The 93,639-nt window shown below is 69.1% G+C and carries 80 protein-coding genes and 1 pseudogene; 38 read left to right on the top strand and 43 right to left on the bottom strand.

The window, feature by feature from the left end; translation table 11 throughout:
• Window positions 1-167 precede the first annotated feature (167 nt).
• The gene (locus ACFP2T_RS17925) at window positions 168-1,199 is read right to left on the bottom strand and encodes a GlxA family transcriptional regulator (RefSeq protein WP_377423808.1); all 1,032 of its coding nucleotides are present in this window, start codon (window positions 1,197-1,199) and stop codon (window positions 168-170) included.
• A gap of 549 nt (window positions 1,200-1,748) precedes the next feature.
• On the opposite strand from ACFP2T_RS17925, the gene ACFP2T_RS17930 reads away from it, so the two are divergent.
• Both ACFP2T_RS17930 and ACFP2T_RS17935 read left to right on the top strand, forming a co-directional pair.
• On the top strand, window positions 1,749-2,387 hold the full coding sequence (locus tag ACFP2T_RS17930; RefSeq protein ID WP_377423078.1) for an HD domain-containing protein: 639 nt from the start codon (window positions 1,749-1,751) through the stop codon (window positions 2,385-2,387).
• Between the two features lie 56 nt (window positions 2,388-2,443).
• Window positions 2,444-3,382, top strand: coding sequence for an NADP-dependent oxidoreductase (locus ACFP2T_RS17935; protein ID WP_377423080.1), 939 nt, complete (start codon window positions 2,444-2,446; stop codon window positions 3,380-3,382).
• A gap of 145 nt (window positions 3,383-3,527) precedes the next feature.
• Here ACFP2T_RS17935 and ACFP2T_RS17940 read toward each other — a convergent pair whose 3' ends face one another.
• Window positions 3,528-5,105, bottom strand: a complete 1,578-nt coding sequence (locus ACFP2T_RS17940) for an acetolactate synthase large subunit (RefSeq protein WP_377423082.1) — start codon at window positions 5,103-5,105, stop codon at window positions 3,528-3,530.
• Between the two features lie 230 nt (window positions 5,106-5,335).
• Between ACFP2T_RS17940 and ACFP2T_RS17945 the strand changes: the two genes are divergently transcribed.
• The gene (locus ACFP2T_RS17945; protein ID WP_377423084.1) at window positions 5,336-5,788 is read left to right on the top strand and encodes a hypothetical protein; all 453 of its coding nucleotides are present in this window, start codon (window positions 5,336-5,338) and stop codon (window positions 5,786-5,788) included.
• 84 nt (window positions 5,789-5,872) lie between these two features.
• Here ACFP2T_RS17945 and ACFP2T_RS17950 read toward each other — a convergent pair whose 3' ends face one another.
• The 6 genes from ACFP2T_RS17950 to ACFP2T_RS17975 form a co-directional block, all read right to left on the bottom strand.
• Window positions 5,873-6,421, bottom strand: coding sequence for a hypothetical protein (locus tag ACFP2T_RS17950; protein WP_377423086.1), 549 nt, complete (start codon window positions 6,419-6,421; stop codon window positions 5,873-5,875).
• A gap of 10 nt (window positions 6,422-6,431) precedes the next feature.
• Window positions 6,432-7,685 carry an FAD-dependent oxidoreductase gene (locus tag ACFP2T_RS17955; RefSeq protein ID WP_377423089.1) on the bottom strand — a complete coding sequence of 418 codons (1,254 nt, stop codon included), beginning with the start codon at window positions 7,683-7,685 and terminating at the stop codon, window positions 6,432-6,434.
• Window positions 7,686-7,892: 207 nt separating this feature from the next.
• Complete coding sequence (locus ACFP2T_RS17960; RefSeq protein WP_377423091.1) at window positions 7,893-8,519, bottom strand: helix-turn-helix transcriptional regulator; 627 nt, start codon at window positions 8,517-8,519, stop codon at window positions 7,893-7,895.
• A 186-nt stretch (window positions 8,520-8,705) separates the two neighbouring features.
• Window positions 8,706-11,444 carry an ATP-binding protein gene (locus ACFP2T_RS17965; protein ID WP_377423093.1) on the bottom strand — a complete coding sequence of 913 codons (2,739 nt, stop codon included), beginning with the start codon at window positions 11,442-11,444 and terminating at the stop codon, window positions 8,706-8,708.
• A gap of 337 nt (window positions 11,445-11,781) precedes the next feature.
• Complete coding sequence (locus ACFP2T_RS17970) at window positions 11,782-12,726, bottom strand: inositol-3-phosphate synthase (protein WP_377423095.1); 945 nt, start codon at window positions 12,724-12,726, stop codon at window positions 11,782-11,784.
• 248 nt (window positions 12,727-12,974) lie between these two features.
• Window positions 12,975-13,643, bottom strand: a complete 669-nt coding sequence (locus ACFP2T_RS17975; RefSeq protein ID WP_377423097.1) for a type 1 periplasmic-binding domain-containing protein — start codon at window positions 13,641-13,643, stop codon at window positions 12,975-12,977.
• A gap of 343 nt (window positions 13,644-13,986) precedes the next feature.
• On the opposite strand from ACFP2T_RS17975, the gene ACFP2T_RS17980 reads away from it, so the two are divergent.
• From ACFP2T_RS17980 to ACFP2T_RS18010, 7 genes are all read left to right on the top strand, one after another.
• Entirely contained in the window at window positions 13,987-15,045 is a 1,059-nt protein-coding gene (locus ACFP2T_RS17980) for a HupE/UreJ family protein (protein ID WP_377423099.1), read from the top strand.
• A gap of 169 nt (window positions 15,046-15,214) precedes the next feature.
• Entirely contained in the window at window positions 15,215-17,140 is a 1,926-nt protein-coding gene (locus ACFP2T_RS17985; RefSeq protein WP_377423101.1) for a purple acid phosphatase family protein, read from the top strand.
• A 95-nt stretch (window positions 17,141-17,235) separates the two neighbouring features.
• A complete protein-coding gene (locus tag ACFP2T_RS17990) occupies window positions 17,236-18,315 on the top strand; it encodes a COG1470 family protein (RefSeq protein WP_377423103.1) in 1,080 nt (359 codons plus the stop codon).
• 517 nt (window positions 18,316-18,832) lie between these two features.
• The gene (locus ACFP2T_RS17995) at window positions 18,833-19,954 is read left to right on the top strand and encodes an Ig-like domain-containing protein (RefSeq protein ID WP_377423105.1); all 1,122 of its coding nucleotides are present in this window, start codon (window positions 18,833-18,835) and stop codon (window positions 19,952-19,954) included.
• An 82-nt stretch (window positions 19,955-20,036) separates the two neighbouring features.
• Window positions 20,037-20,654 carry a tyrosine-type recombinase/integrase gene (locus ACFP2T_RS18000; RefSeq protein ID WP_377423108.1) on the top strand — a complete coding sequence of 206 codons (618 nt, stop codon included), beginning with the start codon at window positions 20,037-20,039 and terminating at the stop codon, window positions 20,652-20,654.
• Window positions 20,651-22,690, top strand: coding sequence for a tyrosine-type recombinase/integrase (locus ACFP2T_RS18005; protein WP_377423111.1), 2,040 nt, complete (start codon window positions 20,651-20,653; stop codon window positions 22,688-22,690). Before ACFP2T_RS18000 ends, ACFP2T_RS18005 begins: the two co-directional genes overlap by 4 nt.
• A 215-nt stretch (window positions 22,691-22,905) precedes the next feature.
• On the top strand, window positions 22,906-23,832 hold the full coding sequence (locus tag ACFP2T_RS18010) for a class I SAM-dependent methyltransferase (protein WP_377423113.1): 927 nt from the start codon (window positions 22,906-22,908) through the stop codon (window positions 23,830-23,832).
• 257 nt (window positions 23,833-24,089) lie between these two features.
• On the opposite strand, the gene ACFP2T_RS18015 is transcribed toward ACFP2T_RS18010, so the two are convergent.
• Window positions 24,090-24,248: a hypothetical protein gene (locus ACFP2T_RS18015; RefSeq protein ID WP_465264262.1), complete on the bottom strand. Its 159-nt coding sequence runs from the start codon at window positions 24,246-24,248 to the stop codon at window positions 24,090-24,092.
• A 194-nt stretch (window positions 24,249-24,442) separates the two neighbouring features.
• On the opposite strand from ACFP2T_RS18015, the gene ACFP2T_RS18020 reads away from it, so the two are divergent.
• Together ACFP2T_RS18020 and ACFP2T_RS18025 are read left to right on the top strand one after the other, a co-directional pair.
• Window positions 24,443-24,757 (top strand): winged helix-turn-helix transcriptional regulator, encoded by a 315-nt coding sequence (locus tag ACFP2T_RS18020; RefSeq protein ID WP_377423115.1) that lies wholly within the window; start codon window positions 24,443-24,445, stop codon window positions 24,755-24,757.
• Window positions 24,758-25,263: 506 nt separating this feature from the next.
• On the top strand, window positions 25,264-27,282 hold the full coding sequence (locus ACFP2T_RS18025; RefSeq protein WP_377423118.1) for a S9 family peptidase: 2,019 nt from the start codon (window positions 25,264-25,266) through the stop codon (window positions 27,280-27,282).
• Between the two features lie 51 nt (window positions 27,283-27,333).
• On the opposite strand, the gene ACFP2T_RS18030 is transcribed toward ACFP2T_RS18025, so the two are convergent.
• Both ACFP2T_RS18030 and ACFP2T_RS18035 read right to left on the bottom strand, forming a co-directional pair.
• Window positions 27,334-28,098, bottom strand: a complete 765-nt coding sequence (locus ACFP2T_RS18030) for a hypothetical protein (protein ID WP_377423120.1) — start codon at window positions 28,096-28,098, stop codon at window positions 27,334-27,336.
• Complete coding sequence (locus ACFP2T_RS18035; protein WP_377423123.1) at window positions 28,095-28,619, bottom strand: RNA polymerase sigma factor; 525 nt, start codon at window positions 28,617-28,619, stop codon at window positions 28,095-28,097. Before ACFP2T_RS18035 ends, ACFP2T_RS18030 begins: the two co-directional genes overlap by 4 nt.
• Window positions 28,620-29,182: 563 nt before the next feature.
• Between ACFP2T_RS18035 and ACFP2T_RS18040 the strand changes: the two genes are divergently transcribed.
• On the top strand, window positions 29,183-29,719 hold the full coding sequence (locus tag ACFP2T_RS18040; RefSeq protein WP_377423126.1) for an AAA family ATPase: 537 nt from the start codon (window positions 29,183-29,185) through the stop codon (window positions 29,717-29,719).
• Window positions 29,720-29,762: 43 nt separating this feature from the next.
• On the top strand, window positions 29,763-30,305 hold the full coding sequence (locus tag ACFP2T_RS18045; RefSeq protein WP_377423128.1) for a VOC family protein: 543 nt from the start codon (window positions 29,763-29,765) through the stop codon (window positions 30,303-30,305).
• Window positions 30,306-30,391: 86 nt separating this feature from the next.
• Here ACFP2T_RS18045 and rph read toward each other — a convergent pair whose 3' ends face one another.
• Both rph and ACFP2T_RS18055 read right to left on the bottom strand, forming a co-directional pair.
• Window positions 30,392-32,989 (bottom strand): rifamycin-inactivating phosphotransferase, encoded by a 2,598-nt coding sequence (gene rph, locus ACFP2T_RS18050; RefSeq protein WP_377423130.1) that lies wholly within the window; start codon window positions 32,987-32,989, stop codon window positions 30,392-30,394.
• A 739-nt stretch (window positions 32,990-33,728) separates the two neighbouring features.
• Complete coding sequence (locus ACFP2T_RS18055; RefSeq protein WP_377423133.1) at window positions 33,729-34,304, bottom strand: GNAT family N-acetyltransferase; 576 nt, start codon at window positions 34,302-34,304, stop codon at window positions 33,729-33,731.
• Window positions 34,305-34,568: 264 nt separating this feature from the next.
• On the opposite strand from ACFP2T_RS18055, the gene ACFP2T_RS18060 reads away from it, so the two are divergent.
• Both ACFP2T_RS18060 and ACFP2T_RS18065 read left to right on the top strand, forming a co-directional pair.
• Window positions 34,569-35,150, top strand: a complete 582-nt coding sequence (locus ACFP2T_RS18060) for a suppressor of fused domain protein (RefSeq protein ID WP_377423135.1) — start codon at window positions 34,569-34,571, stop codon at window positions 35,148-35,150.
• A 151-nt stretch (window positions 35,151-35,301) separates the two neighbouring features.
• Window positions 35,302-35,520 carry a DapH/DapD/GlmU-related protein gene (locus ACFP2T_RS18065; RefSeq protein WP_377423137.1) on the top strand — a complete coding sequence of 73 codons (219 nt, stop codon included), beginning with the start codon at window positions 35,302-35,304 and terminating at the stop codon, window positions 35,518-35,520.
• 88 nt (window positions 35,521-35,608) lie between these two features.
• Here the strand turns inward: ACFP2T_RS18065 and ACFP2T_RS18070 are convergent, their stop codons facing one another.
• Window positions 35,609-36,004, bottom strand: coding sequence for a cupin domain-containing protein (locus tag ACFP2T_RS18070; protein ID WP_377423139.1), 396 nt, complete (start codon window positions 36,002-36,004; stop codon window positions 35,609-35,611).
• 117 nt (window positions 36,005-36,121) lie between these two features.
• On the opposite strand from ACFP2T_RS18070, the gene ACFP2T_RS18075 reads away from it, so the two are divergent.
• The 4 genes from ACFP2T_RS18075 (at window position 36,122) to ACFP2T_RS18090 (ending at window position 40,848) form a co-directional block, all read left to right on the top strand.
• Window positions 36,122-36,868 carry an AraC family transcriptional regulator gene (locus ACFP2T_RS18075; protein ID WP_377423140.1) on the top strand — a complete coding sequence of 249 codons (747 nt, stop codon included), beginning with the start codon at window positions 36,122-36,124 and terminating at the stop codon, window positions 36,866-36,868.
• Window positions 36,869-37,127: 259 nt separating this feature from the next.
• Complete coding sequence (locus ACFP2T_RS18080) at window positions 37,128-37,784, top strand: HAD family hydrolase (RefSeq protein WP_377423811.1); 657 nt, start codon at window positions 37,128-37,130, stop codon at window positions 37,782-37,784.
• 129 nt (window positions 37,785-37,913) lie between these two features.
• Window positions 37,914-39,122: a helix-turn-helix domain-containing protein gene (locus ACFP2T_RS18085; protein WP_377423144.1), complete on the top strand. Its 1,209-nt coding sequence runs from the start codon at window positions 37,914-37,916 to the stop codon at window positions 39,120-39,122.
• 271 nt (window positions 39,123-39,393) lie between these two features.
• Window positions 39,394-40,848, top strand: a complete 1,455-nt coding sequence (locus ACFP2T_RS18090; RefSeq protein ID WP_377423147.1) for an aldehyde dehydrogenase family protein — start codon at window positions 39,394-39,396, stop codon at window positions 40,846-40,848.
• Window positions 40,849-40,996: 148 nt separating this feature from the next.
• On the opposite strand, the gene ACFP2T_RS18095 is transcribed toward ACFP2T_RS18090, so the two are convergent.
• From ACFP2T_RS18095 to ACFP2T_RS18150, 12 genes are all read right to left on the bottom strand, one after another.
• Window positions 40,997-41,719, bottom strand: a complete 723-nt coding sequence (locus ACFP2T_RS18095) for a class I SAM-dependent methyltransferase (protein WP_377423148.1) — start codon at window positions 41,717-41,719, stop codon at window positions 40,997-40,999.
• A 210-nt stretch (window positions 41,720-41,929) separates the two neighbouring features.
• The gene (locus tag ACFP2T_RS18100; RefSeq protein WP_377423149.1) at window positions 41,930-42,982 is read right to left on the bottom strand and encodes a polysaccharide deacetylase family protein; all 1,053 of its coding nucleotides are present in this window, start codon (window positions 42,980-42,982) and stop codon (window positions 41,930-41,932) included.
• A 367-nt stretch (window positions 42,983-43,349) separates the two neighbouring features.
• Entirely contained in the window at window positions 43,350-43,484 is a 135-nt protein-coding gene (locus ACFP2T_RS18105; RefSeq protein ID WP_377423152.1) for a hypothetical protein, read from the bottom strand.
• Between the two features lie 25 nt (window positions 43,485-43,509).
• Window positions 43,510-44,460 carry a sulfotransferase gene (locus tag ACFP2T_RS18110; RefSeq protein ID WP_377423154.1) on the bottom strand — a complete coding sequence of 317 codons (951 nt, stop codon included), beginning with the start codon at window positions 44,458-44,460 and terminating at the stop codon, window positions 43,510-43,512.
• A 41-nt stretch (window positions 44,461-44,501) separates the two neighbouring features.
• A complete protein-coding gene (locus ACFP2T_RS18115) occupies window positions 44,502-45,758 on the bottom strand; it encodes a glycosyltransferase family 4 protein (RefSeq protein ID WP_377423157.1) in 1,257 nt (418 codons plus the stop codon).
• A complete protein-coding gene (locus ACFP2T_RS18120; RefSeq protein ID WP_377423159.1) occupies window positions 45,758-46,747 on the bottom strand; it encodes a glycosyltransferase family 2 protein in 990 nt (329 codons plus the stop codon). Before ACFP2T_RS18120 ends, ACFP2T_RS18115 begins: the two co-directional genes overlap by 1 nt.
• On the bottom strand, window positions 46,744-48,102 hold the full coding sequence (locus tag ACFP2T_RS18125; RefSeq protein WP_377423160.1) for a hypothetical protein: 1,359 nt from the start codon (window positions 48,100-48,102) through the stop codon (window positions 46,744-46,746). The genes ACFP2T_RS18120 and ACFP2T_RS18125 overlap by 4 nt, the downstream gene beginning before the upstream one ends.
• Window positions 48,099-50,183, bottom strand: coding sequence for a glycosyltransferase (locus tag ACFP2T_RS18130; protein ID WP_377423163.1), 2,085 nt, complete (start codon window positions 50,181-50,183; stop codon window positions 48,099-48,101). The genes ACFP2T_RS18125 and ACFP2T_RS18130 overlap by 4 nt, the downstream gene beginning before the upstream one ends.
• Window positions 50,180-51,031: a class I SAM-dependent methyltransferase gene (locus ACFP2T_RS18135; protein WP_377423165.1), complete on the bottom strand. Its 852-nt coding sequence runs from the start codon at window positions 51,029-51,031 to the stop codon at window positions 50,180-50,182. Before ACFP2T_RS18135 ends, ACFP2T_RS18130 begins: the two co-directional genes overlap by 4 nt.
• Complete coding sequence (locus ACFP2T_RS18140; protein ID WP_377423166.1) at window positions 51,028-52,647, bottom strand: lipopolysaccharide biosynthesis protein; 1,620 nt, start codon at window positions 52,645-52,647, stop codon at window positions 51,028-51,030. The genes ACFP2T_RS18135 and ACFP2T_RS18140 overlap by 4 nt, the downstream gene beginning before the upstream one ends.
• On the bottom strand, window positions 52,640-53,512 hold the full coding sequence (locus tag ACFP2T_RS18145) for a sugar transferase (protein WP_377423168.1): 873 nt from the start codon (window positions 53,510-53,512) through the stop codon (window positions 52,640-52,642). The genes ACFP2T_RS18140 and ACFP2T_RS18145 overlap by 8 nt, the downstream gene beginning before the upstream one ends.
• Window positions 53,513-53,802: 290 nt before the next feature.
• A complete protein-coding gene (locus tag ACFP2T_RS18150; RefSeq protein WP_377423170.1) occupies window positions 53,803-55,311 on the bottom strand; it encodes a tyrosine-protein kinase domain-containing protein in 1,509 nt (502 codons plus the stop codon).
• A 187-nt stretch (window positions 55,312-55,498) separates the two neighbouring features.
• Between ACFP2T_RS18150 and ACFP2T_RS18155 the strand changes: the two genes are divergently transcribed.
• Window positions 55,499-57,406 carry a hypothetical protein gene (locus ACFP2T_RS18155; RefSeq protein ID WP_377423172.1) on the top strand — a complete coding sequence of 636 codons (1,908 nt, stop codon included), beginning with the start codon at window positions 55,499-55,501 and terminating at the stop codon, window positions 57,404-57,406.
• A 9-nt stretch (window positions 57,407-57,415) separates the two neighbouring features.
• Here ACFP2T_RS18155 and ACFP2T_RS18160 read toward each other — a convergent pair whose 3' ends face one another.
• The 3 genes from ACFP2T_RS18160 to ACFP2T_RS18170 are packed head-to-tail and all read right to left on the bottom strand — an operon-like array spanning window position 57,416 to window position 60,506.
• Window positions 57,416-58,441, bottom strand: coding sequence for an NAD-dependent epimerase/dehydratase family protein (locus ACFP2T_RS18160; protein ID WP_377423174.1), 1,026 nt, complete (start codon window positions 58,439-58,441; stop codon window positions 57,416-57,418).
• 8 nt (window positions 58,442-58,449) lie between these two features.
• Window positions 58,450-59,271 carry a glycosyltransferase family 2 protein gene (locus tag ACFP2T_RS18165; RefSeq protein WP_377423177.1) on the bottom strand — a complete coding sequence of 274 codons (822 nt, stop codon included), beginning with the start codon at window positions 59,269-59,271 and terminating at the stop codon, window positions 58,450-58,452.
• Window positions 59,272-59,279: 8 nt separating this feature from the next.
• Window positions 59,280-60,506, bottom strand: a complete 1,227-nt coding sequence (locus ACFP2T_RS18170) for a nucleotide sugar dehydrogenase (RefSeq protein ID WP_377423180.1) — start codon at window positions 60,504-60,506, stop codon at window positions 59,280-59,282.
• Between the two features lie 86 nt (window positions 60,507-60,592).
• Here ACFP2T_RS18170 and ACFP2T_RS18175 point away from each other — a divergent pair, with 86 nt between their 5' ends.
• Window positions 60,593-61,357 (top strand): class I SAM-dependent methyltransferase, encoded by a 765-nt coding sequence (locus tag ACFP2T_RS18175; RefSeq protein ID WP_377423182.1) that lies wholly within the window; start codon window positions 60,593-60,595, stop codon window positions 61,355-61,357.
• On the opposite strand, the gene ACFP2T_RS18180 is transcribed toward ACFP2T_RS18175, so the two are convergent.
• Together ACFP2T_RS18180 and ACFP2T_RS18185 are read right to left on the bottom strand one after the other, a co-directional pair.
• A complete protein-coding gene (locus ACFP2T_RS18180; RefSeq protein WP_377423185.1) occupies window positions 61,343-61,936 on the bottom strand; it encodes a VanZ family protein in 594 nt (197 codons plus the stop codon). The genes ACFP2T_RS18175 and ACFP2T_RS18180 overlap by 15 nt on opposite strands.
• Before the next feature lie 153 nt (window positions 61,937-62,089).
• On the bottom strand, window positions 62,090-63,373 hold the full coding sequence (locus ACFP2T_RS18185) for a serine hydrolase domain-containing protein (protein ID WP_377423187.1): 1,284 nt from the start codon (window positions 63,371-63,373) through the stop codon (window positions 62,090-62,092).
• Window positions 63,374-63,490: 117 nt separating this feature from the next.
• Between ACFP2T_RS18185 and ACFP2T_RS18190 the strand changes: the two genes are divergently transcribed.
• From ACFP2T_RS18190 to ACFP2T_RS18200, 3 genes are all read left to right on the top strand, one after another.
• Window positions 63,491-64,147, top strand: a complete 657-nt coding sequence (locus ACFP2T_RS18190; RefSeq protein WP_377423189.1) for a response regulator transcription factor — start codon at window positions 63,491-63,493, stop codon at window positions 64,145-64,147.
• A complete protein-coding gene (locus tag ACFP2T_RS18195; RefSeq protein WP_377423191.1) occupies window positions 64,144-65,265 on the top strand; it encodes a sensor histidine kinase in 1,122 nt (373 codons plus the stop codon). Before ACFP2T_RS18190 ends, ACFP2T_RS18195 begins: the two co-directional genes overlap by 4 nt.
• A 212-nt stretch (window positions 65,266-65,477) precedes the next feature.
• Window positions 65,478-66,533: an SMP-30/gluconolactonase/LRE family protein gene (locus ACFP2T_RS18200; protein WP_377423194.1), complete on the top strand. Its 1,056-nt coding sequence runs from the start codon at window positions 65,478-65,480 to the stop codon at window positions 66,531-66,533.
• Window positions 66,534-66,669: 136 nt separating this feature from the next.
• Here ACFP2T_RS18200 and ACFP2T_RS18205 read toward each other — a convergent pair whose 3' ends face one another.
• Both ACFP2T_RS18205 and ACFP2T_RS18210 read right to left on the bottom strand, forming a co-directional pair.
• Complete coding sequence (locus ACFP2T_RS18205; protein WP_377423196.1) at window positions 66,670-68,745, bottom strand: glycoside hydrolase family 36 protein; 2,076 nt, start codon at window positions 68,743-68,745, stop codon at window positions 66,670-66,672.
• Window positions 68,742-69,074, bottom strand: a complete 333-nt coding sequence (locus tag ACFP2T_RS18210) for a class II D-tagatose-bisphosphate aldolase non-catalytic subunit (RefSeq protein WP_377423199.1) — start codon at window positions 69,072-69,074, stop codon at window positions 68,742-68,744. The genes ACFP2T_RS18205 and ACFP2T_RS18210 overlap by 4 nt, the downstream gene beginning before the upstream one ends.
• A 182-nt stretch (window positions 69,075-69,256) precedes the next feature.
• Between ACFP2T_RS18210 and ACFP2T_RS18215 the strand changes: the two genes are divergently transcribed.
• From ACFP2T_RS18215 to ACFP2T_RS18235, 5 genes are all read left to right on the top strand, one after another.
• Window positions 69,257-70,045, top strand: a complete 789-nt coding sequence (locus ACFP2T_RS18215) for a GntR family transcriptional regulator (RefSeq protein WP_377423201.1) — start codon at window positions 69,257-69,259, stop codon at window positions 70,043-70,045.
• A gap of 434 nt (window positions 70,046-70,479) precedes the next feature.
• Window positions 70,480-71,781, top strand: coding sequence for a D-tagatose-bisphosphate aldolase, class II, non-catalytic subunit (locus ACFP2T_RS18220; RefSeq protein WP_377423203.1), 1,302 nt, complete (start codon window positions 70,480-70,482; stop codon window positions 71,779-71,781).
• Entirely contained in the window at window positions 71,778-72,929 is a 1,152-nt protein-coding gene (locus tag ACFP2T_RS18225) for an SIS domain-containing protein (protein WP_377423205.1), read from the top strand. The genes ACFP2T_RS18220 and ACFP2T_RS18225 overlap by 4 nt, the downstream gene beginning before the upstream one ends.
• Window positions 72,930-73,027: 98 nt before the next feature.
• Window positions 73,028-74,005: an N-acetylglucosamine kinase gene (locus ACFP2T_RS18230; protein ID WP_377423207.1), complete on the top strand. Its 978-nt coding sequence runs from the start codon at window positions 73,028-73,030 to the stop codon at window positions 74,003-74,005.
• A 10-nt stretch (window positions 74,006-74,015) separates the two neighbouring features.
• Window positions 74,016-74,981 carry a DMT family transporter gene (locus ACFP2T_RS18235; RefSeq protein WP_377423209.1) on the top strand — a complete coding sequence of 322 codons (966 nt, stop codon included), beginning with the start codon at window positions 74,016-74,018 and terminating at the stop codon, window positions 74,979-74,981.
• 209 nt (window positions 74,982-75,190) lie between these two features.
• On the opposite strand, the gene ACFP2T_RS18240 is transcribed toward ACFP2T_RS18235, so the two are convergent.
• Together ACFP2T_RS18240 and ACFP2T_RS18245 are read right to left on the bottom strand one after the other, a co-directional pair.
• A complete protein-coding gene (locus ACFP2T_RS18240; RefSeq protein WP_377423210.1) occupies window positions 75,191-75,955 on the bottom strand; it encodes a GNAT family N-acetyltransferase in 765 nt (254 codons plus the stop codon).
• Window positions 75,956-75,979: 24 nt separating this feature from the next.
• Window positions 75,980-76,345 carry a DUF1330 domain-containing protein gene (locus tag ACFP2T_RS18245; protein ID WP_377423212.1) on the bottom strand — a complete coding sequence of 122 codons (366 nt, stop codon included), beginning with the start codon at window positions 76,343-76,345 and terminating at the stop codon, window positions 75,980-75,982.
• Between the two features lie 135 nt (window positions 76,346-76,480).
• Here ACFP2T_RS18245 and ACFP2T_RS18250 point away from each other — a divergent pair, with 135 nt between their 5' ends.
• Window positions 76,481-77,074 (top strand): TetR/AcrR family transcriptional regulator, encoded by a 594-nt coding sequence (locus ACFP2T_RS18250; protein ID WP_377423214.1) that lies wholly within the window; start codon window positions 76,481-76,483, stop codon window positions 77,072-77,074.
• 106 nt (window positions 77,075-77,180) lie between these two features.
• Here ACFP2T_RS18250 and ACFP2T_RS18255 read toward each other — a convergent pair whose 3' ends face one another.
• Together ACFP2T_RS18255 and ACFP2T_RS18260 are read right to left on the bottom strand one after the other, a co-directional pair.
• Window positions 77,181-78,530 carry a glycoside hydrolase family 6 protein gene (locus tag ACFP2T_RS18255; protein WP_377423217.1) on the bottom strand — a complete coding sequence of 450 codons (1,350 nt, stop codon included), beginning with the start codon at window positions 78,528-78,530 and terminating at the stop codon, window positions 77,181-77,183.
• Window positions 78,531-78,805: 275 nt separating this feature from the next.
• On the bottom strand, window positions 78,806-79,849 hold the full coding sequence (locus tag ACFP2T_RS18260) for a saccharopine dehydrogenase family protein (protein ID WP_377423219.1): 1,044 nt from the start codon (window positions 79,847-79,849) through the stop codon (window positions 78,806-78,808).
• Window positions 79,850-79,950: 101 nt separating this feature from the next.
• Between ACFP2T_RS18260 and ACFP2T_RS18265 the strand changes: the two genes are divergently transcribed.
• The 3 genes and pseudogenes from ACFP2T_RS18265 to ACFP2T_RS18275 all read left to right on the top strand — a co-directional run bounded on the left by ACFP2T_RS18265 (window position 79,951) and on the right by ACFP2T_RS18275 (window position 83,173).
• Window positions 79,951-80,898: a helix-turn-helix domain-containing protein gene (locus ACFP2T_RS18265; protein ID WP_377423221.1), complete on the top strand. Its 948-nt coding sequence runs from the start codon at window positions 79,951-79,953 to the stop codon at window positions 80,896-80,898.
• Between the two features lie 169 nt (window positions 80,899-81,067).
• Window positions 81,068-81,331: pseudogene (locus ACFP2T_RS18270) on the top strand (DoxX family protein); the annotation flags it as partial.
• A 294-nt stretch (window positions 81,332-81,625) separates the two neighbouring features.
• Window positions 81,626-83,173, top strand: coding sequence for a methionine--tRNA ligase (locus ACFP2T_RS18275; RefSeq protein ID WP_377423223.1), 1,548 nt, complete (start codon window positions 81,626-81,628; stop codon window positions 83,171-83,173).
• Between the two features lie 192 nt (window positions 83,174-83,365).
• Here the strand turns inward: ACFP2T_RS18275 and ACFP2T_RS18280 are convergent, their stop codons facing one another.
• Together ACFP2T_RS18280 and ACFP2T_RS18285 are read right to left on the bottom strand one after the other, a co-directional pair.
• Window positions 83,366-84,343, bottom strand: a complete 978-nt coding sequence (locus tag ACFP2T_RS18280; protein ID WP_377423225.1) for a DUF4304 domain-containing protein — start codon at window positions 84,341-84,343, stop codon at window positions 83,366-83,368.
• A gap of 48 nt (window positions 84,344-84,391) precedes the next feature.
• Window positions 84,392-84,820 carry a GNAT family N-acetyltransferase gene (locus tag ACFP2T_RS18285; protein WP_377423228.1) on the bottom strand — a complete coding sequence of 143 codons (429 nt, stop codon included), beginning with the start codon at window positions 84,818-84,820 and terminating at the stop codon, window positions 84,392-84,394.
• Window positions 84,821-84,963: 143 nt separating this feature from the next.
• Here ACFP2T_RS18285 and ACFP2T_RS18290 point away from each other — a divergent pair, with 143 nt between their 5' ends.
• The 3 genes from ACFP2T_RS18290 (at window position 84,964) to ACFP2T_RS18300 (ending at window position 87,704) form a co-directional block, all read left to right on the top strand.
• Window positions 84,964-85,836 (top strand): class I SAM-dependent methyltransferase, encoded by an 873-nt coding sequence (locus tag ACFP2T_RS18290; RefSeq protein WP_377423231.1) that lies wholly within the window; start codon window positions 84,964-84,966, stop codon window positions 85,834-85,836.
• Between the two features lie 367 nt (window positions 85,837-86,203).
• A complete protein-coding gene (locus ACFP2T_RS18295) occupies window positions 86,204-87,097 on the top strand; it encodes an aminoglycoside phosphotransferase family protein (RefSeq protein WP_377423233.1) in 894 nt (297 codons plus the stop codon).
• 160 nt (window positions 87,098-87,257) lie between these two features.
• Window positions 87,258-87,704 (top strand): DUF5980 family protein, encoded by a 447-nt coding sequence (locus tag ACFP2T_RS18300; RefSeq protein ID WP_377423236.1) that lies wholly within the window; start codon window positions 87,258-87,260, stop codon window positions 87,702-87,704.
• A 62-nt stretch (window positions 87,705-87,766) separates the two neighbouring features.
• Here ACFP2T_RS18300 and ACFP2T_RS18305 read toward each other — a convergent pair whose 3' ends face one another.
• Both ACFP2T_RS18305 and ACFP2T_RS18310 read right to left on the bottom strand, forming a co-directional pair.
• Complete coding sequence (locus ACFP2T_RS18305) at window positions 87,767-88,480, bottom strand: VOC family protein (protein WP_377423238.1); 714 nt, start codon at window positions 88,478-88,480, stop codon at window positions 87,767-87,769.
• A 45-nt stretch (window positions 88,481-88,525) separates the two neighbouring features.
• Window positions 88,526-89,749 carry a chymotrypsin family serine protease gene (locus ACFP2T_RS18310; protein ID WP_377423240.1) on the bottom strand — a complete coding sequence of 408 codons (1,224 nt, stop codon included), beginning with the start codon at window positions 89,747-89,749 and terminating at the stop codon, window positions 88,526-88,528.
• Between the two features lie 537 nt (window positions 89,750-90,286).
• On the opposite strand from ACFP2T_RS18310, the gene ahcY reads away from it, so the two are divergent.
• Entirely contained in the window at window positions 90,287-91,747 is a 1,461-nt protein-coding gene (gene ahcY, locus ACFP2T_RS18315; RefSeq protein ID WP_377423243.1) for an adenosylhomocysteinase, read from the top strand.
• An 84-nt stretch (window positions 91,748-91,831) separates the two neighbouring features.
• Here the strand turns inward: ahcY and ACFP2T_RS18320 are convergent, their stop codons facing one another.
• Complete coding sequence (locus ACFP2T_RS18320) at window positions 91,832-93,097, bottom strand: serpin family protein (protein WP_377423246.1); 1,266 nt, start codon at window positions 93,095-93,097, stop codon at window positions 91,832-91,834.
• 156 nt (window positions 93,098-93,253) lie between these two features.
• Entirely contained in the window at window positions 93,254-93,577 is a 324-nt protein-coding gene (locus tag ACFP2T_RS18325) for a hypothetical protein (RefSeq protein WP_377423249.1), read from the bottom strand.
• Window positions 93,578-93,639: the final 62 nt, after the last annotated feature.

Below are 93,639 nucleotides of genomic sequence, written 5' to 3' on the forward strand. Positions count from 1 at the left end.
AGAACCAACCGCAGCGGCGGGCTCGGACCCACACCGAGCCCGCCACGCGACCCAAAACCCCGATCACCCCACCACCCGAAAAGAACCCCCACCCCGCCGATCACCGCACGGCGCCTGCCGCGACCGCCAGTGGTACGACCAACGCGGGACTGGTCCTCGCTGGAGTGCTAGCCAGCGTTGGCGCGACGGGCCGTGCTGAACCGGCGTTGGTAGGCGGCCGGGCTGATCGACAGCTTCCTGGCGAAAACCCGTCGCATGCTTTCGTAACCGGGGAACCCGGCGAGGGTCGCGGCCTGCGTCGCGGTGTGTCCTTGGTCGAGCAGCGCCCTGGCCATGTCGAATCGGATGCCTTCCACGTAGCGGGCCGGTGTCGTGGACAGCTCGTCGTGGAAGAGCCGGGTGAGGTGCCGGGTGCTCACGTTGAGGTGTTTCGCGAGTTCACCGAGCGAGTGGTCCCCGCGGGGGTTCGCCGTCACCAGATCGGTGATTCTGCGGAGAGCCGGCGAGCGGGGCGGCGGCCCTTGCAGCGCTGCCGAAAACTGGGACTGGCCGCCCGCGCGCTGCATGTACACCACCAAGGCGCGGGCGACGTCGCGCGTCAGGTCGGGCCCGTGGTCCTCTTCGACGAGCGCGAGCGCCAGATCGATGCCGGCCGTCACCCCCGCCGACGTGTACGTGGTGCCATCGCGAACGTAGATCGCGTCGGGCTCGACGCGGCACGTCGGACACCGGACCGCCAGCTCGTGCGCGACCTGCCAGTGCGTGGTCGCGCGCTTGCCGTCGAGAAGGCCGGCGGCGGCAAGAAGGAACGCCCCGGTGCAGATCGACGCGACCCGGCCGGCCACAGCAGCCGTTACCCGCGCCGCGTCCGCCAGGTCGCCTGGGACACGGGCGCGCGGATAGAGGTCGGATCCGGCCACCAGTAACGTGTCGAAAGCCGGCTCCGAGGAGACGGCGCCGTCGACCGCGATCCGGACCCCGAGGTTCGACGTGACGTCCGCACCGGTCGGCGACAGCAGCACGATCAGGTAGTCGGCACCGAACCGGTTCGCCTCCTTGAACACCTCCGCGGGACCGGCGACGTCGAGCAACGTCACTCCGTCGTAGACCAGGATCGCGATGCGATGCGGGGCAACGTTCACCACTCCAGTCCCTCCGGAGCCGGATCCGCGCGGTGACCGGCCGGGCTCCGGCGGCACTGACCACTGTCGGCCGGCGACGCCGGAGGCATGAACACCGTTCATTGGTAGCACACCGTTACCGGAGATGACGGGGATCCTCGTGGGCGGGGTGCTCAACCGGCTGGGGTCCCGAAGTCACCCTCCGACCGCCCCCTGGGTGGCTTTGGCGTGCCGCGGCGGGACCGCCCGTATGATAGCGAGTTACGGTACGATTACTGTATGTAAACGACGACCGCGGCGATTGGTGTTATAAGACGCGTTCGTACCCGGGGAGGGGTGTCGCCCTGCTCGACGATGTCCCGCCGGTCATGCGCCCGCGTTGACTCGTGCGACGAACCCGACACCAGGCATTGCACGGAACCAGCCGTGACGGACGACGCGAAGTCGTAGCCCACGCGCTGGACCCGGCCGCGCCAACGTGGCGCAGCACACGGCCGCGATTCCGCCCTGTCCGGATATAGGTGATTCCTGGCCGGACGAAGGCGGCGCCGCACGCCGATCGGTGGGCAGCATGGAGGTCGGACACGTGGTCCACAGCCGACACGCTTTCCTGAGAGGTCAAGGGTCATGCCAGAGGTCATCGCGGGGTTGGAGATTCCTGAGACAGCGGCGGTCGCCGAAGCGACCAGGCTCATCCAGGAGACGACCAGTCCCCTCATCTACCACCACTCCCGGCGGGTCTTCTTCTTCAGCCTCATCCAGGCTCACAAACTCGGCGTGAAGCCGGACCCGGAGCTGCTCTACTTGGCGGCCATGTTCCACGACATCGGCCTCCTGACTCCCTTCTCCGACGTCGAGCAGCGCTTCGAAGTCGATGGCGCCGACCACGCGCGCAAGTTCCTCCTGGACCGGGGTTTCTCGACGGCCGCCGCCGAGACCGTCTGGACGGCGATCGCGCTGCACACCACGCCGGGCATCCCCGGCCGGATGTCCCCGGAAATCGCTACCACGCACCTCGGCGTCCTGACCGACGTGCTCGGCTTCGGCCTGGACGGGCTGGAACACGATCAGCTGGACGAAATCCTTGCCGTCCACCCACGAGGCGACTTCAAGAACGAGTTTCTGCGAGCCAGCGTCGAGGGGCTCAGGAACCGTCCCGAAACCACGAACGGCACCGTGAATTCCGACGTGCTCGAGCACTTCATCCCCGGCTTCCAGCGCACGACGACGGTCGAGCGCATCCTCGGCTCGCCCTGGCCGAGCTGATGCCGAACCCCTCATAACCACCCCATACGGACGAACGTTCTTGAGAGGATTCGAGCATGCGAGCGATCACCGTAGGAGACCGTGACGCAGGTGTCGGCGGCCTCACCCTGGCCGACATGCCGTATCCCCACGCCGCGGAAAACGACGTCATCGTGCGTGTGCACGCCGCGGGCTTCACCCCCGGAGAGCTCGACTGGCCGGGAACGTGGTCCGATCGCGCCGGCCGCGACCGGACACCCAGCATCCCCGGGCACGAGCTGTCCGGAACCGTGGTCGAGCTCGGCTACGGAACCACCGGCCTCACCGTGGGCCAGCGGGTGTTCGGACTGACCGACTGGGCTCGCAACGGTTCCCTGGCCGAATTCACCGCGGTGGAGGCGCGCAACCTCGCCCCCCTCGCGGCCGACATCGACCACACCGTGGCCGCCGCACTGCCCATTTCCGGACTGACCGCATGGCAGGGACTGTTCGACCACGCCCACCTCACGACCGGCCAGACCGTTCTCATTCACGGCGCCGCGGGCGGCGTCGGTTCGGTCGCCGTCCAACTCGCCCGGGAGGTGGGCGCCCGCGTGATCGGCACCGGCCGGGCCGACGACCGTGATGTCGCGCTCGGCCTCGGCGCGCAGACCTTCCTCGACCTGGAGGCCGACGATTTGCGGCACGTCGGCGAGGTGGACGTGGTGTTCGACGTCATCGGCGGCGACATCCTCGGTCGATCGACCGAGCTGGTACGCCCGGGCGGCACCGTCGTCACCATCGCCATGCCACCCACCGTGCAGCCCAAGGACGGGCGAGCCATCTTCTTCGTCGTCGAACCCGATCGTGCCCGGCTGACCGACCTCGCCGCGCGCCTCCGGGCCGGACGGCTCAACCCCGTCGTCGGCGCCGTGCGACCGCTTTCCGAAACGGCCTCCGCGTTCGCCCGCCATCGCCGCACGCCCGGCAAGACAATCATCCAGGTCGTGAACGAACAAGAAACACAGCAGTCGTGATCAGTGTGCGGGTCGCCAACGGCGTGCCTTTGACGGAGGGATCGCGGCGCTCAGCGGCAGCTCCTGATCGGACGCGCGGGACAGCGCTGGTTGGTCCGGGCCTGCTCTGTTCGGGTTGATGTCGGCGTGGCCCCGCGCCGCTCGGTCACGCGATGGGCGGGATGACCGCTTCGATCAGGTGGGGGCCGGGTTCTGCGATTGCCCGGGTGAACTGTTCGGCGAGTTCCTCGGCGGTGGTGGCTCGGCTCGCCGGTACGCCGAACGCGCGGGCGAGCCCGACGAAGTCGATGTCGGGGCCGGTGAGATCCAGCAACCTGTTGGTGTGTGGGTCCGACGCGCCGGCTCCGAGGTGCTGCCATTCCTCTCGGAGGATGGCGTAGGAGCGGTTGTTCAGGATCACATTGGTGATGTTCAGGTTCTCGTGGGCCTGGGTCCACAGCGCGGAGAGGGTGTAGATGGCGCAACCGTCGGCCTCGAGCGCGATCACCGGCCGGTCCGGCGCGGCGATGGCGGCGCCGATCGCCAGCGGCATCCCCTCACCCATGGCGCCACCGCACATCGCCAAGATGTCGTGGCGTGGTGCGCCGGCGGTCGCGGTGATCAATCCGGTACCGGAACTGATGGTCTCGTCCACGACGATCGCGTGTTCGGGCAGGAGGGCACCGATCACCGTCGGCCAGGTCTCGAGGGTGAGCGGGCCAGCCGGCAGCGCCGGACGATTCGGCCCGGTCACCTCCGGCTCTCGGTCCGGGGCAACCAGGTCGGCCAGCGCGGTCAGCGCCCCGACAGCGTCCTGGCCAACCTCGGCGAGGATGTGGGTCTGCGCGCCGTCCGGGACCAGACGGCTGGGCTGGTCCGGGTAGGCGAAGAACGCCACCGGCATCGGGGTGCCGGCGACGATCACCTGCCGGGCCCCTTCGAGTTGCCGCAGAACCTGGTCGGGATAGAAGCCGAGCCGCTGGAACGAGGGCAGTCCCGCCCCATGCTCCAGCCGGCTGGAATAGGTCTCCAGGAAGACCCGGGCACCGGTACCGGCGGCGATCCGGCTCGCCGCGCACAACCCGGCCGCCCGCGCCGCCGTCCCGCCGATGACCAGCGTCGAATCGTCGCTGCCGCGCAGCACCTCGGCGATCCGCTCGACCACCGCGGGATTGACGGCCGGCACCGGCCGGGCCAGAACCGTCGGTCGACTCCCGTTGCCGTCAGCGGCGACACCATCGGCCCACGACACGTCCGCGGGCATGATCAGGGTGGCGATCTGGCCTGGTGGTTCGAGCGCCTCCGTCAGCGCGGATATCGCGTCCTGGCTGACGCCGGCGACGTTCTCGGGCCGGCGGATCGGTCCCCGCAGTGAGCGGGCCACGGTCTCGATGTCCGACTCCAGCGGCGGGTCGTACGGCTTGTGGTAACGGGGGTGGTCGCCGACGATGTTCACGATCGGCGAGTTGGCGCGCCGGGCGTTGTGCAGGTTCGACAGGCCATGACCGAGACCCGGCCCGAGATGCAGCAGCGTCGCGGCCGGCTTGCCCGCGATCCGCGCGTATCCGTCCGCGGCTCCGGTGACCACACCCTCGAACAGGCCGAGCACGGCACGCATCTGCGGCACCGTGTCCAACGCGCCGACCAGATGGAGTTCCGTCGTACCCGGATTGGTGAAACAGACCTCGACCCCCGCGTCGCCGAGGGTACGCAGCAACGACTCCGCCCCGTTCAGTACCGCCACCCCCTTCGACCCGCCGCCGGCCAACAGCAGGTCGGGCAGCAGAGGACCCCGTTCAGCAGCCTAGCCGCCCGAACCGGGTTGTTCCGGGACAAGTCCAACCCGGTGACTGCCGGCACGAGTACGAATCGACGAAGCGCTGGCGAGTTCGCCAGGGTGTCGGGCCAGCACCACCGTGGATTCGGTGGTCAGTGGGAGTGAACCGGTCTGCTGATCGGCCAAGACTTACCAACATGACCTCCACGGCTGTACACAACGACATCAGGCGCTCGGCGATCCCGACCGAGGTCCGCGTCGCCTTCCTGCTCTGGATGGGCGCACTCGCGGCGGGCGCCATCGAGATCGCGCTACACGACGTCGAGATCGCCGGGCTGGCGGTGAGGCTGGGCATCTACGCGGTCGTCGCGGCCATCGCCCTTCGAATGCGGGCCGGACGCAACTGGGCGCGACTGGTCCTCGCCATCGGGCTGGGCATCTTCGGGACGCTGTCGTTGGTGCTCGAGCCGATCACCTGGCTCCTCGACGGCAACTCACTCGTCGACGCGGTCGGGCGGACCGACCTGACCGGCGCGCTCACCGCGACGAGCCGGATCCTGCACGTGCTCTGTGTCTGGATCGCGGTGCCATTCATGTTCCGCCCCCGCGCGAACACCTACTTCAATCGGCGGGATGTCGGTCAGGAATGAGCAGACGAGCAATGGAACACAAGTGGCGCCAGGCCCCCAGTTGGCCGCCGCCGGCATCACCCGCGGCGGCCAACGGCTCCGCAGTCAGGGGGTCGACTTCACCCGGCCCGGGTCGGTGATGGCGACAGGGGCGCCGGTGGTGGCGAGGCCGGACCCGACGCCCCGATCGAGCACCGCCACGATGGCCAACGCTTCGGCGAGGGCGGCGACGGCCCAGAAGGCCAGCGCGATCGCGGTGGGCCGGATCGGCTGGTGGGCCAGGTTGACCGGACCCTGGAACTCGAAGAAGGCGCCGGCCAGCCAGATGATCGAGCCGAGTCGGGCCACCCGGTTCACGATGCCGGATGGCCAGGCGGCCGCCACCGACCGGTAAATCAGCGCATAGCCGATCGCGAAGCCGAAGTAGCTGCCGATGATCGGCTCCGGGCTGCTGATCAGCAGGGGCAGCGGTTCGATCTCCTTCCAGATCGCGATCAGCTTGGCGCTCTGGGTCGACGGGTCGAAGAGCAGCCCGACCTCGTCGCGTTTGGAGCCGCCCCAGGCCGCGAAGGTTGCGTAGAGCGCGACACAGACGGCCGCGCCACCGGCCAGGCCGCCGGCCAGGGTCCGGATCAGGGTCGGTTTGCTGTTCATCGCACGCCTCCTACCGGCCCAGGTCGGCGAACGCCCGCCGCTTCAGTGGTGGTACCGCGTCGAGGACCCGCAGCCCGAATCTGGCCATGGCCAGTGCCGCCCGCCCCTCGATCGAGGTCTGCTGTCGGAGGTCGCGTAGGGATGCCCGGACCGCGTCGAAGCCGTACCGGATCATCTCGGCCTCGTAGCGGCCGATCGCCTCGATCGGCGACAGCTCACCCCGTCGGGCCGCGCCCAGGGTGCGGGTGAGCAACGCCGCGTCCCGCAGCGCGGTGTTGGCGCCGACGCCCCGGGCCGGCGTCATGCTGTGGATCGCGTCGCCGAGCAGGGTGATCGGGCTCGCCGGCCACGCCGGCACCGGCTCGGCGCTCCGGATTGCGGTCGCGGTGATGGCGTCAGGGTCGGTCGAGGCGACCAGCTCCCGCAGGTGCGGATGCCAGCCCCGGATCACCTCGAGTACGAGCGCCCGCAGCGCCAGGCCGTCCAGGCTGGACAGCTCCGCCTCGGTGGGCAGCTTCGCCCGCTTCGCACCGAGGCCCCAGGAGATGAAGTCCTCGACCGGGTCCAACTCAAGCCAGCCAGGTGGGCGCTGGAACTGTTGCGCCGCCAGGAAGACACCCAGCCCGCCGGGGGCGTTGACCACGGCGGGGCCGTCGAAGACCCGGGCCGGCACGAGCGCGCGGGTGGCCGCCGTGATGGGCACCTTGCCGGCGATGCCACAGACGCCGGTGTCGACGCGACGCGCGTGCGGTAGGTACTGCCGACGCACCGGAGATCCGCCACCGTCGGCACCGATCAGGAGATCGCCGTCGGCGCTGGTGCCGTCGTCGAAGCAGGCGGTCACGGTGCCGTCGGCCGCCTGCCGGTAATGGCGGTAGGTCTTGCCGAAATGCACGACGTCGGCGAGGCCGGTCAACAGGACCTGGCGCAGGGTGTGCCGGCTGACCGACCGATGGCCCTCACCCGGTTCGACGTCGACCGCCAGGAGTCGGTTGAGCTGCTCGGTGTAGAAGGTCATCGTGCTCGGGCTGGCGCCACAGGTCGAGACGAACGTCCTGAACAGTTCTGGTGCCAGGCACTCGCGCAGGGCCTGGCCGCCGGCGGGGTTGATGTGCAGCCGGTACCCCTGGGGTCGGTCGGTGCGGCTGCGATCGCGTTCGTATACCTCCACCGGCACCCCGGCCCGGCGCAGGCCGTGGGCCAGGGCCAGTCCGCCGATGCCGGCGCCGATGATCAGCACTCGGAAGGAGGGTGTTTCGGGCATGCGAGAACTCCGAATCTATCGGGAATGATTCGCAATCTGGACCGTCGTTGGGACGGCCGATCCCGGCGGAGGCTCGGTCTAGCTACCCTGGAGCGCGCGCAGCTGAGTTGAAAGACGCGCACCTGGGTGCCGCACCGCTCCGCGGGGCGACTCGGGTCGAGACCCCGGGTCGCGTGCGCCAACACGCTCACCCGGGGTCTCGGTCAGTTACGTCATCGGACCCCCTGACTCCGCGTCCCGGCCGGGTGACGGCACCGGTCCCGATCGGATCGCGACCGGGTCCCAACTGAGCGCACCACCGGCAAGATCGGCCAGCAGTGCGCGTACCCAGTGCAACTCGGCCCGGCGCAGCGTGAGCGTGTACTCCAACTCGACCAGCAGGACCCGGTGAAGTTGGCGGCCCAGCCCGACGAGCTGCGCCGCCATCTCGGCGATCTGACCCTCCAGCAGCACCGCCCGGGTTTCCAGGTTCCGGGCGGCCGAGTCCGGCGACAGGTGCGCCAGCAGCGCCACCGCGGTCGCGAACGTCGGCTGATCCGTGTCGGGCACCGACAACAGATCGTCAAGCTGATCCTGGAATCGTTCCCGGCCCTCGGCGGTGATCCGATAGACCGTCCGCTCCGGCCGGTTTCCGGCTCGGCCGGTCTCGGCCGGCTCGATCAGACCCTCGCGTTCGAGACGCTGCACCGCCCGATAGAGACTGCGCGGCGAACCAGCCGCGTGTTCCTTGCGCCGCTGCCGGATCAACCGCTGCATCTCGTACGGGTGGCAGGGGCGCTCCGCGAGCAGGGCAAGCACGGTCAGGTCGACCAGGTCCGCCACCGACTTCGCCACGGCACTTCACCGCCATCCGCATTAGTGCCATCCGCACTATATCGCGCCTGCACCCCTTGCGGTGTCCCCCGAGGGCCGACTACTCGTTGGCCAGCTGGTGACAGAGCCGTGCAGGGCTGGTCTGAGGCGGACGCGGGCCCGGTGCCACGCCGGCGGTGGCGGTGGCCGTGGCGGTGGCGGTGGCGGTCAGTGCCGCCCGACGAGGTCGCCCACCTCGGTGCGGGACGAGACGCCCAGCTTCCGCAGGATGTTCGAGACGTGAACGGCGGCGGTCTTCGGTGAGATGTAGAGGCGCCGGGCCAGCTCGGTGTTGGTCAACCCATCGCTGATCAGTACTGCCACTTCCCGCTCGCGGGGGGTCAGGGAGGTCGGGCCGGTGACCGCGGGCGCCGCGTCGACCGGCGCCATGCCCAGCTGGGCGCGGACCTGGGCAAGCTGGGCCACCCGCCAGCCACGCCACTCGGCCAGCAGGGGCGCGGCCGCCTCCACCTGCTCGGTGGCCTCCTCGCGCCGGTCGTTCGCGAGCAGACAGCGAGCGGCGCCGACGCGTACGGTGCCGCGGGCCGCCGGCCCCAGGATGTGGGCCTCGGCGATGGCCAGGTAGCCGGCCAGCGCCTCGGTGTGCTGGCTGCGCGCCTCGGCGAGCTGGGCGTCGACGAGCGTCCGGTGGGCGTCCCACACGTCAGCGTCGAGTAACGCGGTGGCCATCTGGTCGAGCCGGTGCGCCGGCAAGCCGATATCCAGCGCGGCGGAGATCAGGTCGTGGGCCTGTTCATTGCTGCGCCACGTCTGCTCGGGTAGGGCCGCGATGAGTTCCTCCAGGATCGCCTCGGCGCGCGGGAGGTCGGCGCGACGGCAGGCGAGGTGGAACGCGAGGCCGGGAATCATGGCCGACGGGTTGTTGGGCAGCGCCGCCAGGTCGGTGATGAGCTGCTCGACCTGGTCCAGCTCGCCGGCCTCCAGATAGAGCCCGGCGAGGAAGACCCCGTGGTAGTCGGCCCAGCGGCCCCGGCGCCGGTAGCTGCGGTCCTGTTCGCGCCCCTCCTCGAGCGCCGCGATCGCGGCGCGCAGGTCGCCGGCCCGCAACGCGAGCCGGGCCCGGCCCTGGAAGTACGTGGCCACCGCGAGTGACTCGAAGCCGGCGCGCTCGGCGTCGACCCGCATCCGTTCCAGGGTCTCGGCGTGCTCGGCCGGCGAGGTGGGTGGCTCGCCGTGTACCAGGATGTTGAGGGCACGGGCGGCCAGCACCCACTCGCCCGCCTTCTCGGCCTCGTCGACGAGGGCGGAGAGGATCTTGCGGCCGGCGGCGGCGGTCTGCGGGCGCTCGGTGAGCGTCGAGCCCTTCTCGATCAGCGCGGCCAGGCGTACGGCCGGCAGGTCGAATTCGTCCGCCAGCGCCAGCGCGCGGTCGGACCAGAGCAGCGCCGCGTTGAGGTCGTCGCGCAGGGACGCCGACTGCGCGATCGCGGTCATCGCCCGCGCCTGGTCAGCGCCGGGCGGGAGCTGCGCGATCAGGGTCCCGATGTCGTGCGTCAGGGCACGCATCTCGTCGGTCTCGCGGGACTCCCATGCGATGCGGACCAGGAGGTACAGCGACTCGGCCCGGTCGGTTGTGGTGGCGGCGACGTCACGCCAGCGCCGTCCGTACCGCAGGGCGTCGTCCAGCAGTCCGGCCAGCCAAGCCGCTCGGGCGGCGGAGGCGAGCAGGTCAGTGTCGTCCGGCGACTCGTCGAGGCCCATCTCCGCCAACTGCAGGGCCTGGTAGGCGGAGCCGATGGAGAGGTAGAGCGCGGTGCCGCGGCGGGCCGCGGCGATCATGTCGTCGTACCGGCCGGCGCCGCGGGCGTGGTGCGCCACCATGGCCGGGTCGGAGGCACCACCGCTCAGGAGTACGTCGAGTGCTGTCTCGTGCAGCCGGCGGCGCTGCCGGCCGAGCATCTGGTCGGCAATCGCCTCGCGCACCAGCGCGTGCCGGAACGCGAACTCGTCGTCGCTGGACTCGACCAGGACGCCCCGGGTGACCAGGTCGCGCAACACGGCGATGAGTTCGTCCTCACCCACACCGGTCACCTCGGCGAGCAGGTCGAACGGGATGCGGTGGCCGAGCACGGTGGCCGCCTCGACGATCCGGTGGCTGACCGGGTCGAGGTCGTCGACCTGGCGGCGTAGCACATCGGCGAGGCTCCACGGCAGCGGTTGCTCGACCAGCGCCTCCACGTCGTACCCGGGCAGCGCGCGCAGCAACTCCTCAAGGAAGAACGGGTTGCCGCCGGTGCGGTGGTGCAGTGCCGTCACGGCGCGCGGCGGCGCCGAAGCGCCGGTGGCCGCCGCCAGCAACGCCGCGGTCTGCGAGGGGGTGAGGCGATCCAGGCGTACGTGGGTGACGGTGTGCCGGCGTTCCATCCGGGCCAGCAGGCCGGCCACCGGTTGGCGGCGGGTCACCTCGTCCGGCCGGTACGTTCCGATGAGCAGCCGCGGCCCGCGCTGGTCGGCGATCCGCTCGAACAGCGCCGCGCTCTCCGAGTCGGCCCAGTGCAGGTCCTCGAAGACGATGACCGCCGGGGAGTCGCCGATCAGGTCGGCCAGGATGGCGAGTCCGGTGTGCAGGCGCTCGACCGGGCTGAGCCGCGGGTCCGCGAGGGCCGCAAGCTGCTCCTCGTCGCCCTCCGGACGGCCGTCGATGGCGTCCAGGAGCACCTCGTACGGCCGGGACAGCGAGCCGGGTTCCGCCTGGCCGACCAGCACTACGGTCTCCGCCGGCACGGTTGTCAGCAGCTCGTGCACCAGCCGGGTCTTTCCGATGCCCGGCTCACCCGCGATGATCGCAACCGCCGGCTCACGCGCCGAAGCGAGCTGCGCCAACCGGCGCAGCTCGCTCTCCCGCCCGATCATCATCGGGCTGGCACCGCCGCGGATGGGTCGCACGACGCCAGGGTACCGTCGGGCCGTCTGCGGACGGCCAGGGCGTTACGGGCCCGGCGGGCCCGGCGGGCGCTGGTGAGTAGGCGCTCCCTGTCGGCCTCGGCGATCAATTCACGGCGACGATCGTTCGCCAGCCCCAACATCGTGTCCGGAAGTATCAACATGACTTGTCTCCTTCTCAACCGCTGATGGATCAATCGTCGGTTGACAAGGGTGCTGCCACATCGGAAGCGCTTACCTATCTTCACCGTCCAGCGGGGTTTAGTGGAGTGCGCGGGCCGCCTAGGTATACCTATGCCGGATGGCGTCCTCGGCGGCGACACCCACTCCGGCGTCCCGGTCAGATCGCCGTCCCAGGCGGGGATTTGAGCAGGGGCGACGCCTCGGCAGGATAACCTCCACGGCCGTTTCGTATCGCGCTCGCCGCTATGCGAATGAGATCAATGTTGACGCCGGCAGCGCCGCTGGGGTCATGCACCTTCAGTTTCACGTCGAGGCTCACCGCCGTCTCGCCCCAACCCAGCGCTTCAAGGTTGAGGTGCGCCACTTTCTGCGAATTCAGATGCGACAGGTACCCGAGCGGAGCGATCTGAACCTTGTCATCTGCCGATAGGGCATTGAGCTTTGACTGTTTCTTGGTGTTGGGGTTCTCGACCAGATTGCGGAAGTCCTCGGTGCCCCCCAAATTGACCTGATAGGAACTGACCAGGGTGAGACCCCGCTCCTCAAGCAACCGCAGCAACGCGTTGTGCACCACCGAGGTGCCAAACTGGCTGGCCAGGTCGTCACCGAGTATCGGTATACCCGCCGTCTCGAACCGGTCGATCCACATCGGATCTCTGGCTACTGCGTCAGACGTGGTGTTGATGAAGGCGACGCCGGCTTTGCAAGCGGCCTCGGCGTAGGCCCGGGCCGTCTCCGCCCGGCCACTCGGTGCCGAGTAGAGCAACACCTCCGCCCCCGCCAGCGCCGCTGCCACCCGATCCACCTCAGTCGCATCGACCAGGCCCCTGGTTACCGGGACATCCGCCGCAGGGAGCTCGCAGTTGAGACGAGGGAAGTTGTTGGGCGGCATGAAGATCGCCTCGGTCACGTCCTTGCCGATCTTCTCCGCAGAGGTGGCGAAAGCTGCAACCAGATCGATGTCGCCCACCCCGAGCCCACCAATTGTCGGCTTGTGAATACCCGCCAGGCTTCCGGTTTGGCGATAAAAAGCAATTCCCTGCACCAACGCCGATGTGTTGTTACCAACACCCACAACGGCAACTCTCACCCGTTCGATCATGGAAACGAGGATACTCCACGTCAGTCGTACCATTGGTCGCTGTCGCGTGCCGCGCCTTTTGGTGGTGCCATGCGGTCAGACCGGCCCGAATTGCTCATTTGCCGGGCTTCTCGAAATATCACCCAAGACGAAGAGCCCTCTCCCGCATGATGAAAGGGAAAACCGGACCTCGATCTGCCTGACCGATCCACCGCCGCCGGACCGAGCACGACACTGAGCTGCCGACCCAGCCGACACCCCTACCCGCCTCAGAGCTGATCGAGCCAGACCACAATCCCGGTCAGGTCGTTGAGAACGGCCGCGACGCCCGCCCTGATGGCGGCCGTGCAACGCTCGGCGGTGAACGAGGCGGGGTCGTACGTCGAGGACGCGTCGAGCCCTTCGCCACGGAACGACGCACCTGACCAGTCGACCGCGGTGACGTTGTGGGTGGGCTCGGCGAGCTCCGCGCCCACCACGAGGAACTGCTGTGACAGGTGGCTCGGGGTGACCATCGCCAGGGGATCGATGAGGTCGTTTCCCGCGCTGACGATGAGGTCCGAGCCCATCCCCAGCGCCCTGGTGATGCTGGGAACGGGATCGTGGGCGTCGGGGACCACCTTCCTGAGGTCGACGTGCTCGTCCTCGGCCCATTCCTCGACCGCCTTCACCAGTGCCTTGGTCGGGGCGTCGTCACCCAGCGTGAGCAGCACCACGCGGTAGTCCTTCGGCGGCTGGACCCCGGTCCACGAGCCGGGACGCGGCGTGACGGTCGCCTCCGGCGCGGGCCGGGCGGAGGGGTCGACGAATCCCGGGCCGAGCGTGCCGATGGCGATGGGCTTGGGGTGCGGCCGCGACCAGTCGTCGCCGGAGCTGCATCCGGTGACCAGTGCGGCGGCCGCAGCCAGCATGGCAACGGCCCGAAGCGGGGGGCGCAAGCTGATCGTCCTCTTAGGTGGTGGCGGGAAAGTGCGCGTACTGCTCCGTATTCCTATCTCAACTCCCGCCGCACTCGGCCTGCGGGCTGCCGTTTCGGGAGTTTGTTTCCCACCGGTTCGCCGGCGGTCGGGCTGGCGTTAACCCGACACATGCAACGTGCACTGGCCAGACTGAGGGAGTCGCATGTCAAGGTCCGTCTACCGTACCGTTATCGTCGCCGTTGTCGGGATCGCAGCGGCGGCAATCGCCTTTCTTGATGCCGGGCCGGCGTTCGCCCACGGATTTTCGTCGACCGTGTACGCGAATGTCACAGCGGGAGACGAGGGTCACATACGGACGAAGTTGGGGCTCGAATACGACCTCTTCGTCGTATCAGCCGCCGACTACGAGGACGACGATTCACTCTTCCGGGCAGGAACCGAGGCGTTCGACGCGGGTGACACCGACGGACAGGGTGCCGCTCTCAACACCCACCGGGAATCGGCTCTCAAGTACGTCACCGAGCGTTTCTCGGTGACCTCGGATGGCGAGAAGTGCAGGCCGACGCAGGTCGGTGACGTGACGATGGCCCAGCGGGAGGGCGTGCCGTACGCGGATCTGCTGCTCGACTGGACCTGCCCCGAGCAGGCCGGCGAGCACGACGTGCGCAGCGTCCTGTTCCCTGACGGCGAGGGCTACGTCAAGGGCACCAAGACGATCGTCACCTACGAGATCGACGGCCGCTCGGGCAGTGCCGCGCTCGATGCCGGTAATCCCTCCTTCTCGACCAGCCAGTCGTGGTACGAGCGGTTCCGGGAGTTCTTCGTCCTGGGCGCGGAGCATCTGCTGACCGGGATCGACCACATCCTGTTCCTGCTGGCGCTCATCGCCGGATCGCGGCGGCTGCGTGAGATCGTGCTCGCGGCCACGAGCTTCACGCTGGCGCACTCGGTGACCTTCATGCTCGCCGCCCTCGGCCTGGTCAACGTGCCCGCAGGGGTCGTGGAGCCGGTCATCGCGCTGTCGATCGCCGTGGTCGCGGGCTGGCACCTGTGGGGCATCTGGCGGCGCGGTGACCATGCCACCGACATCGAGACGGCGCGCCACGGCCATTTCAGCCTGGACCGTCAGGGCTGGATCCGTCTCGGGGTCGTGTTCTGCTTCGGCCTCGTACACGGCCTGGGCTTCGCCGGTGCGCTGGGGATCAACGAGGCTTGGTCGTGGACCCTGCTGTGGTCGCTACTGGTGTTCAACCTCGGTATCGAGACCGTGCAGTTGACGGTCATCGCCGTTGTTTTCCCGCTGCTGATCGTGTTGCGACGTCGTGCGCCGAAAATCGGCACCTGGGTGACCGGTGCCGTTTCGGCAGCCGTGTCCATCATGGGGCTGATCTGGTTCGCGCAACGCGTGTCCGGGTCCTGAGAGCGGCCGAGGCATATCGGAAAGTCCAGCCAGTCGCAAGATCACGTTCATGGTCGGTTCACCGGGCGGGGACAGCTTGAGATTGCTTATCCGCCATCTGCGAAAAGCTTATCCATACATCTATTGGAAAGCTTTTCCATGTCTCTATTGGTAGAAGGAACGGAAGTCGATGACATTGAGCAATTCGACACGGGCCTCCGGGCTTGTGCGGCGCCGCGTGGCCGTGGGGGCCACAGCGGCATTCCTGGGCTTGGCCGTGGCCGTCGGTAGCGGCCTGGCGACCGCCGCCAGCGCGGCCGAGCCCACCACGCTCACCGGCATCATCCTCGGCGTGGGCGCCGACGAGACCCAGCGCATCGTGACCTGGTACTCATCGGCCGACACCGCGCAGAAGATCCAACTTGCCCCGACCGCCGAGGTCGTCAACGGCGAGTTCCCCGCCAGCGCCGTCACCTTCGACGCCACCGGTGGGGCGAACATCGCCACCAGCGGCGGCTTCAACCGCCACGCCACGATCACCGGCCTGAAGGAGCACACGGCGTACTCCTACCGCGTCGGCGCCGAGGGCACCTGGTCCCCGGCGTACTCCTTCAAGACACAGGACTTCGAGGGCGACTACGACTTCCTGTTCTTCGGCGACCCGCAGATCGGCTCCTCCGGCGACATCGCGAAGGACCAGGCCGGTTGGCAGGACACCCTGAACGTCGCCCTCACCGCCAACCCGGACATCGAGATGCTGGTGTCGGGCGGTGACCACGTCGAGACAGCCAACACCGAGGCCCAGTGGTCGGCCTTCCTCTCGCCCGACCAGCTGCGCCAGTACCCCGTCGCCGCGACCATCGGTAACCACGACGTCGGCGGCAAGGCGTGGGAACAGCACCACTTCACCCCGAACACCGACCGCTCGGCCCCGTACTACTCCAACGGGAACCCGGCCTCCAACACGTCGGGCGGTGACTACTGGTACATCTACAAGGACGTGCTGTTCATCGACCTGAACAGCAACAGCTACGCCACCTCGCAGGGCGGCGGCGGCGACGAGGCGCACACCGCGTACGTCACCGACGTCATCAACCAGCACGGTGCGGAGGCCAAGTGGAAGGTACTCGTCTACCACCACTCGATCTACTCGCCGGCCAGCCACGCGAAGGACGGCGACAACAAGACGCGTCGGGTCGACTTCCCGACCACGTTCTCCAAGCTCGGCGTCGACATGGTGCTCCAGGGCCACGACCACAGCTACTCCCGTAGCTACCTGATCAAGAACGGCGAGAAGGCGGACCCGAACGAGCAGCCCGGTGCGGACGAGGTTGTCGCCGGCCCCGGTGGCGTGCTCTACGTGACGGCGAACTCGGCCTCGGGCTCGAAGTACTACGACATCACCAAGCCGGACAGCAGCGGTACCAGCGGTGCCGGCAACGGTGCGGACCCGCTGAACCCTGGCAACTACTGGTACAACTCGGTCGAGAACCAGGAGCACGTCCGGACCTACGTCAAGGTCCAGGTGCGCAACGACAAGCTCGTCGTCGAGAACATCCGGAGCGCCGCCAACGGCGACCAGGGTGTCGGCTCGATCGTCGACAAGGTCTCGGTGCACCCGTACCACGCCGACGGCCAGGACATCCAGGTCAACGTGCCCGCCCCAGCTCCGGGTGAGTTCGGCTGGACGATCGACGGCTACAACGGCCTGGTGGACCTCGGCACCGCGCAGGAGCGCGACGGCTCGTACTTCGAGGCGAACGGCAAGATCAACCCAATCCTCGTGTCGGACAGCCGCCGTTCGCTCGCGCCGTGGTCGATCTCGGCCAGCGTGGGCGACTTCCAGGACGCCGACAAGAAGTTCTCCGGCTCCTACCTCGGCTGGACGCCGTCGCTGCTCGACGGCGGTGCCGGTGCTCAGGCGAGCGCCGCGGTGCTCTCCGGCTACGACGACCAGGGCCCCGGCCTCTCGGTCTCGCGTGGCCTCGCCTTCGCCGAGCAGGGCCACCCCAGGGGCTCGGCCAAGCTCGGCGCTGACCTGGACCTGAAGTTCCCGGACAGCATCGAGAAGGGTAGCTACCGCACCACTCTCACGATCACTGCGCTGAGCAGCTGATCGGACCCGCTTCACCCGGCGGGGTAGGCGCCTTCGGGCGCTTACCCCGCCGCTCCGCTCCGACCGCGCCAAACCAGATCCCTTAGGACCCCGAGATGCACGCGTCCGTAACGCGCCGGAAGACCAACGCCGCCGCCCTCCTCCGTACCGCCGCCCTGGCCCTGCTCGCCGTCTTCGCGGTCACCGGCCTGACTGCCGGCCCCGCCCAGGCAGCCGATGGTGACGTTGCCTGGACGGTCAGGACGGCCTCCAACAGTTTCGGCGCCGACCGGTCCAGCTTCAGCTATGCCGTCAACCCCGGTGGAATGGTCGAGGACGCCATGGTCGTCGCCAACCACGGTTCGGTCCCGCTCGACCTGGCCGTCTACGCTGCCGACGGCTTCACCACCGACGGTGGCCAGCTCGACCTGCTCGCCAAGGACGGGAAGTCGGTAGGAATCGGCGCCTGGGTCCGTGCCGACGGCGGCAGCGTCAAGATCCAGCCAGGGAAGACCGCCAACGTCCCCTTCAAGGTCACCGTTCCGGCCAACGCCACGCCCGGCGACTACGTGGGCGGCATCCTCACCTCTCTGACGCAGCCCGACGCGGCGGAGGGCATCAACGTGGACCGGCGCCTCGGGATCCGGATCAAGCTCCGGGTGGGCGGCGAGCTCAAGCCGAACCTCGCGATCGAGGACCTGCACGTGGACTACGGCGGCCCGTCCAACCCGTTCGCCAAGGGCGATGCCACGGTCACATACAAGATCCACAACACCGGTAACGCCACCCTGTCGGCCCAGCAGACGGTGTCGGTCTCGGGCCCGTTCGGGTGGCTGCGGGTCGAAGCCGGCGAGATCGCGGCGCCGCCGGAGCTGCTCCCCGGTGAGAGCCGGAACGTGACGATTTCCGTTCACGGCGTGGCACCGGCGCTCAGACTGGCCGCGACCGCCAGCCTCACGCCCCTGCTCACCGACCCGTCGGGTTCCACCACCTCGCTCGAACCGGTCCGGGCCACGACGCACGGCTGGGCCGCCCCCTGGCCACTGTTGCTGCTCCTCGTCGTACTTGTCGTTGTCGCCGCCGGAGCGGTCGTGATCGCGCGCCGCAACCGGTCACGGCGCCGGAGCCGTGAGGATGCCCGGGTACGGGAGGCCGTCGCGAAGGCGATCCGCGACAAGTCGCCGCAGAAGGGCTGACCGCCCGCCTGCGGTGACGACCCTCGCCCCGCTTCCGGTCGGCGGGGCATCACTGCCGTGGTGGTGAATCCACGGGTCGTCGTGTCCTCATAGGTTGGGTGCGCCCGGCGCCGAGAGCCAAAACACGATCTTGGCGGTGATTTGCCTGTCCAGGATGTCTGCTACTGGCGATGCGGCACTCTCGACCACTCCCCGACAGCCGACCCGGCAACAGGCCCGGGCACTACTATTCGTAGCTGTCGGATTACGGCTAGTCATATTCTTTGGTCAGCTATCGGCGTCTAGCCTCCTCCCCAGACGGACTCCTGGCGCTCGTTGACGAAGCGGGGTGACCGGAGCGCCCCGGAGGTCGCGATGAGGGTCGAGCGGATCGCACAGCCTGCCGGACACGTTCGGCTACCGACCAACCCAGGACGGACGGTCCGACACGCCACGGTGACGGTCCGGATGAAGGACTGACTCGGGCCCGGCGCCGCAGGATCAGCAGCAAAAACGCCCAGCCGAAAGGGATCGCGTGATGAACGTCAGGAGAGCCGTCGCGGGCGGCGTGGCCGGCACGTTGACGATGCTGATCGCGGTGGCGGGGCCGGCGTGGGCGGGCTGGATGAACGAGCCGATCTTCGCCGACGTCACCGGGGACGGGCGGATCGACCGGGTGACGTCGGTTCGGGTGGACGACATGTGCGGCATCAGCGTGGAAGCGGGGTTGGCCGCAGGGGGGTACGACCGGCCACACGTGCGCTCGTACCGGCTGCCCGGATCGACTCCGCCGTACATCTACTGCCCTGACATGGGGGAGGCAGTGGACATGGCTGGCGACGGGACGGTGGAGCTCGTGATGGCCTGGTTCCACGGATCGAACACCGGGTACGACGTGTTGGTGCTGCGCGGCTTCCGCCCCCATCAGATGATCGACACCTTCATGAACCGACCGAGCGTCATCGAGTCTCTCGATCTCACCGCCGACGGCCTGGTGGACATCTGGCAGACGACCGACGACGGACACGGGCTGCTGACGTTCCTGAACACCAGGGCCGGCACCCTGGTGCCAGGGCCGCTCAAGGTGGACGACGTCACCCCGGTGGTTAGCGACATGAGGTTCGTCGACTTCGACGGCAACCGCCGGCTGGACGTCCTGATGCCGTACGTCTATGGCTTGTCGGGACCGTGGTCGAACGGCGTACTCGTGGGGTTCGACAACGGCACCGTCGTCGAGCTGGTCGGCAGTCTGGACAGCGAGGTCTACTGGGACGTCAGCGTGGTCGACGCGGACCGCAACGGACGTCCGGACGTCCGGACGGTGGTTGCCACCGGTCCGACCGTGGGCACGGTCACCACGTTCATCAACCGGGGTGGACGGTCGTTCGTGGTGGCGCCGCTCGCCAACGACGATCTGGCGTACGCCTACCGGGCTCGACCGACGGCCATCAAGGTACGCGACAACGACTGGGCCAGCCGGAACGCGACCCTGAGCATTGTCACCCCGCCGCGCTACGGCCGGTTGACCACGACCGATCCCCGCTACGAGGTGGTCTACCAGCGCACCGCCACGCACCGGCTGCCGGACACCTTCGTCTACCGGCTGAGCCAGGACCGGCGCACCGATACCGCGACTGTCACCGTCCGGATGCGGGACTGAGGGCTGGCGGCGGGCGGGCGCGCGCTGCCGCTCCTGCATCACGTACCGCGACGCAGGAGCGGCAGCAGAGTGCGGTGGGGCTGTGCCGCCGGAGGACGTGACGGAGCTGTTCGCCTCGTTCACGACGTTGCGCGATAGGGCGATCTTTCTGCTGATGCTCGATGGCGGACTACGACCCGGTGAGGTGCTCGGTCTGCGCGTCCCCGTTGACGTCGAGTACGGCCGACGCCGGGTCCACGTGCGCCACCGTGACGATCACCCGCGAGGGGTGCGGCAGAAGTCCCGCACCGACCGGGTGGTCGACCTGCACGATCCGCGCACGCTCACGGCGGTGTCGCAGTACGTGATGACGGAGCGTCCCCGCGAGTCCGGTTCACCGTTCCTGTTCCTGGTGGGCGGTCGGGGCCGCCGTCGGTGTGAACCGTTGGGCTATCAGGCGTTATGGGCAAGCTTCGCCCGCCGTTGCGCCCGGCTCGGCATCCGCACGCCGTGGACGACGCCGCACGCGTTGCGGCACACGCATGCCACGGCGATGTGGGAGTCAGGTATGCGGGAGTTGACGTTGCAGAAGCGACTCGGACACGTCTCGCCGGAGTCGACCCGGATCTACACCCGAGTCTCCGACCGGGAGGTGCTGGCCGACTACGAGGCCGCGACCGCGGTCATCACCGCTCGCAGCAGCCAAGGGCGGACCGAGTGAGCCGCGCGCTCGACGTGGCCGGCCAGGGCTCGACCTGGCTGCGGCACTTCACCGACGACGAGTACACGGCGTTGGTCATCTCCGCAGACAAAGGTCGCTACGAGTCGGGCCGGACCCGACGACAGGGCCGGCGCGAGTTCATCGAGCAGTGGCCCGACCTCGGCGCGTGGATGGCCGCGCCGGTGGCGGACCGGCTGATGCACGCCCCGCCCTACGCCGAGGCTCGGCATCGACACGTGGTGGTCCGCGGGCACCGGCTCTACGTGAGCCTGCTGGCGATGCACGACCGGCTCACCCTCGACTACCCGTGGCTGTTCGCGAACTCGTTCAAAGACCTGCTCACCGAGAGCGGCAAGCTGCTGGGCATGGGGCCCGACTGGCTGACACCTCTGGACGTTGAGGCGCTGCGGATCGGCTACCGGCAGCCTGCCGCGCACCGCACCCTCGCGGGGGCGAGCATCCGCATCGCGCTGCATCGCGGCAACCCGGACTGGCGGACCATCACCGTCGAGGATCTCGACCGGTTCCGCGCCGAGTTGGACGCCTTCGCCGCCCGCGACGACGTGCGCTCCCTACGGCCCGAGTTCGTGGCCGGTGGGAGGGTACGAGGGTGGTACCGCAACCTGCGGACCAGCGTCTACACCACTCAGGTCGTCCTGCACAGCCTCGGCGTGGTCACCGAGCAGGTCCGCTACATCTCCATCGGAGGCCGGCCGCACCAACGCCCGTCCGCGCCACCAGCGATCGAGAAAGTCATCAACCGGTACATCGAACGCACAGCTCCGGCCCGCACCCACGACAACCTACGAACCCGGTTTCGGGTCTTCACCTCCTGGCTGACCGAACACCACCCCGAGGTGACCAACCTCGTCCAGCTCACTAGGACCCAGCTGGAGGAGTTCCTGACCTGGGTCGCCACCGGCTACTGCAACTACCGCACCGGTCAGCCGGTCAGCGTCTCCACCCAAGTGCACACTATCTCGGTGCTCAACGTGTTTCTCCGCAAGACCCTCGCCTGGGGCTGGGGCGACGTGCCGGACCGGCCATTGCTGAGCCACCTTGACATGCCCAAGCAGGTCAAGACGGTGCCCCGCTACCTTCCGGCCCTGGAACTCGAGGCCGTCGTCCAGGGCATCCGCGCTCTGACCGACCCCTACCAGCAGGCCGCCTGCCTGATCGCCCGTTGGGTCGGGCCGCGCCGCAGTGAGATCCGGCGCCTGGAACTGGACTGCCTCGACGCCTACCCCGACGGGCATCCGCGGCTGCGGATCCCGGCGGGCAAGACCTACACCGAACGCATGGTTCCCCTGCATCCTGAGGCCGCGGATGCGCTACGGGTATGCGTCGCGCAGACCCGTGCACGCCGCCAACGACCGCTCCTCGACCAGGTCACCGGCAAGCCGACTCACTACGTGTTCCAACTCCGCGGTCGGTTGCTCAGCGACTACTTCCTGTTCGATTCCGCCCTCCAGCAAGCCTGCGATCACGCCGGCCTCGTTGACGCCGACGGAGCGAAAACCGTGACCAGCCACCGATTTCGTCACACCGTCGGCACGCAACTCGCCGAAGAAGGCGCCCGCATCCAAACGATCATGGCCATTCTCGGACACACCAGCCCCGCGATGAGCCTGTTCTACGCCCGCATCAGCGACACCGCCGTACTCCGCGACTACCAGACCGCGCTGCAACCCGGCGCCCTCCTCGCCGGCCCCGCCGCCGAGGCGATCCGCAACAACGAACTGTCCGAACAGGCGGTCAATTGGCTGTCCAGCAACTACTACAAGACCGCCCTCGAACTCGGCCATTGCCTGCGCCTGCCCGAGGAAGGCCCGTGCGAGTGCGACCTGTTCCTCACCTGCTCCAAGTTCTTCACCACCGCGGACTATCAGTCCCGCCTACAGGAACGGCTCTGCCTGGAGCAACGTCTCGCCGAGGACGCCGCGCAGCGCGGCTGGCCGCGTGAGGTCGAACGGCACAACGCCACCGCCAAACGCATAGCAGGGTTGCTGGATGAGCTTGCTCCTCAGACCAGATAAGCAACGCTGAAGGAAAATAGGTTCGAAGACGACGACTGACTCTCCTCGGCGTTGAACACCGGGTTCAATGACGGCTCCAGCACGTGATCGTCGGTAGGTTTCGTGCCCGCGAGTTTGACAACAGGCCGGGGTGGCCGTTGACACCGGGGCCAGTCGCAGCGCTGAGCCGAGAAATTGGGTGGTCCCGGCCCGCATGTCGTCGCTAGGGTCGCGTGGTGGCATACCAGCACCCGCTCGCCTACGTACTGGGGCTGGAGGGCGTGGCGTTGCTGCGTGCCTTCGCCGGCGACTACGACCGGGACTTCATCGAAGCGCGCATCAGCGAGGTCCGGCGCCTTCTGGACAGCCCATCGCTGAACGGTGACGGGGTCACCGCAGCGCACGTCAACACCGTGAACGGCTACAAGGTTTGGTCCGCGACCTACGATCAACCAGGTAACGGGCTGTTCGACATTGAAGAACCCATCGTCCAGGACATCCTCGGCTCCCTGCCACCTGGCGTCGCCTTGGACGCAGCTTGCGGCACCGGCAGATACACCGAGTACCTCGCCAAACAAGGGCACCGGGTCATCGGCGTCGACAGCTCCCCGGAAATGCTGGCTCACGCTCGTACTCGTGTTCCCAACGCCGAACTGCGGCAGGGCAACCTGCATCAGATCCCCCTACCCGACGACCACGTCGACGTCATCGTGTGTGCGTTGGCGCTGACCCACCTTCCCGACGTCGGACCGGCGATCACCGAGTTCGCCCGCGTGCTGCGTCCTGGCGGCCATCTGGTGATCACGGACGTGCATCACGAGCTCGTGGCATTAGGGTCCGTACCACGAATTCGTTCTGCCGAAGGTGATCCGGGGCTGCTGCCTGCGTTCCGCCATCGGGCCAGTGACTACCTCCACGTCGCCCTGCCATTGGGCCTGCAGCTACAGCGTTGCGAGGAGCCTCGGATGTCCGGCAACGCCAGCGAGGACATGCCCGGGGAAATCGCGACAGGACCATGGGACGTCTGGCCTTGGTCGCTGTTGGGCATCGTCCCGGCGGCAGCCGGGGCTGCCTGGGACGGAACACCAAGCCAAATCATCTGGCACTTCCAGCTGGCGCCGAGCGCAAACACGGCGGCAGCCACTTCTTCCGCTGCCAACTAACTGGCCCTAACCTGGGGTTTCTCGTCAATTGCTCCCAAGCAGAATCACGGCGACAGCCCCGCGACGCCGAGGCGGAGTACGCGCTGGCCCCATTCGGCGACTACACCGTCGAGGACGGCGTGTGGACTCCGGGCTGGCACAAGGGCTGACGGAGTCCCCAAGGCGTCGACCAACAGGTCAGCAGCGTGTCGACGCTGACGTCGAGACGGTCTCGACTACGCTCAACTCAACTCACGCCCAGACCGATCCCTACGTGATCACCAGTCGGATTCTGCGGCCAGGTTGTCGAGATAAAGGACGACGGACGCGGTGACCCGCACCCGCACCTGCCCGGGCCCTGGCTCGGGCACGGGCAGATCCGCCGCCACGTGCAAAACCTCCGGCCCACCGAACTCTGCATAGCTGACTGCGCGCATCGCCGTACCCTCCGCTGGATGTCGTGGTTTCCATGACGGTAGGTACCGTTGGGCACTGTGAGAAAGTAGGTACCTTGGAGTGCCTAGGGCACCGGAGGGGATGGTGAGACGTTGACGACGACGACCGCTGGGCAACGACGTGAGCAGGCAAACGTGATTACGACGCGTTTCTGGCGACCTGCCCGACCCGGGAGTTGCTGAGCACGCTCACCGACAAATGGGCGGCGCTGGCGATCGCGGCGCTCGCCGACGGCCCGCAGCGGCATGGCGAACTCGCCCGCCGCATCGCCGGCGTCAGCCAGAAGATGCTCACCCAGACCTTGCGCAAGCTGGAACGCGATGGTCTGCTCACCCGCACGGTGACCGCGTCGGTGCCGGCCCGCGTCGACTACGCGCTCACCCCGCTCAGCTGCGATCTGTTCCCGGTGATGGTCGCGATCAAGACCTGGGCAGAGGCGCACATGGATCGCGTCTTCGAGGCCCGCGCCCAGTTCGACGCACGACCGTGACGGCCGGTGGGCGCCGTACCTCTCGGCCCCGCTCACCGCGCGAGCGATCATCACAGATGGCGGTTGGGAGATGCCAACGTTGGCGTCACCACCAGAGCCACTGGGCGTTGTGGCGATGCTGGCGGATCGTGGGGACGGTGTCGACAGTCCCGTCGTCGCGATACTCCTTGACGGAATTTCGGCACGCGACTCGCGCTGCTTGACGTTCTCTGCTGGTCCATACGAGACATGGTTGACCCCCCTCGGGGCCGCGGATGCGGCCACCTGAAGGGGGTGGAACGCGGCGCTCCCTGTCCGTCAGTCTCGGGCCCGATGGAACACCAGGTCCGCGCCGGTGGTTCGGCGGCTCTGGAGTGTCTTCGCCGCGCTGTCGTCGCCGATCTATGCTGCGTGTCCGGTCGTACGACGAAGGGCTGTTCGTGAGCTTTCCTCAGTTACGTGCTCGTACCCGTAACTTCACGCTCGGTCTGCCTCAGCGGTTCCAGATCCGTGGGGACGGACGTCAGGTGCTGTTCACACGCACGCGTGCTGGCGACGACCCGATCGCATGTCTCTGGGCGTACGACGTGGCGGCGGGGAGCGAGCGGCTGCTGTTGGACCCACGCGAGCTGGCTCTCGACGACGGTGACCTGCCGGCGGCCGAGCGGCGTCGCCGCGAGCGTGCTCGCCAGCCCGGTGGCGGGGTCACCGAGTACAGCTGCGACGTCGACCAGTCGATTGTCGCGGTCGCGCTCGGCGGCAAACTGGTGGTGCTCGACCCGGCCACCGGCATTACCCGGACCCTTCCGTCGGTCAGCGGCGTGGTCGATCCCCGGCCGGACCCGACCGCCCGGTTCATCGGATACGTCGGCGGCGGTGCGTTGCACCTCGTCGACGTCGACGGCACCGGCGCGCGAACTCTGGCCGCGCCGGAGGCCCCGCACGTGAGTTACGGACTCGCCGAGCACGTCGCAGCCGAGTCGATGCATCGCCGACGGGGCTGGTGGTGGGCCCCGGACGGTCAGCGCCTGGTCGCGGCGAGAGTAGACGAGAGTCGTGTGCAGGTCTGGCATGTGGCCGACCTCGCCAACCCCACCGCCGCTCCGGTGGCCATGCGCTACCCGGCCGCGGGTACCGCCAACGCGGACGTCAGTCTGGTCGTCCTCGGCCTCGACGGCAGCCGAGTCGAGGTCGACTGGGACCGGAAGGAGTTCGAGTACCTCACCGCTGTCAGCTGGGATCGCAGCGGTTTGACCATCGCGGTACAGAACCGGTCCCAGACCTGCGTCCGGGTGCTGCGTGTCGATCCGGACACCGGGGCCAGCCGCGTCGAACACGAACAGACGGATTCAGCCTGGGTATCGCTGGTGCCCGGCGTGCCAGCACGCACCGCCGACGGCGCTCTGGTCTGGACGACCGACATCGAGGACACTCGGCACCTCCTCGTCGGCGGCGACCCGGTCACGCCACCCGGTCTTCAGGTGAAGGAGATACTCGGTGTCGACGGAGACACCGTGCTGTTCGCCGGTTCGACGGAGTCAACCGAGCGGCACGTGTGGACCTGGTCCGCCGGTGCCGGGCTGTCCCAGCTGACGACTTCCGGCGTGCACGACGGGCACCGAGCGGGCGGTACGACCGTCCTCGTAAGCCGCAACCTGGACGAGCCGGACCCGCGGATCACCGTGCGAGCCTCCGACGATTCCCCGGCCTGGTTGACCAGCCGCGCCCAGACGCCACCGCTGACCCCTCGGGTCGACCTGTTCGAGGCCGGCCCGCTCCGGCTGCGTACCGCTGTGCTCCTCCCTACCGGCCACCGGCGAGGCGACGGCCCGCTTCCGGTGCTGATGGACCCATACGGTGGGCCAGCAGCTCAGCGGGTACTCGCCGCGCAGTCGGTGTACCTGACCTCGCAGTGGTTTGCTGACCAGGGCTTCGCCGTGGTGATCGTCGACGGGCGTGGCACCCCGGGCCGCGGCCCACGCTGGGAGCGTCTGGTGCACGGGAAACGCGGCGGCGCTCCGCTCGAGGATCAGGTCGACGGCTTGCGCGAGGCGGCACGCCGATACCCGGAGCTGGACCTGACCCGCGTCGGAATCCGGGGCTGGTCCTACGGCGGCTACCTCGCGGCGCTGGCCGTGCTGCGCCGCCCCGACGTGTTCCACGCCGCGATCGCTGGCGCGGCAGTCGTAGACCAACGCCTCTACGACACCCACTGGCAGGAGCGTTTCCTCGGCCACCCCGATGACAACCCGGAAACCTACGACCGGGACTCACTGCTGCGTTACGCGCCTGAACTGCGACGGCCGCTGCTGCTGATCCACGGTCTGCTGGACGACAACGTCCATCCGGCGCACATGCTGCAACTCTCCGCGAAGCTACTGGCCGCCGGCCGGCCGCACAACGTGCTGCCACTCCCCTCCGGCACCCACATGGTGGGCGAGGACATCGCCGCGCGCCTCCTGGGCGCCCAGGTGGATTTCCTCCGCACAGCGTTGAGCGCTGACGCGACCGCAGTGGCCCGCCCCGACCGGACCGGTGCACCGTAGTCAGGCGATGGCGTCACCGGGAGGTCGCGGTCGGTGTGCGCCGTTGAGGCATCAGCCGCCGGTGTGGGGATGCACCGGCGTCCTCAGGTTGGGCGTCGACTGTTCCGCCACCACGTTTCCGGCGGCGTCGTACCCGACCAAGAGCGGCGGGTCGACGCTCTCGTTGGCGAGGTACCAGAAAAAGAACATGTCTTCGGCGCGTACGGCCGACCGTAGGGATCCGTCGGGCAGTCGCAGTTCCGCCCGCGCCGCACTCCCGGCGGCGGCCCACATCGTGTGAATTCCCCGGCCGTCCTCGGACCCGCCCATGGTGCTGAACGGCTCCATGCCCTGGTCGGTGTCCGCGCACTGTCCCCCGGCCAGCTTGAAGCTCGTCGGGGCCGGCCGGTCGAGGTCACCGGGTGGCTCGAACAGCGGGGCGATGCAGATGGTGCCGTCCTGACCCTTCGCGGACCAGACGGTTAGTACGGTGCCGTCAGGGCCCGGTGCCTGGGCCACTCGTCGTGCTGTCTGGACGTCCACCGCACCGCCGGTCTCGGTCTCCCAGAACGACAACGGCCTGGTGAATGACTCGGGCAGCAGTCCTCCGGCGACGGCGATGCTCGCACCCGACGCGACCAGCGCGGCGGTCAACACGGCGGTGAACGCGACCCGCCGCCTACGCGACCGTGGAGGGGCCTCCGGCCGTTCGGCAACGGTGGCGATCAACAGGTTTTCCAGTACTGCGTCCCGAGTCGAGCGGGGCCACCGGTCATCGACCGTGGTAATCGGTCGGAGCTTCTCGACAATGGTCATCATGTCGCGGTCCTTGGTCATGCGGTGCCTCCTGCAGATGGCAGTGGACGTTGGGCAGCGTCGACGTGTGGTGCTGCGTCCGCCTCGCCGCTGGCGCGCAGCCGCCGCCGCGCCCTGAACAGACGTACGTGGAAGGCCGGTAGTGAGCAGCCCGCCACCCGCGCCGCCTGCTCCGGGGTCAGGCCGTCCCAGGCGATCAGCAGTAGCGCCTCCCGCTCCTTCGGGGTCAGCACCGCCAGTTGGTTCAGTACGGCTGCGCGCTCCGTGGCGAGAACATCGGCGGCGACAGCCGGCTCCGCGATCTGCCGGAACCGTTCCAGCTCGGCGGCCACCCGCGCCTGCCGATGCCCCGATCGGCGCAGGTTGGAGATGGTGTTGCGGGCGACCACGAGCAACCAGGGCAAGGGATCGTCCGGAACACTGCCGAGCTTCCGCCAGGCCACCAGGAACGTCTCCGACACCACGTCCTGTGCCGAATCGAAGTCAAGGTGTCGCAACGCGTACGCCATCACCCGGGGTCCGTGTTCGGTCCATAGCTCCACGAATCGTCGTTCATGCCGCTCGGCTGCGTGCTCTTCTCTCACACCACGTAGTGTCCGGCCGCACTCCGAAACTTACGGCGACAGCTGCGAGAGGTGGAGCAGGTGCGGTTCATTCCGGGAGGGTGGTCATCGGGCCTCGCGCGCCGGCGGCCCCGGTGCTGTTCACGGCGTCAAGCGATGAACCACCGCCTCTGATCGCCGAACGTCTTTCCCGGATGTGCGACGATTCAGGCATGGGAATCATGACCGCAGTCGCGGTGGTCGTCCGACTGGTCGCGCTCGTCGCACTGAGCTGGCTCCTGGTGGCCGTCGCCTCCCCGACAGCGGATCCGTTCGTTGTCAATGTTGGTTGGCTACTGATGATCGGGGTTGTGCTGGCTGTCCCACCGAGCCGCCGCTCCGTGTCACGGTGGGTCAGCACCGGGCGGCTGACACGCTCTCCCAGGTAGCTTGGCAGCGGTGAGTCGGGACGCGTGCGCCGCGGCGCTGCACCGCTACGTATTCGCCGCCAAGCGTAGGGTTTTCTGCTTCAGACGAGTGGTTCCGAAGCGGCAGGAGCGTCTGTGTATCGAGCATTGCTTCTCACCGGGGTCGCCGGGGTCGGAAAGTCCACGGTGGCGAACGCGGTCGGCGGCGTTCTCACCTCGGCGGGCCACGTCACCGCCGTCGTCGACGCGGACATGCTGGCCCAGTTCGGGCCTCCTCCGAACGGAGACCTTCCGAGCGGTCGGTTCTATGACGAACTCAAGTGCACCAACCTGGCAGCGGTGTGGGCCAACTACCAGGCTGCCGGCGCACGGTACCTCGTCGTCGCTGCTGTCATCGACGGCGTGGCCCAGCGGGAGCGGTACGCCGCGAGCCTCGCAGGTTGTGAGATCCGCCTGGTCAGGTTGATCGCAGACAAGGAGACCGTCGTCAGCCGCCTGCGGCGACGGGACATTGGATCGAAGCTCGAAAAGCACCTCAGAGCACTGGACGAGCCGAGCCTTGCACCGAACGCGACCGGCGTTGCGGACTTCACGGTCACGAACGACCGCGCGGCTGCCGACGTCGCCGCAGGGATCCTCGTCCGAGCGGGTTGGCTGGACCGGGCCAGGTGAACGCGGTACGACTGACGCGTGGCGGGCACTGCCGCGTCAACAAGTGTCCGAAGAAGATCTTGCAAGGAAAATCGAAAACGGTCTGGCGGCTCCGTCCCGGGAGTGGATGCGGCCATCGTGCCGTACAACGCCAAGGAGACCCGGCATGACGATCCAGCGGATGGACAACGTCCTCATCGTTGTCGACGACCTCGACGCTGTCATCTCGTTCTTCGTCGAACTCGGCATGGAACTGGAGGGCAAGGGGCCGATCGAGGGACGTTGGGTGGAGCGCGTCATCGGGATCGACGACGTCCGACAGGATGTGGCGATGCTGCGGACCCCGGACGGCCACGGCCGGATCGAGCTGGCGATGTTCCACACGCCGAAGGCGATCAGCGCAGAGCCGAAGGATGCACCGGTGAACACGCTGGGCATTCGTCGCGTCATGTTCGCTGTCGACGACATCGAGGGCGTCGTTGCCCGCCTGCGCGCCCACGGCGCCGAACTCGTCGGCGAGCTGGCGCAGTACGAGGACAGCTATCGGCTCTGCTACGTCCGCGGCCCGGAGGGCATCATCGTCGGACTGGCTGAACAGCTCGGCTGAAGGCCACCGAACAGCGATTCATCGGCACCGACGGCCGTGGCGTCGTTTGGCCGGAAGCCACGGATGGGCCTTCTCGATGTGATCGGTCAGGGCAGGATCTCGACATACCCGTCGGTGCCGTGCACACGGATCCGCTGCCCGTCCCGGATCAGCCGGGTGGCCCGCTCCACGCCCACGACGGCCGGCAAGCCGTACTCCCGGGCGATCACTGCGCCATGGGTCATCAGGCCGCCCACCTCCGTCACCAGGCCCTTGATTCCGACGAACAGAGGCGACCAGCTGGGGTCCGTGTAGGCCGTGACCAGGATGTCGCCCGCCTCGAGGTCGGCCTCCGTCATGTCGAGGATGACGCGGGCCCTCCCCTCGATCGTCCCGGCGGAAACCGGTAAGCCGACCAGGGCGCCGGCCGGCACGTCGTCGCGCCGGTACGCCCCGGCGATGGCCTCGCCATCCGAGGTCAGCACCCGGGGCGGCGTGAGCGCGAGATACGACCGGAACGCGTCCTTGCGCCGCTGGATGAGCTGGTCATCCGACTGGTTCGAGCGCGCGACGTCGTGGAGCTCCTGGAACGTGAGGTAGAAGATGTCCTCCTTCTCCGGGAGCACGTTGGCCCGCACGAGGCGCTCGGCCTCTTCCAGTAGGGCTTGCTTGTAGACGAAGTAGCGGCTGACGATGCCGTACTTCGGGTACTCCCGGTAGCCGATGAAGGTCCGGACCCGGTCGATCATCCGCTTGGCCTCGTCGGCTTTCTGCTCCCCGTCCGGCAGGGCCCGCAGGCGTGACAGCACGTCCTGTTCCTTCTTCCGCGCCTCCTGCCGCCCTTGCGCGAAGCGCCGCTCGGCGGCGCCCGGCTCGAAGAGCTTGACGTTGTCGAGGATCAGGGGCACCAGCGTGGTGGGGCGTTCGCGCCAACGCGGCCGCGTGATGTCGATCTCGCCGACGCAGCGCATGCCGTACCGGTCGAGGTAGGCCTCGATGGCGTCGCGCGCTTCGGTCCCGCCCGCGACCTTCGGCAGTTCGTCCAGGAAGCCGTCGTCCTCGACGCCCTGCAGGAACGCCACCACCTCCGGGTGCGGACGGATCACGTCCGCGACGTCGAGCAGCGCCAGTCCCATCTCCGACGTGACGTTGCCAGGTGCGGACAGCGTGAGCGTGTCGGCCGCGTTCTTCTCGCCCAGCCATTCGTGCAGCTGGTCGTTGAGCCACCAGGTGGCCTCCATCCCCGCCATGATCACCTGCATGCTCAGCGGATCACCGAGGACTCGCTTGTGCTCCTGGAATGCCTCGAGCATGAAGTCGAACAGCGCCGGTCCGGTCTTCGTCCGGATGTCGCGCCGCAGCGCGGCGTTGGACGCCTCGCTGCGCTCGATCAGCTCGGTGACGATGGCCGGATCGGTAGCGATCGGGGCGGCCGCGCCGCTGGCCGGCGGCCCGCCGGGACCAGCGTCCGGAAGCGTCGGGACGAAGTCACCGCGGTCGAGGACGGTCTCCAGCGCGTCCCTGATCAGCGGATCGCCCCTCCCCACCAGCTCCAGGAGGCCGGCGCGGCTCGCCGGCGAGGCCAGTCGCCGGGTGACGTCGACGAACAGCCTCCCGCCGGCCTCGTGCATGGGCGCCATGGCCGTCAGCTGCCACATGGAGACGCCCAGGGGCCTCATGGGGTCGGTCATCATCTGCTGATGACCAACGGAGACGTAGACGTGATTCTCCTGGTCGCCGGTCTCGGGGATGGGGAACAGCGTCGTGATCGGCCGGCTCTGAACGATCTCGAAGCCGCCACCGACCAGGCACCATTCGATGTCCTGCGGGCGGCCGAAGTGCGCTTCGATCCGCCGCCCGAGCTGCACGAGCCGCACCACCTGCGCATCTGTCAGCGCCGGCTGCTCCTGCCGCTGCGGGTCGATCGCCACTTCCTGCGTACCGCCAGCCGGCAGGGCGTTAACGGCACGCTGTTTGGCGCCGACCACCTTGGCGACGACCTCGCCGTGTCGCACCGTGAAGACGTCCGGGTTCACGAGGCCGGAGACCAGTGCCTCGCCGAGGCCGAAACTGGCGTCCACGGTGGAGACCTTCCGGTTGCCCGTGACGGGGTCGGCCGTGAACAGGATGCCGGACGCATCCGGGAAGACCATCTGCTGCACGACCACGGCCATGTGCACCGTACGGTGGTCGACGCCGTTCCGCTGGCGGTAGGTCACGGCCCGCTCGGTGAACAGCGAGGCCCAGCACCGGCTGACGTGCCGGAGGATCGCCGCCGGACCCACGACGTTGAGGTACGTGTCCTGCTGGCCGGCGAAGGATGCCGTCGGCAGGTCCTCCGCCGTCGCGCTGGATCGCACGGCGTAGGCCGCTTGCTCGCCGAGTTGGGCGAGCGCACGGGTGATCGCCGCCGCGAGATCGCCCGGGATGGCAATCCCTTCGACGGTCCGGCGGATCTCCGCGCTGAGCGTGCGGATCGCCTCCTGGTCGTCCGGGTTCAGGCGCGACAGCTGATCGAGCCGATCGTCGATCGACGGCGCTTCCGCCATGATCCGCCGGAAGGCGGCCGTCGCCACGCAAAAGCCGGCCGGCACGCGGACGCCTTCGATCCGCGACAGCCCGCCCAGGTGCGCGGCCTTGCCGCCGACGACCGCGACCTGCGTCTCGTCAACCTCTTGAAGATCCACCACGTACTGCTCGATCACTGCGGTACCTCCGAGGCAGCCGTACGCCGTCGCACTGCACTGGTTGGTCGAATCACCGGCGCCTCCAGATCTGTCGAACCTCTTGCTGGGCACGTCCTCGTCTCTGGTTGCCTTCCCTCTGACGAATCGGCCGGCCGTTCGGCCCGGTCGGGCGGCGTGCACAGTCGCGCCTCCGTCCCGAGCGCCCGCAACCGCACCGCCAGTCCCACCGCTGGTCCGACGTCACCGCGTCGCCCGTACATCGACAACAACACACGCACGTCGTGCCCTCATTTCCGCAGGTTGTGGCCTCGGCCGACGATTCTGCGCCACGCCCCCGGTCTTGCCGCAAGCCCCCCAGTGCGCTATACATTAAGAGTGGCAGGGAGAGGTCTCCCTGCCTTTGCGTTTTGCCGCCGCCGGAAACTGACCTGAGCGCAGCCGCAGAACCAGACGATCTTTCCCCTTGCCGGCAATGCCCGAACGCCGTCGCGCGCGCCGCATCCCCGGAGATCGTCGCGCCGTGCGAGCGCTGGGCCACGCGAGCGCTGGGCCATGCTCGCCAAAGGGAGCCTGACGGTCGCCGTAGCTCAAGTCGGCCGCCCGTTCGCTACTGGGCTGAACTCCGACCTGGCGGCTGTACTCGCCGGGCTGAGACGGCCTTCAGCTCCGGTCCGGTCGAGGGGAACCTCAGCCGCATCCAGATGATTGAAAACAGGTGTACTGCCGCGCCGGCTCCGACCTGCTCCGCAAACGCGTCCTACTCGGTGCCTGACAAGGCTCCTACCTCGTCGGACGTCGTCTCGCGCCGCCCGACGCAGTCATGCTCCCAGAAGGTGTTCGAGTAGACGAACGTCCCGGTCATCCAGGGTTCGTAGGCCGACAACCTCACGACTTGGAAAGCCCAGTCGGGGATGCGCAGCGAGGGCTTACGGAAGTCGTATTCCACAGCCGGGCTGAACCCCAGACGAGAGTAGTAGCGCGGATCGCCCTCGAGGAATACCAGCGGAACGCCACGCTCGTCGAGTTGCTGGAGACCAGCGCGGACAAGTGCGGAGCCAATACCGCCGCGTTGCCACTCGGGCGCGACCGCGAGTGGGCTCAACGACTGGACCGCCACCAGCCGCCGCGGGGCGTCGAGCAGCGCCCGACTGAACATGACGTGTCCCACGACCCCGTCTGCCTCCTCGGATACCAGTGAAAGCACAGTGGGATCATCGCGCCGAAGGGCATCCACCAACCGGGCCACCGTGCCCCCATGGTCGCCGCCAAACGCGGCCTTATGGACGGAACCGACCGCGTCGAAGTCACGCGTCTGCTCAATGCGAAGGGGCATGGGGGGCAAGGTAACGGCCAGCGCCAAACGGGCCAAACGATTAAGCGCGCATCGCACACGCAGACTCCAGGGAGATCTCCGGGCCCTCCGGCACACCGCCGGACGCCACGCTCCACGCCTCCTGCTCTACGGGTCGCTGCTGGGCGGCAGCCCGCCCACCGTGATGGTCGTGGCCGTGCGGTGCCGGTCGTTGCGTGACGCGCGGCTCACGGCAGATCTGGACGCCATCGGCCGTTCCGATGGGCGGCGGTAGAGTGCGCAGCCATGGCCGCTCCTCCTGTCCTGCGAGACGTCTTCAACGCCTACCGCGCGCAACATGGTGAGGAGGACGACGGCGTCCTCTTCGAGGACGAGCAGGCACCGATCAGCCGGCTGGACGTGCTCGTCTATCGGCCCACGCCCGCGGTGGACATGACTTCGTTCGCCACCATCGGGATGGCGGAGAAGGAGATGCCGGTGAGGCCGGGACCGGGTGGAGGTGGTCGCGGGGAACTCCACTTCCGGCGGCGCGGACCGCTCGCCCGTCTCGACGAGCACGCCATCGCCGTCCGATTGGCCAACCTCGCGATACATCCGTTCGTCACGGGGCAGCAACTGAACTGGGGGCACATGATCAGTTTCGGCGAGGACTTCCCGACCTTCCCCGGGTGCCGAGCGGTCTTCCTTGCCGGGCCGTTGAGCGCAGACGGCCTGGACTATGTCCACACCAGCGTGGGCGCTGTCCGAGTCATCAATGTCGTGCCGATCACGGACGCGGAACGTGAGCGGGGAAGAACGCTGCCGCCCGTCGACTTCGCGCAATCACTCCTGGAGCATGTCGACATCTTCGCCGAACGACCGCAGTAGCTGGATCAAACCGTGCTGCGACGACGGTGCACGCACATCGGCACGGTCGTACGTCAAGCGGCGTGGCTGACGACTGGACCGGACCTGCGGAAAGTGGCGGACGGACGCGCCCGCTCGGCGGCGAATGTGCCGCACCTGACCAGGCTCCATCGTGCTGGAGGACAAGGTCTGGATCGGCAGCAACGCCGTCGTGCTCCCCGGCGTTCGCATCGGGTACGGCGCCGTCATCGGCGCGGGCAGTGTCGTCACTCACGACATCCCGGCCATGACCGTCGCCGTCGGCGCCCCCTGCCGAGTCGTCCGACACGTCACGGACGACGACCTCCGCACCCGCACAGCCCCCGCCGAGGAGCCAAGAACGTACGCATAGCTCCGCTCCGGAGAGTCTCCGTGCGCACTCAGCTGCGAGCCGCCAACCGAACCGACGCACAGTCCAACTCACGAGCAGCCAGTCAGGCTCAACGGAGTTCGTGGCCCGTGGTGCTGTCGACGTGATCGGGGATCGCGCCGTCGTGACGGTCACCGGTGGTTGAGGTGCCTGACGGCTCGAACATCAGGATCGCTCCGCCCGGCGAGGACGGCTTGTGCTGAGTCCCCTTGGGGACGACAAAAACGTCACCGGCCCGGAGACTGACAGTCCGCTCCCCGCCATCGACATCACGCAGCGCGATGTCGAACTGCCCGTCAAGGGCGAGAAAGAACTCGTCGGTGTCGTCGTGGACGTGCCACACGTGCTCGCCAAGGGTGTGCGCGATCCGGACGTCGTAGTCATTCATCCGGGCCACGATCCGCGGGCTGTAGATCTGGTCGAACGAGGCCAGTGCCTTGCTGAGATTAACCGGTTCGGACATCATACGCCCAGCCTGACCGGCTAGTGCCCGAGCGTCTTGTACGTTCTTGATATGGACGAGCCAGTCCCTGAGCCGTCTCGGGTCGTCGCCTGGCGACCGAAGGTTCCCGGGATATCAGAGGTGTTTCACGCCCGGATTATCGGTTACCGGTACCCGACGCACTGGCACGACACGTGGACCGTCCTGATCGTCGATGCCGGCGCCATACGATATGACCTGGACAGCCGCCATCACGGCGCCGCTGTCGAGACCGTCTCGATCCTGCCGCCCGGCGTAGCTCACAACGGCTATCCCTCGGAGCGCTTCGGCCGGTTCCGCAAGCGCAACCTCTACCTGAACAGTGACTTCCTGCCGGACGAGCTGGTCGGCCCCGCCGTCGACGTCTCCACCTTCCAGGATCGGCAGCTACGCACGGCGATCGGCCAGCTACACGACCGCCTCCGCGCACCCGAAGGGCTGGATGTCGAAGCGCGGCTGGCGCTGATCGCGGAGCGATTCCAGCAGCATCTGCGGCACCGCGCACCGGTCGCTCGGGAGCCGGAGCCGTTCATCGCCAGCCAGCTCCGCGCGTACCTGGACGCACATATCACCGGCAAGGCTGCCCTACACGACGCCGCCAGAGTGTTGGACCGAAGCGTCCCGCACCTGGTACGCAGTTTCACGCAGCGATACCACATCTCCCCGTACGCCTACATCGTCGGTGCGCGTATCGACATGGCACGAAAGCTCCTACTGCAAGGTCAACCTGTTGCCAGCGTCGCCGTCGAGGTTGGTTTCCACGATCAGGCGCACTTCACTCGTCATTTCAGACGTCACGTATCGATTCCACCCGCCCGCTATGCAAGAAGCGGCCTCGTGCTCGATTGAGCCTCGTCCGAACGCACTCACCTCGGCCGACAGTGAGTACGCAGGCGGCAGCATCGCGGCGTGGCCGCGACCGTTTGTGTCGAATCGGCGCCTGGATGACACAGCGGGGCGCCCGCTTCGCTGTCTACCCATGGTCTGCCTACGCAGCACGCTGGTCACGGCTCGGGCTGGGCGCCATCGCCCGGTGATGATCATGGGCAAGGTCGCGACGATCCCGTCTATGATCCACCGGCAGCGCGACCGTGACGGAGGAACGCAAGTGATCGACGCGATCTTTTTTGACGTCGGCGGGACGATCCTCGACGAGTCCCGCGAGTTCAACACCTGGGCGGACTGGCTCGGCGTTCCACGGCATACGTTCTCGGCGGTCTTCGGTGCGGCGATCGCCCGGGGTCTGGACTGGCAGGAACCGTTCCGGGTCTTCCGGCCCGGTTTCGATCTCGCGGCCGAACTCGAACGCCGTGCAGCTGCCGGCAAGCCGGAGTCGTTCGGCGAAGAGGACCTCTACCCCGACGCGCGATCGTGCTTGACCTCGCTGAAGGATCAGGGCCTGTTCGTGGGCCTGGCCGGCAACCAGCCAGCTCATGCCGAGACGACCCTCCGCGCTCTCGGCCTCTCCGTGGACGTGATCGGTACGTCGCACGGTTGGGGTGTGGAGAAGCCGTCACCGGCCTTCTTCGAGCGGGTCGTTCGCGCTGGCGGTGGCGATGCGTCTTCGATCCTGTACGTCGGCGATCGGCCCGACAACGATGTACGCCCGGCCAGGGAGGCCGGTATGAAGACGTGCCTGATCCGGCGCGGGCCGTGGGGTTACATCCTCGACATCCCCGCCGTGTCCGAGCAGTGCCTGTTCCGCATCGATTCGCTGGACGAACTCCCGAGCCTGGTCGCGAAGCACAACGCGGAACGCGGCTAGCTCGCCGGTAGCACGCGGGATACAAGATCGGCTAGGTTCGCGCACTGGTGCGGTGGGTGGACCAGGCGTGACAGAGCGGTGGTACGGGCATGTACCGCGAGCGGCGGGCGAACGGGATACCGTCCGGGCATGACGCCACGACCGAGCGGTGATCCCGGCATCGGGGAACGCATCCGGGCACGCCGTCTGCTGCGCGGCTGGAGCATCCGGTACGCCGCCAGCCGTGCCGGCATCTCGCACGCCACCTGGAGCCGGATCGAGAGGGGCAGGCAGGCTGCCGACAACCGGTTCACGCTGGCCGACATCGCGGCGGCGCTGGACTGCGCGCCGGCCGAGCTGACCGGCGTACCGGTGCCGGCGGCCGATCGGGATGTGGTCGCCGCGCACGCCGACGTGCATGGCATCCGGCAGGCTCTGGTCGACATCGACCTGTCCGAACCGGGCACCCGACCCTCGGCCTCGGTCGCCGAGTTGGCTCGTACGGTCACTCTGGTCGACACGTTGCGGCAGGCGTGTGATTACGCCGGCGCCGCCCGCCTCCTGTCGAACCTGCTGCGCGACCTGCACGCGGAGACCGCCGGCCCGGACCGCGGAGTCGCGTTGCGGTTGCTCTGCGACGTCACGTTCATCGCCTCGTCGGTGCTGCGCAACCTTGGCCGCCCGGCCGACGCGTGGCTGGGTGCCGAGCGCTGCCGGGACGCGGCCGAGGCCGCCGACGACCTGGCGCTTCGGGGGTACGCCGCCTACGCGCGTGCCTGCGCGGCCGCCGCCTGCGGCTCTTACCAGCGTGGACTCACGCTGGCCGAACGCGCGGTGAACGAGCTGCGCGGGCACACCGGCCAGGCGGGTGTCTCCGAGGTACTCGGCTCGCTGCTGCTCGCCTGCGCGCTGGCCAGCCGTGGCCGCGGACGCCTGGACGACAGCCGGGCCTGGTCGGCCGAGGCCGTCGAGCTTGCCGGCCGCACCGGCGAGACCTCCACGATGGGCCTGTACTTCGGCCCGACCAACGTCGCCATCTGGCAGATCGGCATCGAGGCGGACGGCGGCGATCCGGGCCACGCCGTGGAGATCGCCCGCGCTACGAGGCCGGCGGCCATCCCGGCCAATTTTCGGCAGGTGTTCTACTACGCCGATACCGCGCGGGCCCTGGCCCGGCTGCGTGGCCGGGACCACGAGGCGATCCGCTTCCTGCTCACCGCCGAACGGCTGGCGCCCCAGCACGTACACACGTCGGCCCTGGCCCACGAGACCACCCGCGCGCTGTTGGACCGCTCGATCCGCCGCGCCGGCGGCACGGAACTCCGTGGCTTGGCCGAGCGCCTACAGATCACGGCCTGACCGCGACTGCCCGGTGAGCCGACCTCCGAGGGTGGCACCACCGGGCGGTGGCGCGGGCACCTGAGCCGTGGAGGCCGGCCGCACCCGTCGCCCAGCCCGGCGGACCGGGCGCACCTACGTCAGATGTCTCGGCCCGACCGTCCAGATCGCACAGGCACATCAGGTCCAACACCCGTGGGAATCGCGCGGCATCCGAATTATCGTTGGCTCGCGCGCACTGCGCGCCGGTTCTGCGGCCCCTGCGAATCCGGAGGAACAGACGATGGTGTCTTTGGACCAGCTGCCCGAGATCAGGACCGAGCTCTTCATCGGCGGCGAGATTCGCACCGCCGACGACACACTGCAGGTGATCGACCCGGCCGACGGCGTGTCGGTTGTCGGCCACGCCGCAGCGGCCAGCGCCAAGCAGGCAACGTCCGCAGTCACCGCGGCCCATCGAGCGTTCCCGGCGTGGGCGGCCCGTACCCCACAGGAGCGGGCCGCACTGCTGACGGCGGCACTTGCTCCCTTGGAGGCCGACCGCTCGGCAACGGCGGAGGTGCTCACCCGGGAAAACGGCAAGATCCGCTTGGAGTCGTTCATCGATTCCGTCGTGTTCGAGCACCGCTTCAACCTGGCCGTAGGCCTGGCCGACGAACTCGAGCGCGTGACGCACCTGCCGGCGCCGCCGTACCGCACCGAAATCTCGTACCTGCCGCTGGGCGTTGTGACGATCATCGTGCCGTTCAACTGGCCGCTGGCGATCCTGGCCGCCGCGCTGCCGCAGGCGCTGCTGGCCGGTAACACCGTCGTGGTGAAGCCGCCACCCACCGCGCCGCTGGCCACCGTCCGCACCGTGCAACTGGTGGCGCAGTCACTGCCACCGGGTGTTCTGAACGTCGTCACCGGCGCCGACGCGGAAATCGGTGCGGCGCTGATCCAGGACGATCGCGTCAAGAAGGTCTGTTTCACCGGCAGTCCAACCGGCGGCAAGCGGATCATGTCCATGGCTGCCGAGTCGCTGACCCGTGTGGCGCTGGAACTGGGCGGCAACGATCCCGCGATCGTGCTCGCCGACGCCGACCTCGGTACCGAGGCGATGCAACGCCTCTTCGCGGGCACCTTCGACTCCACTGGTCAGATCTGCATGGCGACCAAGCGCCTCTACGTACATCGTTCGCGCTACGACGAGGTGGTCGAGGGTTTGTCCGGGATCCTCTCCGCGACCCGGTTGGGCCACGGCCTCGACGAGGGTGTGACCATGGGCCCGCTGCACAGCCGGCGACAACTGGAGTACGTGCGGGAGCTCACCGCCCAGGCGCGCGAGTCCGGCGCCGAGGTCCGCGAGTTCGGGCAGGCTGTCGAGGAGGCGGACATCTCCCGGGGCAACTTCCTCCGGCCATCTCTGGTGCTCGACCCCTCCGACGATGCCCGCGTCGTGGTCGAAGAGCAGTTCGGCCCGACCCTGCCGATCCTGCCCTTCGACGACGAGGACGACGCCGTGGCTCGCGCCAACCACACGTGGTCAGGGCTCTGCTCCTCCGTCTGGACCGCGGACCTCGACCGCGCCGCGGCAATCGCGTCTCGACTGCGGACCGGCTACACCTTCGTCAACGCCCACGGCGCCGCTCACCTCGACGAGCGCGCCCCGTTCGGCGGCTTCAACCACAGCGGCATGGGCCGCGAAATGGGCATCGAGGGCATCCGCGAGTTCATGGATACCCACGCGGTCGGTTTCCCTGCCTGACCCCTACGGTGCCAGAAGCCATCGAGGGTGCGGTCCGGTTGCTGTCCGGCGTTGATTTGGTCACCGGAGCAAGATCAGTCGATGTCGATGCGCCCGCATGCGCTGCCGGAGGTGCCCGAGCGGCGAGCCGCGTAGCGACGAGCGGACATCAGTGCTGGTCTGCCGGCTTACGCGCGAGGATGAGCCAGTACCGTGGGCTGCCGTCCCGGTGCCGGCCCAGAACGGTCAAGGCAGCGGCCGTCGCGGTGAAGCCAGCCGCCGTCAGGTCGTCACGGACCGCGGACAGCGGGCCGGTGCGGTAGTACATGACGAACGGGGGACGCCACACGGCATTGCGGACCCGCATGGCCAGGTCGAATCCGAGCGTGGCCCAGTACGAGACCGACGTCAGCGGCGCCGGCGCGCCGATCGGGAAGGCGAAGAGCCCGCCGGGCCGCAGTGCCCGGTACACCCCCTCGAACAGTGCGGGCCGTTCGGTGGGCAGGAAGTGCCCGAGCGCTCCGAAGGTGACCGCCAGGTCGAAGTGCTCGGCAAACGGCAGCGCCCGGGCGTCGGCCCGCACCCACGTGGCGTCCGGATGTGCGCTCCGCGCCCACCCGAGCATGCCGGCGCTGAAGTCGACGCCCGTGATCCGTCCTTCGCACAGAGACCGGAGAACCAGCATGCCCGCGCCGGTACCACAACAGACGTCCAGCCCATGGTTGAACGGCCCGAGTTCGGACAGCGCGTGAGCGGTCGCCCCGAGAATGCTCTCCGGGGTGCGAAAGGGGGTGTGGTCGAACTTCGGAGCCAGGAGATCGTAGCCGCGCTCGACCGAGGACAGCGCCTGGACGCACAGTTCACCCAGAGACGGGCCTTGAGGCGAGAACACCGGCCGAGGGTACCTACCGGACGGCAGCGCTGAGGGCTCTGGCTCACTTTCGGTGGTGACATTCCGTAGCGGCACCACAGACTTACACGTGGCTGGACAGGACTACCGCCCAGGTGGCCGGGCGCTACTCCCTGCCGCCAACGAAAGTGAGCCAGAGCCGTTCATTTCACAGTCCCGTCCGGGGCCGGCGCCCGTCCGGTTGGCCGGGTGTCAGCCGGCGGTGCAGGACCTGACCTGCGGTCGGCCGCCGGAGTTGCCGTTCATCATGGTGGTGAAGCCGAAGGTGTTGCCGCTGCCGTTGGAGCGCATCGTCAACACGGTGCCATTGCTGCTCAGACTGGCGCTGCCATTCCAGGTGGTGGTGATCGACTGCGGCGAGGTGACGCCCACGACCACGGTCCAACTACTGGCGCCGTTGACCGTCACCGTGGTGTTGTACCGGTCGCCCCAAACGGTGCCGGCCGTCACCGACGTGCTGCAGTTTCCGCCGCCCGGTGGTGGGGTGGTGGGGTTGCCGCCGGGCGGGGTGGTGGGCGGCGTGGTGCCGTCGGGGGCCACCGCGCGGCCGGTGGACGGCGAGATCATGCCGGGACACAGGTTGCGGCTGGTGAGGTTCGCCATGATCTGCGGGATCGCGTCGCGGGTGTTCTGGATCCCGTCGTGCATCAGGATGACCTGGCCGGACTGGAGTCGGCCGGCGTTGGAGACGATCTGACTGACGCTGGCGCCGTTCCAGTCCTGGGAGTCCACGTCCCAGATCACCTGACGCATGCCGAGCGACGAGGCGACGGACTGAAGAGTGGCGTTCGTCTCCCCGTACGGCGGCCGGAAGAGCTGCGGCCGACTGCCGGTCGCCGATTGGATCGCGGAACTCGTCTGGGACAGGTCGGACTGCATCTGGCTCTGGCTCATCGAGGTCATGTGGGCGTGGTTCCAACTGTGGTTGGCGACCCACATGCCGGCCGAGACCTGTGCCTGCGCCGCCGACCGGTTGTTCTGGACGTTCTGCCCGACGTTGAACATCGTGGCCCGTACGCCGTTGTTGCGCAGTACGGACAGCAGCGCGCTGGTGCTGCCGGTCGGTCCGTCGTCGAAGGTCAGTCCGACGTAACCGTTGCAGGCGGCGGCGCTGGACGGAGAGGCGACGACCGCGATGGCGACGCCGCCCACCGCCACCGTGGTGGCGAGAACGGCCAACCGGGCGATATGGCTGACCCAGCCTGGAGTGGTCGGTGGCCGGGGCCTGTCGAGTTTGCCGAACATAGCGGGTCTCCTCCTCGGGTGGTGGGATGCCGACCTTGCGGTGTCGGCCGTCCGGGCCGGGGCACGGACGGTGCGGTCGTAACAGTCCGGGCAGGTGGATGTGAGCGGGACGGCTGCCCGATATCTCGACCAATGCATCGCATCGACCGCAATAGATCGAAGTATCGCAGCGAGAAATCCGGGACGTCAACAACTTCCGGAAGCTTTCCGGACATCACACCAGGTGATGGACACATCCCTACCTGCCCTGAGGTGCGGTTACGTTACAAGCACGCCACTCGTCGTCACCAAGCGGACGTAACGTCGGTCGGCTACCCAGGTACTTTCCGGAAGGCGGCCGGAACATTGCCTGCGGCGCCGCCCGCCGTCAACCGCCGAGTGCTCCGCCGGGCCGCAGCAACGGCTCCAACCCGCCGCTGAGCGTCGGCGCGGTGAGGAAGCCGACGGCGACGACGCTCTGTTGCGGCATCGCGCTGAGGTACGCGGGCCGCTGTACCGTCACCGCCTCTTGTTCCCCGGCATCGGCTCTACCTCAGTGGATAGCCATAGGAGATGAGCAGCGGCGCGCAGATCGCGCTGACCAGCCGGCGCTGCCGCGGTGGAAACGCCAGCCGCCACGTGTCATCCTCACGAAGTGGTAATCGACCGGTGGCGAACCGCATCGGGTTACCACCGATATTGTGCGGGACGGGAAGTTCGGCGTAGTCGTCGCGCAGAAAACTCAGATCTCCGTCCGACAGGTCGAGACCGGCAAAGCTGGCAAGGTCCCGGATGCCATCGCGAGGGTCCGCGAGCAACTTCTCGTAGTAGACGCGTCGCACGGGGACCTTGTAGGCCGTTTCTCCTCCCACGCACCCCGACGCGGAGGCGAGCAGGCCCGCAATGGAATTCTGAAGATTCCAGTGCAGTGCCGACGTCGCCGGTGAGAAGCGGGGCAGCATGCCTTCCTCCGTCCCGGGGTTGGGCATTTTCTTGGTCCAGGAATAGGCGACGCCGCGCGGGTCCCGTACCAGGTGCACCACGCGCAGATCGATGGTGCGGGCCCAGCGCAGACAGAGCCCGATCGTGGGGAACTTGGACGAGTCGATGATGACCTGTGCGCCGGTCAGCCCGGCTGCGGCGGCGTAGATCCGGGCGAAATAGTCGACGTACTCGTTGACCTGGGCAAGTAGTTCACCTGTCAACCGGGGACGGGCGAGCCACGGTACGTGCCGGATGCGCGGAACGACACGCCGCAGAAAGGCAAGGCGGTCCAGATCGGCCCGATGCCAGCCGCCGAACGCCCGGTCCCCGACCGCGGTCCAGAAGTCACATTGGGAATAGCGGGCGCCACAGGCGCAGAGATTGTCGTCGGATCTGAAGATCCGCCAGAGGTCGGTCACCTCGCCGAGCGCGCAGGCACCCGGCAGCGCTCCGAGAATCCGGTCCAGGAGCGTACTGCCGCTGCGGCCCATACCACTGATGTAGATCACCCGCATGTGGTCCCTCTCCATTCCCTCACGAGTACGCGCTCATCCGGTCAGCCATGGACCGCGGAGTGCGACGTCGCGGAGTGAGTGGTGACGGACCTTCTGGCGGAGACAACGGCGCCGAAGGTGCTGCTGGTCGACACGGAGGCGGGTGGACTGTCCACCTGACCAGACCTGGACCGTCCGGTCTCCTGCCCCCAGACGCCGCACATCAGGTCGGCTATCCGATCCCAGCTGAACTCGGTGGTCGCGCGAAGCAGCCCACGGCCCGCCAGTTCCCGGGTGAAGGCCGGATCATCCCGGAGCCGGCCCAACCGATCGGCGAGAGCGTCGGCGTCCCGGGATGGGACGGTCAGTCCGGCCGCACCGATGACGTACGGAATCTCTCCGATGTCGCTGCCGATCACTGGCACGCCACACGCCATCGCCTCGACGAGGACCCGGCCGAACTGCTCCCGGAGGGGGATCCCGATCCAGGGCACGACGTTCCGCTGCACCAACTCGACCGACGGCAGGACGAGCACGTCCATCCGGGCGAGCAGGCCGGGCAGTGCCTGGTGGTCGGCCCAGCCGCACAGCGTCACCCGCCCGGGTCGACGTACCGCCGCGCGCTCGACGTCGGCGCGCATGCTGCCGTCGCCCACCACCAACAGGTCACAGTCGAGGAGTTCCACCGCGCGGAGCAGGTCGCCGATCCCCTTGTGCGGCTCCAGACGGCCGACGAACCCGGCGGTGAACGCCGGGGACGGTGCGGTCGAGGCAGGTTGGAACGTCGACGTGTCCACGCCCAGCGGTACGAGGGTGGCCCGTCCCCGGTAGCCCTTGCTGCGCAGCACGTGCAACGCGGCCGGAGTGATCGGGAAGGCATGGTCGACCGCGCCGTAGGCGTACCGTTCGATCAGCGGAAACGGCGGCGGAAAACGGATCACGACGTTCTGCGCCGCGTACAGCGTCGCCGGAACACCCGGCCAGTGTCGGCGGCGCAGGTGCAGCACCTGCCAGGTGCTCAGGTAGGCCGCTTCACCGATGATGTGGATGACATCCGGTGGCCGGTCACGGGCCAGCGCCCGCAGGCCGTCGCTCGCGAACAGCACCGAGGCCATGTGGCCGGTGCGGTCCTCACCGATCCGGTGCGGCAACACGTGGCAGCGCAGTCGGGACGAGCGGTCGCTCAGCCGGTCCAGGTCACGGCGGGTACGCTCCGACACGTCGGCGGCCAGCACCGTGAGGCTGACCTCGGGCCGGGCGGCCAATGCCGCGAACAGGTCGGTCCAGTGTTCGGTGCGTTTACCTACGACGCTGGTCATCACGTGCACTGCGGTCTCCTGAGATCCTTGCGATGCTCCTGGCCTGCCGGACCCGGGGTGCTGGCGACGGCGATGCGGCACACCTCGAGCCAGGCGCGGCCGCGCCACCCGGCCCGTTCTCTCGACCTGCCGACCCGGCGCATACCGGCGAGTACGACGCCGATCAGCGCGCGCAGCACGACGGCCAGGCGTACCAGGTGGAAGGTCCCGCGCCGGTGCCGGGCGAAGAAACGCAGCATGCTGCGGTACAGGTGCGGCCACGTCACCTCCGGGTCGCTGCTGGCGCCGCCGACGTGGACGGCCTCCACCGTGGGCACGTAGACCACCGCCGAGCCACGTCGCCACGCCTGGAGGCACAACTCCTCGTCCTCGTAGTACATGAAGTAGCCCTCGTCGAGGCCGCCGATCTCGGTCAGCAGCCGGGTACGAATCGCGAGGCAGGCGCCGGACAACCAGTCGACGGCCACGCTCTCCCCGGTGCCGGTGCCGGTGCACGCGTCGTACGCGCGGCGCCGGTCGGCGCCGCTGAATGCCCTACGCAGTGCCACCGGCAGCAGGGCACCGCCGAACCGGGACGCGAGCACGCTGCCGAGCGACTCGAAGGGATGGGCGCTGACCGCGACCCGGCCGGCAGGGTCGCGCAGCCGTGGGCCGGCGACGCCGACCTCCGGGCGGGTACGCAGGGTCCTGACCAACTCTCGCACCGTGGCCGGCGGCAGCACGCAGTCGGGGTTGACCAGCAGCACCACGTCCGTGTCGATGCCCGACAGCCCCTGGTTCACCGCCGCCGCAAAGCCCAGGTTGACCGGGTTGACGACCACGTCGACCTTCGGAAACCGCTCGGTGACCAGCGCGACCGTGCGGTCGGTCGAGGCGTTGTCGACCATCCGGACAAGCACGTCCGCCCGCGCCAACGCGGCGAGACATTCCGTGATGTGGTCCTCGGAGTTGTAGGTCACGACCACAGCGGTGGCGGGTGACGTACTCATCTCACCTCCTGTGGCGTCGCGGTGTTCCCCGCCTCGGTTCGGGAGGCCGGCCCGGTGGTCGTGGTGGACCGCTTCGTCAACAGCACCAGGGCAGGCAGCAGGCCCAGTGCCCAATGGCCGGTGGCCGGGCCGGCGAACAGCACCGCCACCAGGAATCCGCAGATCAGTGCGGCGAAGGCGAACGCCATGCCGTCCCGCTCGGCCAGTCCGTGCCGGAGCGCCGTCAGGATGGGCCAGAGCAGGGCGACCATCCCGGCGAGCCCCAGGTTGGCCAGGATCATCACGTAGAACACGTGGTAGAGCGGCCCGACCTCCGTCACCTTGAAGTCGGACAGGTAGACGTCCGGGGTGGACTGACCGAGGCCGGCTCCGACCAGGGGGTTGGACAGGAACGTGTCGATGCCGACCAACGCCTCCGGTAGCCGGTACCCCGCACCCTGTCCCAACGCGGAGAAGACCTCGGAGGAGCGCTCCCGCACCCCTTCGCTGAACGCGAGCGCGGCGGCGAGCAGCAGCACGGTCGCGGCGACGGCCCCGCCCGCCGCTCGGCGGACGGCTCCGGATCCGCAGGCGAACAGGACCAGCAGGGTGACCCCGGCGAGCAGCCAGATCGTGCGGTACGAGGCCAGGACCAGGTCCGCCAGGTACAGCGCGGCCAGCGCGGTGAGCCCGACCCGTCGCCAGCCGTTGGTTCGACAGCTCAGCACCAGCAGGGGGAAGGCCGCGATCAGTGCCCACGCGCCTCCATGCCGCCCGGGTACCGCCATGCTGGCCACGGTCAGGACCGCGGAGAGGGTGACGAAGAGGACGCCGGCCGATCTGATCCGGTCCGGCGAGGTCAGGGTGTGGGTCGCCAGGAAGTAGTAGACCGGGATGACCGCGAAGTGGTAGCCCGCGATCAGGACCTGGAGCGGAGCGTTGCCGAGCAGCAACCCGTACCCGGCGGCGGCGGCGATCAGCACGACCACCATCACCATCGGAAGGTCGGCGACGGTGCGAGAGCGTTTCTCCGCGCCCGCCAGGACCAGCCGACGGATCACCAGGCTGACGCATCCGGCCGCGAGGAGGAAGCCGTGTAGTCCGAGTACCGAGCGTACGGAGTTGTCGCCGAGTACGGCCGTGACACCCAGGACTCCCACGATGGCCGTGGGCAGCACCGTCCAGGGCCATCCAATGAAGACGACGCAACAGCCGATCATCGCGATCGCGAGCAGGCCGAGGTCACGCGGGCCCGATGCCGGCATGCCGGGGATGATCTCCGACGGGTACGCGTCGTGCGGCAGCAGAACGGCGGTGGCCGCGAGCAGACCTGCGCCGGCCGCCGTCGAGGGCAGCAGCAGCGTGACGGTCCTCATCTACCCGCCGCCAACTCGGCAATCAGGTTCCGGAGCTGGTTGCCGCGCACCGACCAGCTGTTGCGTAGTGCCGCGGCCCGACGTCGTGCCGACGCATCCGGGCAGCGGCTGGAGCGCAACGCCTGTTCGACCGCCCTGACGAAGGCGGTGGGCCCGGCAGCGAGCTGGATCAGCCCGTCGAGCCGCTCCAGCGCTGGCAGCGGTGTGGCGACGACCGGCTTGCCGAGCGCGAGGTACTCGTAGCACTTCTTGGGTTGGACGTAGTCGATCAGGCCGCCGACCCGGTACGGGATGAGACAGACGTCGCAGGCCCGCAGAATGGCGGGTACCTGGGCGAATTCGACCGGCTCCCGCAGCCGCACGTTCGCCAGTCGGGCCAGCGGCGCCCGGCCGGCGGGCGTGGACGGACCGACGATCAGGAACGTCCAGTCCGGACGGAGCCGCGCCACCGCCGCCACGAGTTCGGCATCGAACGCGCGGGTGTCCACCGCTCCGACGTAGCCCAGTACGGGGCGGGGCAGTTGGTCCGCCCACTCGGCCACCGGACCGGACGGGCTGAACTGGTCGGGGTCACATCCGTTGGGCAGCGGGACGGGTGGCCGACGGGCGTCGGGCAACCGTTGGACCAGCGCTGGGGAGGAGGCCAGGACCAGGTCCGCGGCGCCCACCGCACGCCGCATGCCACGGCGTAGGTACCACCGGCTCCACCGACGGGTGAACGTCCAGTCAAGATCGGCACCGTCATAGATGACCGCCTCCCCGCCCAGGTGACGGGCGGTGGTAGCGGAGAGGTCCTCGTCTATCCAGATCAAGCGTCGACCGGGGCGGCGGTCCAGCCAGCGGCGGACCAGCAGGGCTCCGATCCGGCGGTTGAGCCAGTTGACCGGTGGCAGTTGCCGGCCGGCCGGCAACACCGTCGGTGGGACCACCCGCCACAGCGACGGTGCGATCCTGCATACCGTGAACCGCCATCGGGGGCGTCGCCCCGGTGGTTCCACGAAGAGCACTCGGTGATCGGCGAGCAGTTCCCGGGCCAGCGCGTGCTGACGGTGCGCCTCGGTCCGCCAGTCGACGCCGCTGAGCATCACCACCCAGTCCTGCAGGTCGCCGCCGGGCAGTGGACCGGGATCGCCCCGCAGCGCGGCGACCAGATCCCGCAGGCCGAGTTGCCCGCGTACCCCGAGGACCCACCGCAGCTGACGGTCGATCAGCGTCATCGCCCGCAACAACAGGAGCCGGTGTCGGGGTTGGGTCTGTGCCACGTAGCGGAGGAGCCCGCCGAGATGGTGGCGGGACCGCGTCGCCGCGTCCAGCAGCCGGGTGGACGAGCCCCGGTTGTGGATGACCACCGCGTCCGGCGTCATCCACAGTTGCCGGCCGGCAGCGGCCAGCCGCCGAGCCAGCCACACGTCGTTGAAGTACAGCGGGTAGTCCTCGTCGAAGACCCGGTCCGGGTCCAGGTCGGCCCGGCGCAACAGCAGACAGCTCGCTGCCGGCTGCGGTACCGGGCGGGCCTGCCGGAAGTCCTCGCCGTCCAACTGGTACGCGCGCCAGGCGCCGCGGAGGCCAGGCAGCCACCGCAGACCAGCGGCGAGACCAAGCGCCGCCCGGAAGCCGAGCAGGCCGAGATAGTGCGGTTCGACCGCACCGTTCTCGTCGAGGTACTGCGGGCCGACGCCGGCAGCCTCCGGCCGCTGGCGGAGGAAACTCACCATCGTCGACACCGTGCCCGGCCGGCACCGCACGTCACTGTTCAGCAGCAGGAGCAGGTCGGCCCGCGCCTCCCGGTACGCCTGGTTGACCGCCTGGGCGTACCCCAGGTTGCGGTCGTTGCGGATCAACCGCACGCCCGGGTACCCCGCCAGCATCTCGGCCGACCCGTCGGTCGAGCCGTTGTCGACCGCCATCACCTCGTACCGCAGCCCGTCCGTCACCGCCGCGGGCAGCGACTCCAGGCAGCTCCGGGTCTTGTCGCGGGTGTTCCAGCTCACCAACAGCACCGACACGTCCGGTGGGGAGCGGTCCGGCCGGGCCGCCGGTCGTCCGGTCCGGGCGCGTGGGGTGCCGGACGCGGTTGTCATGCCCGTCCCCCGGGCCGCTGGCGACGCGCCAGCAGCCGAAGGTAGTCGCCGAGGTGCGGATGGGTGGTCCGGAGCGAGCCGGTGGTCCGCAGGCAACGCCAGTGGCTCGCCATGCCCCAGCGGCTCGGCCAGCGACTCGGGCGCAGGTAGTGGGAGGCGAAGATGGTGTCGGCGTGGACAACCGCGAAGCCGGCCTCCGTCACCAGCCGGGCCAGCGACTCGGGGCTGAAGTGCCAGTGGTGGTAGCGGGGCGCCAGATCCACCCAGGACGCCCCATACCGGTGGGCGGCGGCGGAGGAGATGTTGGGCACCTCCAGTGCCAGCCACCCGCCCGGCAGCAGCATCTCGCGGGCCGCGCTCAGGAACACACGCGGATCCGGAACGTGTTCCAGAACATGGAACGCACACACCGCCTGGACCGGCGCGGCGAGGCTGATGCTCTCGAACATTCCGCGCCGTACGGGAACGCCCAGCCGCTCGCGCGCATACCGCGCGGCCAGCTCGGACACCTCGACACCCTCGACGGAGATGCCCCGAGCCGATGCGGCCTTGAGAAAGAAGCCACCGGCGGGCCCGGCCTCGACCAGGGTGGCGGGTCGCACCGCCGAGAGCAGCCATCGCAGCCGCCGGGTCGCCTCGAATCGCCACTGCGCGGCCAACGCAAAATACCGCCGGTACGACTCACTCTTATAATATGACTCGTCGTACAATTCCTCCGGGGATGCGAGTTCCGCGGCGGTCCACTGGAACGCGCAGGACCGGCAGCGCCGCAGTACACCGCCCAGGGCTGGCTCACTACGCGTTCCGCCACACAGCGTGCACTGCTCAGCGGCGACGAGACTGCTCATGGAACATCCTTCCGAATCGTGGCGTCGGGGACGCCCCCACCGACGGGCGCCGCCGGCTGTCTCGTCAACAGGCTTCGGCCGTACTGCGCCCACCTGCGCCACAGCGCAGTCAGCCAGGTCCGCTCCGCGCCGCCGACCAGCCCGGTCGCGACGAGCACGACGGCGGCGATCAGCAGGACGGCCCCGCCTCGGCACAACACGGTCAGCCCCGCGCCGGTCCGTCCGGCGAACTCCGGCAGGTACGGTGCGGCAAGCCCACCGCCGACGCCGGCCACGAACGCCGCGACGACTCCGGGTCGGATCGCCCGCAGCAGTCCGACGAGGGGGCGGCCGGTTGCCCGGTGGAACCACACCGCGAAGTACCCGCTGCTGACGGTGATCGCGATCGCGGTCGAGAGCGCCGCACCGAGCGGGCCGCAGAGCCGCAGGAGGGGTGGGACCAACGCCAGGTTCAGTGCGAGCGCCAGGAGCAGGTACCAGGTCTCCCGGTCGGGCCGTCCTTCGACGCGGGTGACCAGGGTGGCGGCGCCAGCGGTGAGGCCGAGCGCGTAGCTGGGCGCCAGGATCGCGACGGTCGCGGCCGCCCACGGCACCGGCTGGCCGATCCAGCACCGGATCAGCGGGTCGGCACAGACCACCAGGGCCGCGGCGCAGGGCCCGGCGAACGCCACCACGTACCTGGTCGTGGTCAGGTAGAAGTTGTCGAGCCAGTCACGTCCGTGCCGGGCGACGCCGGAGACCGCGAACGGGAAGAGGACCGTGAAGAGCAGATCGGGGGGCAGTCGCAGCACGCTCAGCAGGCGACTGCCCAGGTCAAATCCGGCCACCTGAGCGGGCCCGAAGGAACCGCCGACGACCAGCCGGCCGAGCTCCGAGTTCACCACTCCGGTCGCGCGGGTCACCTGGACCGGCAGGCCGTACCGGGCGGCGGCGCGGACATCGGCCCGCCGGATTCCCCGGACCCTCGGTGTCAGCCATCCGATGCCACGGTGCGCGGTCGTCATCAGCACGGCGGCCCGGATCGCGCTGGTGACCGCCGTCGAGGCACCCAACGCGGCGAGGCCACCCCCGAGCCGTACCACGAGAACCGCGAACACCGCTCCCAGCAGGGCGGTCGCGGCGGTGGTCCAGGCTATCGCCGTGTACCGCTGTGTCCCGGCCAGCATCGACCGCCACGGCAGTGAGATCTGGTCCAACAGCACGCCCAGCATGAGCCAGAGCGCGCCGTCCCGGGCCTCGTGCGCCAGATCCCCGACGTGGAACAGCCGGGCGAGCACCGGCCAGCACACCAGTGTCCCGAGCAGGGCGAGCAGGCCAAGACCGACCGAGCACAGCATGCCCAGGCCGAGCGCGGCACGGGCCCGTCGACATCCCGCGGCATCGTGCGCCCGGGCGACCTCCCGGATCTGCGCCGTGCCGAGCCCGAGGTCGGCCAGGGACACGAGGGCGACCAGTACCCCCAGCAGCGCCCAGACGCCGAACCCCCGAGGGCCCAGTCCGTCGTACAGCACCGGCAGTGCCGCCAGGCTCGCCCCGGCCACCACAACCCGGGAGAGGAAGAGGCTGCCGGTGTTGTGGGCGATCCGCCGTCCGCCGGCGACCGGCAGACTAGCCACGGGGAAAGCCCCGCAGCATGTCGACCAGCGTCAGGGCGAGCAGGGTCAGGTCCAACCGCAGCGACCGGTGGCTGAGGTACAGCAGGTCGTAGCGGAGCTTCTCCTCCGCGGTCGCCGCGTAGCCGCCGGTGAGCTGGGCGACCCCGGTCAGACCTGGCCGGATGAGATGCCGGAGATCGTAGTGGGGCAGGCGCCGGAACTCGTCGACGAACTCCGGGCGTTCCGGGCGGGGGCCGACCAGAGTCATCTCACCGCGCAGGACGTTCCACAACTGGGGCAGCTCGTCCAGGCGGGCCCGACGCAGGATCCGCCCGATCGCGGTCACCCGGCCGTCATCCGGCGTGGCCAGTTGGGGTCCGAGATCGCGCTCGGCATCGACCCGCATCGTCCGGAACTTGACGATCCGGAACAGCCGGCCGCTCTCGCCGACCCGGTGCTGGAAGTAGAGCCCCGGCCCGGGACAGCTCACCATCGCCAGAATGAGCAGCATCAGTGGCAGCAGCAGTGGAAGGCTGGCCAGGACCAGCGCAACGTCCAGGCACCGCTTGACTCGTCCGCAGGCTGGCCGGCCGGACGGCCACCGCACGTGGACCCACAGCAGCCCACCGAGTCGACGCAGCCGAGCCGGTCGAAGCAGGCCGTACGTCGGCCGGGCCAGCACCAGCACGTCGACCTGCCGGATCATGCACGAGGCCATCAGGTGGGGATCGACGCTGTCCAACGGCAGCTTCATCAGCAGCAGCTTCGGCTTGCAGACCAGCAGCACCGCCTCCAGCCGCTCCACGTCCAGCGGCGTCGACAGTCGCATCACGACCTCGAACTCCTCATCCAGACGGTCGGCGGTCGGATGCGTGGCGGAGTCCACCACCGCCACCTGGATCCGTTTCCGGACGGGAGTCGAGACCCGTCGCCGAACACGGGCGTCCCCGGTCCCCGGGTAGCCGACCGGCAGCGGATCACGGCCGCCCACAATGGACGGCTCCGGCCGCGCGCCGGTGTCCACGGGGCACCCGGCAGGGGTTTCGTCGACTTCCCGCCCTCCGGTCGGCCCGGTGACCAGGGTGTCAGGAGTCTTTCTCGACGACGCCTCCCGACGGGCACCGGGAGCGAGCGGCGCACGACGGGTCGGGGCCCGCCGAAGGTCAGGCCGGGGGGTCATCGCGCCGACTTGAGCGGACAGTCGACGGTCGACTCGCCGTCCGGAGCGGCCGGTACCCCGACCGGCCCTCGGGCGGCCACCGGCGTGGCGTGCCGGGGCTGGCTCGCGCGGCGACCGACCGTGCCGGCCGTTGCCGACGGCATCCCGTCGGTCTCCCCCCGGGAGCGGGCCGCGCCCCGACGCGGTGAGGGATAGCGGTACGTCACACCGACATCACGCCGCCGTACGTCGTTGAGCACGCAGCCCACCACCCGGCCGTGAACCGTACGGAGCGCGGCGGACATGGCTCGGACCTGCTCGTGTCCGGTCCTGTTCGCCCGCGCCAGCAGAACCACGCCGTCCGCCGCGGCGGCCACGACGGCGGCGTCGGTCAGCGGCAACAGGGGCGGTGTGTCGATCACGGCCAGGTCGAAGTCCGCCCGCACGCGTTTCAGCAGGGCCGACATGTTCCCCGAGCCGAGAAGCTCGCTCGGGTTCGACGGAACGGCGCCGCAGGGCATCACCCACAGGGAATGCCGCCCCCACTGCTGCAGTACCTCGGGCGCCGCGGCCCGACCGGCCAGCACCTCGGACAGTCCCGGTGCGTCCTGCAGACCCAGGTAGTGGGCGATCCGGGGGCGGCGCAGATCCGCCTCCAGGAGCAGTACCCGCCGGCCGGTCTCGGCGGCCATGATGGCGAGGTTCGCGGCGGTGATCGATCTGCCCTCCCGCGGCGCGGCACTCGCTACGGCGAGGATCCGCAGCGTGGGGTCGACGGACCGCAGATTCGTCCGCAGTTGTCGGAACGACTCCGCCCCCGGCGAGCAGCCGCCGCGCAGCAGCGCGGGTCTCCTGGCGACCGACACCTGATGCGGGATGACGGCCAGCACCGGCACCTCGGCCGCTTCCCGGAGCTTTCCGGGCGTTCGGACCGACCTGTCGAGCGCCTCCCGGAGCAGTGCCCCCGCCGCGCCGGCGAGCAGGCCGGCCAACAGGCCCAACGCCAGGTTTCGCGTCGGCCGCGATGCCACCAGGGCCGGAGTGGGCCCGGCGACGACCTCCAGCCGCACCGTCGAGGCGTCCGTTCCCGGCGAGCCTTCGAGGGTCTCCACGAGGGAGGTGAGTTCCGTCAGGACGGCGTGGGCCAGCTGTTGTGAGCGGGTCTCGGCCCGGTCCGTGACGGTCACAGTGAACAGCACCGTGTCGCGCACCGCCCGTGCGGAGATCCGGTCCTGCACCTGCCGAACGGAGAGTCCGAGCGGATGGTTGCCGGCCACCATGCCGGCCAGCCTGTCGCCGCCGACCAGGTCCACGTACGACTTGATCCGCTCCCGTGAGAAGGTGCTGCCCTGCATCACGTCTGATGCCCCCTTGCCGGGGGTGGTGACGAAGAACGTCGTGGTGGTCACGTAGCGGGGCACCGCCGTCGCGGTGACCGTACCCACGACGCCCAGCGCAAAGATCGTCGCCAGCGCCACCAACCACCAGCTCCGTCGTAGCGCGCGCAGGCTGTTCGCGATCGTCATCTCGTGGGCCCCCAGAACCGTCCAAGCCAGAACTCTCGATCCCCGACAAAGGGTAAAGTACGATTAGGACGTATTTATCTGGAATGCCCAGGAATATCGCTTAGCTCGGTAACGACCAGGTCGGAGGGCCATGGACACGGCGACTCCCCCCGGACCGGCCTCGGTCCCCGTCGAATGGACTCGTCCGGTGTCCGACGCGGAAGCAGCCGGTACCGGGCGGTCGACGAAGGTGGCACGCCCGGAGCGCCCCGCCCGGCCGATCCGGGTCTCCAGCCGGATCCGGCCGAGGCTGTCGACCCTGCTCTGGTTGGCCGCCGCCGTCGCGCTCGGCACCTTCGTCGCCGTCGACGCCCCCCGGACCGGCCTCGATCCAAGCTGGACCACGGCGATCAACATCGCCGCCGCCGAGGACCGTCGTTTCGGTCAAGACCTACTGTTCACCTTCGGTCCGTGGGGCTTCCTCGACCATCCACTCCTCGTGGACGCCCACCAGTTCGCCCTGGGCCTCCTGTTCGGCGCGGCGGTCACGACCGCACTCTTCTGCGCCGCCTACGTCTGTCTGCGGTACACCTGGTCGCCGGCGGTCGCCGGGCCACTGGCCTTCGCCGTCACGCTCGCCAGGCCGGTCACCGAGCCCGGGCTCGGAGTGGTCTGCGCCGGCCTGCTGCTCGCCCTGCGTACCGTCCAGCGGCGGAGCGTCACCGGCGGGTGTGGCTGGCGGGGCACCTGGCCCACCGCACTACTGGCCGCGTCGGGAGCACTGATGGTGCAGGTCAAGTTCTCCGAGGGCCTCGCTATCCTCGTGCTTGCCGGGATAGTGGCACTCTCCCCACCCACGCCGCGTGCCCTCGCCCTGAACCTCGGCGCGGCCCTGGCAACCCTCCCGGCGACCTTCGTGGCCGGGTGGCTCCTCGCCGGTCAACCACCGGACGCCGTCCCGACCTGGCTGCACGGCACGTGGCAGATCGCCAGCGGCTATCCCGAGGCAATGGCCATCGGCGGGTTCCACGAACTACGGAGCTACCTGCTCGCGGGCGTGCTGGTGGCGGTGGCGGGATGGCTCACCGTCAGGATGGCCCGCGCCTGCACGGGTGCCCTGGCGCTCGCGCCGTTGCTGCTCGTGACCGCCGGGCTGGCGTTCGGTTTCAAGCACGGCTTCATCCGGCACGACGCCTATCACGAGCCCTCGTTCTTCATGGTCGCGGCGTTTGCGCTGGTCGCGCTCGCACGCTACGCACGGCGACCGGCCGCCGTGCTGGCCGTCGTCGCCCTGACGGTGGCCGCCGTTCCCCGCGAACTCCATCAGTTCAACCCGGCCGCCGCCATCGACCGGTGGCGGACGTCGGCGGCGGTGCTCCTCGACGACGACCAGCGGGTCCGGCTGCTGGAGCAGGGAGCCCAGCGGGCCCGCGCCGAGTACCGGCTGCCGGCGGACATGGTCACCGCGTCCGAGGGCCGTCCGGTGAGCGTCGACCCGTGGGAGGCGACACTGCCATGGGCGTACGCGATGGACTGGAACCCGGTCCCGGTCTTCCAGGCGTACGCGGCGTACACCCCGTACCTGGACGAACTGAACGCGCGTGCCCTGGCCTCGGCACCCCCGGACCAGATCGTGCTCAAGGAGGACCGGGCTCCGATCGACGACCGGAACAGCCGCTGGGAAACCCCGCACTACCTGCTGGTGCTCGCGTGCGAATACACCCGCGACGCCCAGGCGGGTCGCTGGTCGCTGCTCCGACACGGCAGGAACCGGTGCGGCGAGGCACGGACCGTCGATGCCCGCGAGGTGCACGCCGGGGAGATCGTCGACAGTCCGGCGGTTGGCGCCGAGGAGATCCTCCTCGCCAGGTTCACCCCGCGCCCGGACGGACCGCTGCGCTCCCTTGGTACCGCGTTGTTGAAGGACCGTTCACCATTTCTGGTCACGGCGGACGGCAGGCGGTACCGGCTGCCGGAGCGGCTGGCCGACGGACCGCTGATGGTCTCGTTCCCCGATACCCCCGCTCGGACGGATCCGCTGGACCCGTTCCGCTACCAACGGTTGAGCTTCAGCAAGCCCGGCAACCTGGAATTCCAGGTGGTCACGGTCGGATAGCGCGGCCGGTCACAGCCGCCCGTCTCGCACTGCCCGGGTCACCCAGGGAATCACCTCGTCGAGCATCTCGTCGAGGCTGGTGGTCGCCTCGAAGCCGAGAACCTCACGGGCCTTGCTCACCTCCGGCACGCGTCGGCGCACGTCGTGCGCGTAAGGGTCGTCGCGGACCAACCGCAGCGGCCGGTCGGGCCCCTTGATCTTGCGCCAAATGATCTCGGCGAGTTCGCGCACGCTGGTGGACCGGGCAGTGGAGATGTTGAAGTCCTCGTTGCGGGCCGCCTCGTGCCCCATCGCGGTAACGATGCCACGGGCCAGGTCACCGCCGTACGTGTAATGACGCACCTGGTTGCCGTCTCCGAGGATGTGCAGGGGGTCCTGTCCCTTGACCACCTTCTGCACGAGGTCGGGCACCACGTGCGACATGGCGAGTTTGACGTTGCCGGAGAGCACCTCGACCTCGCCCAGCGCCCGCCCCTCACCCACCCCGACGCAGTTGAACGGCCGAACGATCGTGTACGGCAGTCGGTACTGGTCCCAGGCGGCCCGGGCGAAGTACTCCACCGCCAGCTTCTGGAAGCCGTACGACGACAACGGTGGCGGCACCACGCGCTCGTCACCCTCCCTGGACGGCCAGCGGTCGGTCGACTCGAAGACCATGGAGGACGAGAGGTAGGTGACCTTCCGCAGCCTGCCCGCACGAAGAGCGCGGATGGCCGCGTCGCAGGACGCTGCCATGATCCGCTCGTTCGTCGCGAGCAGGTCGTAGGGGTAGCTGTGGAAGTAGGAGATGCCGCCGATCATGGCCGCTCCCGCGATGAAGTGGTCACAGTCGACGAGCAGCCCGGAGAGCAGATCGACGTCGCGAGCGTCGCCCGGCAGGAACCGGTAGCGGGGATCGGTGTCGTAGGAGTGCGCAACCGGACCGTACTTGGAGAAGTTGTCGACCCCCACCACCTCGTACCCGCGGGAGAGCAGTTCCGCCACGAGGTAGCCGCCGATGAAGCCCGCCGAACCGGTGACCAGGACTCTTTCCATCGTGGCTCCTAACCGGTGTGCGTACGGTCGCGGCGCCGGGTGGACGCCACCGGCGCCTGCGCCGGGGTGCGGACCGGGAGTTGGGGCGCCGGTCCCCCGCCGCTACCGGGTGCCGTCGACCGATGGGCCAGCTTCTCCAGAGTCAGCGGTCGGCCGAACGCGAACAGATACCAGCGCAGGTAGGCCGGCAGGAACCGACCGAGGGCGAATCGGGACGCCCCCAGTTGACGATCCAGCCAGATGGTGGGCAGTTCGGCGACCGGCAGCCGCAGGCGTGCCGCCTTGGCGGTCAGCTCCAGCCCGATCTCGAATCCGGTCTGCGACTCGATACCCACCGATCGGACGAAATCCGTCGAGTACGCCTTGAAACTGTTCGTGGCGTCCCGGGTGCCGACCCGCGCCAGCAGATGCAGACTGCACCCCGCCCACCGGGACATCATCCGCTTCAGCCGTGGCCCCCCGACCTGCTGCCCGCCTGGCATGTAACGGGACGCCGCGGCGACCGCCACGCCCCGCTCCACCAGTCGGGTCAGCTCATCGATCTGTCGGGGATCATCCGAACCGTCGGCCATGGTCACCACCACCACCGGCGCGACCGCTGCGTCGATGCCGAACCGGATCGCCTGTGCCGGGCCCGGGCCGTACGCGTTGAGCACCGTGCGTACCCGGGGATCGGCGACGGCGACCTGTCGCGCGTGCGGCACCGTGCTGTCCTGCGGCGTGTCGTGCACCACCAGCACCTCGGCCGGGAGCAACACCTCACGCAGGATCCGTTCCAGGCATTGGACCACGGCCGCGCCCTCGTCGTAGACCGGGATCACGATCGACACCCGGGGCCTCATACCAGCACGCCCCGCCCGGTCGATCCCCAAATGTCGATCACCGGTTTCTCCGTGACGAGCCCGGCGTACTCCCGGTGTGGTGCACCGATGACCAGCAGGTCCGATTCGGCCAGCGTGCGGTCCAGGCTGACCAGCCGATCGTCGGGCACGTGCGGATCGGCGCACAACACGGCCTTCGCCATCGGCAGCAGAAGCTTGCGCAGTTTGTACGCCAGACTCTCCCGTGGATCGTCGCTGTCACCCTTGAACGCCATACCGAGGATGCCGACCCGCGACCCGACCAGGTCGAACCTCGCCCTCATTCGGGAGACCAGATAGGACGGGAGGCCCTCATTGATCAACATTGCCGCGTGCCCCAGCACGAAGTTGTTCCGGTTGAAGGCGGCGAGCTGCATGGTGTCCTTGAACAGACACGGGCCGGCGGCGAACCCGGGCATCGGTACGTCGGCCGCGCGCGGGTAGTCGTAGGTGATCGCCTGGCGAATCCGGGCGAAGTCCATCCCCGCGTCGTTGGCCATCATCCAGAACTGGTTCGCGGTGGCGAACTTCAGGTACCGCCAGGTGTTGGTGAAGAGCTTCGCCAGCTCCGCCTCCTCCGGCTCCAGCGTCACGATCCGATCGGTGAGATGACGAAACAACTTTTCCGCCCGCTGCGTCGCCCGTGGGTCCCGGGCGGCCACGATCTGTGGCAGTTCGAAGAGTTCGGTCAACGCCCGGCCCTCGGCGATCCGTTCGGGACAGAACGCGACGTCTACCGAGACGCCCAGCTGTGCCAGCCGCTTTTCGGTCAACGCCGTCACTCCCGGATAGACGGTGCTCCGCAACACCAGCAACTGCCCGTCTCGCAGGTACCCGGCACACCGCTCGATCGCCCGGGGCACCGAGCCCTGGTCCGGGTTCAGGTGCTCGTCCACCGGCGTACCGATGACGACAACGAGGTTCTCCGCGTCGCCCACGCTCGCCGGATCAGTCGTCGCCGCCAGCCGCCCCAGTGCGACGAACTCGCCCAGCAGCCGGTCCGCGCCGTCCTCGGCGAAGGGCATCGTGCGGGCGTTGACCGCGTCGACCGCCGTGGCGTCAAGGTCGTACAACGTCACGGAGAGCCCACGTGAGGCCATCGCCAGGCCCAGCGGTAGACCGACTCGGCCGCAGCCTCCAATGATCACCACGTCCCTGCTGAACGGCTCTGCCGCCGGTGCGATGGCACGTTCGGCGTCGGTCATCCGCGTCTCCACTCCGATCAGACGGTGTGGACGACACTACGGCACTAAACATCCCTTTAGCACCGAAATGAGCGTATTGTTCGCCCATGACCGGGAAGAGCCAGCTCGCGGACCCCACGTCCTGGGGCGAACAGTTCCGCCCCACTGAACTCGCCCAGCTGTACACGGCCCGCTTCACCGCTCCGGAACTGGCGGCGAAGCAACTACTCTGGACGGAGCTGTGCCGCGGATTCTTCGATCGCTACATCGACCCCGATGACGTCGTACTCGATCTCGCCGCCGGCTCCTGTGAATTCATCAACGCCTGCCGGGCGCGCCGGAAGATCGCCGTCGATCTCAACCCGGACACGGTCCGGTACGCCGTCGGAGCACGAGTCCTGATCGCGGCCAGCGACGACCTTCGGCAGCTCGCCGCGGCCTCGATCGACACGATCTTCACCTCGAACTTCTTCGAACACCTGCCCGACAAGCGGGCACTGCTGCGCACCCTGGCCGAGTGTCATCGGGTGCTGCGCCCCGGTGGCCAACTGCTGGTGCTGATGCCCAACCTGCGGTACGTCGGTCAGCGTTACTGGGACTTCTTCGATCATCACCTGCCGTTGACCCATCTCAGCCTGGTAGAGGGGTTGCGACTGGCCGGCTTCGAACCGCAGGAGGTCATCCCCCGGTTCCTGCCATACACCGTCAAGAACGCTCCCGTGCGGATCCGACCCGGCCTCGTCCGGCTCTATCTGAGGCTGCGCCCGGCGTGGCGGCTGTTCGGCCGGCAGATGTTCGTCGCCGCGACCACGGCGCACCCACTGCCCAGGGCCACTGACCGGCCTACCACGGACGGTTCAGCGTCCCGGTAGGGGGACCGATCGAGGTCGAACTGACGACGCTCTGGCCGTAGCGCGCCACCAGCGGCGCGACGCGAGCGCGGCCAGCACGGCGCCGGCGGTGTTGAGCAGTACGTCGTCCACCGAGGACACCCGGTCCAGCCGCAGGACGTACTGCGCGACCTCGACCAGGACCGAGCAGCCCGCCGCGAGCGCCAGGATCCGCGGTACCGACGCCAGCGCCGCGAACCGCAGCGGGGCGAGGAACCCCACCGCCGCGAACACCAGCAGGTTGCCGACGACCTGGACCGTCAGCGTCAGCGGTCCCCCGTCGGTGAGGATCGTGAGCAGGTCCCGCAGCGGCACCAGGCTCACCCGACCGGGGACGGCGCCGGCCCGGTCGCCCGGCAACATGATCATCCATACCCACGGCACCGTCCCGTAGACGATTCCGACCTCGGCCAGCGACATCCGCCACACCGGCGTGGTGCCGGTGACACTCCGACGGCGTGCCAGGGCCCACACCGCCAACGCGGCCAACGGCAGCGCGGCTACCGTGAGGAGTACCACGCCATTGAACGTGCCGAACCAGCCGTGCCACCCCTCGACCATGCCACCTCCGCTTCGATCCGCCCGCGAAATTTACCCGGGCCGCCCCTGCCCGGCAGCCGGCCCAGCCAACCGCTACCGGCGTGCACATGACGCTCGACGGCGGCCGGTCCATCGCCCGCATCGGGGCCGACGTGTCGCGCAGCCGTGGCCGCGTCAGCGCCCGCCGGTGATAACCCGCATCTCCTGTTCGATGATCTCCTGCATCGGCGGGCCGTCGTAGTTGCTGAGGACGACGCCGACCCAGCCGGTGTCCGGGTAGATGTGCCAGTTGGCGGTGCTGCCGGGGTTGGCGCCGCCGCGCCCGATCACCCACTGGCCGTTGATGAGCTTGGCCGGCATCGCGTACGCCATGAACGACGGGTGGGCGGGCGCGGGGCCGCCGTCCTTGCCCTTCCCCTGGGGGATCTTGGGCCCGGCGAACAACTCGGCGAACGGCCGGTCCAGCACCGTGCCGTTGCGCAGCGCGTGCGCGAACCGGACCAGGTCCGGAGCGGTGGCAAAGCCGCCGTCCCCGGCGTAGTCGATGAAGTTGCGGCCCGGGTTCTTGCCTGGTTCGTACGGGTTCGGGCTTCCCTTGTCCAGGTTGCGGACGGCGTCCACCCGGCTGCCGTCGGCCTGGAGCATGTACGAGTGCGCGATGTGCTCGTCGGTGAGCCACTGCGGCCTGGTGTAGAACGCCGAGCCGGTCATGCCGGAGCGCCCGAAGACGTGCTCGTGCACGTAGTCCCAGTACGTCGTGCCGGTCACGGCCTCCACGATCTGCGCGGCGATGGCGAATACGGCGCCGGTGTTGTCGAAGCCCGTGCCGGGGGCGGACTCCAGCTTCACCCGCCGGGTCCACTGGCGGTAGAACTCGTGCACCTCCTCGCGGCTGTGGAAGACGCGATGCGGGTCCCGCTCCGGGTGGTTCAGCCCGGAGGTGCTGGTGAGCAGGTGGTGGATGGTCACCTGCTCGGCGATCTCGTTGGCGAAGCCCGTCAGGTAGGTGCCCACCGTGTCCGACAGCCTCACCTTGCCCCGCTGCGCCAGCTGCAGGATGGCCACCGCGGAGAACGGCTTGACCGCCGAGCCGAGGTTGACCGCGACGCCCTCGTGGTTGCGGATCCCCTTCTCCTTGTCGGCCATGCCGTAGCTGCGGGACAGCACGGTCCGGCCTAGGTGCGACAGCAGCACCACGCCGGAGAACCTGTCCTCGGCGGCCAGCTTCGCCACGTACCGGTCGTAGGCTCCGCCGGGCCGGGTGTCCGGCGGGATCCGGTCGTGCCCGGACGGTTCGGGGGCGACGAGTGCGTCGGGGTCGGTCGGGGCCGGGGCGGCGTGCCCGGGGTCCGCGCCTACCAGGGGCGCGCCGGCGGCCATGCCGGCGGCCGCCAGCCCGCTCCACCCGAGCAGCCGCCGCCGGTCGACCCGACGTACCGAATCCGAATCCGAATCCATGACCACGGTCCTTCCCGATCGACGAACGGACCGTTGCAGGTCTACCGGCGACCACCTGTCGGCAACCGATCGCCGACCCATACACCACCCATATGCGGTGCTGCGGATACTGGGCGGATGCGGGTGCTGCTGGTCGAGGACGAACAGCCGCTGGCCACGTACATCGCGGCCGGGCTACACAGGCACGGCTGCGCCGTGGACGTGGCACACGACGGTCAGCAGGCGCTGAACAAATGCGACATCACCCCGTACGACGTGGTGGTCCTGGACCGGGACCTTCCGGTGGTGCACGGCGACACCGTGTGCCGGCTGTTGGCGCAGCGCGGCGTCGCCCGGGTGCTGATGCTCACCGCGTCCGGTGCCGTGTCCGACCGGGTGGACGGGCTCGCCCTGGGCGCCGACGACTACCTGGGCAAGCCGTTCGCGTTCTCCGAGCTGGTCGCCCGGGTGCGTGCGCTTGCCCGGCGCAGCACGCCGGCCCGCCCTCCGGTGCTGCGCGCGCGGGAGGTCGAACTCGATCCGTCCCGGCGCACCGCCGAACGGAACGGCCGGCTGCTGTCGCTGACCCCGAAGGAGTTCGGGGTGCTGGAACGGCTGCTCGCCGCCGACGGCGCCGTGGTGAGCGCGGAAACGCTGCTGGACAAGGTGTGGGACGAGCACGCCGACCCGTTCACCAACGCCGTGCGGATCACCGTCAGCACCCTGCGCCGCAAGCTCGGCGACCCACCACTGATCGAAACCGTGACCGGCGCCGGATACCGGATCACCCCATGATCCGGCGACTGACCGCCCGCAGCCGTCTCGCGCTGCTGTACACCGGCCTCGTACTGGCCGCCGGGTTCCTGCTCACGGCGCTGACGTACCTGCTGCTGTTTCACAGCCTGCGGCTGCATATCGACGAGGCGATGTCCAAGCTGCTGACCCAGGCCGCACCGGCGCTGCTGGTCGTGACCGCGCTGGCCGGGCTGACCGGCTGGGTGGTGGCCGGGCGGATACTGCGCCCCATCCGCACGATCTCCGGCACCGCGAACCGGCTGTCCGCGGAGAACCTGTCCGAACGGATACCCGTCCGCCAGCCCGCCGACGAACTCGCCACGCTGGCCGCCACCATCAACGGCATGCTCGACCGCATCCAGCACGGCATCGCCGAACGCGACCGCGTCCTCAACAGCCAGCGCCTGTTCGTCGCCAACGCCGCGCACGAACTACGCACTCCACTCACCACCATGCGCACCGCCGTCGACGTCACCCTCGACGGCGAACCCGACCGGGCCGAACTCGTCGCCATGGCCGGCGACATCGCCACCGCCGTCGAAACCAGCCAGCGCACCCTGGACGGGCTCCTGGTCCTGGCCCGCAGCCAGGCCGGCCCGCCCCGCCGGACGCCCGTGGATCTGGCCGAGGTCGGCGCCGCGACCGTTGCCGACGCTGCCGACCTGGCGGCGAACGGGGCGGTCACCCTGCAGGCCGACCTGCGGCCGGCGCCGGCCAACGGCGAGCCGGTGCTGCTGGAACGGATGGCCGGCAACCTGCTGGAGAACGCGCTGCGCTACAACCACGCCGGCGGACACGTCACGGTGACCTCCGGCATCGCGAACGGGCGCTCGTTCCTGCGGGTCGTCAACACCGGCCCGCCGGTCACGCCGGAGGAGGAGCGGTGGCTGTTCGAACCGTTCGTCCGGGGCGCCGCCAACGGCACCCGCGGGGCCGGGCTCGGCCTGTCCATCGTCCGGGCGGTCGTCACCGCGCACGACGGAGAGATCTCCAGCACCGCCCGGCCGACCGGCGGTATGGACATCGCCGTACACCTGCCGCAGGCCCTGGAGGCCACACCGGTTCATGGTCGCGCGGCCGACCCGGGTTCAGCAGGGCCGTGCGCCGCTCTCCGATGACACCGTGATATATATAGATATCGATTGATGAGGGTCGCGCGGAGGCGCACGTACACCTTTTGCCAGCTGGTCGGACGGCGGCGCGCAGACCCTTCCGGTCACCGCGCCCACGCCGGCGACCGGCCACACCGACCTACCGGCCGGATGGAGGAGTCCGCGCTGACCCGCCCCGCAGACGAGCAGGTCCACCACCCGCTGATTGGAATCGACCCATGCCCCGACGATCTGCCCGCGCCGCCCTGGCCGGTGCCCTGACGCTGTTGACCGCCCTGACCATCAGCACCACGATCGACGGTGACCCGGCGAATGCCGGTGACACCGTCAGCGCCGACGACCCGGCGGCCACCGGAGTCCTCGCCGACGCGGCCGGCCCCTGCACCCCGGGCGCCTCCTACCCGTCGCCGCTGCCCGCCGCCACGGTGGCTGCCACCAGGATCAGCGGCGGCTTCAGCTTCCTGGAGGGACCGGTCTGGCTCGCCGGGTCGGGTCAACTGCTCCTCTCCGACATGCGCGGCGGTACAGGCCCGGAGAACGTGCAGCCCTCGACGATCCGCCGGTTCACCCCGCCGGCCACGTTCGACGTCTTCCTCGAGAACGCCGGCAGCAACGGGCTGGCCGTGACCGGAGACGGCGCCCGGATACTCGCCGCCACCCACGACCAGCGCAGCGTGTCGTCCTACCAGCTGTCCGACAGAAGCCGGGGCCTCCTCGCGAGCCACTTCCAGGGACAGCGGTTCAACTCCCCGAACGACCTCACTATCCGCACCGACGGCACCGTCTACGTCACCGACCCGAACTTCCAGCGCGGCAACCGGCCGGACGAACTGGGCGGGATGACCGGGGTCTTCCGGATAAGCGACGGTGAGGTGTTCCTCGTCGACGGCACCGTGTCCCAACCCAACGGCGTCGTGCTGTCGCCGGACGAGACGACCCTCTACGTGGGCGGCAACGCCAACAACACCATCTTCCGGTACGACCTGCTGCCGGACGGCAGCACAGGTGGACGCACCGAGTTCGCGCGCCTTGCCGGCCCGGACGGCGCCACGGTGGACTGCGCCGGCAACATCTACTGGGCCTCCTACAACGACGGGCGGATCCACGTATTCGCGCCCAGCGGCGAAAAGCTGGGCACGATCTCCGCGGGCCGGAACACCACCAACGCCGCGTTCGGCGGCCCCGACGGCCGAACCCTCTTCATCACCTCCGGCACGTCGGGAAACTTCGGTCTGTACCAGGTCAGACTCAACGTGCCGGGATCGCCGTACTGACGGGCGGGCAGCGCAGAGCTGGTCGGAAACGGCTCACTCGTCCAGGGTGGCCGCGAGGCCTCCGGTTTCAGGTTCTTCTTGGTCGATGAACCCTCTGCCGGAGACCTCGCGGCTCAGACATCACGACACAGTCGGGTCAGCCGATGGGCTCGGCCACGATGAGCTGGAACTTCTCGAAGGTCAGCCGCACGGTGTTGTGCCTGGCATCGACGGTGCCGAGGGAAACGCCGTTGAACGGGTCGGTCAAGCGGTACCGGGACCGGCCCAGACCGCGCAACTCGACCGAGCCGTCCCATTGGTCGGCGTAGAAGGCGTAGTGCAGGGTGCCGTCCTTGGTCACGACATGCGCCTCGGGCTTGTCGAACCCGATGTCGTACAGCTCGCCCCGGTACTCGCCGGTGGGCAGCATGTTCTTGTTGTACAAGCTCACCCATTTGCGCCAGAGAACATCCCTTTCCGGGGTGAGCACGTTCTCATCGTCCGGGCCCGCCGGATAGGTGAACTTGGTCGACAGGACGGCGCCCACGCCGTAGCTGGACGCGAAGTCGTCGCCGCCGTCGCTCAGTTCGACATGGTCGCCGGCGTAACTGCCGCCCTGAGCCATCATCGCCTTCATCGTCTTGCCCTTGCTCCGGACCTGGTACGACGACGTCGGGTCCGAGCCCGGGTACTGGTCGATGTAGGGCAGGTTGTGGAAGGCGAAGGCGGTGCCGCAGGGGCAGAGCTCGACGACCGCGTTGTGGTTCGCCTTGTGCGCGGCCTCGTACACCGCCTTCCAGAACTGTGCCAGGCCCTCGGTCGATTCTTCGGGGCGGGCGTGCCCGTGCGCCGGGTTGTAGCAGGGGGTGACGCCGTTGAGGTGCTGCCCGTCGATCTTGAGGCCCTCGTAGCCCCAGTCACGGATGAACGTCGTCACCTGCCGGACGAAGTAGTCCACCGTGGGCTGGTACGCCGGGCACAGCGTCCAGGCATTCCACCAGGTCACCCGCTGCATCTTGCCGTCGCGGTCCAGCAGGAGCATGTCGGGGCGTTGCTTGAACAGGTTGCTCTCGGGATCCGCCGCCAGCGGGGCCCACCACAGACGCGGCCGCAGGCCGGCGTCCCGGATCTGCTTGGTGAAGGCTCGCATGTCCGCCTCGCCCCGCGGGAACTTCTGCAGGTTGATGTCCCAGTCGCCCTCGTTGGTCTGCCAGCCGTCGTCGAGCCCCGCCCACTTCAGGCCGACCTCACGCACCTTGGGGAGAGTTCCGATGACCTGCTCGACGGTGAAGTTGCGCTCGTAACCCCAGGCGCACCAGATGGATTCGTAGGCGGACTTCGGCGTCTTGGGGGCACGCAGGCCGATGTCACTCATGTAGTCGCGGTAGCGCTGGAGCGGCACGAAGTGGTCGCCCGGGAGGGCCGTCAGGAACGTGGTGTCGGTGGTCAGCTGCTGGCCCGGCTTCAGGGTGCGGGGGGTGTCGCCTTCGACGGCGATGCTCGCTCCGTTGGCGGTCTTGCGAACCGGTAGGCGCAGGATCCTCGCCACGGGCTCGACGTGCCCGACGGACAGGCCCGCGCCCGGACGCCACACGGACGCCATCGGCGTGCCACCGCCGTAGTCGGACGAGTCCATCCCCAGCGAGTTCTTCTGGTCGAACTCGTCCGTCACCGGCTGCACCCAGTCGCGACGGTCCTCATAGGTGGTACCCGAGAAGGTGTAGAAGCCGCCGGGCCTCTCCAGGACCTCGTGGGCTCCGCTGCGCCACCCGGTGACCTTCAGGTCGGCACGGGACGTGTTGGTGTAGGTCACCTTCATCACGATCATCCCGGTCAGACGCTGGAAGGAGGTCAGCTCCACCGTCTTCCGCACGCCGGTCCTGGACTCGCCCCGGACGGTCACCTGGACGCCTGCGCCGTGCCGTGAATGCTTGGTCTTGCGGGTCTCGTGTCCGCGGTAGGTGAACTCGTCCACAGTCGTATCGCCCAGCAGCAGGGCTTCGCTGGCGTCGAAGCGCGTGACGTTGACGCCCTTCAGGGCCACCCGAGTGTGCAGTTTGTCGTCGAACTCCACGGTGATGGAGGTGTCGCCGACCCCGACGACATCGGGACCACGGTTCGGTGCGGCGGCTGCGGGTGTGGCGCCCACACCCGCGGTCACGGCAGGGACGGCGGCCAGACCGGCGCCCCCCAGTGCCAACTTCAGTACGGTCCGCCGCTTCATGTCGGTCATGTCAAACTCCCCTTCGAGCTTGTCGCGCAGCTCTGACGACCAGGCCGCGCCGTTCGCTCGTCGCTGTAGATCATCAAGATCGAGCCAGCTCGAACGTGCCGATACGTTCTGCAGTGTCGAAAGACGAGGTCACGGAAATCCGACGGCTGGCCCGGGCAGCCGCCGAGTTGGTCGACCTGGTTCGACGTCGCATCCAACAGCAGCGGGGCGCCATCGTCGCAGGACCGCGACACCGCCGCCTCGATCACCAGTGGATACACAGACCAGACCAATGGGATACCAACTGCCGACCCGGATTGCTGGCCCGACAAGTTCGAGCAGAAGCTCACTCATAGGGCACTCCCCGTTCGCTGCGGGATGGTCTGCTCGACGAACGTAAGTGGTATATTATTGGCTTGTCAATGGCCGGTTCCCGGTAGTTTTTGGTTTGGTCGCCGTGGCCTAGGCCGAGGCGGTGGGCCGCCTCCGGGCCTGGCCTCAGGGATCGATCGAACTGGTATGGTTGGCTGGTATGACTGTTGCGAGGACGCGGACGCCCCGTGGCCTGTTCGCCGACGGCACGCTTCCGCTGTACGAGCGCACCGCCGGGCAGCTGCTCGACGATCTGCGCGCCGCGGGCGCCGGTGTCGGCGACCGGCTGCCCTCCGAGCGGGCGCTGGCGACCCGGTACGCGGTATCACGCGTGACGCTGCGAGCCGCCCTCGCCGACCTGGAGGCGCGGGGCATCGTGCGACCGTCGTCCACGCGCGGGTGGTTCGTCGCCGACCTCGACCAGTTCCCTGACCCGGCGATGGCGTCCACCGCGGCAGCCCCCCAGGTGCAGGGCCTCGCCGACTTCGCCCGCGTCAACGGTTTGACGCCGAGCAGCCGGGTTCTCTCCGCCACGGTTCGCCCGGCAACGGTGTCCGAGGCCGAAGAACTCCGCATCGCCCCCGGCGCCGACCTCTTCGAACTCCACCGATTGCGTTTCCTCGACGACCTGCTGGTCGTACTCGAGCACAACCGGCTCCCGTTGGCGGCCTGCCCGGCCCTGGCCGGGACCGACTTCAACACCGACTCGCTGTACGCCACCCTGCGCGCGGCGGACCCGCCGCAGCTGCCGGCGGTTGCCGACTACTCGGTCGAAGCCCGCCACCCCACGTCACGAGAGATCGAGCTTTTCAAGATCGGCGACACCATGCCGATGCTCGTCGCGACCCAGCTGACCTTCAACCAGGCTGGCCGCCCGATCGAGCTGACCATCCAGGTCTACCGGGGGGACCGCTACCGCTTCCGGGCGTCCATCACCAACCGGCCCTGATCAACGATCTTTTCCGCACCGTCCTGAGTGGTCTCTGGCGATCGCCGGTCCACGGCGCGCTCGCCGGTTCACCGGCGGCCGCCGGTCGGTGGCCAGGAGCATTGCGCGCAGCACCAGGTCACTGGCTGGGCGGCGGTCACCCGCGACCGCGCAGCCGGAGCAGGCAGTTGGTCCGTTGAGGTAGCGCCGCCGCCGCATCTCTAACAGTTCGGCGTCGGCTGCGGCGCGGAGGATTCGGACTCCGCGATCGACCGAGGGCGTATCCGGGATTTCCAGGACCACGGCGTGGATGGCGAGGCCGCGCGCCGTGGCGGTGGTCGGGATTCCGGGTCGACCGGGCATACCAGATTACATACCAATCAGGCAGTAGCCGGCCAGATCGAATACCAGTAGGGTCCATAACCAACTTAGGAACGCCGAGGAGGAACCGCCCCGTGAGTAACCCGCTCGACACCGTCGTCGCCCTGCACAAACAGGGGGAACCGGTCGGCATCACGTCGATCTGCTCCGCCCATCCACTGGTCCTGCAGGCCGCGATGGCCCAGGCCCGGGAAGACGGCGACCTGGTGTTGATCGAGGCGACCTCGAACCAGGTCGACCAGACCGGTGGCTATACCGGTATGCGGCCCACGGACTTCCGCGACCTGGTGTACCGGGCCGCCGACCATGCCGGACTGCCTCGGCAGCGGGTCGTGCTCGGCGGCGACCACCTGGGCCCGAACCGGTGGCGTTCGTTGCCGGCGGAGCAGGCCATGGCGCACGCCGACGTGCTCGTGGCGGCGTACGTCGAGGCCGGCTTCACCAAGATCCACCTCGACTGCAGCTACCCCTGCGCGGACGACCAGACCCCGTTGACCGACGAGGTGATGGCCGCCCGCGCCGCCCGGATGCTCGCGGTCGCCGAGAAGACCGCCGCCGCGACGGGGCGGGCCGGGGAACTCCGGTACGTCATCGGCACCGAGGTCCCGGTTCCCGGCGGCGCCGAGGAGACGATCGAGGAACTCCTACCCACCACCGCCGAGTCGGCCCGCAGCACCCTGGCCCGGCACCGGGCGGCCTTCGCCGGGCAGGGCCTCGAGCACGTGTGGCCGCAGGTGATCGCCCTGGTCGTGCAGCCGGGCGTCGAGTTCGACCACCTCCGGGTGGTGGACTACGACCGGGACCGCACCAAGGATCTGCAGCGGGTCCTGGACGACGAGCCGACGATGGTCTTCGAGGCCCACTCCACGGACTACCAGACCGCCCCGCGACTCGCCGCCCTGGTCGAGGATCACTGGGCGGTGCTCAAGGTCGGGCCCGGCCTGACCTTCGCCCTGCGGGAGGCCCTGTTCGCGCTGGCCGCGATCGAGGCCGAACTCGTCGCGGAGCACGACCGCTCGAGCCTGCCGGAGGTGGTCGAGCAGCGAATGCTCGCCGAACCCGGGCAGTGGGCGAAGTACTACACCGGCGACGCCGCCGAGCAGCGCCTGGCCCGGCGGTACAGCTACAGCGACCGGATGCGCTACTACTGGCCGGACCCGGAGATCCAGGCCGCCGAGCGGCGCCTGCTGGCCAACCTGAGCGACCGGGACATCCCGCTGCCGCTGCTCAGCCAGTACCTGCCCGACCAGTACCAGCGGGTCCGCGACGGCACCCTCGGCAACCACCCCGTCGAGCTCGTCCTCGATCGCATCCGCGACGTCCTGCGCGGCTACCGCCACGCGTCCACCCCGTCGCAGCGGCGGCGGGCAGCATGAGCACCCTCCTCCACGACCCTGACTACCTGCGCCGGCGCGGCGCCGTCGACACCAGCCGCGAAATCGCGCAGCAGCCGACCGTGTGGCGCCAGATCGGCCGGATAACGGCCGAGTCGGGTGCGGCCACCGCCGCGTTTCTGAAGCCGCTGCTCGAACGGCCCGACCTGCGCATCGTCCTCACCGGCGCGGGCACCTCGGCGTACGTTGGCGAGGTGCTGGCGCCGTCGCTGCGCCGGCGGCTGGGCCGCCGCGTGGACGCCGTCGCCACCACCGACATCGTGGCCGACCCGCTGGCCTGCTTCGCCGAGGATGTCCCGACACTGCTGGTGTCGTTCGCCCGCTCCGGTGACAGCCCGGAAAGCGTCACCGCGACCGAGCTGGCCAGCCAGGTGCTGACCGACTGCTGGCACCTGGTGGTGACCTGCAACGAGCGGGGCCGGCTCGCCAGCCAGCACGCCGACCGGTCGAGCTTGCACGTGCTGCTGCTGCCCGAGGCGGCCAACGACCGGGGCTTCGCGATGACGTCCAGCTTCACCGGCATGGTGCTGGCCGGCCTGCTGACCCTGGGTGGCCGCGACGAGGGCATGGTGGAACGGCTCGCCACCGCGGCCGAGCAGGTCCTGGCCACCCGGCCGGCCGCGGCGGCCGACCTCGCCGCCCGCGGTTACTCCCGGATCGTCTACCTCGGCAGCGGCACCCTGCACGGCCTGGCCCGGGAATCCGCCCTGAAGGTCCTGGAGCTGACCGCCGGCCGCGCGGTGGCCCTGGCCGAGTCCGCCCTGGGCTTCCGACACGGACCGAAATCCGTGCTCAACGACCAGACCCTGGTAGTCAGCTACGAGTCCAACGACCCATACACCAGCCAGTACGACCGCGACATGGTGGCCGAGCTGCTGCGGGTCATCCCGGAGCGGAACCTCGTCACCGTCACCGGCCACGTCGGGCAGCCAGCCAGGGACAACGCCTGGACCCTGCCCGGCATCGAGGACGTGGACGACGCCGCGCTGGCGCTGCCCGCCGTGATCTGCGCGCAGCTGATCGGCCTGCACTTCTCCCTGGCGCTCGGAAACACCCCCGACAATCCCTTCCCCGGCGGCGAGGTCAACCGGGTCGTCCAGGGCGCGATCATGCACCGCCTGCGCCGCTAGCCCGCGGCCAGGCCAACGACAGGTTCAGATCAGGGCCATCCCGGCCCGGACGGCGACGGAGCTGACGTCAGCAGTGACGCCAGACGGAGGTGAGACACATGTTCCTCGGCGTGGACGGCGGCGGCACCAAGACCGCCTTCTGCCTACTGAGGGCGGACGGCGCGATCGTGGCCCAGGCCACCACCGCGAGCAGCTACTACTTCAGCGAAGGCATCGACCTGGTGACCCAGGTCCTCAAGGAGGGCATCGGCGCCGTCTGCGCGACGGCCGGCGTCACCCCGGCCGACATCGACTTCGCGTTCTTCGGGATTCCGACCTACGGCGAGGTCAGCGACGACATCGCCACCCTCGACGCGGCGCCACGGCAGGTCCTCGGCCACGACCGGTACCGGGTCGACAACGACATGGTCTGCGGCTGGTCCGGCTCGCTGGGCGCCGCGGACGGCATCAACGTGATCAGCGGCACCGGATCGATGACCTACGGTGAACGTGCCGGTCGCGGCCTGCGGGTCGGCGGCTGGAGCGAACTGTTCGGCGACGAGGGCTCGGCGTACTGGATCGCCATCCGCGGCCTGCAGGCGTTCTCCCGCATGAGCGATGGTCGACAGCCCGCCGGTCCGCTCCTGGATGTCCTGCGCGACCACCTGGAGTTGTCCGCGGACCTGGATCTGATCGACGTCGTGCTGAACCGGTGGCAGGGCGACCGCGGCAAAATCGCGGCGCTGAGCCCACTGGTCACCCGCGCCGCCGACCAGGGCGACGAGGCGGCCGCGGCGATCCTCGCCGAGGCCGGCCGGGAACTCGCCCATCTGGTGGAAACCACCCGTGGCCGACTCGGCTACCCCGTCGATGAGCAGGTGCTGGTCTCCTACTCCGGCGGCACGTTCAACGCGCGACAGGTGCGCGAGGGATTCCGACAACACCTGCACACGCTGCACGACGGGTACGACCTTCGTCAGCCCATGTATTCGCCGGTCGTCGGCGCGGCCCTCTACGCCGCGAAACAGGCCGGCAGCCCGCTGAGCACCGACGCGCTCGAACACCTCCGGACCACCCCGATCGCCACCGCTGCCTGAGGAGGCGCAGATGCCAACGACTGTTTCACGCATCAGCCGTAGCTGGATCCCCTACGCGGGACTGCTCGTGCTGTTCTGGGGCGTATGGGGAGCCTTCTCCGCCGTCCCGACCTCCGACTACGGCTACCCCGACGGCATGGTCTACGTCGTCTGGTCCCTCACCATGATCATCCCAGCCGTCGCCGCGCTGCGCGGCAACCGGCTGGACCGCCGCCCGATCGCGGTCGTGTACGGCCTGCTGGTTGGCCTGACCGGCGCCGGCGGCCAGCTGCTGCTGTTCAAGGCGCTCACCATCGGCCCGGCCTACCTGATCTTCCCGCTGATCGCGCTGTCTCCGGCGATCACCGTGCTGATGGCCATGGTGCTGCTGCGTGAACGCATCCCACGGCTCGCCATGCTCGGCGCGGTCGCCGCGCTGGTCGCGGTCGTGCTGTTCAGCGTCAGCGACGGCGACGGTTCCGCCACCGGTGGAACGTGGTTGCTCCTGGCCATCGTGGTCTGCGTCGCCTGGGGTGTGCAGGCCTACTTCATGCGTAAGGCGGCCACGGTCGGCGTCAACGACGCCACCACCTTCACCTGGATGACGATCAGTGGTCTGCTGCTGGCACCGATCGCCATCTGGATGGCCGGCGGCCTGGCGCTGGACGCGCCCTGGCAGGCGCCGACCCTCGCCGCGGTCACCCAGCTGCTCAACGCCGTCGGCGCGCTGTTCCTGGTGATGGCGTTCAGCCGGGGCAAGGCCTCGATCGTGGCCCCCACGACCAACGCCCTGGCGCCCGTACTGACCGTGATCCTCTCGCTGATCGTCTACCAGAAGGTGCCGTCGGTCTACGCCACGATCGGCATCCTGCTCGCCATCGTCGGTTCCACCCTGATGGTCTACGCCGACGAGAAGCGCGGCGAAGCCGCGGCGGCGAACGTGGCCGGCCCGGTCACGGCCGACCGGGGCGGCGCGCCGGACGTCGCCGTACCGTAACCGCCAGACCGAACCCGACGGCCGCCGGTCCGGACCCAGTCCGGACCGGCGGCCGGCTTTGTGGTCCACGACGATCGTGGCCTACGGCAGGTGGGCTCGGATCCCGGATCGGTCAGGCCGTGGTCACGGCCGGACCGCGCGGCCGTGCGTCCCCGCCGCCACAGACCGCCGCCCCCGAGCCGTACGGTCAGCGATGCCGCATACGCGGTCTACCCGGTAAAGATCCGCCAGTTCTCCGCGATCCGGAATCCCATGTCCTGGTAAAGGGGAACTCCGAGCGGGCTGGCGTGCAGGAACGCGGTGCGCGCCCCGGCCGCGTACGCCTCACGTAGGACCGCCGCCGTCGCCACCCTGCCGTAGCCGCGCCGCCGGGACGACGGGGGAACCGCGACGTTGAACACTCCCACCAGGTCGTCCACGAGAACGCCGAAGGAGGTCGCCACCGGCACGCCATCCACCTCGGCGATGTAGGCACGCATCGAGGGATGATCCATGACAGCCGGCGAGCTGAAGATGGCGAAGATCTCCACAGGACCCTCGTAACCAGCGGCCATCACTCGCTGGTACAGATCGCCCTCGGCACCCGAGACCCTGCGTACCACCGGATCGGCGACGGGGACCTCCGTGTCGCGTTCCGAGAGTTCTTTGATCATGAACGGTAGCGCCATCGTCTGTCCGAACCCGTGGTGTGCGACCGTACTCGCGATCTGGTCGGCCGCCCGCTCGTTCCGTACCTGGATGCTCCAGGCCACCGCCTTCAGTCTCGGGGAGGCGGCGAAGGCTGCCACCTCCTCGACGTCGGCCTCACGGCGGATACTGATGACACCGTTCAAGAACGGCATCGGCGCACCGGTGACAAGTTCGGAAGTGCCGTGTGCGCCCACCCGGTGAAAGCCGCCCGGCTGGACCTCCGCCAACATCGCGGCCGATGTCATCCACGCCTGTGCGGCGGTGTCGACATGATCCCGTGTCACGTCCGTCTCCACGCGAGGCACCCCTCAGTTCGAGGTGCCGGAGGCGGCAGCGATCGCGGCCCGGACCTGTTGGGCGAAGCCGGCCACGGTGAAGTCCGGCCCGACGCTGTCGACCAGAATGAGGTCGCTGATCGCGTTGTCGACGCGCAACGGCAGGATCGCCTGGTATTCCGGCGAGTTGTACCAGTTCTCGGCGGCGGTGCGGTCGGGGAACTCCATCAGGACCACCGAGCCGGGCCAGGCTCCCTCGACCACGGTCGCGTCACCCTGGGCCAGCCACTTTCCGCCGTACGGCGCCACGGTGGCCTCGACCTGTTCGAGGTAGGACAGCCCTTTCTCGTTCGGGACGCCCCCGGGGATGCGCAGGTGGTTGATCAGGTACGTGGTCATGTGCGGAAACCTTTCGGGTTGCGTTTGGATGATGGATGTAATCTAACTTGCGTCAAGCGAAGCCGGGTCAATTAGATGATCGGTGTAATCTAAATCTCGCCGTCGTGGCCCACTCCACTGAAACGGAGACCGGTGATGGGGAGAGCATCCCGCGTAGACGCAGCCAAACACCGCGAGGACGTGGTCAACGCCATGGCGAGGTTGCTACGCGAGCGCGGCCCCGCCGGGGTGAGCGTCCAGGACCTGATGCTAGCCGTGGGGCTCACCCACGGCGGCTTCTACAAGCATTTCAGCTCGAAGGACGAGCTGGTCGGCATCGCCACCGAGGCGGCGTTCGACGAGATCCGGGCCGCGCTGACCCGGATCGGCGAAGACGAGCCGGACCGGACGCGCGCCCGATCCGAAGTAATCCGGACGTACCTCTCCGCCGAGCATCGGGACGCACCGGGGACCGGCTGCGCCAACACGGCGCTGGCCGGCGACGCCGCCCGGTCCCCGGCGGACAGCCCGTTACGCGGGTCCTATGTGGCGGGCCTGGAAGATACGCTGGAGCAACTCGCGAAGTTGGAACATGCCCCGAGCCACGGGTCCGAGGAGCCGTACCGGCGGGCGGTCGCCGACCTCGCCACCATGGTCGGGGCGCTTACCCTGGCCCGCGCAACCAGCCGGACACCGCTGTCGGACCAGATCCTCCAGATCGTCCGCGAAGCCCTTGACCCCGGTCGGTAGCCCCGTCGCCGACCATCGGCTCAGCTGGACCCTGTGCCGGGATCCGCGCCAGCGAGGACGCGGGACGGCTCAGGCGTCCAGGCCATCGAACCTCGGGGAGCGGCTGTCACAGCGGCGGCCAGGCATTGGCCAGCAGCTGGCGGAAGTGCGCCGGGAACCACTCTCCGAACGGCGGGGCGCCCGGCAGCGCTCCGGTCGGGTACGGGGAACCGCGCGGCGGGTTGTAGTACGGGTCGCACATCGGCTCGTACGGCTGACCGAGACCCGGCTGGCCACTTGCACCGTCGGACCCGCCGGGCGGTTTGACCCACACGTAGGCGTCGATCCCGGGTTCCGGTTCGGTGGCCGGCCGCTGGCCGAGGCCGGAGCCCGCCTGGTTGCACCAGTTCCCGACGAGCGCCCGCCGATCGATCCGGCTGCTGTCGACGTACTGGTTCAGATCGTGCCGGGTCGCTGGCCCGGTGGGTCGGGCCGGGCCGCCCCAGCCGTTGCGGGAGGTGTCGACCAGCACACTCGCCTCCGGGGAGAAGCCCCTGCCGGCCAGCAGTTCGCGCATGTGTCGCGCGTACGGCACCTCGTCGACGAACGGGTTCCAGTCGACCCACTTCGACAGGTGCACCGGCTGGCCGTTGACGACGTCGTCGGCGCGGAAGTACTCCTCGCGCAGCACGGAGTAGTTGGCGGTGTTGGCGACGAAGCCGTGCACGTTCGCCACCGTGCTGCCGGCCGTGGTCGCGGCCTGGAGCAGCAGCGCGGTCATCGGACCGGAGTTGTCCGGCCAACCGAGTTCACCGTGGTGACTGATGTCCAGGTACGGGTAGACGCCGGGTACGGCGCCGAGCCGGGCCAGGGCGTACCCGATCCCGTACAGGTAGGTGCCGCGCGCCAGCACCGCCTCGCAGGCCGGGGTGGCGGTGTACCGAGAACCGGTGTTGACCACCAGGTTGGCCAGCGAATTCGGCTCGACGAAGGCGACGATCCGCAGGCTGGCGTAGCGGGGAGCGGCGAGGATCTCGACGATCGGATCGATGAACTCCGCCCGGTACCGGACGATTTCCTCGATCGACAGTTCACCCTGCGGGGCCCGCCGGCCACAGTCGCGGGCCGGCAGGTTGTAAATGGTCAACTGGACGAGTTCGGCGCGCTGCGCCACGGCGGCGTCCAGATGCTCGCGCAGGCCCATCGCCTCGTCCGTCCCCTCGATGGCGGCGATCCGGTCCAGCCAGACGGCGGTCGGCTGGCCGGCGACCACGTGGCCGCCGGGCTCGGCGGCGGCACGGTCGGCCCACTCGGGGTTCACGTAGACCCGGGCTCCGGCGTACGGGTTGTCCACCCTGTCCGGCGGATCGGCCGCGCCCGCCGGACCGGCACCTACCAGCGCCCCCGCGACGAGGACGGACACGGCGACGGCGAGGACCGGGCGGACCCGGGCGGACCCGCATCCAGAACGTCGCATGGTCATGATGGTGGCTCCTCAGACCCGGGGTCGGCGCCGGCTCAGCGCGGCTACCGGCCCGGTCCCCTTGTCCGGCCGGACGGCACCGCGACCCGACAGCCGCCGCTATTCATTCATATGTTTCGATCTATCATGCCACCGTCCCGCGTCGTTCGCGCATGATTTGTCGACCTGTCAGCGCTCCGCGAAATCGGCCACGTCCGGCGGCGCTGTCGCCGTGAGTCGTCGCTGTCGCGGCGCCGCAGATCTTCCAGGAAGAGGCACGGATCGCCCGGTCAGCCGCGTGTCTCGAGCGGAACGTGCATCGACAGCTGCGAGGACAGGGCGTGGAGGAAGTCCGGGGCATCGAAGACCGCGCCCGCGGAGGCGACGCCGGTGGTCCTGGTCCGGCCGGTGAGGATGCGGTCGACGGCCTCCACCGCGAGTGGCGCGCTGACGGCGTAGATGTCCTGACCTGCGGCGACCACGCGGCGTTCCGCGCCGCCGGCACGAACGAGGACGTCGACGACGAAGGTCTGCGCGGAGCGGCCGCGCTCGTCGACGGCCGACGGTGCCGAGGCGTCGGGAGCGGACAGATCCGCGGCCGCCCTGGCGGTCATGTAGGTGCGCACCTCCGTGACGGCCAGGTGGCTGGGAATGGTGACGACGTCGGCCATGGTGAACTCTCCGATGACACTCTGGGGGCCGAGCGGAGCGGGGAAGGGCCACTCCAGGGTCGACACGGCGTCGTCGTGGTACTCCAGCCGTCCGCCGCTGTATCGGACACGGCGGCCACCCCGTCGCTGCCCCGAGATCGTGCCCGAAGCGAGCGTTCCGGCAGTGGGGTGCCAACTGCTCAGGCCGTAGGCGATGTGCGCCTCGTCCGCCGCCGTCCACTCCCCCATCGCGGTGGTGACCAACAGGTCGCCGAGGCCGCCGTAGAAGGCCATCGCCGGGACCACCACGATGCCCGCGGCGCGGGCGGGCTCCGCGAAGTGCGCGAAGGTGTCAAGGTTCGCCTCGATCTCGGCCGCCACGTCGACGTACGGGATGCCGGCGCGCAGCGCCGCCTCGACCAGCGGGGCGGCGGTCGTGGCGAAGGGCCCGGCGCAGTTGATCACGGCCGCCGCTCCGTTCAGCGCGCGGTCGAGCGAGGCCGGATCGTCGACCGATGCCTGTCGCGCCTCGAACCCCGGTTGGGCCTGCGCCAGCGCCAGCAGTTTGTCCTGGTCTCGACCGCGGAGCAGCGGGACGTATCCGCGCTCGCGCAACTCCGCGACCACGAACTGCCCGGTGTGCCCGTAGGCGCCGAATACCGCCACGTTCCGATCCGATCCCATGCCTGCTCCCGCGTGCTCGAAGTGATCCACTGCGGAAATCCTGTCGCTGTCGGCCTATCGGTGCCAGTGTCCGGAACGACATGACCCGTACAATTCCCGACATGATCTCTGTCCCGCGCTCCGTCGCGGTCGCCGCCACCGACGGCATGCTGCACTTCGAGTTGGCCCTGGCCTACGAGGTGTTCGGCTCCGCCCCGGCCGCCCTGCCACCGCCCTGGTACGACGTCAGGGTGTGCGGCACCCACGCCGTCCGGGTCGGCCGGTTCCTGCTGGAGCCGGACTGCGGGCTCGACCAGCTGGCGCACGCCGACACCGTCATCGTCCCCGCCCTGGCGGACGTCGCCGAGGACCCGCCGGCCGACCTGGTCGAGGCGGTGCGCGCGGCCCACGAGTCAGGGGCGCGGGTGGTCTCCCTGTGCACGGGCGTGTTCGTGCTCGCCGCCGCCGGCCTGCTGGACGGGCTGTGCGCGACCACGCACTGGGCGCACACCGACGAACTGGCCGCGCGCTATCCCCGGGTGAAGGTCGACCCGGACGTGCTCTACGTCGACAACGGCAGCGTGCTCACGTCCGCGGGCAAGGCCGCGGCGATGGACCTGTGCCTGCATCTGGTCCGCCGCGACCACGGCTCGGCGATCGCCAACGTGGTCGCCCGCCGCCTGGTCGTGCCGCCCCACCGGGCTGGTGGCCAGGCCCAGTTCGTCACCACACCGGTGCCCGCCCAGGACGGTCATCCCCTGGCCGAGCTGCTCCCGTGGGTGATGCGGCGGCTGGACCAGCCACTCACGGTGGAGGACCTGGCCCGCCAGGCGAACATGAGCTCGCGCCACCTGGCCCGCCACTTCCACTCGGTAACCGGCACGACCCCGCTGCAGTGGCTGCTGACGCAGCGGATCCGCCGCGCGCAGGAGTTGTTGGAGACCACGGACGACAGCGTCGACACCATCGCCTCGACCGCGGGCATGGGCACGGCGACGACGCTGCGCCGCCACTTCCACCGCACGGTCGGCGTACCGCCGGACGCCTACCGCCGCACGTTCCGGGCGTGAGGCCGCGGTCCGCGCCTTCCCGGCCCTCGGCCGTCGCGCCGACCAAAGGGCCACCAGCCCAGGTCGCATGAGCAGGTACCCAGACGACAGGATCCGGGCCGCCGGGATGGCCTTCGACTCATGACCGACGCGGAGGACAACTGCCGCGCACTCGTCTGCCGTGCTCCGCCCAAAGGCCCAGGCGGACATGAAGCGGATACCACGGTCGTGGGTACCGGTGTTGGGCGTCTTACTGGCGGCCGGCTCGTTGGGGCTCCTGGCCGGATTCGCCGTGCCGCTGCTGGGCACACTCGCCGCTGTTGGCCTCGTCCTGTACTTCCTCGGCGCGCTCGTCGCGCACCTGCGAGTGGGTTCCCGCCAGCTCGTGGGATGGGCCGTGTTCTTCTCAGTCGCGGTGGCCACGTTGGCCGTGAACCTGGGCTACCACCTGTGATCCGTACGGGCAGTTGCCAGAAACCGGCCAGCGTATCCGCCGCCCGGGCGAGCCGAGTCGGCGTACGGACCGGGCCGGACGGGCTAACCAGCCCTACCGGGTCACCGGGGCGGAGTCCGAATGGAAGTATCATGGCACGCGTCATCGATCGATCACTACGATTCGCGGCGGTATGGTGGGCTGTGCTCCTGGTCCGACCGAAGAGCCGGAATTGAGTGGACTGCAGTCCGCACACCGCACCCTCAGCCAGCTAGCCGCGAGGTGCGATGCCGACAACGGCCGCGAAGAGGGGTCATGCCAGCCACCGCGTATGTGTCCACCACGATCCCCTATGTGAACGCGCGCCCGCACCTCGGGCACGCGTTCGAGTACGTCCAGGCGGACTCGATCTCCCGGCATCTCACCATGACGGGCCGTGAGGTCTACTTCCTCACCGGCTCGGACGAGAACAGCCTGAAGAACGTGCTGGCCGCCGAGAAGGCCGGCATGACCACGCAGGCCCTGGTCGACCGCAACGTGAGTTACTTCGAGGAGCTGTTGGCCTCCCTCGGCGTCGGGACGACCGCATTCATCCGCACCAGCATCGACCCGCACCACCTGGCCGGGGCGGCGGAGATCTGGCGTCGGCTCGATGCCAACGACGACATCTATGCCAAGGACTACGCCGGCCTGTACTGCGTCGGCTGCGAGCAGTTCTACGAGCCGTCCGACCTCGTCGACGGGAAGTGCCCCGAGCACCTCGTCGAGCCGGAGTTGGTGAGCGAGCGCAACTACTTCTTCCGGCTGTCCCGCTACGGCGACCAACTCGCCGAGGCCATCGAGTCGGGCCAGCTCCGGGTCCACCCGCAGACCCGGCTCAACGAAACGCTCGGTTTCATCCGCAGCGGCCTGGCCGACATCAGCATCTCCCGGTCGGCCAGCCGGGCACGCGGCTGGGGCATCCCGGTTCCCGGTGATCCGAGCCAGGTCATGTACGTCTGGATCGACGCGCTCACCAACTACATCAACACGTTCAACTGGCTGCATGACGACCCGGGCTACCACCGTTACTGGGCCGACGCCGAGCGCCGCATCCACGTCCTGGGCAAGGGTGTGCTGCGATTCCACGCCGTCTACTGGCCGGCCATGCTGCTCGCGGCCAAGCTGCCGTTGCCGACCGACGTCATGGTGCACGGATACATCACCAACGCCGGCCAGAAACTGAGCAAGTCTCTCGGTAACGCGATCGACCCGGAGGAGCTGGTCGCCACCTTCGGGCAGGACGCCGTCCGGTACTACCTGCTGGCCGAGTTCTCCCCGTTCGGCGATGGCGACTTCGCCGAGGAGCGCCTGGTCGCCCGCTACAACAACGATCTCGCCAACGGCGTCGGCAATCTCGTCAGCCGGCTGACGTCGATGGTGGAACGGTACCGGGGCGGGGTGGTCCCGGCGCGGGGCGGGGCCGGCGACCTTGAGGCCGACCTGGAGTCCCGGACCGCCGACGCCGTCCGCGACAGTGTGGCCGCGATGGAGCGGTTCGACCATCGGGAGGCGCTGGCCCGGATCGGCGAGTTGGTCCGGCGCAGCAACGCCTACGTCGGTGACCGGGCACCCTGGCACCTGGCGAAGGCGGCCGACACCGGTGACGAGGACGCGGCCCGGACGCTGGACGCCGTGCTGTACTGCGGCATCGACGCCGTACGACGCATCGCGATCCTGCTGCGGCCGTTCATTCCTGCCGGCACCGGCCGGCTGCTCGGCGCGGTCGGCGAGGACCCGGCCGCGAGCCTCGACTCGCTGACCGAACTGGCCGGTCGTAAGGTCGTCAAGGCAGGTCCGATCTTCCCGAGGATTGAGTTGTGAGGTGCCGGAGCGACCGGCCCGGGCTCGTCTCCGTCGAGCGGGAGCCGTCGGACGGCCCAGGTGTATCCGGCCAGGACGTTGGTGGCAGAGAAAGGCTCCACCTGGCCGGATCACGGATGGTGATGGCGCCCGACGGTCGACCCGCTATGTCAGCGGTACGAGGACGCATCCCAATCTGGGGTTCCTGACTGGCTACAGCAGGTCTAGCAGGGTTTCCATCCGGGTGGCCAGGATCTGCGCCATGGCTCCTTCCACGCGGACGCTGACGGCCGTGCCGCCCGGCGATCGGGCCAGCTGAACCGTCAGCGGGGGCATGCCCATGAGCGGATACCGGAACCAGGCGTCGGCTGACTCGTCGCTCGTGTCGTCCAGCGCTCCGGTAAGCGCCGCCTCATCAAGGTCGTCGTACGCGTAGCCGACGTACCCGCTGATCCGTCTCAGCAACTGGACGATGTTGTCCTCGGCCACCCGTCCCTGGACGGCCCGCTCCGCATCCGGCGCGCCTTGGCTGTGAACACCGCGTGAGCCGGACTCATGGTGTGACCGCGGGCGAGCACGGAGAAGCTCGCCGGGCGCGGGTTCGTAGGAGTTGGCCACGTAGTCCCGGATCATCCTTACCGCGGCCGGTTCGCCCGCGGACAACAGGCGTTCGAGTTCTTCGGAAGGGCCCTTCTCGGCCAGGAGCCAAGCCCGCACCCGCCAGGCGCCACCTCGGAAGAGCTCGGCGGCATCCACGAAGAGTGTGTCCCTGTCCAACATCTGGAGGAGTTCAGGCAACGCTTCGTCAACACGTCGCCGGACATGTTCCGACACCTTGGCAAGCGTCGCTCGGTCTGTGATCCGCCACTGATCGCCCCCCGACAGCGTGGTGAACCCGATCCGGTGAGACCAGATACCGTGAAGACTTCGGGGAAGCTCGGAACCGGGAAGCCCGAGGCGACGCCGGCGACTCTGCCAATGCGGAGCCAACACCAGCGCTACGTTGATGTAGAAGGCCTTCTCGGTCCTGGTGGAGTACGCCGACGACTGCAGCTCGACGACGAACACGTCCCCGTCCCGGGAGAATCGGCGGAAAACTCGAGCGCCCCTGGCACGTTCGAAGCCGTATCCGGCAAGCTGCTCGGCGAGGCCCTCGACGAAGGTACCGAACAACGACCGCACACTCGTCACAATGTTTCCTCAGCTCTCGCAGACCGGCCTGGCAGATCGGCGAAGCGCTCACCACCAGTTTGTCAGCACGATAACGTCGTCGCGGCGCAACTCCGAACGCTCAACGAGCCCCGCCTTGCGCGCGACTTTGAGGGATGCGGCGTTGTACTCTCTGGCACGGGCCGCGACCGGGAGACGGGGGCTCAGTCTCTCGGCGACTGCGAGCGCCTCCCGCGCCAATTCGGTGGCATATCCCTTGCCCCAGGCCTGTGGCGCGAAGCGGTAGTAGAGATTCCAGCACGAGCGATCGAGGCGGGTGTAGCCGTCGCCACCAGGTCCGAATTGCGAGCCGTCGCTGAGCATGACGCCGGTTTCGGCGAGGATCCGCGTGGCCGGGTCCGGGCCGAGTATGCGCGTGTCGAGCCAGGCGAGGTAGGTGCCTTCGACATCGCCGCTTCGGCCCGCCTCGAACATCGCCAACGCTGCACGCACCAGCACCGCTCGCCGCTGCGCCGTCCAGAAATGCCACCGATTCGGCCGCGAGGGTGTAAGCAGGGAGTACCCGGGTCAGCGCGAAGGCAACTTCGACGCAGGGCCGACTACGACGGCAAGACCGACGCAACTACCGACGAGAGGCAGTGATGTCTACTCCGCTCCGGGCGAGCCGCACCGCTGTGCTGGTCTGCCAGGGTCGCGCCGCCGCGGATGGCCTGATCGCACCTGGCCGCTTCGCCGACCCGACGGCCCTGCGCCTTCTGCGACCGGACGAGCGTGAGAGCGTCCAGTGGGTACGCGAGGCAGTCGTACCCCGACATTGGCAACAGCGGGTCGACTACGAGTCGGTGCGGGCCAGCGCCGAGATGATGGTGCCGCGAACCGTCGCCATCGACGACGCCATTCGCAGCCATCCCAGCTCTCAACTGGTGATTCTCGGCGCCGGACTGGACGGCCGCGCCTGGCGTATGCCGGAACTCGCCGATGTGGCGATCTTTGAGATCGACCAGCCCGCCTCGCAGCAGGACAAGCGCGACCGCGCGGCTGGCCTGTCCGGGAGCCCGCCGACGTACGTCCCGGTGGACTTCGGCCGTGACCGGCTGGACCAGGCGCTAGCGGCTGCCGGCCACCGAGCGGATCAGGCCACGACCTGGGTCTGCGAGGGTGTCGTCCCCTATCTGACCAGGGTGCAGGTCGCCGCCACCGTCGGCGCGGTCGCCACCTGCTCAGCCCCGAGCAGCCGGCTGATCGTCAATTTCCAGGTGCCTGCCATATCTGCGAGCATCGGCCGCCTCGCGGCCAGGGCGCTGACAGCGTCCACCGGCCGCACCAGCGTCTGGGCCCACGAGCCGTGGCGCTCGACCTGGACACCCGCCGCGATGGCAAGCCTGCTCGTCCGGCACGGCTACACCGTTACCCGCGACGAAGACCTGCTCCAGGCGGCGGAAGCACTGACAACACCGACCCGCCACCGCAGAGCGCTCGGCAATGGTCGGGTAATGGTCGCCGATCGGGCCTGACACTCCGGCGCACCAATCCAAGCCACTCTCCTGAGCCGACGCATTCGACCGGCCGGACGCCGCAACGTGCTGCCTGGCCGCGGCTGCGGGCTACCGACGTAGAGCGCGGGCGTGGGGCCCAGACACCGATCGCGGCGCGTCCTCGGGGATTGGTCAGCCGCGACCGTCCATAATCGAGGGATTCCGCCCTCGGTTCCGCACCACCTCAACCCGCAGCCCAGCCGGGGTCAACGTTCGGGCTGAGGCAGCTATAGGCTTCGCTCAGGTGGCGAACCGTCGTTCGAGTCCATAATTCGGTTCCCTTGTCAGACAAGGATGTTCAGTGAGCAACACACCGCATCTCGGTCCCGCGCCACAGCGCATCCCCGTGGACGCGGATCAGGTGCGTCGGCTCGTCGCCGGCCAGTTCCCGCAGTGGGCCGGGCTCCCGGTTCGGCCCGTAGCCAACGGTGGCTGGGACAACTGGACCTTCCACCTCGGTTCGGGGATGTCGGTGCGTCTGCCCAGTGCAGCCGAGTACGCCCTGGCGGTCGACAAGGAACACCGGTGGCTTCCGGCGCTCGCCCCCCAACTCCCGCTACCCATCCCCACCCCACTGGCGAAAGGTGAGCCCGGCGCGGGTTACCCCTACTGGTGGTCGGTCTACCCATGGCTCGATGGCGAGCCTGCGAGCGCGGACCGTATCGCCGACCCCGTCCGGTTCGCGGTCGACCTGGCCGGGTTCCTGGCGGCCTTGCAGGCCGTCGACACCACTGACGGTCCCCGCCCCGGAAAGCACAACTGGTTCCGGGGCGGCACGCTGCGCACTTACGATGGTCAAGCCCAGCGCGGGCTCACGATACTCGACGGCCACATCGACATCGACCTGGCTCGCGAGATCTGGCAGAGCGCGCTGGACGCCCGCTGGGACGGTGTGGAGAACTGGTTCCATGGTGACGTCGCCCAGGGAAATCTCCTGCTCGTCGACGGGAGGTTGGCAGCTGTCATCGACTTCGGGACATGTGGCGTGGGCGATCCGGCCTGTGACCTGGCAATCGCGTGGACACTGCTGACCACCGACGGCCGGCAGGCGTTCCGGGAGCGGCTGTCCGTCGACGAGGCGACATGGACGCGCGGGCGCGGCTGGGCCCTCTGGAAGACGCTCGCCACCTGCGCCTACACGATGGGCGATGCCGACGAGTCGGCCGCGAACGCGCTGCGCATCCTCGGCGAGATCTTCTCTGAATACACGGCCGGCGCCGTCATCAAGCCCAAGCCATAACAGCCACCACGTCCGGCAAGCCCGAGCGAACGATACAAGTGGGTCAGATTATCAAAGGATTCTGAAAACGAGGCCGTAGGCTGTCGGTTCTCATGGGCGGCAATTGAGTGACGACAATGGTTTGCGCCAGCCGCCCTCAGACGAGCTTTGGGAGGCTTCGATGTTGCGATCGACCCCCGGCCTCGCCCGGCTTGCGCTCGGGCTGGTCACCGCGCTGACGCTGGCGACGATCGGCAGCCAGCCGGCCGCCGCGGCGGGTACCACCAGGTCGGCGACCACCTGGCAGCTGACGAGCATCGGACAGCGCATCTGCATTCCGGCCGGCGAGTCCTGGTGGACGTATTTCTGGATCACCCTCGACGGGGAATGGTCGACGCCCGTCGAGGTCGGAGCGAGGAACCTCCCCACCGGCACGACCACGAGCCTGCCGCATACGCCGATCCCGCCCGGATCAAGCGACGGTCACACCGCGCTCAACCTGATCGCGATGACCCTGCCACCGCTACCGTTCGGGGTGTACCGGCCGGAGCTGACGGCGTCGGACGGGGTGGAGACGCAGAGCGTCCCGGTCACGATCCAGGTTCAGGAGCACTGGGGCTGCGCCTGAGTTCGGCGGCCCGCCGATCGTGGCGCTGGTCGCCCGCCCGCTCCAGCGCGCCGCACCGCAGTTCAGCGCCGGTGGTGCACGATGTTGATCACGTTGCCGTCCGGTGCCCGGACGAAGAAGCGCCGTACACCCCATGGCTCCGTGGTCAGCGGGTGCACGATCTCGTAGCCGAGTTTCCGAGCATCCTCATAAGCACCCTCCACGTCATCCACCTGGACGGAAATGACCGGATCTTCGGGTGCGGATGCGTCGCGCGACACGAGTTGGACTATCGCACCGCTGTCGGGAGAGGTGTAGCGCGCCACCCATCCCATGTTGAACTCCTCCGTGCCCAGCCCGAGGTAGTCGGTGTAGAAGCTCTTCGCTGCCTCGATGTCAGCCACTGCGAGGTCGGCTATGACGCGGATGACGCGCATGTGGTCCTCCTGTTCGCAAAATGAATGCTCATGATTGTTCTCCGAACGCCGTGGCCTGTCGACGCGTGCACTCCGATGATCGCCGTCTTCCGCCACCCGGAAGTGGCCGTCGTGGAGATGCTTGTCGTCTCCCACGGTGGTCCCGAGCCATCCGAGGGCTGAGGCGGCCCCGGAGACGGGTGGCACGCCCGCGTCCAGCGGGGCCGGAAGCGGTGCCGCGACCGCGATGTGTGCCTTGAGCGAGCCGTCCCAGGTGTTGCGCTCGCAGCGTACGGAGAGCACGCGCCGGTGCCAGCGGACGAGTCCGGGATCGGCGAACGGGGAAACCGCCAGCCGCCAGCGGCGGGCCAGCGCGACCACGCGCGGCCCGCCGCGGATCGCCGGGGCAGCCTGTTCGGGGCTCTGCTACCTCATGACCGTCACGCCGAGGGCCTCGTCGAACAGGTCGGCGACGCTGAAGATCGAGACCGTCGCATCGTTCAGCTCGGCGTTGCCGACGTGGGTGCCGAAGGCCAGGGTACTGACGAACCAGGGGCCACCGCTGTCGCCGCTCTGTGCGATGTTGGCTGCCACCGCCACCTGCCGGTGCGAGGTGCCCCGGGAGTCGGAGACCGACACATCCAGGTCGGCGATCGTGGAGCAGCGTCGCAGGCCGGTGCTGCGGCCGAAGACACACGCCTGGTCGCCGATCATCATGTCGGCCAGGGCCCGGACGCCCGTCACGTCCCGGATCTCGTTCGAGCCGCCGAAGAAGTCGTCCGTGACAGGTACCCCGGAGGTCGTCGACCACTCGACGTCGCCGAAGTCTCCGAGGTGCTCGTCGAAGAGGTTGAGGGGATGGCGGGCGGCGCCGTGTACCGCCTGGCTGTTGTTGCAGTGCGCGGCGGTCGTCACCCCGACGAACCCGCCCGGGCTCACCGAGAAACCGGTGGTGCAGATCAGCGCGGCACCGGGGCGGGTGGTGGCCAGGCCACCGAACAGGCTCGTGTGCCGGTTGCTGGCCGGATGGTCGACGATGTCCAGATCGAGCCCGGCCCGTAGGTGTGCGGGCAGCGCGGCGGCGGTCGTCGCGGCCCGGGCGGACGTGTTCGGCGTGGCCGTGACCGTGGCCCGCACCTGACCGGAGGTGACGTCGGCGGCGGTGGCGATGGACCGGTACCCCATCGTCTTGAGGTGCCCGTGGACCGCCCTGGCCCGGTCGGCCAGCTCCTTGGACGAGTACGGCTGGTTGTCCATGATCCTGATCGGAATCCCCGACTCGGCCACCATCGTACGGACGAACTCCGGCGCCTCGCCCTTGATGAGGAACGTCGGCGCCCCGCCCGGGTCGTCGGACAATACCCCGCCGACGTACGTGTCGGGCAGTCGCTCACCCATCGCACGGTGCAGTGGGCGAACGCGCTCGGCCATCTCGTGTCGAGCGCGCGCCTGGGCCAGCGTCCACCCCCGCTCCTTCGCCAAGGTCGCCAGGTCCGCCGTCAGGGCCTCAGCCCCGGTCAGCCGGACCAACCCGACCGGATCCGGGTGCGGCCCTGCCGGCGTGGCGAAGACCGGCACCGGTTGCCCCAACGTCGCCGCCATCGCCAGCGTCACCGCGGCGGCCACGACCATCCTGGCTCTCGACCTCATCAGCACAGCCCTCCTCAGCCCGGTCCGACACATGCACTAACCTCGATCCGTCACCGTAACCGCGCCCACGGCGGTGACAGGTCTGGCTGGACATCGTTGGACAACGCTGGACACCCCGCACAGTCGGGCTGCCAGCCGTACAGCCGGGCCAGGGGCGCGAGGTCGGCAAGACCGCGCTACAGGTTCGCCACCCAGGTCGGGGTGAGCTCGGCGTCGGCGAGCTCATACGGCACCCCGGTCGGCAGCGCGTCCAGCGGACGTTCGGTCCGTACACCGGCGGCGGCCGGGGATGGGATCGATCGCGCCCTCCGCTATAATTCCTACGCGCCTCTACGAGGCGCGGCCCGGATCGAGAGGCGCTGCGACGGATCCCATCCGCCACGCTCGATCTGCGGCCAGACGCAAGGGCGCCTCCGAGCAGGAGGTGCCCTTCTTGGCATCTTCTGCCGCGCTGCGGATGACAACCGCCGCGGCGCCGTACCGGTCGGACCCGGTCCGACCGACCTCCAGGCAGTGCGGAGTACGGAAGAGGAATCCATGAACGCAAGACTGCAAGAGATCAACGGTGTCGACTTCGCGGTGGCGGACCTGTCGCTGGCCACGGCGGGACGGCACCAGATGCGCCTGGCCGAACACGAGATGCCCGGTCTGATGGCGGTCCGTCGCGAGTTCGCGCAGTCCCAGCCGCTGCGCGGGGCGCGGGTCGCGGGTTCGCTGCACATGACCATCCAGACCGCCGTGCTCATCGAGACCCTCGTCGCGCTCGGCGCGCAGGTCCGCTGGGTGTCCTGCAACATCTTCTCCACCCAGGACGAGGCCGCCGCCGCGGTCGTCGTCGGTCCCAACGGTACGGTCGAGCAGCCCAGCGGTACCCCGGTGTTCGCCTGGAAGGGCGAGACCCTGGAGGAGTACTGGTGGTGCACGATGCAGCTCTTCGACTTCGGCGACGGGCAGGGCCCGAACATGATCGTCGACGACGGCGGCGACGCCACCCTGCTCGTACACAAGGGTTTCGAGTACGAGAAGGCCGGCGCCGTGCCGCTTCCCGACCAGGACGACCACGTCGAGTACAAGCTCATCCTGCAGACGTTGGCCGCGAGCCTGGCCACCGACAACCAGCGCTTCACCCGGATCGTCGGCCAGATGCGCGGCGTCACCGAGGAGACCACCAGCGGCGTCGACCGGCTCTACCGGCTGGCCCGCAGCGGCGAACTGCTGTTCCCGGCCATCAACGTCAACGACTCGGTGACCAAGTCGAAGTTCGACAACAAGTACGGCATCCGGCACTCGCTCGTGGACGGCCTCAACCGCGCCACCGACGTGATGCTCGGCGGCAAGCTCGCCGTCGTCTGCGGCTACGGCGACGTGGGCAAGGGCGCCGCCGAGTCGCTGCGCGGCCAGGGCGCCCGCGTCGTGGTCACCGAAATCGACCCGATCTGTGCACTACAGGCGGCGATGGAGGGTCTCCAGGTCGTCGAGCTGGAGGACGTCGTGTCCACTGGGGACATTTTCATCACCACGACCGGCGGCACCGACATCATCATGGCCGAGCACATGGCCAGGATGAAGCACAACGCGATCGTCGGCAACATCGGCCACTTCGACCTCGAGGTCGACATGGCCGGGCTGGCCCGGGTTCCGGGCATCGAACGGGTGGAGATCAAGCCCCAGGTGCACGAATGGCGCTTCCCGGACGGACACTCGATCATCGTCCTGTCCGAGGGACGGCTGCTGAATCTCGGCAACGCCACCGGCCACCCGAGTTTCGTCATGTCGAACTCGTTCGCCAACCAGGCGATGGCGCAGATCGAGCTGTTCACCAAGCCGGGCCAGTACGCCAAGGACGTCCACGTCCTGCCGAAGCACCTGGACGAAAAGGTCGCCCGGCTGCACCTCGACGCGCTCGGGGTACGCCTCACCACCCTGACCAAGAAGCAGGCCGAGTACCTCGGCGTTGACGTCGAAGGCCCGTACAAGGCGGACCATTACCGCTACTGACACCAACCGAACCGGCCCGGGAGCCGTCAAAGCGGCTCCCGGGCCGGTCAGGAGCACGGCCCAGACATCAGAGTTGTGCGCGGTTCAGGCGCGTGGATCGGTGACGGCGCCGAGGAAGAGGATGGCTCCGGTCTGCTGGTCGGAGATGGTGAAGGCGAAGGGTCGGTCGACGCGGAACACCGTCTGGTCCGTCCGTGCCGAGGTGATCATCGCCCCGCCGGAGACGGCGGCGGCTTCGGTGCCGTGCTCGTCCACCCGGACGTAGGTCTTGTGTATGACCATCTCCAGCCAGGGGGCCGCCGGGGACATCGGCCGGAAGCCGGCTCTGCCAGGGGTGAACGCGGTGGACATGCCGAGCCGTCGGAGCGGGTCGGTCAGCTCGGCCTTCCAGCGCAGTTCGAAGCGCGGCAGGGCGAGTTCGTCGATGGTCTCCTCGGTGAGGCTGTCGACGGCGGCGCGCCACTGGGCGGCGTCGAGCGAGGCGACCAGGTCGGCCAGGGTTCTTCCGTCGTCGGGCAACATGATCTCCATGCCGTACCGCCCGTGCTCGCCGTAGGGCAGCCGCAGCATGCGGTAACCATCGCGCTGCGCGTAGCCGAACCTCTCGTCGGTCAGGTGCATCATCGGCACGTCGGCCGTCCCGCCGCCGGGGAGCGTGAATGGTTCCGGCCGGGTGCCGCCGGGGTCGAACCGGGTCGTCCACTCGCCGAGGAAATAGACCGCGTTGAGGAGCACCAGGACCGCATCCGGGTTGGGCAGCCCGAGATCCGCGGCGACACCGTCGATGAGCCCGTTGGTGTTCTTGCTGGCCCAGACGTCGATCTGCTCGGCAGTGTCGGGCGAACCGAGGTCGCCCTGTTCCACGGTGGCGCCGAAGGCACTGCGCAGGAGGGTCAGATAGTCCTCCTCGAGCGGCCTGCCCTCATCTGCCCAGAGCGAGTCGGCCACCGACAGTGTCACGTCGTCGGTGTCGGCCGTCTTCCGCAGCAGCGCACCGACCTCCACGTCGCGCCGGCCGGTCAGGTGCAGCACCTCGGCTATCTCGGCAGCGGTGTCGCCGTCCGCACCGGCCAGGAGCATTGCCAGCAGTACGGTCATCGACAGCGGCGCAGTGATCGTGTTCTGCCGGGCGCCGGCCACCTCGGCGAACAGGTCGAAGGCGAAGGCGTTGACCGCCTGGCTCACCGCGCGGGCCTCGCTCGGGGCAAGGTCGGCGACCAGCCGCGCGTCGATACGCGCCGCGTCGCCCGGCGGGGTAGGTGCGCCGCAACCGACCAGCAGCATCGCGCCGGTGACCAGAACCGCGCCGACGCGGACGGGCAGGGTCGCGGCACCTCGGGACGTATGCACAGCCAGACCTCCTGTCCGGCTTCGACGCTGGTCGAGTCACGGCGGTTCCGTCCCGTACCCGGCGGGGATGAGTCGATGCGGCTGACGTCGAGGAGCAGACGCCACGTCGATCGCGGCGGCGTGCCCCACGACCGGGCGTTTCCCGACGACCGACCGTCAGGCGTAGAGCACCGAGAAGTACCCCCATACGACACCGACGATCAGGCCGAGGACAGCGCCCCCCATCCCCCACCACCGGCGGCCGGACATCCTTGGCGCCAGAAGCAGCACAACGGCGTAGAGCCCCAAGGTGACGACAGACCAGAGCGCGGCAACGGGAACCCGGCCGGAGCCGCAGCCGGCCGGAGCCGGGAGCGTCATCGCGCAGATCTCGTGGCGAGGCACCGCCAGCCACCAGAACGCGCTCCAGGCCGCCACCGTCAACACCGCGCCGCCGGCGGCCAACGTCCAGAAGCTCGCCCTGCCGACCGCCCGACGCACACGCAGAACGATAGACGCGCCCCCGCATCACTGCGGCATCCATCCCATGGGACGGGTGGGCA

It is taken from the genome of Plantactinospora solaniradicis (assembly GCF_042658085.1).
GTDB lineage: Bacteria > Actinomycetota > Actinomycetes > Mycobacteriales > Micromonosporaceae > Plantactinospora > Plantactinospora solaniradicis.

Excerpts from the sequence above, each read along its gene's own strand:
- ACFP2T_RS17930 (WP_377423078.1), top strand. The coding sequence starts at position 1,749 with ATGCCAGAGGTCATCGCGGGGTTGGAGATTCCTGAGACAGCGGCGGTC.
- ACFP2T_RS17935 (WP_377423080.1), top strand. The coding sequence starts at position 2,444 with ATGCGAGCGATCACCGTAGGAGACCGTGACGCAGGTGTCGGCGGCCTC.
- ACFP2T_RS17945 (WP_377423084.1), top strand. The coding sequence starts at position 5,336 with ATGACCTCCACGGCTGTACACAACGACATCAGGCGCTCGGCGATCCCG.
- ACFP2T_RS17950 (WP_377423086.1), bottom strand. The coding sequence starts at position 6,421 with ATGAACAGCAAACCGACCCTGATCCGGACCCTGGCCGGCGGCCTGGCC.
- ACFP2T_RS17955 (WP_377423089.1), bottom strand. The coding sequence starts at position 7,685 with ATGCCCGAAACACCCTCCTTCCGAGTGCTGATCATCGGCGCCGGCATC.
- ACFP2T_RS17970 (WP_377423095.1), bottom strand. The coding sequence starts at position 12,726 with ATGATCGAACGGGTGAGAGTTGCCGTTGTGGGTGTTGGTAACAACACA.
- ACFP2T_RS17985 (WP_377423101.1), top strand. The coding sequence starts at position 15,215 with ATGACATTGAGCAATTCGACACGGGCCTCCGGGCTTGTGCGGCGCCGC.
- ACFP2T_RS17990 (WP_377423103.1), top strand. The coding sequence starts at position 17,236 with ATGCACGCGTCCGTAACGCGCCGGAAGACCAACGCCGCCGCCCTCCTC.
- ACFP2T_RS17995 (WP_377423105.1), top strand. The coding sequence starts at position 18,833 with ATGAACGTCAGGAGAGCCGTCGCGGGCGGCGTGGCCGGCACGTTGACG.
- ACFP2T_RS18015 (WP_465264262.1), bottom strand. The coding sequence starts at position 24,248 with ATGCGCGCAGTCAGCTATGCAGAGTTCGGTGGGCCGGAGGTTTTGCAC.
- ACFP2T_RS18030 (WP_377423120.1), bottom strand. The coding sequence starts at position 28,098 with ATGACCAAGGACCGCGACATGATGACCATTGTCGAGAAGCTCCGACCG.
- ACFP2T_RS18055 (WP_377423133.1), bottom strand. The coding sequence starts at position 34,304 with ATGCCCCTTCGCATTGAGCAGACGCGTGACTTCGACGCGGTCGGTTCC.
- ACFP2T_RS18060 (WP_377423135.1), top strand. The coding sequence starts at position 34,569 with ATGGCCGCTCCTCCTGTCCTGCGAGACGTCTTCAACGCCTACCGCGCG.
- ACFP2T_RS18070 (WP_377423139.1), bottom strand. The coding sequence starts at position 36,004 with ATGATGTCCGAACCGGTTAATCTCAGCAAGGCACTGGCCTCGTTCGAC.
- ACFP2T_RS18085 (WP_377423144.1), top strand. The coding sequence starts at position 37,914 with ATGACGCCACGACCGAGCGGTGATCCCGGCATCGGGGAACGCATCCGG.
- ACFP2T_RS18100 (WP_377423149.1), bottom strand. The coding sequence starts at position 42,982 with ATGTTCGGCAAACTCGACAGGCCCCGGCCACCGACCACTCCAGGCTGG.
- ACFP2T_RS18110 (WP_377423154.1), bottom strand. The coding sequence starts at position 44,460 with ATGCGGGTGATCTACATCAGTGGTATGGGCCGCAGCGGCAGTACGCTC.
- ACFP2T_RS18115 (WP_377423157.1), bottom strand. The coding sequence starts at position 45,758 with ATGACCAGCGTCGTAGGTAAACGCACCGAACACTGGACCGACCTGTTC.
- ACFP2T_RS18120 (WP_377423159.1), bottom strand. The coding sequence starts at position 46,747 with ATGAGTACGTCACCCGCCACCGCTGTGGTCGTGACCTACAACTCCGAG.
- ACFP2T_RS18125 (WP_377423160.1), bottom strand. The coding sequence starts at position 48,102 with ATGAGGACCGTCACGCTGCTGCTGCCCTCGACGGCGGCCGGCGCAGGT.
- ACFP2T_RS18130 (WP_377423163.1), bottom strand. The coding sequence starts at position 50,183 with ATGACAACCGCGTCCGGCACCCCACGCGCCCGGACCGGACGACCGGCG.
- ACFP2T_RS18135 (WP_377423165.1), bottom strand. The coding sequence starts at position 51,031 with ATGAGCAGTCTCGTCGCCGCTGAGCAGTGCACGCTGTGTGGCGGAACG.
- ACFP2T_RS18150 (WP_377423170.1), bottom strand. The coding sequence starts at position 55,311 with ATGACGATCGCGAACAGCCTGCGCGCGCTACGACGGAGCTGGTGGTTG.
- ACFP2T_RS18160 (WP_377423174.1), bottom strand. The coding sequence starts at position 58,441 with ATGGAAAGAGTCCTGGTCACCGGTTCGGCGGGCTTCATCGGCGGCTAC.
- ACFP2T_RS18170 (WP_377423180.1), bottom strand. The coding sequence starts at position 60,506 with ATGACCGACGCCGAACGTGCCATCGCACCGGCGGCAGAGCCGTTCAGC.
- ACFP2T_RS18175 (WP_377423182.1), top strand. The coding sequence starts at position 60,593 with ATGACCGGGAAGAGCCAGCTCGCGGACCCCACGTCCTGGGGCGAACAG.
- ACFP2T_RS18180 (WP_377423185.1), bottom strand. The coding sequence starts at position 61,936 with ATGGTCGAGGGGTGGCACGGCTGGTTCGGCACGTTCAATGGCGTGGTA.
- ACFP2T_RS18185 (WP_377423187.1), bottom strand. The coding sequence starts at position 63,373 with ATGGATTCGGATTCGGATTCGGTACGTCGGGTCGACCGGCGGCGGCTG.
- ACFP2T_RS18190 (WP_377423189.1), top strand. The coding sequence starts at position 63,491 with ATGCGGGTGCTGCTGGTCGAGGACGAACAGCCGCTGGCCACGTACATC.
- ACFP2T_RS18195 (WP_377423191.1), top strand. The coding sequence starts at position 64,144 with ATGATCCGGCGACTGACCGCCCGCAGCCGTCTCGCGCTGCTGTACACC.
- ACFP2T_RS18200 (WP_377423194.1), top strand. The coding sequence starts at position 65,478 with ATGCCCCGACGATCTGCCCGCGCCGCCCTGGCCGGTGCCCTGACGCTG.
- ACFP2T_RS18205 (WP_377423196.1), bottom strand. The coding sequence starts at position 68,745 with ATGACCGACATGAAGCGGCGGACCGTACTGAAGTTGGCACTGGGGGGC.
- ACFP2T_RS18215 (WP_377423201.1), top strand. The coding sequence starts at position 69,257 with ATGACTGTTGCGAGGACGCGGACGCCCCGTGGCCTGTTCGCCGACGGC.
- ACFP2T_RS18225 (WP_377423205.1), top strand. The coding sequence starts at position 71,778 with ATGAGCACCCTCCTCCACGACCCTGACTACCTGCGCCGGCGCGGCGCC.
- ACFP2T_RS18230 (WP_377423207.1), top strand. The coding sequence starts at position 73,028 with ATGTTCCTCGGCGTGGACGGCGGCGGCACCAAGACCGCCTTCTGCCTA.
- ACFP2T_RS18235 (WP_377423209.1), top strand. The coding sequence starts at position 74,016 with ATGCCAACGACTGTTTCACGCATCAGCCGTAGCTGGATCCCCTACGCG.
- ACFP2T_RS18245 (WP_377423212.1), bottom strand. The coding sequence starts at position 76,345 with ATGACCACGTACCTGATCAACCACCTGCGCATCCCCGGGGGCGTCCCG.
- ACFP2T_RS18250 (WP_377423214.1), top strand. The coding sequence starts at position 76,481 with ATGGGGAGAGCATCCCGCGTAGACGCAGCCAAACACCGCGAGGACGTG.
- ACFP2T_RS18255 (WP_377423217.1), bottom strand. The coding sequence starts at position 78,530 with ATGCGACGTTCTGGATGCGGGTCCGCCCGGGTCCGCCCGGTCCTCGCC.
- ACFP2T_RS18260 (WP_377423219.1), bottom strand. The coding sequence starts at position 79,849 with ATGGGATCGGATCGGAACGTGGCGGTATTCGGCGCCTACGGGCACACC.
- ACFP2T_RS18265 (WP_377423221.1), top strand. The coding sequence starts at position 79,951 with ATGATCTCTGTCCCGCGCTCCGTCGCGGTCGCCGCCACCGACGGCATG.
- ACFP2T_RS18275 (WP_377423223.1), top strand. The coding sequence starts at position 81,626 with ATGCCAGCCACCGCGTATGTGTCCACCACGATCCCCTATGTGAACGCG.
- ACFP2T_RS18290 (WP_377423231.1), top strand. The coding sequence starts at position 84,964 with ATGTCTACTCCGCTCCGGGCGAGCCGCACCGCTGTGCTGGTCTGCCAG.
- ACFP2T_RS18300 (WP_377423236.1), top strand. The coding sequence starts at position 87,258 with ATGTTGCGATCGACCCCCGGCCTCGCCCGGCTTGCGCTCGGGCTGGTC.
- ACFP2T_RS18310 (WP_377423240.1), bottom strand. The coding sequence starts at position 89,749 with ATGAGGTCGAGAGCCAGGATGGTCGTGGCCGCCGCGGTGACGCTGGCG.
- ahcY (WP_377423243.1), top strand. The coding sequence starts at position 90,287 with ATGAACGCAAGACTGCAAGAGATCAACGGTGTCGACTTCGCGGTGGCG.